Annotated in this window: 102 protein-coding genes, 1 tRNA gene and 1 riboswitch (2 of these 104 cut by a window edge); of the genes, 49 read left to right on the top strand and 54 right to left on the bottom strand. The window is 62.5% G+C overall.

What is annotated here, in order from left to right:
* From AB8B02_RS27095 to AB8B02_RS27085, 3 genes are all read right to left on the bottom strand, one after another.
* Nucleotides 1-140, bottom strand: partial view of a ligase-associated DNA damage response DEXH box helicase gene (locus AB8B02_RS27095; RefSeq protein WP_439065663.1) — the start only. 2,566 nt of this gene lie to the left of the window's left edge; only the first 140 of its 2,706 coding nucleotides appear in the window; it begins with the start codon at nt 138-140; its stop codon lies off the left edge, out of view.
* Nucleotides 141-326: 186 nt separating this feature from the next.
* Complete coding sequence (locus tag AB8B02_RS27090; RefSeq protein ID WP_439065662.1) at nt 327-1,544, bottom strand: ABC transporter substrate-binding protein; 1,218 nt, start codon at nt 1,542-1,544, stop codon at nt 327-329.
* A 106-nt stretch (nt 1,545-1,650) separates the two neighbouring features.
* Nucleotides 1,651-2,871, bottom strand: coding sequence for an ABC transporter substrate-binding protein (locus AB8B02_RS27085; protein WP_439065661.1), 1,221 nt, complete (start codon nt 2,869-2,871; stop codon nt 1,651-1,653).
* 345 nt (nt 2,872-3,216) lie between these two features.
* On the opposite strand from AB8B02_RS27085, the gene AB8B02_RS27080 reads away from it, so the two are divergent.
* Together AB8B02_RS27080 and AB8B02_RS27075 are read left to right on the top strand one after the other, a co-directional pair.
* On the top strand, nt 3,217-4,566 hold the full coding sequence (locus tag AB8B02_RS27080; protein WP_439065660.1) for an outer membrane protein: 1,350 nt from the start codon (nt 3,217-3,219) through the stop codon (nt 4,564-4,566).
* A gap of 198 nt (nt 4,567-4,764) precedes the next feature.
* Complete coding sequence (locus AB8B02_RS27075) at nt 4,765-6,171, top strand: outer membrane protein (RefSeq protein WP_439065659.1); 1,407 nt, start codon at nt 4,765-4,767, stop codon at nt 6,169-6,171.
* Nucleotides 6,172-6,358: 187 nt separating this feature from the next.
* On the opposite strand, the gene AB8B02_RS27070 is transcribed toward AB8B02_RS27075, so the two are convergent.
* Nucleotides 6,359-7,291, bottom strand: a complete 933-nt coding sequence (locus AB8B02_RS27070; protein ID WP_439065658.1) for a methyltransferase domain-containing protein — start codon at nt 7,289-7,291, stop codon at nt 6,359-6,361.
* Between the two features lie 74 nt (nt 7,292-7,365).
* Between AB8B02_RS27070 and AB8B02_RS27065 the strand changes: the two genes are divergently transcribed.
* The 4 genes from AB8B02_RS27065 to AB8B02_RS27050 all read left to right on the top strand — a co-directional run bounded on the left by AB8B02_RS27065 (nt 7,366) and on the right by AB8B02_RS27050 (nt 11,851).
* On the top strand, nt 7,366-8,406 hold the full coding sequence (locus AB8B02_RS27065; protein ID WP_439065657.1) for a ligase-associated DNA damage response exonuclease: 1,041 nt from the start codon (nt 7,366-7,368) through the stop codon (nt 8,404-8,406).
* Entirely contained in the window at nt 8,403-10,079 is a 1,677-nt protein-coding gene (locus AB8B02_RS27060; RefSeq protein ID WP_439065656.1) for an ATP-dependent DNA ligase, read from the top strand. The genes AB8B02_RS27065 and AB8B02_RS27060 overlap by 4 nt, the downstream gene beginning before the upstream one ends.
* A gap of 86 nt (nt 10,080-10,165) precedes the next feature.
* The gene (locus AB8B02_RS27055; RefSeq protein WP_068737958.1) at nt 10,166-10,471 is read left to right on the top strand and encodes a DUF6460 domain-containing protein; all 306 of its coding nucleotides are present in this window, start codon (nt 10,166-10,168) and stop codon (nt 10,469-10,471) included.
* 30 nt (nt 10,472-10,501) lie between these two features.
* A complete protein-coding gene (locus AB8B02_RS27050) occupies nt 10,502-11,851 on the top strand; it encodes an MATE family efflux transporter (protein ID WP_439065655.1) in 1,350 nt (449 codons plus the stop codon).
* Here AB8B02_RS27050 and AB8B02_RS27045 read toward each other — a convergent pair.
* The gene (locus tag AB8B02_RS27045; protein ID WP_439065654.1) at nt 11,826-12,920 is read right to left on the bottom strand and encodes a quinone-dependent dihydroorotate dehydrogenase; all 1,095 of its coding nucleotides are present in this window, start codon (nt 12,918-12,920) and stop codon (nt 11,826-11,828) included. The genes AB8B02_RS27050 and AB8B02_RS27045 overlap by 26 nt on opposite strands.
* Nucleotides 12,917-13,261 (bottom strand): DUF952 domain-containing protein, encoded by a 345-nt coding sequence (locus AB8B02_RS27040; RefSeq protein ID WP_439065653.1) that lies wholly within the window; start codon nt 13,259-13,261, stop codon nt 12,917-12,919. Before AB8B02_RS27040 ends, AB8B02_RS27045 begins: the two co-directional genes overlap by 4 nt.
* A gap of 237 nt (nt 13,262-13,498) precedes the next feature.
* On the opposite strand from AB8B02_RS27040, the gene AB8B02_RS27035 reads away from it, so the two are divergent.
* Together AB8B02_RS27035 and AB8B02_RS27030 are read left to right on the top strand one after the other, a co-directional pair.
* A complete protein-coding gene (locus AB8B02_RS27035; RefSeq protein WP_089266927.1) occupies nt 13,499-14,128 on the top strand; it encodes a S24 family peptidase in 630 nt (209 codons plus the stop codon).
* A gap of 83 nt (nt 14,129-14,211) precedes the next feature.
* On the top strand, nt 14,212-14,712 hold the full coding sequence (locus tag AB8B02_RS27030) for an SgcJ/EcaC family oxidoreductase (RefSeq protein ID WP_439065652.1): 501 nt from the start codon (nt 14,212-14,214) through the stop codon (nt 14,710-14,712).
* A gap of 63 nt (nt 14,713-14,775) precedes the next feature.
* Here AB8B02_RS27030 and AB8B02_RS27025 read toward each other — a convergent pair whose 3' ends face one another.
* Together AB8B02_RS27025 and AB8B02_RS27020 are read right to left on the bottom strand one after the other, a co-directional pair.
* A complete protein-coding gene (locus tag AB8B02_RS27025; RefSeq protein WP_439065651.1) occupies nt 14,776-16,419 on the bottom strand; it encodes a lysine--tRNA ligase in 1,644 nt (547 codons plus the stop codon).
* A 72-nt stretch (nt 16,420-16,491) separates the two neighbouring features.
* Nucleotides 16,492-17,373 (bottom strand): transporter substrate-binding domain-containing protein, encoded by an 882-nt coding sequence (locus AB8B02_RS27020; RefSeq protein ID WP_420878639.1) that lies wholly within the window; start codon nt 17,371-17,373, stop codon nt 16,492-16,494.
* Between the two features lie 208 nt (nt 17,374-17,581).
* On the opposite strand from AB8B02_RS27020, the gene AB8B02_RS27015 reads away from it, so the two are divergent.
* Nucleotides 17,582-19,462 (top strand): glycosyltransferase, encoded by a 1,881-nt coding sequence (locus tag AB8B02_RS27015; RefSeq protein WP_439065650.1) that lies wholly within the window; start codon nt 17,582-17,584, stop codon nt 19,460-19,462.
* On the opposite strand, the gene AB8B02_RS27010 is transcribed toward AB8B02_RS27015, so the two are convergent.
* The 3 genes from AB8B02_RS27010 to AB8B02_RS27000 all read right to left on the bottom strand — a co-directional run bounded on the left by AB8B02_RS27010 (nt 19,453) and on the right by AB8B02_RS27000 (nt 20,942).
* Nucleotides 19,453-20,046, bottom strand: coding sequence for an SCO family protein (locus tag AB8B02_RS27010; RefSeq protein WP_089266787.1), 594 nt, complete (start codon nt 20,044-20,046; stop codon nt 19,453-19,455). The two genes, AB8B02_RS27015 and AB8B02_RS27010, sit on opposite strands and share 10 nt — an antisense overlap.
* Nucleotides 20,047-20,079: 33 nt before the next feature.
* Complete coding sequence (locus tag AB8B02_RS27005) at nt 20,080-20,241, bottom strand: hypothetical protein (RefSeq protein WP_244628370.1); 162 nt, start codon at nt 20,239-20,241, stop codon at nt 20,080-20,082.
* Between the two features lie 242 nt (nt 20,242-20,483).
* Complete coding sequence (locus AB8B02_RS27000) at nt 20,484-20,942, bottom strand: hypothetical protein (protein ID WP_089266785.1); 459 nt, start codon at nt 20,940-20,942, stop codon at nt 20,484-20,486.
* Between the two features lie 256 nt (nt 20,943-21,198).
* Between AB8B02_RS27000 and AB8B02_RS26995 the strand changes: the two genes are divergently transcribed.
* Nucleotides 21,199-22,857 carry an FAD-binding dehydrogenase gene (locus AB8B02_RS26995; RefSeq protein ID WP_439065649.1) on the top strand — a complete coding sequence of 553 codons (1,659 nt, stop codon included), beginning with the start codon at nt 21,199-21,201 and terminating at the stop codon, nt 22,855-22,857.
* Nucleotides 22,858-22,869: 12 nt separating this feature from the next.
* Here AB8B02_RS26995 and corA read toward each other — a convergent pair whose 3' ends face one another.
* Together corA and AB8B02_RS26985 are read right to left on the bottom strand one after the other, a co-directional pair.
* The gene (gene corA / locus AB8B02_RS26990) at nt 22,870-23,877 is read right to left on the bottom strand and encodes a magnesium/cobalt transporter CorA (protein WP_439065648.1); all 1,008 of its coding nucleotides are present in this window, start codon (nt 23,875-23,877) and stop codon (nt 22,870-22,872) included.
* A gap of 110 nt (nt 23,878-23,987) precedes the next feature.
* Nucleotides 23,988-24,061: transfer RNA gene (locus AB8B02_RS26985), tRNA-Gly, on the bottom strand.
* A gap of 164 nt (nt 24,062-24,225) precedes the next feature.
* On the opposite strand from AB8B02_RS26985, the gene AB8B02_RS26980 reads away from it, so the two are divergent.
* The 4 genes from AB8B02_RS26980 to AB8B02_RS26965 are packed head-to-tail and all read left to right on the top strand — an operon-like array spanning nt 24,226 to nt 26,617.
* Complete coding sequence (locus tag AB8B02_RS26980) at nt 24,226-24,804, top strand: methylated-DNA--[protein]-cysteine S-methyltransferase (RefSeq protein WP_184512974.1); 579 nt, start codon at nt 24,226-24,228, stop codon at nt 24,802-24,804.
* A gap of 9 nt (nt 24,805-24,813) precedes the next feature.
* Nucleotides 24,814-25,656 (top strand): AraC family transcriptional regulator, encoded by an 843-nt coding sequence (locus AB8B02_RS26975; RefSeq protein WP_089266781.1) that lies wholly within the window; start codon nt 24,814-24,816, stop codon nt 25,654-25,656.
* 35 nt (nt 25,657-25,691) lie between these two features.
* Entirely contained in the window at nt 25,692-26,093 is a 402-nt protein-coding gene (locus tag AB8B02_RS26970) for an SRPBCC family protein (RefSeq protein ID WP_089266780.1), read from the top strand.
* Nucleotides 26,090-26,617 carry a hypothetical protein gene (locus AB8B02_RS26965; RefSeq protein WP_439065647.1) on the top strand — a complete coding sequence of 176 codons (528 nt, stop codon included), beginning with the start codon at nt 26,090-26,092 and terminating at the stop codon, nt 26,615-26,617. The genes AB8B02_RS26970 and AB8B02_RS26965 overlap by 4 nt, the downstream gene beginning before the upstream one ends.
* Before the next feature lie 7 nt (nt 26,618-26,624).
* Here AB8B02_RS26965 and AB8B02_RS26960 read toward each other — a convergent pair whose 3' ends face one another.
* Nucleotides 26,625-28,070, bottom strand: a complete 1,446-nt coding sequence (locus AB8B02_RS26960; RefSeq protein ID WP_089266778.1) for an MATE family efflux transporter — start codon at nt 28,068-28,070, stop codon at nt 26,625-26,627.
* 122 nt (nt 28,071-28,192) lie between these two features.
* Nucleotides 28,193-29,245, bottom strand: a complete 1,053-nt coding sequence (locus AB8B02_RS26955) for a hypothetical protein (protein ID WP_439065646.1) — start codon at nt 29,243-29,245, stop codon at nt 28,193-28,195.
* Nucleotides 29,246-29,372: 127 nt separating this feature from the next.
* Here AB8B02_RS26955 and AB8B02_RS26950 point away from each other — a divergent pair, with 127 nt between their 5' ends.
* Entirely contained in the window at nt 29,373-30,713 is a 1,341-nt protein-coding gene (locus AB8B02_RS26950) for a PQQ-dependent sugar dehydrogenase (RefSeq protein WP_439065645.1), read from the top strand.
* A 169-nt stretch (nt 30,714-30,882) separates the two neighbouring features.
* On the opposite strand, the gene garD is transcribed toward AB8B02_RS26950, so the two are convergent.
* Nucleotides 30,883-32,427 carry a galactarate dehydratase gene (garD, locus tag AB8B02_RS26945; RefSeq protein WP_439065644.1) on the bottom strand — a complete coding sequence of 515 codons (1,545 nt, stop codon included), beginning with the start codon at nt 32,425-32,427 and terminating at the stop codon, nt 30,883-30,885.
* Nucleotides 32,428-32,588: 161 nt separating this feature from the next.
* On the opposite strand from garD, the gene AB8B02_RS26940 reads away from it, so the two are divergent.
* On the top strand, nt 32,589-33,431 hold the full coding sequence (locus AB8B02_RS26940) for an NAD-dependent epimerase/dehydratase family protein (protein ID WP_439065948.1): 843 nt from the start codon (nt 32,589-32,591) through the stop codon (nt 33,429-33,431).
* 19 nt (nt 33,432-33,450) lie between these two features.
* On the opposite strand, the gene AB8B02_RS26935 is transcribed toward AB8B02_RS26940, so the two are convergent.
* Nucleotides 33,451-34,443 carry an aldo/keto reductase gene (locus AB8B02_RS26935; protein ID WP_439065643.1) on the bottom strand — a complete coding sequence of 331 codons (993 nt, stop codon included), beginning with the start codon at nt 34,441-34,443 and terminating at the stop codon, nt 33,451-33,453.
* Between the two features lie 139 nt (nt 34,444-34,582).
* Here AB8B02_RS26935 and AB8B02_RS26930 point away from each other — a divergent pair, with 139 nt between their 5' ends.
* The gene (locus AB8B02_RS26930) at nt 34,583-35,476 is read left to right on the top strand and encodes a LysR family transcriptional regulator (RefSeq protein ID WP_439065642.1); all 894 of its coding nucleotides are present in this window, start codon (nt 34,583-34,585) and stop codon (nt 35,474-35,476) included.
* Between the two features lie 229 nt (nt 35,477-35,705).
* Entirely contained in the window at nt 35,706-36,368 is a 663-nt protein-coding gene (locus AB8B02_RS26925; protein ID WP_120287923.1) for an outer membrane beta-barrel protein, read from the top strand.
* 93 nt (nt 36,369-36,461) lie between these two features.
* On the opposite strand, the gene AB8B02_RS26920 is transcribed toward AB8B02_RS26925, so the two are convergent.
* Nucleotides 36,462-37,568, bottom strand: a complete 1,107-nt coding sequence (locus AB8B02_RS26920; RefSeq protein WP_068737579.1) for a 2'-deoxycytidine 5'-triphosphate deaminase — start codon at nt 37,566-37,568, stop codon at nt 36,462-36,464.
* A gap of 107 nt (nt 37,569-37,675) precedes the next feature.
* Nucleotides 37,676-37,755, top strand: a riboswitch (SAM riboswitch).
* Nucleotides 37,756-37,838: 83 nt separating this feature from the next.
* Here AB8B02_RS26920 and AB8B02_RS26915 point away from each other — a divergent pair.
* Nucleotides 37,839-39,020, top strand: a complete 1,182-nt coding sequence (locus AB8B02_RS26915; protein WP_439065641.1) for an O-succinylhomoserine sulfhydrylase — start codon at nt 37,839-37,841, stop codon at nt 39,018-39,020.
* 155 nt (nt 39,021-39,175) lie between these two features.
* Here AB8B02_RS26915 and AB8B02_RS26910 read toward each other — a convergent pair whose 3' ends face one another.
* Genes AB8B02_RS26910 through AB8B02_RS26900 form a run of 3 tightly spaced genes read right to left on the bottom strand, consistent with a single transcriptional unit; the run spans nt 39,176 to nt 42,158 of the window.
* Nucleotides 39,176-40,147, bottom strand: a complete 972-nt coding sequence (locus AB8B02_RS26910; RefSeq protein WP_120287921.1) for an SGNH/GDSL hydrolase family protein — start codon at nt 40,145-40,147, stop codon at nt 39,176-39,178.
* On the bottom strand, nt 40,147-40,905 hold the full coding sequence (locus AB8B02_RS26905; protein WP_089266770.1) for an SGNH/GDSL hydrolase family protein: 759 nt from the start codon (nt 40,903-40,905) through the stop codon (nt 40,147-40,149). Before AB8B02_RS26905 ends, AB8B02_RS26910 begins: the two co-directional genes overlap by 1 nt.
* Nucleotides 40,902-42,158, bottom strand: coding sequence for an OpgC domain-containing protein (locus AB8B02_RS26900; protein WP_089266769.1), 1,257 nt, complete (start codon nt 42,156-42,158; stop codon nt 40,902-40,904). The genes AB8B02_RS26905 and AB8B02_RS26900 overlap by 4 nt, the downstream gene beginning before the upstream one ends.
* Before the next feature lie 242 nt (nt 42,159-42,400).
* Here AB8B02_RS26900 and apaG point away from each other — a divergent pair, with 242 nt between their 5' ends.
* Nucleotides 42,401-42,793, top strand: a complete 393-nt coding sequence (gene apaG / locus AB8B02_RS26895; protein ID WP_089266768.1) for a Co2+/Mg2+ efflux protein ApaG — start codon at nt 42,401-42,403, stop codon at nt 42,791-42,793.
* A 902-nt stretch (nt 42,794-43,695) separates the two neighbouring features.
* Here the strand turns inward: apaG and AB8B02_RS26890 are convergent.
* A complete protein-coding gene (locus AB8B02_RS26890) occupies nt 43,696-44,694 on the bottom strand; it encodes an Hsp33 family molecular chaperone (protein WP_439065640.1) in 999 nt (332 codons plus the stop codon).
* A gap of 129 nt (nt 44,695-44,823) precedes the next feature.
* On the opposite strand from AB8B02_RS26890, the gene AB8B02_RS26885 reads away from it, so the two are divergent.
* Nucleotides 44,824-45,633 (top strand): aminoglycoside phosphotransferase family protein, encoded by an 810-nt coding sequence (locus AB8B02_RS26885; RefSeq protein ID WP_439065639.1) that lies wholly within the window; start codon nt 44,824-44,826, stop codon nt 45,631-45,633.
* 7 nt (nt 45,634-45,640) lie between these two features.
* Here AB8B02_RS26885 and argF read toward each other — a convergent pair whose 3' ends face one another.
* Nucleotides 45,641-46,579, bottom strand: a complete 939-nt coding sequence (gene argF / locus AB8B02_RS26880) for an ornithine carbamoyltransferase (protein WP_439065638.1) — start codon at nt 46,577-46,579, stop codon at nt 45,641-45,643.
* A complete protein-coding gene (locus AB8B02_RS26875; RefSeq protein WP_439065637.1) occupies nt 46,579-47,817 on the bottom strand; it encodes an aspartate aminotransferase family protein in 1,239 nt (412 codons plus the stop codon). The genes argF and AB8B02_RS26875 overlap by 1 nt, the downstream gene beginning before the upstream one ends.
* Before the next feature lie 446 nt (nt 47,818-48,263).
* On the opposite strand from AB8B02_RS26875, the gene AB8B02_RS26870 reads away from it, so the two are divergent.
* Nucleotides 48,264-48,773 carry a GcrA family cell cycle regulator gene (locus tag AB8B02_RS26870; RefSeq protein ID WP_068737968.1) on the top strand — a complete coding sequence of 170 codons (510 nt, stop codon included), beginning with the start codon at nt 48,264-48,266 and terminating at the stop codon, nt 48,771-48,773.
* Nucleotides 48,774-48,969: 196 nt separating this feature from the next.
* On the opposite strand, the gene phoB is transcribed toward AB8B02_RS26870, so the two are convergent.
* From phoB to AB8B02_RS26820, 10 genes are all read right to left on the bottom strand, one after another.
* The gene (phoB, locus tag AB8B02_RS26865; protein WP_068737970.1) at nt 48,970-49,674 is read right to left on the bottom strand and encodes a phosphate regulon transcriptional regulator PhoB; all 705 of its coding nucleotides are present in this window, start codon (nt 49,672-49,674) and stop codon (nt 48,970-48,972) included.
* Nucleotides 49,675-49,766: 92 nt separating this feature from the next.
* The gene (phoU, locus tag AB8B02_RS26860) at nt 49,767-50,480 is read right to left on the bottom strand and encodes a phosphate signaling complex protein PhoU (protein ID WP_315840221.1); all 714 of its coding nucleotides are present in this window, start codon (nt 50,478-50,480) and stop codon (nt 49,767-49,769) included.
* 28 nt (nt 50,481-50,508) lie between these two features.
* Nucleotides 50,509-51,336 carry a phosphate ABC transporter ATP-binding protein PstB gene (pstB, locus tag AB8B02_RS26855; protein ID WP_439065636.1) on the bottom strand — a complete coding sequence of 276 codons (828 nt, stop codon included), beginning with the start codon at nt 51,334-51,336 and terminating at the stop codon, nt 50,509-50,511.
* Entirely contained in the window at nt 51,333-52,178 is an 846-nt protein-coding gene (pstA, locus tag AB8B02_RS26850) for a phosphate ABC transporter permease PstA (protein ID WP_439065635.1), read from the bottom strand. The genes pstB and pstA overlap by 4 nt, the downstream gene beginning before the upstream one ends.
* Before the next feature lies 1 nt (nt 52,179).
* On the bottom strand, nt 52,180-53,178 hold the full coding sequence (gene pstC / locus AB8B02_RS26845; RefSeq protein WP_089266761.1) for a phosphate ABC transporter permease subunit PstC: 999 nt from the start codon (nt 53,176-53,178) through the stop codon (nt 52,180-52,182).
* A gap of 155 nt (nt 53,179-53,333) precedes the next feature.
* A complete protein-coding gene (pstS, locus tag AB8B02_RS26840) occupies nt 53,334-54,344 on the bottom strand; it encodes a phosphate ABC transporter substrate-binding protein PstS (RefSeq protein ID WP_089266760.1) in 1,011 nt (336 codons plus the stop codon).
* A gap of 431 nt (nt 54,345-54,775) precedes the next feature.
* Entirely contained in the window at nt 54,776-56,092 is a 1,317-nt protein-coding gene (locus AB8B02_RS26835; RefSeq protein ID WP_439065634.1) for an ATP-binding protein, read from the bottom strand.
* Nucleotides 56,093-56,131: 39 nt separating this feature from the next.
* The gene (locus AB8B02_RS26830; protein WP_089266758.1) at nt 56,132-57,178 is read right to left on the bottom strand and encodes a lysylphosphatidylglycerol synthase domain-containing protein; all 1,047 of its coding nucleotides are present in this window, start codon (nt 57,176-57,178) and stop codon (nt 56,132-56,134) included.
* A 329-nt stretch (nt 57,179-57,507) separates the two neighbouring features.
* Complete coding sequence (locus AB8B02_RS26825; RefSeq protein WP_068737611.1) at nt 57,508-57,807, bottom strand: hypothetical protein; 300 nt, start codon at nt 57,805-57,807, stop codon at nt 57,508-57,510.
* Entirely contained in the window at nt 57,804-59,207 is a 1,404-nt protein-coding gene (locus AB8B02_RS26820; protein ID WP_439065633.1) for an OmpA family protein, read from the bottom strand. Before AB8B02_RS26820 ends, AB8B02_RS26825 begins: the two co-directional genes overlap by 4 nt.
* A 162-nt stretch (nt 59,208-59,369) precedes the next feature.
* On the opposite strand from AB8B02_RS26820, the gene AB8B02_RS26815 reads away from it, so the two are divergent.
* Nucleotides 59,370-60,428 (top strand): polysaccharide deacetylase family protein, encoded by a 1,059-nt coding sequence (locus AB8B02_RS26815; protein ID WP_439065632.1) that lies wholly within the window; start codon nt 59,370-59,372, stop codon nt 60,426-60,428.
* 56 nt (nt 60,429-60,484) lie between these two features.
* Here the strand turns inward: AB8B02_RS26815 and AB8B02_RS26810 are convergent, their stop codons facing one another.
* Nucleotides 60,485-61,210: a CBS domain-containing protein gene (locus AB8B02_RS26810; RefSeq protein ID WP_439065631.1), complete on the bottom strand. Its 726-nt coding sequence runs from the start codon at nt 61,208-61,210 to the stop codon at nt 60,485-60,487.
* Between the two features lie 182 nt (nt 61,211-61,392).
* Here AB8B02_RS26810 and AB8B02_RS26805 point away from each other — a divergent pair, with 182 nt between their 5' ends.
* From AB8B02_RS26805 to atzF, 4 genes are all read left to right on the top strand, one after another.
* Complete coding sequence (locus AB8B02_RS26805; protein WP_068737620.1) at nt 61,393-62,199, top strand: SDR family oxidoreductase; 807 nt, start codon at nt 61,393-61,395, stop codon at nt 62,197-62,199.
* Nucleotides 62,200-62,461: 262 nt separating this feature from the next.
* Nucleotides 62,462-63,202 carry a cysteine hydrolase family protein gene (locus AB8B02_RS26800; RefSeq protein WP_439065630.1) on the top strand — a complete coding sequence of 247 codons (741 nt, stop codon included), beginning with the start codon at nt 62,462-62,464 and terminating at the stop codon, nt 63,200-63,202.
* A complete protein-coding gene (locus AB8B02_RS26795; protein ID WP_093758047.1) occupies nt 63,199-64,842 on the top strand; it encodes a regulator in 1,644 nt (547 codons plus the stop codon). The genes AB8B02_RS26800 and AB8B02_RS26795 overlap by 4 nt, the downstream gene beginning before the upstream one ends.
* A 54-nt stretch (nt 64,843-64,896) precedes the next feature.
* Entirely contained in the window at nt 64,897-66,702 is a 1,806-nt protein-coding gene (gene atzF / locus AB8B02_RS26790) for an allophanate hydrolase (protein ID WP_439065629.1), read from the top strand.
* Between the two features lie 118 nt (nt 66,703-66,820).
* On the opposite strand, the gene AB8B02_RS26785 is transcribed toward atzF, so the two are convergent.
* The 3 genes from AB8B02_RS26785 to AB8B02_RS26775 form a co-directional block, all read right to left on the bottom strand.
* Nucleotides 66,821-68,866, bottom strand: coding sequence for a methyl-accepting chemotaxis protein (locus AB8B02_RS26785; protein ID WP_439056899.1), 2,046 nt, complete (start codon nt 68,864-68,866; stop codon nt 66,821-66,823).
* Between the two features lie 282 nt (nt 68,867-69,148).
* A complete protein-coding gene (locus AB8B02_RS26780; RefSeq protein WP_210185319.1) occupies nt 69,149-69,853 on the bottom strand; it encodes a 3-oxoacid CoA-transferase subunit B in 705 nt (234 codons plus the stop codon).
* On the bottom strand, nt 69,850-70,521 hold the full coding sequence (locus AB8B02_RS26775) for a 3-oxoacid CoA-transferase subunit A (RefSeq protein WP_093758046.1): 672 nt from the start codon (nt 70,519-70,521) through the stop codon (nt 69,850-69,852). The genes AB8B02_RS26780 and AB8B02_RS26775 overlap by 4 nt, the downstream gene beginning before the upstream one ends.
* 380 nt (nt 70,522-70,901) lie before the next feature.
* On the opposite strand from AB8B02_RS26775, the gene AB8B02_RS26770 reads away from it, so the two are divergent.
* The 3 genes from AB8B02_RS26770 (at nt 70,902) to AB8B02_RS26760 (ending at nt 74,705) form a co-directional block, all read left to right on the top strand.
* Nucleotides 70,902-71,387, top strand: a complete 486-nt coding sequence (locus AB8B02_RS26770) for a (2Fe-2S)-binding protein (protein WP_068737631.1) — start codon at nt 70,902-70,904, stop codon at nt 71,385-71,387.
* An 88-nt stretch (nt 71,388-71,475) separates the two neighbouring features.
* Complete coding sequence (locus AB8B02_RS26765; RefSeq protein WP_439065628.1) at nt 71,476-73,830, top strand: xanthine dehydrogenase family protein molybdopterin-binding subunit; 2,355 nt, start codon at nt 71,476-71,478, stop codon at nt 73,828-73,830.
* Nucleotides 73,831-73,904: 74 nt separating this feature from the next.
* A complete protein-coding gene (locus tag AB8B02_RS26760; RefSeq protein ID WP_439065627.1) occupies nt 73,905-74,705 on the top strand; it encodes an FAD binding domain-containing protein in 801 nt (266 codons plus the stop codon).
* A gap of 21 nt (nt 74,706-74,726) precedes the next feature.
* Here the strand turns inward: AB8B02_RS26760 and AB8B02_RS26755 are convergent, their stop codons facing one another.
* Nucleotides 74,727-74,870 carry a hypothetical protein gene (locus AB8B02_RS26755; protein WP_439065626.1) on the bottom strand — a complete coding sequence of 48 codons (144 nt, stop codon included), beginning with the start codon at nt 74,868-74,870 and terminating at the stop codon, nt 74,727-74,729.
* A 31-nt stretch (nt 74,871-74,901) separates the two neighbouring features.
* Between AB8B02_RS26755 and AB8B02_RS26750 the strand changes: the two genes are divergently transcribed.
* Nucleotides 74,902-76,011, top strand: a complete 1,110-nt coding sequence (locus tag AB8B02_RS26750; protein ID WP_439065625.1) for a CaiB/BaiF CoA transferase family protein — start codon at nt 74,902-74,904, stop codon at nt 76,009-76,011.
* Nucleotides 76,012-76,189: 178 nt separating this feature from the next.
* Here the strand turns inward: AB8B02_RS26750 and hppD are convergent, their stop codons facing one another.
* The gene (gene hppD / locus AB8B02_RS26745; RefSeq protein ID WP_439065624.1) at nt 76,190-77,314 is read right to left on the bottom strand and encodes a 4-hydroxyphenylpyruvate dioxygenase; all 1,125 of its coding nucleotides are present in this window, start codon (nt 77,312-77,314) and stop codon (nt 76,190-76,192) included.
* A gap of 133 nt (nt 77,315-77,447) precedes the next feature.
* Between hppD and AB8B02_RS26740 the strand changes: the two genes are divergently transcribed.
* The 3 genes from AB8B02_RS26740 to AB8B02_RS26730 all read left to right on the top strand — a co-directional run bounded on the left by AB8B02_RS26740 (nt 77,448) and on the right by AB8B02_RS26730 (nt 80,902).
* Nucleotides 77,448-77,924, top strand: a complete 477-nt coding sequence (locus AB8B02_RS26740; RefSeq protein ID WP_089266744.1) for an Lrp/AsnC family transcriptional regulator — start codon at nt 77,448-77,450, stop codon at nt 77,922-77,924.
* A 142-nt stretch (nt 77,925-78,066) separates the two neighbouring features.
* Nucleotides 78,067-80,499, top strand: a complete 2,433-nt coding sequence (locus AB8B02_RS26735) for a spermidine synthase (RefSeq protein WP_439065623.1) — start codon at nt 78,067-78,069, stop codon at nt 80,497-80,499.
* Nucleotides 80,500-80,590: 91 nt separating this feature from the next.
* Complete coding sequence (locus tag AB8B02_RS26730; protein WP_439065622.1) at nt 80,591-80,902, top strand: DUF1272 domain-containing protein; 312 nt, start codon at nt 80,591-80,593, stop codon at nt 80,900-80,902.
* Between the two features lie 9 nt (nt 80,903-80,911).
* Here AB8B02_RS26730 and hmgA read toward each other — a convergent pair whose 3' ends face one another.
* The 4 genes from hmgA to AB8B02_RS26710 form a co-directional block, all read right to left on the bottom strand.
* Nucleotides 80,912-82,258, bottom strand: a complete 1,347-nt coding sequence (gene hmgA / locus AB8B02_RS26725; RefSeq protein ID WP_439065621.1) for a homogentisate 1,2-dioxygenase — start codon at nt 82,256-82,258, stop codon at nt 80,912-80,914.
* A 114-nt stretch (nt 82,259-82,372) separates the two neighbouring features.
* Nucleotides 82,373-83,323, bottom strand: coding sequence for an MBL fold metallo-hydrolase (locus tag AB8B02_RS26720; RefSeq protein WP_093758037.1), 951 nt, complete (start codon nt 83,321-83,323; stop codon nt 82,373-82,375).
* A 24-nt stretch (nt 83,324-83,347) separates the two neighbouring features.
* Nucleotides 83,348-83,563 carry a DUF2783 domain-containing protein gene (locus tag AB8B02_RS26715; protein WP_439065620.1) on the bottom strand — a complete coding sequence of 72 codons (216 nt, stop codon included), beginning with the start codon at nt 83,561-83,563 and terminating at the stop codon, nt 83,348-83,350.
* Complete coding sequence (locus AB8B02_RS26710; protein WP_439065619.1) at nt 83,560-85,173, bottom strand: FAD-dependent oxidoreductase; 1,614 nt, start codon at nt 85,171-85,173, stop codon at nt 83,560-83,562. Before AB8B02_RS26710 ends, AB8B02_RS26715 begins: the two co-directional genes overlap by 4 nt.
* Nucleotides 85,174-85,317: 144 nt before the next feature.
* Between AB8B02_RS26710 and AB8B02_RS26705 the strand changes: the two genes are divergently transcribed.
* Nucleotides 85,318-85,791 carry a MarR family winged helix-turn-helix transcriptional regulator gene (locus tag AB8B02_RS26705; protein WP_089266730.1) on the top strand — a complete coding sequence of 158 codons (474 nt, stop codon included), beginning with the start codon at nt 85,318-85,320 and terminating at the stop codon, nt 85,789-85,791.
* Between the two features lie 4 nt (nt 85,792-85,795).
* Here the strand turns inward: AB8B02_RS26705 and AB8B02_RS26700 are convergent, their stop codons facing one another.
* On the bottom strand, nt 85,796-86,608 hold the full coding sequence (locus AB8B02_RS26700; RefSeq protein ID WP_093758034.1) for an N-acyl homoserine lactonase family protein: 813 nt from the start codon (nt 86,606-86,608) through the stop codon (nt 85,796-85,798).
* A 267-nt stretch (nt 86,609-86,875) separates the two neighbouring features.
* Between AB8B02_RS26700 and AB8B02_RS26695 the strand changes: the two genes are divergently transcribed.
* From AB8B02_RS26695 to AB8B02_RS26675, 5 genes are all read left to right on the top strand, one after another.
* Nucleotides 86,876-88,372 carry a caspase family protein gene (locus tag AB8B02_RS26695; protein ID WP_439065618.1) on the top strand — a complete coding sequence of 499 codons (1,497 nt, stop codon included), beginning with the start codon at nt 86,876-86,878 and terminating at the stop codon, nt 88,370-88,372.
* Between the two features lie 224 nt (nt 88,373-88,596).
* On the top strand, nt 88,597-89,253 hold the full coding sequence (locus AB8B02_RS26690) for an OmpA family protein (RefSeq protein ID WP_068737975.1): 657 nt from the start codon (nt 88,597-88,599) through the stop codon (nt 89,251-89,253).
* A gap of 230 nt (nt 89,254-89,483) precedes the next feature.
* The gene (locus AB8B02_RS26685; protein ID WP_439065947.1) at nt 89,484-90,347 is read left to right on the top strand and encodes an efflux RND transporter periplasmic adaptor subunit; all 864 of its coding nucleotides are present in this window, start codon (nt 89,484-89,486) and stop codon (nt 90,345-90,347) included.
* Nucleotides 90,347-93,457 (top strand): efflux RND transporter permease subunit, encoded by a 3,111-nt coding sequence (locus AB8B02_RS26680; protein WP_439065617.1) that lies wholly within the window; start codon nt 90,347-90,349, stop codon nt 93,455-93,457. Before AB8B02_RS26685 ends, AB8B02_RS26680 begins: the two co-directional genes overlap by 1 nt.
* A gap of 9 nt (nt 93,458-93,466) precedes the next feature.
* Nucleotides 93,467-94,372, top strand: a complete 906-nt coding sequence (locus tag AB8B02_RS26675; RefSeq protein ID WP_184512905.1) for an efflux RND transporter periplasmic adaptor subunit — start codon at nt 93,467-93,469, stop codon at nt 94,370-94,372.
* Nucleotides 94,373-94,387: 15 nt separating this feature from the next.
* Here AB8B02_RS26675 and AB8B02_RS26670 read toward each other — a convergent pair whose 3' ends face one another.
* The gene (locus tag AB8B02_RS26670; RefSeq protein ID WP_439065616.1) at nt 94,388-95,254 is read right to left on the bottom strand and encodes a caspase family protein; all 867 of its coding nucleotides are present in this window, start codon (nt 95,252-95,254) and stop codon (nt 94,388-94,390) included.
* A gap of 351 nt (nt 95,255-95,605) precedes the next feature.
* Between AB8B02_RS26670 and AB8B02_RS26665 the strand changes: the two genes are divergently transcribed.
* The 4 genes from AB8B02_RS26665 to AB8B02_RS26650 all read left to right on the top strand — a co-directional run bounded on the left by AB8B02_RS26665 (nt 95,606) and on the right by AB8B02_RS26650 (nt 100,352).
* On the top strand, nt 95,606-97,342 hold the full coding sequence (locus tag AB8B02_RS26665; RefSeq protein ID WP_439065615.1) for a hypothetical protein: 1,737 nt from the start codon (nt 95,606-95,608) through the stop codon (nt 97,340-97,342).
* Nucleotides 97,343-97,456: 114 nt separating this feature from the next.
* The gene (locus AB8B02_RS26660) at nt 97,457-98,182 is read left to right on the top strand and encodes a thermonuclease family protein (protein ID WP_309943819.1); all 726 of its coding nucleotides are present in this window, start codon (nt 97,457-97,459) and stop codon (nt 98,180-98,182) included.
* 53 nt (nt 98,183-98,235) lie between these two features.
* Nucleotides 98,236-99,087 carry an LssY C-terminal domain-containing protein gene (locus tag AB8B02_RS26655; protein ID WP_093758029.1) on the top strand — a complete coding sequence of 284 codons (852 nt, stop codon included), beginning with the start codon at nt 98,236-98,238 and terminating at the stop codon, nt 99,085-99,087.
* A gap of 86 nt (nt 99,088-99,173) precedes the next feature.
* The gene (locus AB8B02_RS26650) at nt 99,174-100,352 is read left to right on the top strand and encodes a pyridoxal-phosphate-dependent aminotransferase family protein (RefSeq protein WP_439065614.1); all 1,179 of its coding nucleotides are present in this window, start codon (nt 99,174-99,176) and stop codon (nt 100,350-100,352) included.
* On the opposite strand, the gene AB8B02_RS26645 is transcribed toward AB8B02_RS26650, so the two are convergent.
* The 4 genes from AB8B02_RS26645 to AB8B02_RS26630 all read right to left on the bottom strand — a co-directional run bounded on the left by AB8B02_RS26645 (nt 100,349) and on the right by AB8B02_RS26630 (nt 106,395).
* Nucleotides 100,349-101,614 carry an MFS transporter gene (locus AB8B02_RS26645; RefSeq protein ID WP_439065946.1) on the bottom strand — a complete coding sequence of 422 codons (1,266 nt, stop codon included), beginning with the start codon at nt 101,612-101,614 and terminating at the stop codon, nt 100,349-100,351. The genes AB8B02_RS26650 and AB8B02_RS26645 overlap by 4 nt on opposite strands.
* Nucleotides 101,615-101,704: 90 nt before the next feature.
* Nucleotides 101,705-102,292, bottom strand: a complete 588-nt coding sequence (locus AB8B02_RS26640; RefSeq protein WP_439065613.1) for a PRC-barrel domain-containing protein — start codon at nt 102,290-102,292, stop codon at nt 101,705-101,707.
* A gap of 59 nt (nt 102,293-102,351) precedes the next feature.
* On the bottom strand, nt 102,352-104,553 hold the full coding sequence (locus AB8B02_RS26635; protein WP_439065612.1) for an amylo-alpha-1,6-glucosidase: 2,202 nt from the start codon (nt 104,551-104,553) through the stop codon (nt 102,352-102,354).
* A 75-nt stretch (nt 104,554-104,628) separates the two neighbouring features.
* Nucleotides 104,629-106,395: an ABC transporter ATP-binding protein gene (locus AB8B02_RS26630; protein WP_089266712.1), complete on the bottom strand. Its 1,767-nt coding sequence runs from the start codon at nt 106,393-106,395 to the stop codon at nt 104,629-104,631.
* A 17-nt stretch (nt 106,396-106,412) separates the two neighbouring features.
* On the opposite strand from AB8B02_RS26630, the gene AB8B02_RS26625 reads away from it, so the two are divergent.
* From AB8B02_RS26625 to AB8B02_RS26605, 5 genes are all read left to right on the top strand, one after another.
* Nucleotides 106,413-106,697, top strand: a complete 285-nt coding sequence (locus AB8B02_RS26625) for a hypothetical protein (RefSeq protein ID WP_139285809.1) — start codon at nt 106,413-106,415, stop codon at nt 106,695-106,697.
* Nucleotide 106,698: 1 nt separating this feature from the next.
* Nucleotides 106,699-107,763: a glycosyltransferase family 4 protein gene (locus AB8B02_RS26620; protein ID WP_439065611.1), complete on the top strand. Its 1,065-nt coding sequence runs from the start codon at nt 106,699-106,701 to the stop codon at nt 107,761-107,763.
* Nucleotides 107,764-107,951: 188 nt separating this feature from the next.
* On the top strand, nt 107,952-109,535 hold the full coding sequence (locus tag AB8B02_RS26615; RefSeq protein ID WP_439065610.1) for a Na+/H+ antiporter: 1,584 nt from the start codon (nt 107,952-107,954) through the stop codon (nt 109,533-109,535).
* A 113-nt stretch (nt 109,536-109,648) separates the two neighbouring features.
* Nucleotides 109,649-110,398: a glucose 1-dehydrogenase gene (locus tag AB8B02_RS26610; protein WP_093758024.1), complete on the top strand. Its 750-nt coding sequence runs from the start codon at nt 109,649-109,651 to the stop codon at nt 110,396-110,398.
* 173 nt (nt 110,399-110,571) lie between these two features.
* A complete protein-coding gene (locus AB8B02_RS26605; RefSeq protein WP_439065609.1) occupies nt 110,572-110,751 on the top strand; it encodes a hypothetical protein in 180 nt (59 codons plus the stop codon).
* 4 nt (nt 110,752-110,755) lie between these two features.
* Here the strand turns inward: AB8B02_RS26605 and AB8B02_RS26600 are convergent, their stop codons facing one another.
* From AB8B02_RS26600 to AB8B02_RS26585, 4 genes are all read right to left on the bottom strand, one after another.
* On the bottom strand, nt 110,756-112,120 hold the full coding sequence (locus AB8B02_RS26600; protein ID WP_439065608.1) for an FAD-containing oxidoreductase: 1,365 nt from the start codon (nt 112,118-112,120) through the stop codon (nt 110,756-110,758).
* A gap of 114 nt (nt 112,121-112,234) precedes the next feature.
* Nucleotides 112,235-113,230 carry a branched-chain amino acid ABC transporter permease gene (locus AB8B02_RS26595; RefSeq protein WP_231078435.1) on the bottom strand — a complete coding sequence of 332 codons (996 nt, stop codon included), beginning with the start codon at nt 113,228-113,230 and terminating at the stop codon, nt 112,235-112,237.
* On the bottom strand, nt 113,227-114,093 hold the full coding sequence (locus AB8B02_RS26590) for a branched-chain amino acid ABC transporter permease (RefSeq protein ID WP_068737690.1): 867 nt from the start codon (nt 114,091-114,093) through the stop codon (nt 113,227-113,229). Before AB8B02_RS26590 ends, AB8B02_RS26595 begins: the two co-directional genes overlap by 4 nt.
* Nucleotides 114,094-114,105: 12 nt before the next feature.
* On the bottom strand, nt 114,106-114,742 hold the 3' portion of the coding sequence (locus AB8B02_RS26585) for an ABC transporter ATP-binding protein (RefSeq protein ID WP_089266697.1). It continues 68 nt past the right edge of the window; the window shows 637 of its 705 coding nt (coding positions 69-705); its start codon lies off the right edge, out of view; its stop codon occupies nt 114,106-114,108.

The raw sequence follows: 114,742 nt of genomic DNA, 5'->3' as shown, positions 1-114,742 counted from the left end.
AGCAGCGCCGAGCGATCGTCGCGCGCCTTCTGCAGCAGCGCCAATTGATGTTCGCGCGGCGACCAGCCGCGCATGGCGAACCAGCGCAGGAAGTGATCGGGCAACAGGTCGGGTTTGGCGACGGATTTACGGGGCGGCACGCGTTAGAACTAGGCACTCTCAGCCGTCATTGCGAGGTCAAGGAAAGTTGCCGTGCAACTTTCCCCTAAGCCCTTGCGACGAAGCAATCCAGAAAACAGCAAGAGAGGACTGGATTGCTCCGCCCAAACGAAATTGGCTGCGCAATTTTCGCCGGGGCTCGCAATGACATGGAGAGACCTGTGGTCTTATTGCGTCACCGACTTGTCGGAGATGATCCAGTCCTTGCCGTCGAACCGCTGGGTGTACAGCGTCGCCATCGGAACATAGGCGTCATTGGTATAGCTGTAGCTCACCCCCGGCAACATTTGCGGAGCGCGGAAGCCGTTTAGGCCGATAGCCTGTTTCAGCACGTTCTCGTGGGTGAGCTCGTCGCCGCAGCGGCGCAAAATCTCTGCCATGGACACGGCCTGACCATAGCCGAAGAAGGCGATCGAATTATCGGCAGAGACCGTGGGCAGATATTTCGCGCGCAAAGCTTCGAACGCCACGATGTCGGGATCCTTGGCATAGAGCGGCGAACCAATATCCTTGCCATAGGCAATCGAGACGATGCCCTTGGCATTCTCCAACCCTGCCGCCTCCAGGATCGATCGGCCGGTGGAGCCCGCGGACAACAACTGCAGCGGCTTCCAGCCGAGCTCGACCACCTTGCGAATCGATTGCGACGTCGCCTTGCCGGTGGTGATGTTATAGAAGACATCGGCGCCGGATTTGGCGAGATTGATCAGCTGCGAGTCGATCGTGGGATCGGTGAGATCGTAGGTCACCTCGGCGATCACCTTCGCGGTGCCGCCGGCTTTCGCGAGTTCATCCTTGAACGGCCCCAGGAAATCCCGGCCGAAATCATCGTTCTGATAGAGGATTCCGACTTTCGCATTCGGATTCATGCTGACGGCATATTTGGCGAGAATACGCGCCTCGGTCGGATAGAGCGGCAGGCCGGCCATTGTCCATTTGTTGTTCTTCGGATCGTTCCACTTCGATGCGCCGGTGTTGAGCAGCAGCTGCGGTACGCCCTTGGAATTGAGATATTTGTGCACGGCCGTCTGCGGCGCTGTGCCGAGCGAGCCGTACAGAGCTAGGACTTCTTCCTGCTCAACAAGACGGCGCGTGGCCTCGACCGCCTTCGGTGCGCTGTAGGAATCGTCCATCGTCAGAAACTTGATCTTGCGGCCGTTGATGCCGCCTTTCTCGTTCAAGCTCTGAAAATAGGCTTCACCGACACGGCCCAGCACGCCATAGAGCGAACCGGGTCCGCTATGCGGAATGGTTTGTCCGATCTTGATTTCAGTGTCGCTGGCGCCTGGATCGTATTTCTTGTCGGCGGCGATAGCGGCCGTCACAGTCAGTGGCAACACGACGACGGCGACCCGCGCCGCAGACGCAAACAGTCCCTTGTTCATGGCGTTTTCTCCCTGATGATTTTTGATACGGCTCTTTGCGAGTCCGATTGGTCGTCTCCATCCCCGGCCTATCCGCCGGGGATGGTCGTTATTTTAAGATACGCGCTTACTGGCTCACCGGCTTGTCCGACAGATCCCAGTCGGTGCCGTTGAATGTGCCCACATAGAGCGCCTTGATGGTGGTGTAGTCGGTCGGCGTGAAGCCATAGGTGATACCCGGCAGGAACACCGGTGCGCGGTAGCCTTCCAGATTGGTGGCGTGCTTGAGCACATTCTCGCGGGTGAGATCGTCGCCGCAGCGGCGCAGGATCTCCGCCATGGTCACGCCCTGCGAGTAGCCCTGGAATGCGATGGTGTTATCGGGATCGACGTTCGGCAGATACTTCTTGCGCAGCTCCTGGAAGGCGATGACGTCCGGATCGTCCTTCCACTTCTCGCTGCCGACTTCCTTGGTGTAGGTCATCGCCACGATGCCCTTGGCATTCTCGGCGCCGGCGGCGTTGATGATGGAGCGGCCGCTCGAGGTCGATACCAAGAGATGCAGCGGCTTCCAGCCGAGCTCCGCGACCTTGCGGATCGACTGCGACGTCGCCTTGCCGGTGGAGATGTTGAAGAAAGTGTCGGCGCCCGATTTCGCCAGATTGATCAGTTGGGAATCGATGGTCGGATCGGTGAGGTCATAAGACGCCTCGGCGATCACCTTCGCGGAGCCGCCCGCTTCGGCCAGAATCTCCTTGAAAGAATTCATGAAGTCCTTTCCGAACTCGTCGTTCTGGTAAAGGATCGCGACCTTGGCGTTCGGCTTGGCCTGCATCAGGTAGCGCGCGATAATCCGGCCCTCGGTCGAATAGATCGGCAGGCCCGGCGTGGTCCACTTGAACTCTTTCGGGTTATTCCAGCGCGAGGCGCCGGTGTTGAGCAACAGCTGCGGGATCTTCTTGCTGTTGAGAAACTTCTGCACCGCCGACTGCGGCGCAGTGCCCAGCGAGCCGAACAGCGCCAGCACCTCGTCCTGCTCCGCGAGCCGGCGGGTGGCCTCGACGGCCTTCGGCGCGCTGTAGGCATCGTCCAGCGACATGAAATTGATCTTGCGGCCGTTGATGCCGCCCTTTTCATTCAGCATCTGGAAATAGGCGGCCTGTGTCCGGCCGATCACGCCATACAGGGAACCGGCGCCGCTATAGGGGATGGTCTGACCGAGCTTGATCTCGGTATCGCTGGCACCGGGGTCGTATTTCTTGTCCGCCGCAAAGGCCGAATGGGCCAGTACGGAGACAACTGTAGCGAGTGTCGCGGTCCTGAAGACGGACCTGTGGCGCGAAGACATCTGGTGTTTTCTCCCTGAGACCCGCTTGTGCGGGCGTGTTTTTGTGACCCGTCGCGGCGTTGATCGCGGCTGTACGGGCTTGCCCTTATCCTCTGCGGGCGCGACAGGCTTGGCAATCCCTCACAGGTTGCCTCATGTTTTCCGTGGGTTGGCTATCGACAGGTCTCAGCGCCCCCAAACGTGACGAAATACGCAATGCGCCAAGAGCATCTAAACGTTTATTTAACCGGCTTTTTTCGGCCGGCGCCGCAGCGGTTGCAATGTCGGACAGTGTGGCCGTCCGGATACAGCCAATATGACCCGACTCCCCTATTCTAACGGTTCAAATCTGAATTGGGGTCGACCATGAAACGTATTCTTCTTGCGAGCGCCGCGCTGCTCGGAACCGCTGTGAGCGCGCAGGCTGCCGATCTGGCCGTCAAGGCCCCTTATTACAAGGCGCCCCTCGTCTCGGTCTATAACTGGACCGGCTTCTACATCGGCGTGAACGCCGGCGTCGGCATCGGCCGCGACCGCGTCACCCACAGCTACACCGGCGACTCGCTGTATCTCACGCCGCAGGGCGGCTTCGGCGGCGGCCAGATCGGCTATAACTGGCAGGGCGACTCGCTGCTCGGCCCGATCGTTTACGGCCTCGAAGCCGACATCCAGGGTTCGGGCCTCACCGGCGGTGGCGCCAATGTGGTTGGCCCGCTGCAGACCGTCTACGGTCAGAAGTCGGATTGGTTCGGCACCGTTCGTGGCCGCGTCGGTCTCGCAACCGGTCCGGTCCTGAGCTACTTCACCGGCGGTTTCGCTTACGGCAACGTCAAGACCACGATCACCGAAGGCGCCGTGACGGCGTTCTCGGACAGCCGCATGGCGACCGGCTGGACCATCGGCAGCGGCGTGGAAGCAGCGCTCGGCGGCAACTGGACCGGCAAGATCGAATATCTCTACCTGAACCTCGGCAACCGCTCTGATGCGTTCGCTACCCCCACCCAGCTCACCAACACCGAACTGCGTGAAAACCTGTTCCGCGTCGGTCTGAACTACCGCATCGGCGGCAACAGCGTGTACACCCCGGTCGCTGCGGCGAACTGGACCGGCTGGTATCTCGGCGGCAACATTGGTTCCGGCACCGGTCGCGATCGCACCACGCTTACCGGCCTCACCCCGGTTCCCGAGCAGTTCAACCTTGCTCCGGACGGCATCAACGGCGGTGCCCAGATCGGTTACAACTGGCAGGCATCGAACTGGGTTTATGGTCTCGAAGCCGACATCCAGGCTTCCAGCCAGCGTGACAACAAGACCGCCGTCGCCCTCGGCCTCGTCAGCTACGATCAGAAGCTGCCTTGGTTCGGCACGGTTCGTGGCCGCCTCGGCTACTCGGTCGGTTCGACCCTGTTCTACGCCACCGGCGGTTACGCCTACGGCGGCGTGAAGACCAAGATCAACGCACTGGGCGTCGAAGTTGCCAACGCTTCGACCACCAAGAGTGGCTGGACCGCCGGCGCCGGCATCGAGACCCCGTTCAAGCTGCTCGGCCTGTTCGGACCGAACTGGACCTCGAAGACCGAATATCTCTATGTCGACCTCGGCTCGGCTTCGACCACGATCCTTCCTGGCGTCGTCAGCGAGAGCAAGGTTACCGAGCACATCTTCCGCACCGGCCTGAACTATCACTTCAACAGCCCGGTTGTTGCGAAGTACTGATCTCAGCGACATCCTCTAAAATCGAAAACCCCGGCCTCGCGGCCGGGGTTTTTGTTTGCGTCATGAACAACGCTGTTCCGAGAAAATTAACCACAAGGAACCCAATATCCAAATACCGCAATTTCTTGGTCGCACGGCTGCAGACAGCATTCTGTTACCCCTTCATAGTTCGGCCAGAAACCTGAACTGGATCCCATCATGAAAACCCTTCGCCTCACCGCCGCGGCACTGCTCGCACTGACCGCCGGTGCGCAAGCCGCCGACATGGCCGCGAAGGCCCCCTACTACAAGGTGCCGGTAACAGCGGTTTATGACTGGACCGGCTTCTACATGGGCGTGAACGCGGGCTACGGCGTCGGCCGGGATCGGCTGCAAAACAACGACCCCGTCACTCCCGGCTCAGCCACCTCGACCTATCTGCAGCCCGCCGGCGGATTCGGCGGCGGCCAGATCGGCTACAACTGGCAGACCGGCTCCATGTTCGGCCCGCTGGTCTACGGCGTCGAAGCCGACATCCAGGGCGGCGAGTTGAAGGACAGCTATCCGTTGCTGAACAACGGCGCCTTTCCGCTGGCGCCGCAGGACACCTACAGCCAGAAAATCGACTGGTTCGGCACGGTGCGCGGCCGCGTCGGTCTGGCAACGGGTCCGGTGCTCAGCTATGTGACCGGCGGCTATGCCTATGGCAACGTCACCACCACCACCACCTCCCTGGGCTTTCCTGCCCTGGCTACGAGCCGCGTCCAGGGCGGCTGGACCGTTGGCAGCGGCGTCGAGGCATCTCTCGGCGGCAACTGGACCGGCAAGATCGAGTACCTCTATCTCAACCTCGGCAACAAGACCGATCAGGTGATGGTGCTCGGCACGTTTCCGCAGACCACCACCACTGAACTGCGCGAGAATCTGTTTCGCGTCGGCCTGAACTATCGCATTGGCGGCAACAACAGCACCTATGTGCCAGCGCCCGCAGCGAACTGGACCGGCTGGTATCTCGGCGGCAATGTCGGCTCGGGCATCGGACGCGACCGCACCTCGGTCTCCAAAGCCGGTGACGGCCTTGGTGACTTACCTTCCTACGATGCTTTCAACCTCGCTCCCGATGGCATCAATGGCGGCGTACAGCTGGGTTACAACTGGCAGATGGTGAACTGGGTCTACGGTCTGGAAACCGACATCCAGGCCTCCAGCCAGCGCGACAACAAGACGGCCATTGGCCTGGGCGACGTCCCGTTCGACGCCAAGCTGCCCTGGTTTGGCACCGTACGCGGCCGTCTCGGCTACTCGGTCGGTTCGACGCTGTTCTATGCCACCGGCGGTTACGCCTATGGCGGCGTGAAGACCAAGGCCAGCGAAGACGGCGTCGTGCAGCTCAATGCTTCGACCACCCGGAGCGGCTGGACCGCGGGCGCCGGTATCGAGACGCCGTTCACCCTGCTCGGCCTGTTCGGCCCGAGCTGGACCTCGAAGACGGAATATCTCTATGTCGACCTTGGTTCGACCTCGAACCTGATCAACACCACGACCATCACGACCAACGTCTCCGAACACATCTTCCGCACCGGGCTGAACTATCACTTCAACAGCCCGGTCGTTGCGAAGTACTGATCCTGGTGACATCGCTGAAACGCAAAACCCCGGCCTCGCGGCCGGGGTTTTTATTGGTAGGACGCTTGGCGCTCACAGACGTTATTGCCCGGCCGTCATTGCAAGGAGCCCTTGCAACGAAGCGACCGTCTTTTCGCTTCGTTTCTGGATTGCGCCAGCAAACTTGCCCTAGCTGACCCCGACGGCGTTAAAGCCGACGTTTGATCGCGACGGCCACCAGTCCTGGCGCGGCAACGCCGCGTTCCGTGCGAGACGAAACGTGTTCAAGATGAATGAGCGCCAGGCCGGCAGCTGCGATCAGGCCGCGCAGATGATCTTCGCTCTGCGCATAACGCAAGCCCGCGCCAAGAGCGACACCGTCGCCGTCATGGGTCTCGGCCGTGAAGGCGAGCAGCCCGTCTGGAAGGAGCACGCGCGTAGCTTCTCGCAAAACCGGCGCAAGGTCGTGCAGATAGATCAACACGTCGGCTGCGATGACCAGCTCGACACTGCTATCTGACCGGCGGCACAGACCCTCGACGATCTCGGCCACTTCAAGCTCGGCGTAAAGCCCGGTGGCATGAGCGCGCTCGATCATGCGCGGCGACAGGTCGATGCCGATGATGGCACGGGTGCAGGCGGCAAAAGCGCCGGCCGCCAGCCCGGTGCCGCAACCGAGATCGATGGCGCGAGGGAAGAGCATCGCCCTATCCGTCGCAGCGCATGCGGCACGCACGGCGCCCAACAGGACCGCTGGTCCGCGATAACCGAGCGTATCGACCAGAGCGGCGTCGAACTTGGGCGCGTATTGATCGAACAGCGCCGTCACATAGGTCGCCGGCATGGCCGAGAGATCGTCAGCGCCGAGCCGCATCAACCGCAGACCGGCACCGTTGCGATCACCGGGATCGCTGGCCTGCGCGCGGCGAAACGCGGCGATGGCGCCGGCGGTGTCACCCAGCTGCTCCCGAATCTCCCCGAGCACGAACCATGCGGTGGCAAAGCCCGGCGCCAGATCAGTGGCCTGCTCAAACAGATCGGCCGCCGCCACCAGATCGCCCTGTACCTGCAGGTCGCGCGCATAGTCGAAACGCCGGTCGGCGTTCATATCGCCGGATGACATGAACAAGCGCGCGGGCATGGTGGGAACCGATCGGAGGGCGGGGCGTTCGCAGGATGACTCGAACCAACCCAAGGCGGACCTATATAACCGAGATGCGTCCGCAAGACATCCTTATCCCGGTTCCCGCCGGCCTTTGCTGCAAACCGGGCGGCTTCCATATCGACCCGGTCAGACCGGTCGAGCGCGCCGTTATCACCCACGGCCATTCCGACCATGCCCGCCCCGGTCATGGCGCAGTGCTGGCCACGCAAGAGACCCTCGACATGATGCGGCTGCGCTATGGCGACAATTTCGCCGGCAGCACGCAGGCCATTGCTTATGGCGAGACGATCAAGCTCGGCGAGGTCACGGTCTCCTGCCATCCCGCCGGCCATGTACTCGGCTCCGCGCAGATGGCAGTGACCTGCAAGGATATCTGCATCGTCGCGTCCGGCGACTACAAGGACGCCCATGATCCGACCTGCACGCCGTTCGAGGTGGTGCCCTGCGACGTGTTCATCACCGAAGCCACGTTCGGTCTGCCGGTGTTTCGTCATGGCGATGCTGCCGACGAAGTAAAGAAGCTGCTGGCCTCGGTCGCGCTGTTTCCGAAGCGCGCGCATCTGGTCGGCGCCTATTCGCTGGGAAAGGCACAGCGGGTCATCAAGCTAATCCGTCAAGCCGGTTACGACGCGCCGATCTATCTGCATGGCGCAATGGAGAAGATCACGCACTACTATCAGAGCCGCGGCATCGATCTCGGCGAATTACGCCCGGTGAAAGGCGTCAGGAAAGCCGATCTCGCCGGCACCATCACGCTGGCGCCGCCGTCGGCCACATCGGACGTGTGGACGCGGCGCTTTCCCGATCCAGTCACCGCCTTCGCGTCCGGCTGGATGCGCGTGCGCGCCCGTGCGCGGCAACGCGGCGTCGAACTGCCGCTGGTCATTTCGGATCACGCCGATTGGGACGGCTTGATCGCAACAATCGGCGCGACCGGCGCCGGCGAAATCTGGGTCACGCATGGCCAGGAAGACGCGCTGGTGCATTGGTGCCAGAGCCAAGGCCTGACTGCGCGGCCTCTTGCGCTGATCGGCTATGGCGACGAGGAGGAGGAAGAGACACTTCCGCCCGGCGAAAGCGTCGAGGCATGAACCGCTTCGCCGAACTGCTCGATCGCCTGGCCTATGAACCCGGCCGCAACAACAAGCTGCGGCTGATCACGGGCTATTTCCGCGAAGTGCCCGATCCCGACCGCGGCTATGCGCTAGCAGCGCTGACCGGCGCGCTGTCGTTCAAACATGCGAAGGCAGGATTGATCCGCGATCTGATCGCATCGCGCACCGACCCGGTGCTGTTTGAGCTTTCATACGATTATGTCGGCGATCTCTCTGAGACGGTTGCGCTGATGTGGCCGAAGGCCCAGGACATCGCGCACAACAACCCGCCACCGCCGACACTCACCGAAGTCGTCACCACACTCCGCACGCTCGGCAAAGCGGAACTCCCCGCACAACTCACCCGCTGGCTCGATGAGCTCGACGAGACCGGGCGCTGGGCTCTGCTGAAGCTCGTCACCGGCGCGATGCGGATTGGCGTTTCGGCGCGGCTGGCCAAGACCGCCGCCGCGGCGCTCGGCGACAAGGACCCGCATGACGTCGAGCTGATCTGGCCCGGCCTTGCGTCGCCCTATGGCGAATTGTTCGCCTGGCTCGAAGGTCGCGCGGAGAAGCCGGTCAATCGCGATCCGGCGCCGTTCCGCCCGGTGATGCTGGCACATGCCATCGAGGAGTCCGACTTCGCCAATCTCGACGCGTCCGATTTCGTCGCGGAGTGGAAATGGGATGGCATCCGGATTCAGGCGGTCAGCGGCAAAGGCGATGACGACAGGATCGTCACGCGGCTCTATTCGCGAACCGGCGAGGACATCACCGGAAGCTTCCCGGACCTGACGCCATCGCTGCGGCTGCCCGGCGCGATCGATGGCGAGTTGCTGGTCCTGCGCGAGGGGCGCGTGCAGTCGTTCAACGTGCTGCAACAACGGCTGAACCGGAAAAGCGTGACGCCGAAGCTGATGAAGGAATATCCCATTCATCTGCGCGCCTATGACCTGCTTGGCGATGGCGAGACGGATTTGCGCGAACTGCCATTCGAACAGCGACGAACCAAACTGGAAAGATTCATCGCGGAGCTCGACGACGACAGGATCGATCTGTCCGACCAGATCCCGTTCGCAACATGGGATGCCCTCACCGCCGCGCGTGCCGATCCTGTCAGTGCCGGAGCCGGCGAAGATGCCGATGCCGTCGAAGGCGTGATGCTGAAGCGGCGCGATTCTGCCTATCTCCCGGGCCGACCGAAAGGCCAGTGGTGGAAGTGGAAGCGCGATCCGCACATCATCGACGCGGTGCTGATGTATGCGCAACGCGGCCACGGCAAGCGCTCGTCCTATTATTCGGACTACACCTTCGGCGTCTGGACCGCCGGCGAGAGCGGCGACCAGCTGGTGCCGGTCGGCAAGGCCTATTTCGGCTTGACCGACGAGGAACTGCTGCAAATCGACCGCTTCGTTCGCCGCAATACCACCGAGAAGTTCGGCCCGGTCCGCCACGTCACCCACGAACCTGACAAGGGGCTGGTGCTGGAAGTTGCCTTTGAAGGGCTGGCGCGCTCGCCCCGGCACAAGTCGGGGGTCGCAATGCGGTTTCCCCGCATCAGCCGGCTGCGCTGGGACAAGCCGCCACGTGAGGCCGACCGGCTGGAGACGCTGGAGCGCATGCTGCAGGCGGAGACCACAATTGCGCCGCCCGAGCCTGCGACGCCTTGACGGTCCATACTTGACGAACGGGCCGGGTTCCCCATTTGCGTGGGACCACCTATGATCAGCGCGCGATTTGCGCGCAGGAGACCATGATGCAGCCAAATGAGACCCGGGACTTGCCGGCCAACAATGACGGCCTGGCGCGCTTCCTCGGCGGTTCACCGCTGGCGGTACTCGGCCGGCTGATCCTGCTGTCGATCCTGGTCGGCGTCGTTCTCGCCGCCATCGGCTTCGATCCGTGGAACATCGTCACCAGCATCCGCCGCCTGTTCCAGTGGGTCTATGACCTCGGCTTCGATGCCATCAATGGCCTCTGGCGCTACTTCCTGCTCGGCGCCGTGATCGTCGTGCCGATCTGGCTGATCATGCGGCTGTTCAGCGCCCCCCGCGGCCGCTGAGACGCGCATCATCCGCTTCAGGCTGCATTGATGTCGTCGGGATTGTCCGTCACCAACAGGCGCGTCTTTGCCATTGCCGGCCCGGCCATGCTGGCCAATCTGACGACGCCTCTGATCGGCATCGTCTCGACCGCGGCAATCGGCAGGCTTGGCGACCCGCACCTGCTCGGCGGTGTGGCTTTGGCCTCCGTGGCATTCGACTGCATTTTCTGGCTGTTCGGATTTCTGCGCATGGCGACGGTTGCCTTCACCGCACAGGCGCTTGGCGCCGGTGACCGGATCGAGGTGCGCGCTATCCTGCTGCGCGCGTTGATGCTCGGAGCGGCGATCGGGCTGACGCTGATTATCTTGCGGACACCGCTGGCGGCGCTGGTGTTCAGCATCATGGGCGGCAGCGACGCCGTCACATCCGCCGCACGCCAGTATTTCTTCATCCGACTCTGGTCCGCGCCGCTGATGCTCGGCAACTATGTCATTCTCGGCTGGCTGGTCGGCCAGGCGCGCACCGGGATCGCTCTGGCACTGCAGGTCGGCATCAATCTCGCCAACATGGCACTCACCTCCCTGCTGGTCCTGCAATTCGACTTTGGCGTCAGCGGCGCAGCACTGGCCACGGTGATCGCGGAAACCGCGGGCTTCCTCGCCGGCCTCATCGCCGTATGGAAAATCCTTGGCGGTCGCATCGATGTGCCGCGCGCGGTCCTGTTCGACCGCATCCGGCTACTACGGTTGTTCGCAGTCAATCGCGACATCATGATCCGTACGGCAGCACTGATTGCTGCATTTCTCTTCTTCACGGCGCAGGGCGCCCGTGCAGGCGACCTGACCCTGGCTGCCAATGCAGTGCTCAACAACTTCGTCATGATCGGCTCGTTCTTCCTCGACGGCATCGCCACCGCCGCCGAGCAACTCTGCGGTCAGGGCACCGGCGCTCGCGACCGCAAGCAGTTTTCCCGGGCCGTAAAGCTCGTCCTGATCTGGAGCACGGCATTCGGCATCGCTGTCACGTTGCTATTCGTGCTGTTCGGCGGCGCGCTGATCGATTTCATCACCACCAGCCCCGAAGTTCGGCTCGCTGCGCGGAATTACATGCTGCTGGCAGCGATGGCGCCCGCCTGTGGCGTCCTCGCTTACGCCTATGACGGCATCTATATCGGCGCATCGTGGGCGCGCGACATGCGCAACCTGATGCTGCTGGCGTTAGCGATTTACATCGCCGCATGGTTCGCACTGGCCAGCCTTGGCAATACCGGACTATGGCTCGCGTTTCTGGTGTTCATGCTGTCGCGCGGCGCTTTGCAAGCGCTGCGTCATCCAGCCCTGCTGCGACAGTCGTTTCCGCAGCAGGCCTGGCTTACGCCGGCCAGTCTTCCGCTGTGATCGTCGCCGCATCGGCGCCGACGATTTCCGACAGTGAATCACGGCCGGTGCGCAGCAGCGTCGAGGACAGGTCAGCCTTGATGCTGTCGACAAGGCCGACGCCTTTATAGACCAGCGCCGAATAGAGCTGGATCAGGCTCGCACCCGCGCGAATCTTGGTGAGCGCCGCACCGCCGCTGTCGATGCCGCCGGCGCCGATCAGCGGAAATGCACCTTCGACACGCACGAAGGTCTCCGCCACCATGCGGGTAGACAGCCTGAACAAGGGCCGCCCGGACAATCCGCCCTGCTCTTTCGAGCGTACCTGTTCGCGCAAGGTCGAGGGACGGCCGATCGTGGTGTTCGCGACGATCATGCCATCGACGCCGCGCGAGCGCGCGACATGGACGACATCGTCGAGGTCGGCGAGGCTGAGATCGGGCGCGATCTTCAGCAACACCGGAGAATCTCCCGCATTCTTGCGAACGCGCTCACGCGCATCGATCACCCGCGCCAGCAGATCGTCGAGTTCGGCGGCCTGCTGCAGATTGCGCAGGCCCGGCGTGTTCGGCGATGACACGTTGACGGTGAAATAGCTCGCCACCGGCGCAAAGGTCTCGATCAGCCGCACATAATCCTGCGTGCGATCGGGCGAATCCTTGTTGGCACCGACATTGACGCCGACGATACCGCCATTCTGCGCACGTGCAGCCAGCCGACGCAGCACGACCTCCGCACCATCATTGTTGAATCCGAGCCGGTTGATGACCGCCTCGTCACGCTCCAGCCGAAAGATGCGCGGGCGTGGGTTGCCGGATTGCGGCTTCGGCGTCACCGAGCCGATCTCGGCGAAGCCGAAGCCGAGACGGAGCAGCGCGTCCGGCACCTCGGCATTCTTGTCGAAGCCGGCGGCGATCCCCACCGGATTGGGGAAGTTCAGACCAAATGCACGGACCGCGAGTTTTGGATCATCCGGCCGCGGGCGGGCGTAAGGCAGCATGCGCAACCCACGGATCGCGAGGCCGTGCGCGTCTTCGGCGTCGAGCATGCGCAGCATCGGCAGGGAAAAGGCATCGAAAGCGCGGATCACGATTTGAGCTCCGGAATGTCGTGGTTGCCGTCGGAGCGCGCACGCAGATCCAGGACGGCCGTGACGGCGCCGAGATCGAGTTCGCCGTAGAGATGCGGGAACAGATCGCCACCGCGGGATGACTCCCCGCGCAGGTCGTCACCGAGTGCGTCTGCGTCCACAGCGACCAGAAACAGGCCGGTCTGGCCGAAATAGTACTTCCGGAGCGTCTCGGCGAGCTGTGCCACGGTCGAGAAGTGGATGAAGCCGTCCCGGGCATCGTCGGCGCTGCCGCGATAGATGCCCTGGCGCTCGGCCTCGCGCCAGCTCGAGGCCGGACAGATTTTATAGATGGTGCGCAACCGCCCAGACTTCCAATTTGGTTGAATCAGCTGTTTTCGATGTGGTGTGGACGCCCAGTCGCGGGATTCGATGGCTGGAGCCGACAGTCGACCGTATCGGCGCCCCCCCTCCACTTCAAGGCTGCACATTTTTTTCAAATGCCTGTTGCGAAATCCGTGCATTCACGGCAATAATTCCTAGATTTCGCCACGATTCACCGCCCCGCAGAAATCCGGGCCAAGGGACCGAAACCGATGATGCTCTCGCACGCCCAGATCTGGAACGCCCTCGACCGCCTCGCAGAGCGCAACGGCATGTCACCCTCCGGCCTTGCGAAGAAAGCGGGGCTCGACGCCACGACCTTCAACAAGTCCAAGCGCATCACCAATGACGGCCGCGAACGCTGGCCGTCGACGGAGTCGGTCTCGAAGGCGCTGACCGCAACCGGCGTGACCATCGACAGCTTCGTCACGCTGATCGAAGGCACCAAGCGCATCGTGCAGTCGGTGCCGCTGCTCGGCTTCGCACAGGCCGGCCATGGCGGTTACTTCGACGACGCGGGTTTTCCCGCCGGCAGCAAGGGCTGGGACGAAGTGGGCCTGCCGTCGGTGAATGACGAGCACGCTTATGCGCTGAAGATCTCCGGCGACTCGATGAAGCCCGCTTATCGCGACGGCGACATCATCGTCGTCTCGCCGGAAGCGCAGATCCGCAAGGGCGACCGCGTCGTGGTCAAGACCAAGGACGGCGAGGTGATGGCGAAGGAATTGAAGCGCCGAACCACGAAGATCATCGAACTGCAGTCGCTCAATCCGAACCATGTCGATCGCAGCTTTCCGGCCGCCGACATCGCCTGGATCGCGCGCATCGTCTGGGCGAGCCAGTAACCGAACACACTCTGGACTGGCGTCCGGCCACCGAATGATCTATGCGAGTTCCCTATCCGAAACTCGCAACCTTCGGTGGCGCCATGAAAACCAGAACAATCGTTGCCGGCGCGATCGCGCTGGCCCTCGTTAGCGCAGGTTCTCTCGCACATGCGAAGCCCATGACCTGCGCGGTCGTCACGACAAAGCAGATCGAAGCGCTATTCGACCGCTGGAATGCCTCGCTCGCAACGCTCGACCCCGCCAAGGTCACCGCCAATTACGCCTCGGACGCGGTGCTGCTGCCGACGGTGTCGAACACGCCGCGCACCGACAGCGCGTCGATCCAGAGCTACTTCGTGGATTTTCTGAAGAAGCACCCGCAAGGCAAGATCGACACGCGCACCATCAAGATCGGCTGCAATATGGCATCCGACGTCGGCACCTACACCTTCACGCTGTCCGGCAAGTCCCCCAGCGATACGCAAATCGTCAAGGCCCGCTACAGCTATGTTTATGTCTACCGCGACAAGAAATGGCTGATCGCGCATCACCACTCGTCGGCAATGCCGGAGCCTGTCACGCCGGCGGCAGCGTCGAAGTAGGCATCAAGAAAAAGGCGCGCTCCGTCAGGAAGCGCGCCTTTGACGTTTCGCAGGGCGTGACCCTCAGGCCGAGCGCGCCAGCGCGCCGTCGATCATGTTGATCGCATTCTGCACGCCATAGACCGCGACGAAGGACCCGAAGCGCGGGCCCTTCTCCTGGCCGAGCAGCACTTGGTACAGCATGTTGAACCAGTCGAGCGAGACGCCGGGCCGGCCATCCTTGGCAAGCTTCTTGTGATCAAGGAACGGCTCGCGGCGGCCGATCTCATAGACCGCGTTCTGGATGTCTTCCGGCGTGGCCTCCGCCGGCAGTTGCGAGAGCGCATCGCGCAGATCCTGCAGCGCCACGCGCTCGACATCAGTGGGCTCGCGGAACGTCTTGGTCGGCGCCACGAAGTCCCGATAGTAGTTGATGGCATAGCCGACCATCGCGTCGAGCCGCGGATGCGTCGCCGCGGAGACGCCCGGCCGATAACGCCGGATGAAGCCCCACAGGGTTTCGGCATTCTCGGCGTTCGACGACGACACCAGCGTCAGCAGGAGTTGGAACGTGACCGGCATATCCGCCACCGGCGGGGCGCCAGCGTGAATGTGCCAAGCCGGATTGGACAGCCGCTGCTTGGGATCCTGCTTCGCATAGCCTTCGACGAACTGCTGGTACTCGTCGACATTGCGCGGAATCACGTCGAAGAACAGCCGCTTGGCCGCCTTCGGTTCGCGATACATGAACAGCGACAATGACTCCGGCGACGCGTAGCGCAGCCATTCGTCGATGGTCAGGCCGTTGCCCTTCGACTTGGAGATCTTGCCGCCCTTGTCGTCGAGGAAGAGCTCATAGTTGAAGCCTTCCGGCGGCGTGCCGCCAAGCGCCGCGCAGATCTTGCCCGACAGCTTTACGGAATCGATGAGATCCTTGCCGGCCATTTCATAGTCGATGCCGAGCGCCGCCCAGCGCATCGCCCAGTCGGCCTTCCACTGGCACTTCACATTGCCGCCGGTGACCGGCGTCGTGACTTCTTCGTTGGTGTCAGGATCGACATAGGTGACGGTGCCGGCAGCCACGTCGCGCCGGATCATCGGCACCTGCAACACGACGCCCGTCACCTTGCTGATCGGCAGGAACGGTGAATAGGTCGCACGGCGATCCGGGCCCAGGGTCGGCAGGATGATGTCCATGACCTTGTCATAGACTGCGAGCATCTTCAGCAGCGTCGCGTCGAACCGGCCGGATGTGTAGTAGTCGGTCGACGAAGCGAATTCGTAGTCGAAGCCGAACTGATCCAGGAAGACGCGCAGCCGTGCATTGTTGGCCGCGCCGAAGGAGGGATATTCGTTCGAGAACGGATCCGGCACCCGCGTCAGCGGCTTGCCGAGATGCGATGCCAGCATGTCCTTGTTCGGCACATTGTCCGGCACCTTGCGCAGACCGTCCATGTCGTCGGAGAAGGCAATCAGCCGGGTCTTGATCTTGTCCTCGGTGAGTACGCGAAAGGCATGGCGCACCATGGTCGTGCGCGCGACCTCGCCGAAAGTGCCGATATGCGGCAGGCCCGACGGACCGTAGCCGGTCTCGAACAGCACTTCGTCTTTCGGCGTTTTCTTCAGACGCGCCACCAGCGCCTTCGCCTGCTCGAACGGCCAGGCGTTGGAAGTCTCGGCGAGCGTGCGCAGCTCGCTCGGGCTCATGGTGGGGTCTAGCGTGGACATCGTGTTTTGGGCCTCCGGGCCGCGGAACCTAGCGGCTCCGCACCGAAATGCCAAACCGCGGGATGAGAAAATTCAGAACGGGCTGACCGAGAAATAACGCAGCCACAAATCGGTGTAGCGGCCTTTCTCCCAGACCCGGAACAGGGCCCAGTTCAGCGCCTGGCGCAGCGTGTCGTTGCCTTTGCGGACGGCGATGCCGATGCCCTCACCGAAAAAGCGGCTTTCGATGAAGGGCCCGCCGCTGAAGGCGCAACAATCGGCGGAATCGCTGCCATTGATCCAGAAGGCGAACGAGATCGCATCGCCGAAGATGAAATCGACCTCGCTGCGTTTCAGCGCCTGGCGTAGCGCATCGTCGCTTGGAAAAGGCACCAGCACCGCATCGGTGAACATCGCCTTCAGATAGGCCTCATGGGTCGAGCCCGCGATCACGCCGACCTTCTTGCCTTCGAGATATTCCGGGCGGATCTCCGGCATCACCGCATTCTTGCGGGCCACGAAGCGCGCCGGCGCACGGTAATAGGGATCGGTGAAATCGACGCGGGCGCGAATCTGCGGGGTCACCGCCATGGAGGCGATGATCGCGTCGCCCCGGTTGCTGGAAATGGCATCGAGCAACGTCTCGAAGCGGCGCATCTGCACCGTGCAGGTGACCTTGATCTCCTCGCAGAGAAGACGTGCGAGATCGACGTTGAAGCCCGCCGGATTGCCGTCGGGGCCGGTGAAGTTGAACGGCGGGTAGTCGGTCTCGGTCAGGAAGCGGATCACGGTGATGCGCGACAGGTCCGGCCGGTCCGGACGGCGACGCGGATCCCAGAAGCCCGGCACGGCCTGCGGACCGGGCTGGCTCACAGCCGGAGCCGACGTCTGCGCCAAAGCCGGTGCGGCCGAAAACAGCGACATCCATGCGGCCAGCAAAGCGCCAAGGGTCAGCGCAGTTGCGCGACACTTCATTAGCGGTATTTGGTTGCGGGAATTAACCATCTGTGGTTGCATAGGGTGCTTCCGGATCGCGGTCTTATAGACCATCCGGCGTAAGACGCGAGTAGCGTTTGTGGTGTGAGGGCGTTGCATGGGGGTGCAGCAATCTTCCCGGGGTCATCGGCCGCGCGTTTCGCGCCAGCCGGCCGCGCTACGCTCTCCTCCTCTGCCGATCGGCAGGATGACCTCCTTCCCCATGCCGGAGCGAGACGGGTCGGACCGGCGCGCGGAACCAGCCAGCGAACTCGACTGCCTGCGCGGCATACTCCCGGTCCCGCTGCTGCACGCCGCGGAGCGCCGGAGCCGCGAGCTCAATCTGGGCGCCGATCAGGTCCTGATCCAATGGGGCGTCATCAGCGAGGAAAAGTATGTCGCGCATCTGGCCCGCCACCTCAGCATCGACTTCGACGATCTCTCGACAGTCGGGCGCGCTCACTGCCCCCTGGCGGATGCCGATCTTCCGGAGATCGCAGAGTTCGGCATCCTACCCGTTCAGGAGGGTGACACACTCAACTGGATCGTCACGCCGCGTGCCTTTACAGCACGACGCCTGACGCGCTTCTCCGCCACATATCCATCACTTATCGCGCGCATTCGGCTGACCACGCGGCGTCACCTGCATCAATATCTGACCGAGCAAACCGGCGACGCGCTTTCGGATATCGCCGCCGAAGGCCTGCTGCAGACGCGACCTGCCATGTCGGCCAAGTCGATCATCGGTTGGCGCAGAGGATTGCAGCCAGCGATTCTGCTGCTGGTATGCGCGGTTCTCGCGCTTCTGTATCCGACGCTGGCGATGGATCTGATCGGCGGCCTGGCGGCGATCTGGTTTCTCGCCTTTTCGCTTCTCAGGCTGACTTGCGTGCTGGTTCCGCCGCAGCCGGAGCAACGGTTTCCGCCGCTGCGCGACGATCAACTGCCGATCTACTCAGTGGTCGTCGCGCTCTATCGCGAGGAAACGTCCGTTCCGGGTCTGTTGCGATCCCTGCAAAGGCTCGACTATCCCTCCGAAAAACTCGACATCATTCTGGTGCTCGAGCCCGACGATCTGCGGACCCGCGCCGCCGTTGCCAGAGCCCGGCCGGGGCCGCAGGTTCAAGTCCTGATCGCACAGGCGACGGGTCCGAAAACCAAGCCGAAGGCGCTGAATGTTGCACTTCCCTTCGTGCGCGGCAGCTTTCTGACCGTGTTCGATGCCGAAGACGATCCCGACCCCGGCCAATTGCGCGCCGCGCTCGGCATGTTTCGCCAGCACAACGACGACGTCGCCTGCGTTCAGGCTGGGCTGCATTTCGACAATCTGACGCACAGCCTGCTGTCGCGCATGGCGGCAGTCGAATATGCCGGGCTGTTCGCGGTCTTCCTGCCCGGGCTGGTCGCATTGGGCATGCCACTGCCGCTTGGCGGCACCTCCAATCATTTCCGCACGGACACCTTGCGCCGCATCGGCGGCTGGGACGCCTATAACGTCACGGAAGATGCCGACCTCGGGATCCGCCTGGCGCGGCTGGGCTATCGCTCGGTCACCATTCCATCGGTCACGCTTGAGGAAGCACCGATCGCGTTCGGCGCGTGGCTGCGACAACGCTCACGCTGGATGAAGGGCTGGATGCAGACCTGGGCCGTGCATATGCGCGATCCCCGAAAACTGTGGAACGAAGCCGGTGCGCGGGGATTCCTCGCACTCAACATCGTCTTCGGCGGCAATATCCTGACGTCGCTGGCTTTTACGGTGCTGGTCGTCAAACTTATCGCCTGCCTGCTGCTTGCCGATAGCACCCTGCTGCTTGGCGACCGGCTGTCGTCACTGCACGTGCTGGCCATCGCCTGCGGCTTCATCGCGACCTGCATCCTGGGCCTCACCGGCCTGATGCGCCGCGGCCGTCTGCGCGACGGCTGGATCCTGGCCCTGACGCCGATTTATTGGGGATGTCTCTCGATCGCGACCTGGCGCGCGCTGTGGCAATTCTGGACCCGGCGCCATCACTGGGAAAAGACCGAGCACGGTCTCGTACATCGGACCGGCACGATGGCAGCGAACCGCAGGCGACCTCAGAGATAGCGCTTGAGATCCGTGGCCGCTTCTTCCGGCTTGCGCTTGAGGTTGAACGGCGCGACGAAATTGCCGTCGCGGTCCATCAGATAGATCAGCGCGGTGTGATCCATCGTATAGTCACCGTCCTTGGTCGGCACCTTCTTGGCATAGACGCGGTAGCCGGAAATCACCTTCGCCACCGCATCAGGCGTACCGGTCAAACCCTTCAGATGCGGATCGAAGCTCGACAGATATTCCTTCATGATCGGTGCCGTATCGCGCTCGGGATCGACCGAGACGAAATAGGTATTGATACGATCGGCGTCCTTGCCCATCGCGCGCAGCACTTCCGACATTTCGAACAGCGAGGTCGGGCAGATGTCCGGGCAATGGGTGAAGCCGAAGAAGACCAGCGTCGGCTTGCCCTTCAGGCTCTGCTCGGTGACGGTCTGGCCGGACTGATCGGTGAGCTGGAACGGACCGCCGATCGAGGCCGGTGCGGCGACATTGCGGAAACCGCCCGTCAGCCACAGCACGACCAGCAATCCCGCCGCGAGGCTGCCGGCGAAGGCAGCAATAATGACCAGCGGCCGGGTGGTTCGATCAGTCATGGAATGTTCCCTGAATTGCCCTTTGGCAGCCGATCACATGCAGGCGGCGATGCCGGTCTTGATCATCTCGAAAAATACGGCCGTGCCGTAATGTGCCCACAGCCCGATTGCACCCACCAGAAGGAGCGCTGCGAACGCAGCGGCCGATGCGACAATGACCGACGCAAGCCGTGACGGCGGCTCGGACGCGGGCATCGGGCTCTTAGGCGTCAATAAAGGCTGCACCATCAGACGATCTCAGAACGGCCAAGGCCCGAGATCATTCAAGAGCCCGCCATCCAGGTTCCAGATAGGCTGAGATGACGGCGCGGGCAAGCGCTCCCGGCGCCGCAGGGCATCACGTCATGCTGATGGAATAAAAACCAGATCGGCCTTTAGCTTTTTGTTCTGACGCGTTTTCTTGACGCGAACCGGCATCCACTTCGCTCGAAAACGCTCTAGCGCGCGCTGGAGGCGTGGGCATCCATGTAACAGGGCTTGTACATGCCCATCAGCTGGCGGCCGCGCAGGAAGATCATCTGCGTCTTCAGTCCGCCGCGTTTGGAGATCCAGCGCCGGATCTGCGTCGGATACATCGAATACAACATCTGGGTGGCTTCCGGGTTGGTCACCGCGCGACCATTGGCGCCCATGTCCCAGGCCGCATGAAAGCCGAGATTGGCATTGGAGGTGACGCAGATCCGGTCACGCGGAACCGCGCCGAGCACGATCGTGCAGGCCGAGGCGCACAGGCCATCGATGATCACGGTTTCGCCGGAAGTGCGCAATCCCTGATATCTGTCGACATAGGTTCCGATCCGTCCGCCACGATCATCCGCGATCCGAACCACCGCGTGACTTGCCCCGACGCCCGCGAACAGCAAGACCGCCGCCAGCAAACCCGTAACGAACTTCATGTCCAGCCCCAAAACCTGTCGATCCCGAATCTGAGCGCCCTGGTGATGCAGGGCATCGTCAGCGTGTTGCCAGATCGTGGCTTTGTCCAGACGAGCATGACGCTTCCAATGCGATTCAAATCGAGTGTTGCGCGCGGGATGCACCTCGTTCCGTCGCGGTATCAATCTGAAACAGCGCCGCCCTTCGCGCGCAATTTCCGTTGACCAAAGTTCCCGCGCCGACTTCAATCTCCATTAACAAAATGGGGGAAACAGTATGGCCGTTGATGCGGATGTCATCGTCGTCGGCGGCGGACTCGCGGGCCTTGTCGCGGCTACGGAAATTGCCGATGCCGGCAAGCGCGTTGTCGTGGTCGATCAGGAAGGCGAGCAGAATCTCGGCGGCCAGGCGTTCTGGTCGTTCGGCGGTTTGTTCTTCGTCGACTCGCCGGAACAACGACGCCTCGGCATCAAAGACTCCTATGACCTGGCGATGCAGGACTGGCAGGGCACGGCCGGCTTCGATCGCGATGAAGACCTCTGGCCACGGCGCTGGGCCGAAGCCTATGTCGCTTTCGCCGCCGGCGAGAAACGCGACTGGCTGCGCGCCATGGGCCACCGCGTGTTTCCCGTGGTCGGCTGGGCCGAGCGCGGCGGCTATGACGCGATGGGCCACGGCAATTCGGTTCCGCGCTTTCATGTCACCTGGGGCACCGGACCGGGCATCGTCGAACCGTTCGAGCAGCGTGCGCGCGAGGCACAGAAGAAGGGCCTGCTGAGCTTCAGGTTCCGCCATCGCGTCGATGCGCTCAGCGTCACCAACGGAACTGTCGACGGCGTGAGCGGCGCGATTCTCGAACCATCCAACACCGAGCGCGGCGAAAGCAGTTCGCGCAACGTGATCGGCGACTTCTCGCTGCGTGCGCAAGCCGTGATCGTCGCCTCCGGCGGCATCGGCGGAAATCATGATCTGGTGCGCCAGAACTGGCCAAAGCGTCTCGGCGAACCGCCGAAGCGCATGATCTCCGGCGTGCCCGCCCATGTCGACGGTCGCATGATGGGCATCACGGAAACAGCGGGTGCGCGGCTGATCAATCGCGACCGCATGTGGCATTATGTCGAGGGCATCGAGAACTGGAATCCGATCTGGCCGAAACACGGCATACGCATTCTGCCCGGCCCGTCGTCGATGTGGTTCGACGCCACCGGCAAGCGGCTGCCGGCGCCGCTGTTTCCCGGCTCCGACACGCTCGGCCAACTGCAATACATCCAGTCCACCGGCTATGATTATTCATGGTTCGTGCTGACGCAGGCGATCATCAAGAAAGAGTTTGCGCTCTCGGGCTCCGAGCAGAATCCCGATCTCACCGGCAAGAGCTGGCTGATGACCGCGCGCCGCGCCACCAACAAGAGTGCGCCGGCGCCTGTCGAAGCCTTCAAGGATCACGGCATCGACTTCGTGGTGCGCGACAATCTCGATGATCTCGTCAGCGCCATGAATGCGCTTACCGGCGACAATCTGCTGAAGCACGACGAGATCCGGACGCAGATCGAGGCGCGTGACCGCACCATGACCAATCCTTACGTCAAGGATGCGCAGGTAATGAACATCCACAATGCGCGCAAATATATCGGCGACCGCCTGATCCGTACGGCGAAGCCACATCGCATTCTCGATCCCGCACAGGGCCCGCTGATCGCCGTGCGGCTCAACATCCTGACGCGCAAGACGCTGGGCGGTTTCGAGACCGATCTGGACTCGCGCGTATTCGGCAGCAACGGTCAGATCATGCCCGGCCTCTACGCGGTCGGCGAAGCCGCCGGCTTCGGCGGCGGCGGCATGCACGGCTATCGCTCACTGGAAGGCACGTTTCTCGGCGGCTGTCTGTTCACGGGTCGGACGGCGGGACGATCGGCGGCGAAGGCGGTGGGGTGATCGCTTCGTCGATCACAGCCATCCGTTGCGCTTGAAGCGGGTGTACAGGTAACCGCAGATCGCGGCGATGCCGCCCAGCACGACGTAGTAGCCGTAAGCCCATTTCAGCTCCGGCATGTGTTCGAAATTCATGCCGTAGATTCCGGCAATCGCCGTCGGCACCGCCAGGATCGCGGCCCAGGCCGCAAGCCTGCGGGTAATCTCGGTCTGCTGCGACTGCCCTGACATCAAGCTGGCCTCAAAGGCAAAAGCCAGCACTTCCCGCAGCGAGTCGATATCTTCTTCCGCGCGTTTGACGTGATCCAGCACATCGCGGAACAGAGGTTTCATGTCATCGTCGATGAACAGAATATCGATATGTTCGAGTCGGTGACAGACATCGACCAGCGGCCCGACCGCGCGACGCAGCCGCAGCAGCTCGCGGCGCAGCTTGTAGAGCCGCTCGAATTCGGCCCGCGTCAGCATGCGGTGCAGAACGCCATCCTCGAGTTCATCGATCTCGGACAGGATGGATTCGATGACAGGGCGATAGTTGTCGACGATGAAATCGAGAATTGCGTAGAGGATGTAGTCTTCGCCGTGCGTCAGGTTGGTCGGGCAAGCCTCGCACCGCTCGCGGACAGACGCATAGGACGTCGAGGCGCCATGGCGCACGGACACGACGTAGCCTTTACCCAAGAAGATATGCGTCTCGCCGAAAGCAACAGTCCGATCGACCAGTTGCGCCGTTCGCGCGACGATGAAGAGCGCTTCGCCATATTGCTCCACCTTGGGATGCTGATGCGACTTCAGCGCGTCCTCGATGGCGAGCGGATGCAGATCGAATTGCGCACGTAGTTTCTCGAGCAGTTCAAGGGACGGTTCAAACAGTCCGATCCAGACGACATGGCCCGGCTTCTGCGCCCAGACGCCCGCCTCCTCGACGGGGATATCCGCAACACGGCGGCCATTGGCATAGACGCTGGAGGCGACAACGCCGGGGACATTGCCGGCGGTTGCAGCTGAGAGGGGAAACGTCATGCAAGAACCTTGTGTTGTGCGAACAGCAACGGGCGCCTTTGAAGAACGGCGGAAATGCCAAACCGTTCAATCGCCATGCGGCATCGATCATCTGGAATGAATGAGGGGGCTGGAGCGGACGGAGGGAATCGAACCCTCGTATGCAGCTTGGGAAGCTGCCGTTCTACCATTGAACTACGCCCGCATCGTCGCGCCATCTGATCTAGCCGAGACCGGCCGATCCGCCAAGCGGATTGATGGCAGCTGGTTACAGTTCCTTGCGCCGCACACCCGGCCGCGCCCTCCGAAAGGTCACCGCTCAAAGATTCCAGATGACGGCTTCAATTCGCCTGCTAACATCCCTTCGGGATGGCTGGGCACGGATACACAACCTTCGACACGTCGGTGGGCCGATGCGGTATCGCATGGGGCGACGCCGGCATTGTTGGCGTGCAGTTGCCGGAAGCGCGCGAGATCGAGACCCGGCGCCGCCTGCTGCAGCAATTTCCCGATGCGCGCGAATTCCGGCCGCCGGCCGATGTCGACTACGCCATCGAGGGCATCGTTGCGCTGCTGCGCGGCCAAGCCGTCGACCTCGGCGATATCCCCGTCGACATGCATGGCCTGCCGCTGTTCAATTGCCGCGTCTATGAGGCGATCCGGATGATCCCGCGTGGCGAAACCCGCACCCATGCGGAGATCGCAGCAAAGCTCGGCGCCAGCGGTGCGGTCTATTCGGTCGGGCAAGCCATCGCGCGCAATCCGTTTGCGATCCTCGTGCCATGCCACCGTGCACTGGCCGTTGCGGGCCAGACCAGCGGCTTTGCCGGCAATGGCGGCATCATCACCAAGTCGCGGCTGCTCTCGATCGAGGGCGCGCTGGCGGGCCGGACGACCACCCTGTTCGACGCCCTGCTGTCGGTTGCCCCACCGCGCCCACAGGGCTAAATTCAGCCTATGCAGGCAACAACACTGTTCCAGAGCAACGCGATCACCGTCACGGACTATCGCTGTACGGCGGGGCCGGACGACCAGCCATTTTCCGAACAGCACGCCGGCCATTCGCTCTCCTATGTTCGCAAGGGCAGTTTCGGCTGTCGCTGCCGCGGGCAATCGCACGAACTCATCGCCGGCGCGCTGCTGATCGGGCACCCCGGCGACGAATATACCTGCCATCACGAGCATCATGGCTCTGGCGACGAGTGCCTTTCATTCTCCTTCGCGCCTGAGCTGATCGACACCGTCGGCGACGCCAGGGACATCTGGCAGCAGGGCGCCATCGCGCCACGCGCCGAATTGATGGTGCTGGGCGAGCTCGCGCAGGCCAGCGCAGAAGCGCACAGCGATCTCGGGCTCGATGAGATCGGTCATGCTTTTGCGGCGCGTTTTGTCGACGTCGTCTCGGGCGAGCCGCGCAGGCGTGTGAACGGCAATGCACGGGATCGCCGGCGCGCGGTCGAGGCCGCGCTGTGGATCGACGCCCATGCCAGCGAGGAGATCGATCTCGATGCGGCCGCCCGTCAGGCCGGATTGAGTCCGTTTCATTTCCTGCGCCTGTTCAGGAATGTGCTCGGCGTGACACCGCACCAGTATCTGGTGCGCGCGCGGCTGCGGCGGGCCGCAAACCTGTTGGTCGAGAAAGACCGCGCCATCACCGACATCGCCTTCGATGTCGGATTCGGCGATCTCTCGAATTTCGTGCGCAGCTTCCATCGCGCTGCCGGCGTCTCGCCCCGCGCATTTCGACAGGCTTCCCGCGGCGACCGCAAGATTTTCCAAGAACGGCTGGCCGTGCACTGAGTAACTTGCCGTCCTGATCAACCGGGAGGCACAGCATGGCATCGATTCACAAAGAGATTTTCCTCGGCGCATCGGCAGACGATGTCTGGTCCGCACTGGCCGACTTCGGCGCGCTGCACACAAGGCTGGTGCCGGGCTTCGTCACTGACACAAAGCTGGACGGCGACGCGCGTATCGTGACGTTCGCCAATGGGTCCGTCGCACGCGAAATACTGGTCACCTGCGACCACGACCGGCAGCGCCTCGTCTATGCCATCGTCAGCGAACGTATCAGCCAGCACAGCGCGTCAGCGCAGGTGTTTGCCGATGGACCCGCCCGCTGCCGGTTTGTCTGGACGGCCGACGTGCTGCCGAATGAAATCGCGCCTTATATGAGCAGCCAGATGGATCTGGGCCTTGCAGCGATGCAGACCCAATTCGGGAAAGTGGCGCGATGACTGCATCGTTTCTCGATGCGCTCGCAGCGGACGGTGCTGCCCCGGATCGCATCGGCCAGATGGATCTCTATGGCTGGCTGATCGGCGCCTGGGATCTCGATGTGGTCAGGTATATGCCGGACGGCAAAGAGCGACGGCGCAAGGGTGAATGGCATTTCGGCTGGGTGCTGGAAGGCCGCGCCATCCAGGATGTCTGGATCGTGCCGCCGCGCGGCCAGTTGCGCGACGGCGACGCCGCAGCGAATGCCTACTCGTATGGAAGCACGCTGCGGATCTACGATCCGCGCATCGATGCGTGGCAGATACAGTGGACCGATCCGGTGATGCAGAATTTCCTCACCATGACCGGCCGCAAGCAGGGCGACGACATCATCCAACTCGGCCGCGACAATGACGGACGCCCGATCCGCTGGAGCTTCTCGCAGATCACGCCGCGCTCGTTTCTATGGCGCGGCGAGACCTCGCATGACGACGGCGCGACGTGGCGGCGCGATGTGGAATTTACTGCGACGCGCGTCGGCTAGAAACTGCTCAGACGAGCTCCGGCCGAATCTCGGGCACGGGGCCAGCCTTCGGTCCCCACGACGTCAGCAGTACGCTGAGCGCCGACAGCACGCCGAGCAGCACCATGGACGCCGCCGCGAGCCAGAAAAAGCTTGTGGCCGAGGCATCGATCGACAGCAGCCACCAGCCTCCAACGCTGACGAAGACCAGCCGCGCGGTTTGCGCTAGCACCGGGCCGAGTACCTTGGCGGCGCCCTGCGAGGCAAAATAGGCCACCGTGGACAGCCCCAGAAAGGCATACATTGGCGCACAGGTGGCCAGATAGGTCCGGCTTGCCGCACGCACACCGGCATCATTGGTGAACATATTGACCCAGGCATCGGGGAAGATCGCGATCAGTGTGCCGAGCAGACCGACAACACCGAAGGCGATCACGCTGCCAGTCCAGGTCACGCGGCGCGCACGCGCGATGCGGCCAGCGCCGATTGCCATGCCGACAATCGGCACCGAGGCGATACCCACCGCGAAAGCCAGCGTGCTCAGCATGAATTCGAGCCGCGCACCGATGCCGTAGCCGGCCAGCACCGCGGTGCCGTATTGCGCCAGCATATGGGTGAAAATCAGGAGAGTCAGAACGCCCTGTAGCGGATTGAAACAGGCGATGGCACCCACTTTCAGAATATCGAAGAACATCCCGCGCTGAATGCGGAAGCCCTTGATCTGAGGCCGGACTCGCGCACGACCGGAAAAGACATACCAGCCCATGACGCCTGTGCCGATCGTGAACGCAATCAGCGTGCCCGCCGCGACGCCGGGCATGCCGAATTGCGGGATCGGACCGAAGCCGAGGCCCAGCACGCCACCGAGAACCACCTGCAAGGCGGCCCCCGCCATCTGCATGGCGGAGGGCATCTTCATGTTGCCGGTGCCGCGCAGGATCGCCGCGAAGGTATTCAGCAGCCACGGGATCACGCCACCAGCGAAGAAGACGGTGATGTAGCCCTGCGCCTGGCTCAGCACATTGCCGCGGCCACCAAGCAGTTGCAGCAGCAAGGAGCCGAAGGTCAGCATGCCGACCGTGAAGGTGAGGCCGAAGCAGATGGCGATCAGCAGCGCGTGGCCCGCCAGCGTATCGGCGCGCGCGCGGTCGCCGGCGCCGAGCGCGCGTGCGATGGCCGAGGACACGCCACCGCCCATGGCGCCGCCGGACATGGTCATGGTCAGCATCACGAAGGGAAACACCAGCGCCATCGCCGCCAATGCTTCGGTGCCGAGCCGGCCGACATAGGTGGTCTCGAAAATAACGACGACGGCGCCTGCCGTCAGCGCAACGACATTGGGCCAGGCCAGCCGCAGGATGGTCGGCAGAATGGGATGATCCAGCAGGGCGTTTTTGGCCGGCGCCTTCAGGCTCGGAAGCGGCTGCTTGTCGGCATCGACCAATCGGGGTTCGGCGACGACAGCGTCGGACATGCATTCTCCCTGAGCTTCCGGTCTTGCCTGCCCCGTTCCTAGCACCGATCACGGACAATGCCATGCGCGACGCACGCATGGGGGATGCTCGATTTGCACTGCAGTATCAAGGGGTCGAGGCGCTAGCCGATCGACCAGATGAACGGCAGCGCACCACCTCGTGCCGGCGTCATCGCGATGGGTATATTGCGACCGCATCCGGCGGCGAGGCCCTCGACCAACCCCTGCAAGGCCCTCGCGCAGGCGGCATTGTTGTCGGCGACGCCATCCATCAGTTTCCAGCTCTGCTGCCGGATCTCGAACTGGCCCTCAGACTTGCTGATCTCCACGACGTCGTCCTGCGCTGCGAACAGAACGCCGAGGAATTCCGCAAAGGCCCTGGCGTCGCCGCGCTGCAAGCCGAAGCCGGCAGAGACCTCGTCGAAATACTGCATGCCGATCAGCTTGCCGGTGAGATGCAGCAAATAGCCGGCATCGACCGGGCCGAATAGTTGAACCGCCACAGGCGCTGCGGTCCGTACATATTCCATGGCGTAGTTGCGATAGGCCTTCTCCAGCCGGGCTTTTGGCCAGCTATCCACCGGCAACGCGGGTGCCTTGGCGGGATCGAACAGCGGCGCTTCCAGATGGCGCGCGAACACCAGACGCTGATCGATATCCAAATCATGGTCGTATTCGCAGTAATAGCCTTCGAGCCCATCCTGGCCATCGACGCTCTGCTTGGTACAGACGAAACCCATGCGGGGATTGCCGAGCGAAACGCCATTGTTGGCGTGCCAGCCGCGCAGCATCGCGCGGGAGACTTCACCGGGCACGCCGCAGATCGCGGTGCCGCGCCAGATCCAGCGCGGCGGCGGATAGCGAATCCAGGCCTTGCGGTCGCTCTCAACCATGTACTCGACCGACACGCCGCCGATCCAGTTCGAGAGATAGTGATACTGGGCCGCAGCGACCGCGGGTGGCAGGCCGGACAGACCGAGCTTCACGAGTCCCGGCAGAAAGCGCTCCTGCTGCTGCCGGCGGAAGATCCGAAACATGAACTCGGCGGCGTCTGCCGTGCCGCGGCGCGTGACCGTGGTCAGGATCAGGCCGGTGAAATAGGCGTGATAGAGATCGGCAACGCTGCGCCAGCGCGTCCATGTGCCTTCGTCGCTCGTATTTGTCGGTCCGGTCATCGTTTCTTCCTGATTATTGGGAAGGACCATAGCCGCGCATCACCCCGGCTTCACATGAAATTCATGCAGGGAGGTCGAACGTTCCTGCATCGCGCGCATTTTATGTTCTCAGCCACAAGGACATTCCATGCGCCAGAAATTCCTGCTTTCGGCCTGCCTCGTCGCTCTGGCGCTGCCACTGGCCGGATGCAACGAACAATCCACCATCGCGTCAGGCGAGGATTTCGGACCGTCGCCGAAGCTTGTCGAGCCCAACAAGTCGCTGATCCCGACGGTCAATGTCTCGAAGGCGGTCGGCTGGCCAGAGGGTGCCAAGCCGAAGGCTGCGGACGGCATGACGGTCAACGCTTTTGTGCGCGGGCTCGATCATCCACGCACAGTCTATGTGTTGCCCAACGGCGACGTGCTGGTGGCAGAAAGCAATGCGCCGCCGAAGCCGGAAGACGGCAAGGGCATCAAGGGCTGGGTAATGAAACTGGTGATGAGCCATGCCGGCGCGGGTACGCCGACGGCAAATCGTATTTCGCTGTTGCGCGACGCGGATGGCGACGGTGTCGCCGAGACCAGGACAGCGTTTCTCGAAGGGCTCAACTCACCCTTCGGCATGGTGCTGGTGGGCGATGAATTCTTTGTCGCCAATGCCGATGCTGTGGTGAAGTTTCCCTACAGGACCAATGATACCAGGATCACGACGCCAGCCGTGAAGGTCGCTGACCTGCCCGGCGGCCCGATCAATCACCACTGGACCAAGGATCTCACAGCGAGCCCCGACGGCACGAAACTCTATGCAACCGTCGGCTCCAACAGCAATGTCGGTGAGAACGGCATGGACGCCGAGAAGGACCGCGCCGCGGTGATCGAGATCGACCGCGCGACCGGCGCCTCACGCGTCTTCGCATCCGGTCTGCGCAACCCCAACGGCCCGTCGTGGCAGCCGCAGAGCGGCGCGCTCTGGGTCACCGTCAACGAGCGCGACGAGATCGGCAGCGACCTCGTGCCGGACTATATGACCTCGGTGAGGGATGGCGGTTTCTATGGTTGGCCCTACAGCTATTACGGCCAACACGTGGACGTCCGCGTGCAGCCGCCGCGCCCTGATATGGTGGCCAAAGCCATCGCGCCGGACTACGCGCTCGGCGCGCATACCGCGTCGCTCGGCCTGACCTTCAACACCGGCGATCTCTTCCCCGCCAGCATGAAGAACGGCGCTTTCATCGGCCAGCACGGCTCGTGGAATCGACGCCCGCAAAGCGGCTACAAGGTGATCTTCGTGCCCTTCACCGACGGCAAGCCCTCGGGCAAGCCGCAGGACGTGCTCACCGGCTTCCTCAGTGACAGCGGTGAAGCGCAGGGACGCCCGGTGGGCGTGCGCATCGACAGCAAGGGCGCATTGCTGGTAGCCGACGATGTCGGCAATACGATCTGGCGCGTGACGTCATCGGGCGCGAAGGCGGCAGCGTTGAAGTGATACCAGAGACCTGACGAAGCTCCGTCATGGCCGGGCAGCGCGAAGCGAGGGCTTCACTTGATGTCCCGGCCATCCACATTTTCCAGAGTTTATGGCCGAGACGTGGATGCCCGGCACGAGGCCGGGCATGACGAGTTTTTATTACTACGCCTATCCCACTTGAAATTCTTCACGTCACCGGCGCGGGGTTGAACAGTACCAGATCGTTGTGCAGGCCCCATTTGTCGGCCCAGACCTGCTTGCGGCCGCTGGCGACGTCGAGGATCAGCTGGAACAGCTCCCAGCCGGCTTCCTCGATGGTCATCTCGCCTGACGCAATGCGGCCGGCGTCGAAATCGATGAGGTCCGACCAGCGTTTCGCCAGTTCGGTGCGCGTCGAGACTTTGATGACCGGCGCCTGCGCCAGCCCATAGGGCGTGCCACGTCCCGTGGTGAAGATCTGTATCTGCATGCCAGCGGCGAGTTGCAGCGTGCCGCAGACGAAATCGCTCGCCGGCGTTGCTGCAAACAGCAGTCCCTTCGTCGTCGCGCGTTCGCCCGGACCAATGACGCCGCTGATCGCGCTCGAACCGGACTTGACGATCGAGCCCAATGACTTTTCGACGATATTGGCGAGGCCGCCCTTCTTGTTGCCGGGCGTCGTATTGGCGCTGCGATCGGCGCCGCCGCGTGCCAGATAGGAGTCGTACCAGTCCATCTCACGTATCAGGGCGCGGCCGACATCCTCGTTGACGGCACGGCGTGTCAACAATTCGATGGCGTCACGGACTTCGGTGACTTCGGAGAACATCACCGTTGCGCCGGCGCGCACCAGCAGATCACTGGCGAAGCCGAGCGCCGGATTGGCGGTGACGCCGGAAAACGCGTCGCTGCCGCCGCATTGCAGGCCGATTACGAGGTCGGAAGCCGGACAGGTCTCGCGCTTGCGCTGGTTCAGGATTTTCAAGCGCGCTTCAGCCATGGTGATGATCGTATCCACCATGTCGCCAAAGCTCTGATTGCTCTCATCCTGAAGGCGCATCATGCTGCCGGGATCCTCCTTCGGCAGCAAACGCTCCGGTGCGAGCTTCTCGCAGCCGAGGCCAACCACCATCACCTCGCCGCCAAAATTGGGATTGCGCGCGATGTTCTGCAGCGTGCGGATCGGGATATAGGCATCCGGCGCATTGATCGCGACACCGCAGCCATAGCCGTGGGTGACAGCGACGACGTCATCGACATTCGGATAGCGCGGCAGCAGCTCGGCCTTGATCTTCTTGAGCGCAAATTCCAGCGTGCCGGCGACGCATTGCACCGACGTGCTGATGGCAAGAATGTTCTTCACCCCGACGGAGCCGTCGCGATTGCGAAACCCTTCGAATGTGTAGTCGTTCAGAGGCGGCTGCGGTTCCGGAACCGCATTGGCAATCTCAAGGCTGTCGAGATCCGGCGCATCAGGCATATGGATGCGCGCCTCCTCGACCCATTCGCCGGCCGAAATCATATCCAGTGCATAGCCGATGATCTCGCCGTAGCGGATGATCGGCGCATCCTTTGCGATATCGGAGAGCGCCACCTTGTGGCCCTGCGGCACGAAGTTACGCAGCTCCAGGCCGCCGGTCATCAGGGTGCCCGCGGGAAGGCCGAAATCATTGACGATGATGGCGACATTGTCGCGCGCATTCAGTTTGATGTAGCGCGGCGCATATGCGTCTGCTGCCAGCGTGGTGGCCATCGCTTTGTCCTTCCCAAATCTGCCGGCATTCGCGCCGGTCTCGCAGCAGAGCAGTAGCACAAAAGATGACGGTGTCGCGCACTTGACCGACACGCTTTGCACCCCGAATGATGATCTTGAAATGGGCCGATCCGCCCGATTCATGCAGAAATGGGTTGAACGTGCGTCTTTTCATCTTCGGGCTCGGCTACAGCGCAAACCGCTTCATCGCGCAGCATGGCGGTCAGTTCACCGGGATTGCCGGCACCGTCCGCACAGCCAGCAAGTCGGCTGCTCGGGATATCGAGACGCTGGTCTTCAACCCGGATGTCACCGATCCCGGCATCGGTGATCGCCTAGCGAGCGCCGATACGCTGCTCGTCTCGGTCCCGCCCGGCGCAGATGGCGATCCCGTGCTGCAGACTTTCGGCTCTGTGATCGCGGCCAGCGGCATCCAGCGCATTGTCTATCTCTCCAGCGTCGGGGTTTACGGCGATCATCAGGGCGCCTGGATCGACGAAACTGCCCCGGTTCACGGCGAGGGCCGGCGCAAGGCACGTATCGATGCCGAAGCGGGCTGGCGCGCTCTGGCCGGCGATCGCACGACGATCCTGCGCATCGCCGGCATCTACGGCCCCGGCCGCAATGCGCTGGAAAATCTCAAAGCCGGCAAGGCCCATCGCATCGTCAAGCCGGGCCAGGTGTTCAACCGCATTCATGCGGATGACATCGCGACGGCCATCGCGGCTGCATTCGAACATCCGCAGACCGGCATCTGGAATCTGTGCGACGACGAGCCCGCGCCACCGCAGGACGTCGTGACATTCGCCGCTTCGCTGATGGGCATCGCGCCGCCGCCCGAGCAGAATTTCGATGACGCCGAGATGAGCCCGATGGCGCGTAGCTTCTATGCCAGCAACAACCGCATCTCGAATGCGCGGCTGAAACGCGAGCTCGGCGTGAAGCTCGCATTTCCGACCTATCGCGAAGGCCTCACGGCGCTGTGGGAACAACGCGAGGTCTAGGCAGCGAATGACCTGCGGACTAGCGGCCGGTCATCGCTTCCAACCTGTCCGGATATCGGTTGCCCTGCACGGTGATCTTTGCGGCAGCGCTATCGATGTCCCGCAGATCGTCGGCTGTCAGCTCGACGCCTGCCGCGCCGAGATTTTCCTCGAGCCTGCGCAGTTTCGTCGTGCCCGGGATCGGCACGATCCACGGCTTCTGGGCCAGCAGCCATGCCAATGCGATCTGCGCTGGCGTCGCCTGCTTCCGTCCGGCGATCTCGCCAAGCAGATCGACAAGAGCCTGATTGGCCTTGCGCGCTTCGGGCGTGAAGCGCGGGAGGATATTGCGGAAGTCTCCGCTGTCGAGCGTCGTGCTCTCGTTCATGGCGCCCGTGAGGAAGCCCTTGCCGAGCGGGCTGTAGGGCACGAAGCCAATCCCGAGTTCTTCGAGCGTCGGCAGCACTTCCTTTTCGGGACTGCGCGTCCACAGCGAATACTCGCTCTGGATCGCAGTAATCGGCTGCACGGCATGAGCGCGGCGAATTGTCGTCACGCCCGGTTCGGACAGGCCGAAATGCTTGACCTTGCCCTCGCGGATCAGGTCCTTCACCGCACCGGCGACATCCTCGATCGGCACGTCGGGATCGACGCGATGCTGGTAGAACAGATCGATGGCATCGATCTTCAAGCGCGTGAGCGATGCTTCGGCGACCTCACGAATATGTGCGGGGCGGCTGTCGAGACCGACCTGCTGACCGGTGGCGGGATCGAGCCTGAAGCCGAATTTGGTGGCGATAACGACCTGATCGCGGAGCGGCGCGAGCGCCGCGCCGACGAGTTCTTCATTGGTGAACGGGCCATAGACTTCGGCGGTATCGAAGAACGTGACGCCGCGTTCGACCGCCGCGCGGATCAGCGCGGTCATTTCTGTTGTGTCGGCCGGAGGCCCGTAACCGAAGCTCATGCCCATACAGCCGAGACCGATGGCCGAGACCTCCAGTCCGCTGCGTCCGAGTTTGCGTGTCTTCATGTCAGATCTCCTGTGCCATCCGGCGAATGAGCGGCTCCCGCACCGGTGGGATTTTGCCGCCGACATGCGACATTTGGAGATCGTGCGCCCATGAGACTAGATGATATAATCTGCACGCACTTATCAGCCGGATTCATGAATGGCCCGCCAGACAATCGACGACCTCCTCGCTTTCTTCGCCGTCGCGAAGGAGGCGAGCTTCACGCGTGCAGCCGCCAAGCTCGGCGTCTCGCAATCCGCGCTCAGTCACACCATCCGCGGTCTCGAAGAACGGCTCGGACTGCGCCTCCTGACCCGAACGACCCGCAGCGTCGCGCCGACCGAGGCTGGCGAACGCCTGATCCGGACGATCGGCCCCAAGCTGGAAGAGATCGACGCCGAACTCGCGGCTGTCACGGAGCTGCGCGAGAAGCCGGCCGGCACCATCCGCATCACCACCGGTGAGCATTCCGCCGAGACGATCATCTGGCCCGCCCTCGCAAAGCTGCTGCCGCGCTATCCCGACATCAAGGCCGAACTCATCGTCGATTACGGCCTCATCGACATCGTCGCGGAACGCTACGACGCCGGTGTTCGCCTGGGCGAACAGGTCGCAAAAGACATGATCGCCGTCCGCATCGGACCGGACTTTCGCATGGTCGTGGTCGGCGCACCGTCCTATTTCGCCAAACGACCGCTGCCGAAACGCCCGCAAGACCTCACCGCGCATGACTGCATCAACATCCGCCTGCCGACCATGGGCGGCCTCTATGCGTGGGAGTTCGAGAAGCGCGGGCGCGCCTTGAAAGTGCGTGTCGATGGTCAGATCGTGTTCAACAACATGTCGCTGCGCCACAAGGCGGTGCTGAACGGACTGGGGCTGGCCTATTTGCCGGAGGATCGCGTGCGCGATCACATTGCCTCAGGCCGGCTTGTTCAAGTGCTGGACGATTGGTGCCAACCGTTCTCGGGTTATCACCTTTATTATCCGAGCCGCCGACAACCGACATCCGCATTCGCGGCGCTGGTTGAAGCGTTGCGTTACCGCGGCTGATCAGCGGTTGTCGTGTTGCAGCGCCTCAATCCGAACGTGATTGAAGCGAAATCACACATCGTGAAAAGTTCCTCAATCAATTTGGGCAATGCTGTGTCTTAAGCGCGACACGGTCGCCAAAGCTGCCTTTTTCGTTTGAGGCGCTGTTGCACGCGTGTGACAGCAATCACTGCGCAATAGTCTAGGTTGCCTTTCGTCATCCCCCGTCGGGATTGAGAAGGAACACCTGATGAAGAAGCTTCTACTGTCTACCGCTGCTCTGGCCCTCGTCGCTTTGGCCGCTCCGGCGTCCGCTGCTGACCTGGCTGCGCGCCCTTACACCAAGGCTCCGGCCTATGCTCCGGCTACTCCGATCTACAACTGGACCGGTTTCTACATCGGCGGTCACATCGGCGGCGCGTTCCCGGGCAACGACAACAACCTGCTCGGCGGCAGCAATGACGGCACGTTCATGGGCGGTGTGCAGGGTGGTTACGACTACCAGTTCGCCCCGAACTGGGTGTTCGGTCTCGAAGCCAATTACAGCTTCCTCTCCACCAGCAGCAACTTCGACAATCGCGGCCTCGGTTCGGTCACCGGTCGTGTTGGTTACACCTGGGGTCCAGCACTGCTCTACGTGAAGGGCGGTTACGCCTGGGCTGACTCGCGCTTCACCAACGGCTTTGCCGGCGACGGCGGCCGCGATGGCTACACGGTTGGCGGCGGTCTCGAATATCTGTTCACCCAGAACTGGTCGGGCAAGGTCGAATACCAGTATTACGACTTCGGCAACGTCAACTTCATCACGCCGACCCTCGCCGTTGGTGGTTTCAAGAACGACGAGCACACGATCAAGGCCGGCCTGAACTATCGCTTCAATCTGGGTAACTTCGGCGCAGGCTTCGTTCAGTAAGCCTGACGATCTATCGTCTACTTCGTCTCCAGAAAAAACTTAGGCCCGCAGCGATGCGGGCCTTTTTTCTTGCTTGCGCGGAGCGGTGAGCGATCAGACTTTGAAGTGCTTCGAGAGCTTCAGGCTCTGGCCCTGATAATTCGAACCGATACGCTGGCCGTAGAGGGCATCTGGACGATCCAGCATACGCTCATAGACGAGACGGCCGACGATCTGGCCGTGTTCGAGAATGAACGGCACTTCGCGCGAGCGCACTTCCAGCACCGCGCGCGAGCCCTTGCCGCCGGCGCCGTCATGGCCGAAGCCGGGATCGAAGAAGCCAGCATAGTGGACGCGGAATTCGCCGACCAGCGGATCGAACGGCACCATCTCGGCGGCATAGTCCGGCGGCACCTGCACCGCTTCCTTGGAGGCGAGGATATAGAACTCGCCAGGATCGAGGATCAGCGTACCGTCCTTGCGCGCCGAGATCGGCTCCCAGAATTCATTGACGCTGTAGCCACCGCGACGATCGATATCGACCACGCCGGTATGACGCTTGGCACGGTAGCCGACGAAGCCGGAGGCGTTTTCGCCGGAGAGATCAACCGAGAGCGCGAGGCCATTGTTGAGATCGGCCGTGTCGCTGTCGACCAGCGGCTCTTGCGCGTGAAGCTCTTCCAGCGCTTCCGTATCGAGCACGGCATCGCCGACACGGAAACGGACCTGCGACAGGCGCGAGCCTTCGCGCAGCAATACCGGGAATGTCTTCGGGCTGATCTCGGCATAAAGCGGCCCGTGATAGCCCGCACCGATCACATCGAACCGCCTGGTGCCATCAGCGATCACCCGCGTGAACACGTCGAGGCGCCCCGTGGAGCTCTTCGGATTGGCGGCCGCGAAGATGTTCGGCGGCAGCGCCAGGCTCTCGATCAACGGCACGATGTAGACGCAGTTGGTTTCGAGCACCGCACCGTCCGACAGGTCGATCTCGTGCAGCTTCAACTCGTCGATGCGTTCGGCGACCGTCGAATTCGGCCCCGGCAGGAAGCTGGCGCGCACGCGATAGGCGATGGAGCCAAGCCGCAGATCCAGGCTGGCGGGCTGAATCTGGCTCTCGACGAAGGGATATTCCGGCAGGATCAGGCCGGCATCGGCCATCGCAGCAATCATGCGGTCGGGCAGAATTCCATCGGCATCGGGGGCAAGCGTAAACGGCACAGGTCTCGTCCTTCGGTCGTCCTTCAGCGAGAATACACTGAAAAATAGCGACTTTATCGGTTATCTCAGCCCCGCCTTGACGAAAAGGGCAAGCGGGAATATGCACATCGTTATCCCGTGGTGATTTGAGCCGGCCGGCTTGCAGCCACGTAAAATAAGTCGCTAAACAGGCCGGGGACACATGTCCTTCCAGCATGCGATCCCGGCCTGAGGACGTCCGTCCAGGCCGGTTTTTTTGTGCCCGTGTTACGCGGGTACGTTGGAGGTCACATGTCTACGAAGTCCTATCGCCCCGAAACCCGGCTCGTTCATTCCGGCGCGCTGCGCTCGCAATTCAACGAGACGTCCGAAGCCCTCTTCCTCACGCAGGGCTTCATCTACGAGACCGCAGAAGCCTGCGAGGCGCGGTTCAAGGGCGAAGATCCCGGTTTCATCTATTCGCGCTTTTCGAATCCGAATACGTCGATGTTCGAGAGCCGCATGATCGACCTCGAAGGTGCGGAGGCTGCACGCTCGACGGCCACCGGCATGGCCGCCGTGACCACCGCCATTCTCGCGCCGCTGCGCATGGGCGATCACGTCGTCGCCTCCAAGGCGCTGTTCGGCTCCTGTCGCTACGTCATCGAAGAGCTGCTGCCGCGCTACGGCATCGAATTCACGCTTGTCGATGGACTCGACCTCGACCAGTGGCAGAAGGCGATGCGCCCGAACACCAAGTCGCTGTTCCTGGAAAGTCCGACCAATCCGACGCTCGACGTGCTCGACATATCAGCCATCGCTGACATCGCCCATGCCGGCGGTGCGCGGCTGATCGTCGATAACGTGTTCGCGACGCCGCTCTGGCAGAGCCCGCTGGCGCTCGGTGCGGATGTTGTCGTGTATTCGGCAACCAAGCACATCGACGGTCAGGGACGCTGTCTCGGCGGCATCATCCTGTCGTCGAAGGACTTCATCGACGAGCATATTCACAACTATCTGCGCCAGACCGGGCCCTCGATCTCGCCGTTCAATGCGTGGACGCTGGTGAAGGGACTGGAGACGCTGGCGATCCGTGTCGAACGGCAGACGCAGACCGCGGCTGCCATCGCAGACGTGCTGGCGCAGCATCCGAAGATTTCGCGGCTGATCTATCCGGGCCGCGAGGATCATCCGCAGGCGGCAACGGTGAAGAAGCAGATGCGTGCGGGATCGACGCTGATCGGCTTCGAGGTGAAGGGCGGCAAGGCAGCTGCATTCCGCGTCCTCAACGAGCTGAAAGTGGCTCGTATCTCGAACAATCTCGGCGATGCAAAGAGCCTCGTCACGCATCCAGCGACGACGACGCATCAGCGTCTGCCGCTCGAAGCACGGCTTGAACTCGGGATCACGGAAGGCTTCATCCGCTTCTCGGCCGGCCTCGAGCATCGTGACGATCTGATCGAGGATCTCGAAGCGGCACTGGCGAAGGCGTAGCCAATCTCTCCATCGTCATTGCGAGGAGCACTTGCGACGAAGCAATCCAGACTTTCTTTCAAGCAAGACTGGATTGCTTCGCTCCGCGAAAATCGCCGAAGGCGAATTTCGCGGGCTCGCAATGACGGCTGAGAGGCATTCGCCCCTCTTCGAACTTACAGCGGCTTCTGCGCCTGCTGAATCTGCGGCTCGTTGATGCCGAGCTTCACCTGGCCGACCGACTTGATGATGTTGTCGCCGAGCAACTGCGCGAAGCAGGCATAGCCCCAGTCATTCATATGCAGGCCGTCGGCAATGACGAAGCTGTCGAACGACATCTGCTGGCCTTCGTGCCATTCCTTCATCACTTCGAAGCGCGGGAAGATGCCGACCTTGCGCAGTTCGGCCACCTTGTGCAGCAGCGAGACCATCTTGCTGGTACCTTCCGGCCGCGTATTCACCAGCGGCGAATATTGCGGATCCACCAGCACCAGATCGGCGCCTGCAGCCTGAATGCGGGCCACGCCGTCTTCCACCATCTTGCTGGTTTCGCCGGGATCGAGATTGCGCAGCACCGCATTGGTGCCGACTTGCCAGATCACGAGATCAGGCTTCGAATTGATCACTTCGCTCTGCAGCCGCGCCATCATTTCCGGCGCATCTTCGCCGCCCTTGCCGCGGTTGAGCACGGTGATATTGGCCGACGGGTAAGCACGATGCAGCTGCGCGGCAAGGCGGTTCGGATAGGTGAATTCCGGCGCTGTCGAACCGTAGCCTTCGGTGGAGGACGAGCCGAACGCAACGATGACCACGGGCTTGCCGGCAACGAGTTTGCTGGCCACATGCGGCAGCGCGCCCATCGCCTTCATGCCGCCTTTCGGTGTGCGGCAGGGGACGCGGCTCAAGATATCGGTCGCGGTCTTGGCGACTTCCTTGACCCTGTCGATGGCTTTCGCAGCGACGCCCCTCTTCGCGGCGTCCGCGGGATCATTCGCCGCAACGCCCTGGTCGGCGCCCTTGCCGTCGGCCGGGGCGGCCTGCGCCGCTTCGGCGTGCGCGATGGACGATGAGATCGGGAGTGCGAGAGTCGTAGAGGCAGCAAAGGCAGCGACGACAGCAAAGCGAGACAGATGGCCGACGAAACTCATTAACGCTGAATCCTCAAATCCGCTGCTTTGATCTTGGCCGCATCGACGACAAAGGTCGAAAGCGCCCGGCCAAGACAATCATGCACCCGCTTCGCCAGCTCCATGCCGGGCGACGCGCTGAACAGGTCAAAATCACCGCTCTCATTCCAGTGCCGCATGATGGCGAAACGGTCGAACAGCGGGACGTCGTGCTGCTGCGCCACCACACGCATATTATCTAGGTAGGCGGAGCCGGAAATCATCGTCTCCGTGCGCGGACTGTACTGCAGATTCATTAAAATGACGTCAGTTCCGGCCTTTTGCATGGCGGCAACGCCCTCATCCAGGGCGTTCCGGAAGTCGTCGGCGTCGGCCTGCTTCATGGCATCCACGGTTCCGGTCTGCCAGATCACCAGGTTCGGCTTCTTGTCCGTCACCAGCTGTTCCAGGGTCGGGGCCATTTCCTCGGCGGTCTTCTTGACCTGCAGCTCCAGTGCCACGTTCACCTCGACGCCCGGTAGCTTCTCCTTCAGATAGGCCTGCAGGCGGTTCGGATAGGCCGCGGAATGGTCGGAGACCCCGATCACCGAGGATCGGCTGCCAATGACCAGAATATCGAGCTTTCCGCCCGGTTTTGCCGCCGCCTCGACCTTGGGCAGGGTGCTTTCGGAGGTCAGGAGGTAGGCGGGAACCTCACAGGTATGCGCGGGCGGTTCGGCCCGGACAGGAGCCGCCACCAGCAGGCCAGCCAGCATCGTGAGCCGCAGAACGGCCTTCATGCTTCCCCTCCTGCGAGATCCGCGTCGGATCGTTTGGCGCGGGATCCGCCTTTGACAGTGACGCCCTTGTACCACGAAAACACCCAGGCGGCGGTTGACATAACAACTATGCCGAGGAAGCTGATCAAGGCATGCATGCCGGCTCCGCCGGCGACCTCAGCCAGCACGAAATGGCCGGCAAAGGCCAGGAACACCCCGATACAGAAGATTTCGAGCGAGTGCTGGCCGCACAGCACCATCGGCCGCAGCCAGACCGATTTCAGCCCCGGCCACTCCTTGGGCAGGAAACGGACTGTGAGCGCCGCCAGCGCCAGGAAGTGGGCGAAGCGCAGCACGTCGAGATCGGTCTTGTTGATGGGATACATCCACTGCTCGATGACCTTCGGCAGCAGATGGTGGATCTGCGGAATGTACCAGGTCAGCGTCACCCAGAACGCCGCCAGAAGATAGGCCACGCAGAGCCAGAGCGTGATGTTGGATGACAGTATCCGCGACATCCTGACGGCGCCGCCCAGCGCGCACCAGGCACCGAACACGAACAGCAATTGCCAGGCGAACGGATTGAAGGCCCAGACGCCATTCGGATAGGCCGTCAGATGCAGGTCGAATTCCCAGGTCAGCGCATAAAGACCGACCGACAGCGCCAGCGTGAGATCGGCGCGGCGGCGCATCAGCCAGAGGATCGGCGGCAGGAACAGCATGAGGACGATATAGAGCGGCAACACGTCCATGTTCACCGGGCGAAATTTCAGCAACAGCGCCTGAACGATGGTCACGTCAGGCTGTTTGAGAAAATCGAGAATCCCCATTTCCTCGGAATAAAGCGGGTTCTCGAACCGCGTCGCAACATAGGAGATTTCCGCGAGGAAGATCGTGAACAGGAAGACGTGGGCGACATAGATCTGCCAGACCCGCTTGAAGATGCGCGCGCTGGCAACCAGCGTGCCCTGCTCCTGCATCGCGCGGCCATAGACGAAAGCGGCGGTATAGCCGGAGATGAAGATGAAGATCTCGGTGGCGTCGCTGAAACCGTAATTACGGATCGTCAGCCAGGTCAGGATATTCGGCGGCAGGTGATCGATGAAGATCAGCCACAGCGCCAGCCCGCGAAACAGATCGAGGCGCAATTCGCGTTCGGTGCCTGCGACGGGAAACGACACGGCATCGGCACGCGTCGAGGCGCGCGACGCGGACACGTGGGAGGACGCATCTGCGTGGGGATGGCCGGCAATCGGGTCGGCAACAGAGGTCATTCAGCACCGCTCAACGGAAATCGTCGCATGATGAAAATCGACCGCCCCACACCACGCAGGCCATCTGCATGGGGCGATCCGTCACGTCATAGCCAAATCAGGGATCGATTATGGGGTAACTATGTTGAAACCGCGATGGGTTGCCGCCGTTCCGCGCAGCACTCCACGCCGATTTTCCCTGGATTTGGCCGGTAACGTGTTTTTCGCTATGCTTGCGACGCATTTTGAACGATGACACCGCCATGTACCGCGCCATCACACGACAGATCGAAGTCACCGTCGAACCGAATTTCATGCCTGAAAGCTCGTCGCAGGAGAAGCGACAGTTCTTCTGGTCCTATACGGTCGTCATCACCAATGCCGGCAAAGAGACCGTGCAGTTGAAGACCCGGCACTGGATCATCACCGATGCATCCGGCCGCATGCAGGAAGTGCGCGGCGAAGGCGTCGTCGGCGAGCAGCCCGTGCTCGGCCCCGGCGAACGTTTCGAATACACATCGCGCGTGCCGCTGCCGACAACGTCCGGCTTCATGGAAGGCACCTATCAGATGGTGACCGATACCGGCGAGCCGTTCGAGATCGACGTGCCGCTGTTTTCGCTGGACGGACCGGACGGAAAGCGCGTGCTGAATTAGCGGCTGAGGCTCGTTCTTTTCCCTCCCCCGCGCTTGCGTGGGGTCTGGCGGACGGTTCGTCCGCCATGGGTGGCCGGCCAAAGGCCGGTCGGGTGGGGGTGGCGCAACAAGCTCGGAGTGTGCGGAGATACCCCACCCCGGCCTATCGGCCGATCCTCCCCACTGCGCGGCTTCGCCGCTTGAGGGAGGGATATCGCGACCGCCTGCGCGTCTCAGCTTCTTCGAATGTCAAACAGCCACTGTTCTTCAGACATGCGTCATCGCCCCCATTGTTTGCGGCGCGGGGGCGCCGTCGTCTTTTGCATTCCCTGCCCCCTGTGAGAGGGCGTGCGGAACGCCGGGTGCCCGTTGCACCCTTGGGCCTGATGCGATGCGGTCTTCCGCAATCTAGAGTGCATCAGGACTTTCGGAGGCGCCGAGCGATTGCCCAGCGTTCCGCATGCGGTGTTTTTCGGTTGCTTGCACTTTGCCTCGACGAACGCTCCGATCGCGAATTAAAGTCCCAAGGCGATGGGAAGGGAGCCTCAAGCGACTAGGCCGAACGCGTTTTGACTTGGTCGTCCGTCACACTGTTCAGAGGGTCATTCCATCCGAAGGTCGGCCGTCTCCCTGCCAGTGGCAGTGCTGGCGCAGATCCGTCCTGCCCGAAGACAGACGTTCCCCATGAACCGCGTGACGCCGCATCTCCGGCGTCCACCGCATCCCACCCCGCGAACGTGACGATCGCGATCGCCCCTCTCGGTGGGGCAGGACGAGGGGAATATAAACCTGATGGGGATGTTGTCAACGGAGGATAGGAAAAAATGTTTGGGTGCTGTCTTGCGGCCCCACACCGTCATTCCGGGTTCGCGCTCTGCCGGCTGCGCCGGCGACGCACGCCCCGGAATGACGGTGGGAAAAACCTATTCCACGCCCGCTTCCTGCGGTGTGAACTCGTACACCGACGAACAGAACTCGCAGGTCACGACGACCTTGTCGTCCTTGACCATGTCGGCGCGGTCCTGCGGCTCGAAGCTCTTCAGCATGCCGGACACGGCATCGCGCGAACAGGAACACTCCGCGCGCAGCGGCGATGACGCGAAGACGCGGACGCCGCGCTCGTGAAACAGGCGATATAGCAGCCGCTCGCCGGACAGATCCGGATCGATCAGCTCGACATCCTCGACGGTGCCAATCAGCGACTGGCCCTCGACCCAGGCGTCATCTTCCGGCACAGCATCCACCTCCGCGCCCTCCGGCGCATCGCCGGCATGGAGGTCGCGCTGCACGCGCTCCGGCGCCTTCGGCAGGAACTGCAGCAGCATGCCGCCGGCGCGCCAGCGATGTGTCGGGCCGCCTTCCTCGCCGCTGCGCCATTCTTCGCCGACGGCGAGGCGCACCTTGGTCGGAATCTGTTCGGAGCGCAGGAAGTATTCATGCGCGGCATCTTCAAGCGTGCCGCCGTTCAACGCGACGAGCCCCTGATAGCGGCTCATATCCGCCCCCTGGTCGACGGTCATCGCCAGATGGCCCTTGCCGAGCAGCGCCGCGGTGCCGAGACCGGGCAAAAGGCGCTCGGCATCGAACCGCGCATAGGCGCGCATTTTATCCGGCGCGCGGAAGTCGACGATCATCAGCGACACCGGACCATCGGTCTGGGTCTGCAGGATGAAGCGGCCGTCGAATTTCAGCGACGATCCGAGCAGTGTGGTCAGCACGATGGCCTCGCCGAGCAGCTTGGCCACCGGCGCGGGATAATCATGTTTGGCGAGCAGTTCATCGAGTGCCGGGCCAAGTCGCGTCAGCCGCCCGCGCAGGTCGAGCGGCGCCACCTCGAAGGGCAGCACCGCGTCATCAACCGGAACGGAGGACGGCGCGCGGATGGGGGCGTCGGGCTGGAGATTTGGATTTGATGGGGTCATGGCGCTCTATGTAAGGGCGAGGAGCTGAAATCGAAACCCCGCAAAGGGGCAAATGTCCGAACGAATACAAGGCATCCGGCGACGATTTGCCCCCGCTCGGATGAAATATCTACCAAGTATAAGCGAACGATGTTTGAAACCTACCTTAGGCGATGGCACCTCGTCCCGGACGGCACGCCCATTACCTCCCACGCTGGATATTTGCTGCCAGTCCTGCATCGGGGCCAGCCGGCGATGCTGAAACTGGCCAAGGGCGAGGACGAACGCGCCGGCAGCGCGGTACTGGAATGGTGGGACGGCGACGGCGCCGCACGGGTTCTGGCCCGCCATGACGACGCATTGCTGATGGAACGCGCGCAAGGCCCGGCCTCGCTCTCCGACATGACGCGTGGTGGACAGGACGACGAAGCCTCGCGCATCCTGTGCGCCGTGGCGGCGCGGTTGCACCGGCCAAGGCAAAAATCGCCGCCTCCGCTGGTACCGCTGCAGCATTGGTTCCGCGAACTCGCGCCGGCCGCAGCGACCCATGGCGGCCTGTTACGTCGCTGTTCCGAAACGGCCAACGCTTTGCTGGACGACCCGCGCGAGGTGACCGTGCTGCACGGCGACCTCCACCATGACAATGTGCTGGACTTCGGGGAGCGTGGTTGGCTTGCCATCGATCCGAAGCATATCATCGGCGAGCGCGGCTTCGACTTCGCCAACATTTTCACCAACCCGGATCTCTCGGATCCCACGCGCCCGGTCTCGACCTTGCCAGGCCGTTTCCAGCGGCGTGTCGAAGTCGTCAGCGACGCGGCCAAACTCGATCGCCATCGCTTGCTGCAATGGGTCCTGGCATGGACCGGCCTCTCGGCCGCATGGTTCCTCGGCGACGACGATCCGGCGAGCATCGACTTTCAGGTGGCCGAGCTGGCCGCGACAGAACTCGATCGCTGATCGCGCCTCACGCCACCGCGTTGAGGCACCAGGCCAGAATGCCCTTCTGTGCATGCAGACGGTTTTCGGCCTCGTCGAACACCACCGACTGCGGACCGTCGATGACCTCGTCGGTGACCTCCTCGCCGCGATGCGCCGGCAGGCAATGCATGAACAGCGCATCGGGCTTGGCCAGCGACATCAGGCGCGCATTGACCTGATAGGGCTTGAGCAGGTTGTGGCGCGTCTCGCCGTCCTTGTCGCCCATCGACACCCAGGTGTCGGTGACGACGCAATCGACGCCCTTCACCATCGCATCGGGATCGTCGCTGAAAGTGATCGGCGCGTTTGCCGCCTTGACCCAGTCCTTGAACGGCTTCTTCGGCGACAGCTGCGGCGGCGTCGCGATATTAAGCTTGAACTGGAAGCGCTCGGCCGCATGAGCCCAGGACATCAGCACATTGTTGTCGTCGCCGGTCCACGCCACGGTGCGTCCCTTGATCGGGCCGCGATGTTCCTCATAGGTCATGACATCCGCCATCACCTGGCAGGGATGGGAGAAGCGCGTCAGGCCATTGATGACCGGCACCGTCGCATTCTCCGCGAGCTCCATCAGCGAGTCATGATTGAGGATGCGGATCATGATGATGTCGACGAAGCGCGACAGCACGCGCGCGGTGTCGGCAATGGTCTCGCCGCGGCCGAGCTGCATTTCGGCGCCGGTGAGCATCACGACTTCGCCGCCGAGCTGGCGCATGCCGACCTCGAACGACACGCGGGTGCGCGTCGAGGGCTTTTCGAAGATCATCGCCAGCGTCTTGTTCTTGAGCGGACGATCGGGCTCGGCATTCGTGCAATCCCGCCCCTTCAGCTTCGCCTTCATGGCGGCAGCCGCGTTCATGATATTGCGCAACTCGCTGGCCGGCACGGCCGTGAGATCGAGGAAGTGCCGCGGTGACGTGCTCATCACGCGGCTCCCTGCGTCTTTGCAGATGCTTTGCCGGATGAGCCGAGGGCCACGCAAGCCTGTTCCAGCCGTTGCACGGCCTGCTCGATCTCGGACTCGCTGACGATCAGCGGCGGCAGGAAGCGCACGACATTATCGCCGGCGCCAACCGTCAACAGCTTGGCCTCACGCAGTGCTGCAACGAGATCACCGGCCGGCACGACAGCCTTGAGGCCGATGAGAAGACCTTCGCCGCGCACTTCGCTGAGCACATCTGGATGGCCATCGACCACACCCGCGAGTTTCTGTTTCAGCAACAGCGACATCTTCTTCACATGGTCGAAGAAGCCGGGCTTCAGCATGATATCGAGCACGGAATTCGCCGCGGCCACCGCCAGCGGATTGCCGCCAAAGGTCGAGCCGTGGGAGCCGGGCGCCATGCCTTCGGCCGCTTCCGCCGTGACGAGGCACGCGCCGATCGGGAACCCGCCGCCGAGCGCCTTGGCCAGCGACATGACATCCGGCGTCACGCCGATGCGCTGATAGGCAAACAGTTCGCCGGTGCGGCCCATACCGGTCTGCACTTCGTCGAATATCAAAAGGATGCCGTTCTTGTCGCAAAGTTCGCGCAGCGCGCCGAAGAACGCGTTGCTCGGCGCACGCACGCCGCCCTCACCCTGCAGCGGCTCGATGAGAATGCCGGCTGTGTTCGGACCGATCGCCTTCTTCACGGCTTCGATATCGCCGAGCGGCAACTGATCGAAGCCATCGAGCGGCGTGCCGTAGCCTTCGAGATATTTCGCAGCGCCGGTCGCGGCGAGCGTGCCGAGGGTCCGGCCATGGAACGCGCCTTCAAAGGTGATGATGCGGGTGCGCTCGGGATGGCCCTTGGAGAAATGATAGTGGCGGGTCACCTTGATCGCGCATTCCATCGCTTCCGCACCCGAATTGGCGAAGAACACGAAGTCGGCAAAGCTTTGTTCGCACAGCCGCGCGGCGAGGCGCTCGCCGTCCGGGCTCTTGAACAGGTTCGACATGTGCCAGAGCTTGGTGGCCTGCTCCTGCAACGCGGCGACCATATGTGGGTGCGCATGGCCAAGTGCGTTCACGGCAACGCCGCTGGTGAAATCGAGATAGCGCTCGCCATCGGTTCCAATCAGCCACGCGCCTTCACCGCGCTCGAAAGCGACATCCGCACGCGCGAAAACAGGCAGCAAGTGAGCCTGAGAGAGGGGCGAAGACGTTGCGTTGCTGGTCATAACCGATCCGATCGAAAAGACTGCGGCCGCGTCGATGACAACTGTGCGAAATCGAACAACGGACCCTAGAAACGAAACGTGCCGCCCTTCTCGGGCGGCACGTGGGCATTATTCTATGTGTGCTGTGAAGACTGTCAACCGCGCACTGCGGCTTTCGAGTCACACGGAGTCGCAGAAAAAGCCGATTTTGCAGCTTTACTTGCAGAAGCATGTGGACGCGGCATGCCCGACTCTTGCGCGCGAGTCACGGCATATTGTAGCTTTTGCCTCGTCGGATACGACATCTCGTGCGGCGGTAGATCCTTTTGACACATCCAGTGCGGCGTAACAGCCGGACGCGAAATTCGCGCCCGGTGAGCGCTAAAGGATTCTGACCGCAGGGATTTTTGAAGTCTCAACTCGCAGCGCTGCCCGGTCAGGCCGGCGCTCACGAAGGGAAAACGGCGATGACGGTAATGACATGGACCGACGATCGCGTCGAACAGTTGAAGAAACTCTGGGAAGGCGGCCTTTCCGCCAGCCAGATCGCTGCGGAACTCGGTAACGTGACCCGCAACGCCGTGATCGGCAAGGTTCACCGCCTTGGCCTGTCCGGCCGTGCCAAGAGCCCCTCCTCGGCAGCTCCGCGGCAGCGCAAGGCGCGCCCGGCGCAGCAGATGGTACGCGTCGCCCGCCCGATGGCACGCGGCAATACCGCGCTGGCCCATAATTACGAGATCGAGGCCGAGCCCGACCCGATCGCCTATGACAACATCGTGCCGATCAGCCAGCGCCTGTCGCTGGTCGAACTCAACGAAGCCACCTGCCATTGGCCGATCGGCGATCCGTCGAGCGCGGACTTCTACTTCTGCGGCGGCAAGGCCCTGGCCGGCGCCCCCTATTGCGCGCATCACTCGCGCATCGCCTATCAGCCGGCCAGCGACCGCCGCCGCGCGGTGCCAAAGCCGACGCGCTGAGCTGGAAAGCATCTAAACCAAATGAAAATGCCCGGTGATGAGCCGGGCATTTTTTTGTTTTGGGGGAATTGTGAGCGGAGACCTCTCCGCCGTCATACCCGGCGAATGCCGGGTATCCACGTCTTGGCCGAACACAAAGACGTGGATGGCCGGGACAAGCCCGGCCATGACGAGAATAACTGTCGATAGCGGAGTATTACTCCGCCGCCTTGTCGAACCGGTCATCCAGCGCGTAGCCGGCGCCGCGCACGGTGCGGATCGGATCGGGCTCGCCGGCGGGATTGAGCAGCTTGCGCAGACGGCCGATATGCACGTCGACGGTGCGCTCGTCGATATAGATGTCGCGGCCCCAGACGCTGTCGAGCAACTGCTCGCGGCTGAACACGCGGCCCGGATGTTCCAGGAAGAACTCCAGCAGGCGATATTCGGTCGGACCGAGATCGATCGGACGGCTCGAGCGCACGACGCGGCGCTTGTCACGGTCGAGTTCGATGTCGCCAAACGCCAGGACGGTGGCGAGACGCTCGGGAGCGGCACGACGGAGCAGGCCCTTCACGCGGGCGAGGAGCTCCGGCACCGAGAACGGCTTGACGATATAGTCGTCGGCGCCGGTGGCGAGACCGCGAACGCGCTCGCTCTCTTCGCCGCGCGCCGTCAGCATGATGATCGGCAATGCCTTGGTTTCGGGCCGTGCGCGCAGGCGGCGGCACAGTTCGATACCGGACAGACCCGGCAGCATCCAGTCGAGCACCACGAGATCCGGCACCCGCTCCTTCAAGCGGGTGTCGGCATCGTCGCCGCGCGCGACAGTTTCAACGTCATAGCCTTCGGCGTCGAGGTTGTAGCGAAGCAGCGTCGTTAGTGCCTCTTCATCTTCCACAACCAGAATGCGTGCATTCACAGCCATCTTGATCAATATCCTCAGTGACGTCCGACAAGTCTTTAAATCATGATCCTTGCGGAAGACTGGCTTCCACTTTTCAGGGCCATGCTTCAGACAGTCGGCGTATTCGCGAATGTGGTCATGTCGCCCTTCGGGCGCTTGTCGAGGATCTGCTGACCCTCGATCATGTAGAACACGGTTTCCGCAATATTGGTGGCATGGTCGCCGATCCGCTCGATGTTCTTGGCGCAGAACATCAGGTGGATACAGAACGAGATGTTGCGCGGATCTTCCATCATATAGGTAAGGAGCTCGCGGAACAGCGAGGTGCAGATCGCGTCGATTTCCTCGTCGCCCTTCCACACCGTCATCGCGGCCGGCAGATCGTGTGCGGCATAGGCGTCGAGCACGGCCTTGACCTGGGTGGTCACGAGGTCGGTCATGTGTTCGAGGCCGCGGATCAGCTTCAGCGGATGGAAGTCGCTGTCGAGTGCATTGACGCGCTTGCCGATGTTCTTGGAGAGATCGCCGATACGTTCCAGATCGGTGGCGACACGCAGCGCGCCGACGATCTCGCGCAAATCGACAGCCATCGGCTGGCGCTTGGCGATGGTCAGCACGGCGCGCTCTTCGATCGTGCGCTGCAACTGGTCGATCTCGGCGTCGGTGGCGACGACGCGCGCACCGAGCGCGACATCCCGGCGGATCAGCGCGTCGACGGATTCGACAATCTGCCGTTCCGCAAGGCCACCCATCTCGGCGACGAGACGGGTCAGCTCCTGCAGATCGTCATCGAAAGCCTTGGTGGTGTGTTCAAAAGCCATATCTAAATCCTCCCGCGAATATGTCGCGTCAGCCGAAGCGGCCGGTGATGTAATCCTGGGTGCGGCGATCGGTCGGTGATGTGAAGATCTTGTTGGTCTGATCGAACTCGATCAGCTCGCCGAGATACATGAAGGCCGTGCTGTCGGAGACGCGGGCGGCTTGCTGCATGTTATGGGTCACGATCGCGATCGTGTACTGATCCTTCAACTCGTCGATCAGCTCCTCGATCTTCGCGGTCGAGATCGGATCCAGCGCCGAGCACGGCTCGTCGAACAGGATCACTTCCGGCCGCACCGCGATGGTGCGCGCGATGCACAGGCGCTGCTGCTGACCGCCCGACAGGCTGAGGCCCGAGGCGTTGAGCTTGTCCTTGACTTCGTTCCACAGCGCACCGCCGCGCAGCGCTTTCTCGACGCGCACGTCCATCTCCGACTTGGAGATCTTTTCATAGAGGCGGATACCGAAGGCGATGTTTTCATAGATCGTCATCGGGAACGGGGTCGGCTTCTGGAACACCATGCCGACGCGGGCGCGCAGCAGGTTGAGATCCAGCTTCGGATCCAGAACGTTCTGGTTGTCGAGCATGAGCTGACCTTCGGCGCGCTGGCCGGGATACAGGTCATACATGCGGTTGAAGATGCGCAGCAGCGTGGACTTGCCGCAGCCCGACGGGCCGATAAACGCAGTCACGCGGTTCGCCATCAGCGTCAGGTTGATCTTCTTCAGAGCGTGGTGTTCGCCATAGTAGAAGTTCAGGTCGCGCACGGTGACCTTGGGACGGGTCTCGCCCTGCAGGGCCGACGGCGGCGGCATCGAGACGGAAGGAACGCCAGACGACACAGAAAGCTCACTCATTTTGCTGTCCTCTCGGCGCCGAGAATGCGCGCGCCAATGTTAAGGGCAAGTACGGTCAAGGTGATGATCAGGGCACCGCTCCAGGCGAGCTGCTTCCAGTACTCGTAGGGGCTCTGCACGAAGTTGTTGATGGTCACCGGCAGGTTGGCCATCGTCTTGGTGAGATCGAGGCTGAAGAACTGGTTGCTCAGCGCGGTGAACAGCAGCGGCGCCGTTTCGCCGGCGACACGTGCGGTCGCCAGCAGCACGCCGGTGATGAGACCGGAACGGGCTGCACGATAGGCGATCCGCTTGATGACCAGGGAGCGCGGCAGGCCGAGCGCCGAGGCCGCTTCACGCAACGGATTGGGCACCAGGCCGAGCATGTCCTCGGTGGTGCGGACGACGACCGGGATCACGATCACGGCGAGCGCGAGCGAGCCGGCGAGAGCCGAGAAGCCACCCATCGGAATCACCACCGCGCCATAAACGAACAGGCCGATGATGATGGACGGGGCCGACAGCAACACGTCGTTGATGAAGCGGATCACCGAGGTGAGTTTGTCGTGCTTGCCGTATTCCGCGAGATAGGTGCCGGCAAACAGGCCGAGCGGCGCGCCGATGCCGACGCCGATGACGGTCATGATGACCGAACCGACGATGGCATTGAGCAGGCCGCCTTCCATGGAGCCCGGCGGCGGCGTGTTCTGCGTGAATATCTGCAGGCTGATGCCGGCGATACCGTTGTAGAACAGCGTGAACAGGATCAGCGCGAGCCAGGTGACGCCAAAGAGAGCGGCACCGACGCAAAGCAGGCGGATGATCGTATCGTGGCGACGGCGGGATGCGTAAATCGGGTTCATGTTAGTTGCCCGCCTTCTTTTCCAGACGCAGCAGCATCAGACGCGCTGCCGAGAGCACGAAGAATGTCAGCACGAACAGCAGGAGACCGAGCAGGATCAGACCCGATTGATGCAGACCGTCGCTCTCCGCGAACTCGCTGGCGATCGCCGCCGAGATCGTGGTGCCCGGGCCGAAGATCGAGCCTGTGATGCGGAACGAGTTGCCGATGATGAAGGTCACCGCCATCGTTTCACCGAGCGCACGGCCGAGCGCCAGCATGACGCCACCGATCACACCAACGCGGGTATAGGGGATGACGACGTTGCGGACGACCTCCCAGGTGGTGCAGCCGACGCCGTAAGCGGCTTCCTTGAGCACCGGCGGCACCGTCTTGAACACGTCGACCGAGATCGAGGTAATGAAGGGCAGCACCATGATGGCGAGGATCAGCGACGCGTTGAACAGCGAGAGATAGGACGGCGGGCCGGCGAAAATCACGCCGAGGACCGGGACGCCTTCGAAGGCGCTGATCATGAACGGCTGCACGTGGTTGGCCAGGAACGGGCCGAGCACGAAGAAGCCCCACATGCCGTAGATGATCGAGGGAATACCGGCGAGAAGCTCGACCGCCATGCCGATCGGGCGGCGTAGCCAGTTCGGGCACAGTTCGGTGAGGAAGATCGCGATGCCGATGCCGACCGGAATGGCGATAGCCATCGCGATCACCGAGGTGATCAGCGTGCCGTAGATCGGGCCGAGCGCTCCCAGCACCGGCGGATCAGCCGACGGTGCCCAGCGCTGCGTCGTCAGGAACGAGAAGCCGAATTCGCGGAGCGCCGGCCACGCACCAACGATGAGCGACAGAATGATGCCGCCGAGGATAAACAAAACGGACAGCGCCGAGATGCGGGTGATCCAATAAAACGCCTGGTCGCCGGTCTTGAAGGCATTCAAAGCCTTCGCACGATCATAAGGTCCGGCAGCGTCCATCGAAGAGCTCTGTACGGCCATGTCTGCCACGCCAGTCCCCTGTAATTGTTACAATACCCCAAAACGCATTGCCCTGGAGGGGCTTGTCAGGGCGCGAAGTCAGAAGAGAAGAAGAGAAGAAGAAAGAAATTCAGCCCTGCAGCAAACGGAGGAGAGATGCCCCTCTCCTCCGCCCACACACCAGATCAGCTCTTGATGTCAGCCGACCAGGTCTTTTCGATCAGCTTGACGACGGGTTCCGGCATCGGAATGTAGTCGAGCTCTTCAGCCATCTTGGCGCCCTTCTCGAACGACCACTTGAAGAACTTGATCGCTTCAGCCGAGGCCGCCTTGTCGGTCGGGGTCTTGTGCATCAGGATGAAGGTCGCGGCAGTGATCGGCCACGAGGTTTCGCCCGGCTGGTCGGTGAGGATGACGTAGTAGCCAGGAGCCTTGGCCCAATCGGCATTCGACGCAGCAGCCTGGAAAGCGGCGACGGTCGGCTGGACGGTCTTGCCAGCCTTGTTGACCATGCCGGTATAGGTCAGCTTGTTCTGCTTGGCGTAAGCATATTCAACATAACCGATGGCATTCTTGGTCTGGCCGACGTTGCCAGCGACGCCTTCGTTGCCCTTGGCGCCAACGCCAACTGGCCACTCGACGGCGGTACCGGTGCCGACCTTGGTCTTCCAGTCAGCCGAGGCCTTGGACAGATAGTCGGTGAAGTTGAAGGTGGTGCCCGAACCGTCCGAACGACGAACGACAGTGATGGCAGCCGACGGCAGCTTCAGCTTCGGGTTCAGCTTGGCGATGGCAGCGTCGTCCCACTTGGTAACCTTGCCGAGATAGATGTCGCCGAGCACTTCGCCGGAGAGAACCAGCTCGCCCGAGGCAATGCCTTCGAGATTCACGACGGGAACGATCGCGCCCATCACCATCGGCCACTGAACCAGGCCGTCCTTCTCGAGCTGCTCAGCCTTGAGCGGCGCGTCGGTGGCGCCGAAGGTCACGGTCTTGGCCTGGATCTGCTTGATGCCGGCGCCCGAACCAATCGACTGGTAGTTCAAACCATTGCCGGTCTCTTTCTTGTAGGCGTCGGCCCACTTCGAATAGACCGGGAACGGGAAGGTTGCGCCGGCACCCGTGATGTCGGCGGCAAATGCCGAGGTCGAGGCGGCAACAAGGCCGGCAGCGACGATCGCTTTGAGGAATTTCATGGGATGTCTCCAATCTCGTGAGCGACCGCGCCGGATGCGCCAGTTGTGCTCACGCCGCCCGTTTAGGGGTGGTCGATTGTGCTTTTATGATAGTTCAGTGACACTTGGATGACGGCACCAAGCATCTGTAAATGCTTTGTTTTTCTGCCTCCGCGGATAATTTTACCGTGCAAATGACAGCGAAAATGCCCTGCCATGAGGGTCATGCCAGGCCATCAAAATCCGCCGTCACAGGGGTTAACAATATGTTTCAGCAGACGGAATCCGGCTTCGCGCGCATGCGCGCGTATGACAGGGGCGGGCACGATATTGAGGGTGATCGGACGCAATGCCGCACCACGGTTTTTTGACTGTCTGAGCGAAGCGCATCGCTGCCCGACCGCCCGAGGGCGGCCCCGACGGGCGCAGGAGAACGAAGGGAGTTTAAGGCGTCAGGACGCGGCGGAGGTAGGAGGGGCCGGCGGCGTCTTCACCTGCGGAAAGGCGGCGGTAAAAGTCGCGCCATTCTTCGGCACGCTTTCGATCAGCAGCCGGCCGCGATGCCGGTTCAGGATGTGCTTCACCAGCGAGAGGCCGAGGCCCGTACCGCCCTGTGCGCGGCTGTCGCCGACATCGACCCGGTAGAAACGCTCGGTCAGGCGCGGCAGATGCTCGGGGGCGATGCCCGGGCCATAGTCCCGCACGGCGACGCGGATTTCCGGCACACCCTCCGAGGTCGACTCCGTGGTCAACGATACGTCCACCTTGCCACCGGATGCGCCGTATTTCAGCGCGTTCTCGATCAGGTTCTCAAACAGCCGAAGCAATTCCTCGCGATCGCCAGCGATGGACACCGGCGTCTCCGGCAGCGCCATTTCGATCCTGACGTTGCGCTCGTTGGCCAGCGGCTCCAGCCCGTCGCCGACTTGGCGGATGATGGGGAGAATATCGACCAGCGTATCCGGCCGCACATGCGCCGAGAGTTCGACGCGCGACAGCGACAGCAGATCGTCGATCAGCCGCGCCATGCGGGTCGCCTGCGCATGCATGATGCCGAGAAAGCGCTCGCGCGCCTTGGCGTCGTCCTTGGCCGGTCCCTGCAACGTGTCAATGAAGCCGGACAGCGCCGCCAGCGGCGTGCGCAGCTCGTGGCTGGCATTGGCGACGAAGTCGGCACGCATTTCCTCGACACGGCGCAGCGGCGTCTGGTCGTGGAACGTCATCAGCATACAGGTGTCGGTGCCGCCAAAGGCGGTCGGAACCGGCACCGGTGTGATCATCAGTTCCATCCAGCGATCGACCGGAACATGATCGAGATAAGTCGCACGGCGCGGCTCGGTGGTGGCGATGGACTCGCGCAAGGCGGTGATGATCTCCGGCGAGCGCAGCGCGAATTGAGCGAGTTCGTTCTTGCGGAGTGCCGGCGCGAGCTGCGCCGCTGCGGGATTGAGATGGATGACGCGGCCGGCACGGTCGAGCAGCACGGCGGGATCGGGAATGCCGGCAATGATGGCGCGCACCGCGGGTGCCTCGACAGGATTGGCGGCCAGCGCCTCGTCGCGCGCCGTCACCACATCATGCAGCCGCCACGGCACCAGCGCCGCGCCGGCGATACAGACGAACACGATGCCCGCGCGAACAGGCGACAGCTCGCCGAAAAACACCAGTGCGGCCAGCGCCAGGCCGGCGGCCAGCAGGATGATCGCCGAATGCCGCAGCCGGTCCGGCCACGGCGAAAACATGGTCGATGGAGAAGCTTCAATGGCCATCTGAACCGGATCTCTTCCTGCTGCGAATGCGAACGTATGTCAGGCGCCGGAGCGGCCATGTTCCTTGAGCGGGTGGCCGACGCCGGGCTTGGCGTCCGCCGCGACCGCCTGCAGCTTCTTCGATCGCGAACCGATAATAAGCTCGCGAAGCGTCAGTAACATGACTGATATAAAGAACGGCGCGAGGTAATAAAGCACCCTGAACAACAGCATGCCAGCCAGCAGCTTTTCCTGATCCATCATTTCGAGGCCGACCAGCATGGCGGCGTCGAACACGCCAAGACCGCCGGGCGAATGGCTGGCGAAACCCAGCAAGGTGGCCGAGACGAACACCACCGCCACCACGACGAAACCGACGTCAGGCTCGGCGGGCACCAGCATGTACATCGCCAACGCACAGAAGCCGAGATCGATGATGCCGATGGTAATCTGCAGCAAGGTGAGCGGGCCGCCCGGCAGTACCACCGACCATGGGCCGCGGCCGACGCTGCGCGGCTTCATCCAGACCCAGACCACATAGCCGACGAGGCCGGCGAGGATGATATAGGCCAGGATGCGGTTCATCCATGGCGGCACCTGGTTGATCGCGCTGGCCGCCTCCGGGTGATAGGCGATGCCCATGCCGAGCACCGCGAGATTGCCGAGCCAGAAGGTCAGGCCGGCGAGAAAGACGATCTTGGCGACATCGACGGCGCTGAGATCCCAGGCCGAATAGATGCGATAGCGCACCGCGCCGCCGGTGAAGACGCTGGCGCCGACATTGTGGCCGATCGAATAGCTGGTGAAGGCCGCCAGCGCGTTGATCCGGTACGGCACGTCGCGGCGACCGATCGTGCGCACCGCAAACCAGTCGTAGAATGTCAACGTGAAATAGCCGGCGGCAACCGACAGCGCCGACAGCATGATCAGCCGCGGCTCGGTCTCCGTCATCGCCCGGAAAACGGCGGCAGCGTCGATGTTGCGCAGCTTGTGATACAGCATGTAGCAGGCGATGCCGATCACCGCGACGCTGATCAAGACACCGAGCTTGTGCAGGATTTGCTTCTCGCGCAGAAACGAGATCGCCCTGCGTATTGCTTCCAGCATCTCAACCTCGAATGCGATCCCCTGACCAGAGAGATCTGGACCAGGAAGTCAGACTAGCCTCGGCGGAACCGCCACATCAGTTGTCTCCGGCACAACCGTCGTAGCGCGTTTTGCGGCAAAGTGGAATTCGCCGGCTGTGAATAAAAACAAGCCACATCAGTATATTAGGTCAGCCCTAACAAACCACCAGCCTCTCGGGCGCATTCGCTGCGGCAAAATGCCAACGTCCTGACGCGTCTCACGTGACAATGAGGCTTTCGTGACCTCATGCCGCCGATTTGGCGGCGAGACGTTGATAAAAAAGACGGCAGCGGCATGCACCACAGACCTCAGGTCGCGCGGGCCTGCTGCCTGACCACCACGATGTCGCGCAGCCATGATCCGATGGCGCAGCCGACGAGATAGAAGCCGAACAATGCGAGGCCGAGATCGAGCCAGTAGCCAAAGCGGCCGGGCACGACTTTGGCAATCGCGATGCCGACGATGACCGCGGCGATCACCGACAGGCGCTGGATCCAGACCCGCGACACCGAACGCCCGCGATAGACCACGGCGATCCAGCCCATGCAGAAGCCGATCAGGAACGCCCCGAGCAGCCAGCCCCAGTGAAACATCGCAAGATAGGTCATGGCGCTTGCCTCACGACGAATTCGATCCGGCGATTCTGCAGCTTGCCTTCGTCGGTATCGTTGGTGGCGATGGGTTGGGTGCTGCCGTAGCCGATGGTCGAGAAACGGTCCGCCGGCAGGCCTGCCTTCACGAGATATTCTTCGACGGCGAGCGCGCGCTTTTCCGACAGCGACTGATTGAACGCTGCGTCGCCATCGCCGTCGGTGTGACCGGCGATCTCGACCCGGACATTGGGGCAGCGCATGGCGATTTCCACGAGGCGATCGAGCAAGCCGGCGGAATCCACATTGATGCTGGCGCTGGAGGGCTCGAACCGGATGCGACCCTTGGTCAGATTCTGCGCGAAGAGCTGCTGGCACACGCTGGCATCGACCGGTGCCGCTGCGGGCTTCACCGAGACTTCGGCTTTGGCCTGCCACCCCTGCGGGAGTTCGCGCGCCAGGCTTGCGCGTATCTGGTCGGCGGCGACTTCGTAGAGTGCGTCCCCTGACAGCTTCACCTCGCGGTCGGACACCACCAGGGTCCCCGTCGACAGCCGCGACAGCGCACCCAGTGCCGTCGTCACCGCGGCGGCAAAACCACCGGGCGCGCCGATGCTGGCCTTGAGGTTGTCGACGACCTTCTCATTGCCGAACTTGCGTCCGGCAGCCGACGCAAGCGCGGCGTGAATGGTGTTGTCCGGGACATAGCCGCTCAGCGTCAGCGTATTCGTCACCGGGTCCTTGTTGGCCTGGAACACATAGGGCGGCGCCTTGACGTCATTGGCTGCGACCGTGAAGCCTTCCGGCAGATTCTTCAGCGCCGCCGCAATGGCTTCGCGGCCACCGAGATCGCGCGCCATGCCGGAGAGGCTGATATTGGTATCCGAAATCACCGCCTTGCCTTCCTTCAGCTTGGCAACCTGATCGAGCAACAGCACAGCTGCGGCATCAAACCGCGGCGGCGCGCCGCGCTTCAGACCCATGCGGTCGGAGACCTCGGTTCCGCTGAGTGCGGCGCGGGCCGCTTCCACGATGCGCGCCTTGCTGGCCGGCAATGGCGCGGTCCCCCACAGCGTGACGCGGACATTGTCGCGCTCCGCGACCCAGACGAACGGCTTGGCTTCCGCGACGAGACGGGTTTCGTCATTGACCAGGCGAACGCCAGGCGTGGCCTCGACCGACGAGACCGCGCTGCGGCGACCATCTTCCGAAAACGCTTCGGCAGAAAACGCTACGTCACGGCCGGCAACCGTGATCTGGCTCTTGTCGAGGATCGTGTTTTTCAGCGCCGCAGTGCTGCGCGCCGTTAAATCCGTTTCAAGCGGAATCGTGCTAACCCAGGCAGCAACCACCCAAAGGATGGCAAGCGGGATGAGCCCGGGCCACCATTTGGCACTCCACCTGTAAAATCCGTGCATTCGACGTCCTGCGGGTCTGGAAACAGAGAGAAAACAAACCCTTGCGGGACTGTCAAATTGAAATCAAGGCAAACCTCTGGCGTCGCCGCGGGTATTCGAATAACGCTTTGTTCAATCGTTTCTGATCATTTCCGTGGGTAGCATCAATTGCTCGGTCATACGATGAAGCAGATTCGCAACACGATTATTCGTGCCGGCCTGGATGCGCTGTATTTCAGTGGCGCCCACCGCGTGTTGCGACCGATCTTCGGCGGCGTGGGCACCATTTTCATGCTGCACCATGTGCGCCCTGCGCATGCCGGTTCGTTCCAGCCCAACCGTCACCTCGAGATCACACCCGATTTCCTGCGCGCCACCCTCGCTTATCTGCGCGCGACCGACGTCGATATCGTGACGCCCGATGAAGTGCAGCGGCGGTTGACGGAACGGGATTTCTCGCGCCGCTTCGCCTGTTTCACCTGCGACGACGGCTATCGCGACAACCGCGACCATGCATTGCCCGCGATGCGGGATTTCGACGCGCCCTTCACGGTCTATGTCACCAGCGACTTCGCCTCCGGCACAGGTCGGCTATGGTGGGTGGCGCTGGAGCGTGTCGTTACCAGAGCCGATGCGATCGAGGCCCCGATCGACGGACAGATGGTGCGCCTGGACACATCGACTCTCGCCGGCAAGGACATGGCGTTCGACCGCCTGCATGGCTGGCTGCGCGGATTGCCGGAAGAAGCGGATATCCGCCGCGAGGTCAGCGCGCTCTGCGCCGCGCATGGCATCGACGAAGACGCGGTCAGCCGCGAACTGTGCATGTCGTGGGACGAACTCAAACCTTTCGCCGCCGATCCACTGGTGACAATCGGCGCGCATACCGTAAGCCACTGCAATCTCGCCAAACAGAGCGAAGCGATGGTCGTGCATGAGCTGTCAGCCAGCCGCACCGATATCGAAAACGTTCTGCAGCGCCCGGCCGTGCATCTTGCCTATCCCTATGGCGACCGCTGCGCCGCGGGCTCACGGGAATTCGCACTGGCGAAAAGCGCCGGCTTCGAGACAGCCGTGACGACGCGCCCCGGCGTGATCGCCTCGGACAACTTCTCGCAGCTCACAGCGCTGCCGCGGGTCTCGCTGAACGGCAACTATCAGGACACCCGCTATCTGCCGGTGCTGACCTCCGGCGCGGCCACCGCGATGTGGAACGGCTTCCAGCGCGGCGACGTCGGATAGTCTGGCCCGCTGCAGGCGAACTGCAGCCTTGCTGGAGTCTTGCGTCCCGCGCCGGATCAGACCGGCTTTAGCGGCAGATCGGCATCCGGCGGAAAATACACGCCCGACATCGGATCGACCCAGCACAGATGCTCGTTGACGCGGGTTACGCCAGCTACATTTTCAGCAGCCACGACAATCGCCCGACGGACATTCTCGTCCGTGATGAAGCCGTCGATGTCCACGACGCCATCCTTCACCCGGACGTCGAGGCCGAATGGTGTCCATTCGTTATGCCTGAGCACAGCGACGATGCGGCGGCGGATCAACGCATCACTCGACCCGACATCGGAGACATCGTGCATGAGATCGGCGATGGCTTCGACGAAATTCTGCCGGCTGACGATACCCACGAGCTTGTCGCCCTGCACCACCGGCACGCGCTTGATGTGATACTTCTCCATCACGTCGACGATATCGGCCAGACCGGTCTCCTCCGTTACCGTGCGGACCTCGCGGGTCATGATCTCGTGCACCTTGCGGCCGGCTTCGCGGACATAATCGATGGCCTGCAGGCTGGGGCCACGCACGAATTCGAGCCAGCGCGGACGCCTGCGCTGCGTGCCGACCTCGTGCCGACGCAGGAAGTCCCGCTCGGTCACAATGCCAACCAGCTTGCCGGCCGCATCCACCACAGGCAATCCGCTAACGTGATAATCGATCATCAGCCGCGCAGCTTCGCTGATCGACGCGTCCGGCGACACGGTGACGAGCTTGCGGGTCATAATTTGATGAGCTCTCATGACACTCTCCCATTGGGTTGAGGTCCGTTTGCTGGACGAACCAACGCGAGAAGCCTACGCCGGCCGCCGGTTCCGGCCTTGATCTGGGTCAACTGCAGCAGCGCTTGTTGACTCGCCTTGTTGACTCCCCTTGCCCGCCGCCGCACACAATCGGCCCAACGACAAAACAAACGGGAGGCGTCATGTTCACCAATCTGTTTTCGCTCGATGGCCGCATTGCACTCGTCACCGGCGGCTCGCGCGGCATCGGCAAGATGATCGCGGCTGGATTTCTCAGCCAGGGCGCGGCGAAGGTCTACATCACCGCGCGCAAGGCCGGGCCGTGCGAAGCCACCGCGAAAGAACTCTCAGCGCAGTATGCCGGTGAATGCATCGCACTGCCGATCGACATCTCGACCATGGCCGGAATCGAGATGCTGGCTGCCGAAATCAAGAAGCGCGAACCCAAGCTCGACATTCTCGTCAACAATGCGGGCGCCGCCTGGGGCGCGGACTTCGATGAATTTCCGGAGAGCGGCTGGGACAAGGTGATGACGCTGAACGTCAAGACGCCGTTCTTTCTGACCAAGGCACTGGCCGGGCCGCTGCGTGCAGCAGCCAGCGCGGACAAGCCCGCCAAGGTCATCAATATCGCGTCCATCGACGGCATCTTCGTCAATCCGATGGAGACCTATTCCTATGCGGCGAGCAAATCCGGCCTGATCCACCTGACGCGGCGGATGGCGGTCAAACTGATCCAGGATCACGTCGTCGTCACGGCCATCGCGCCGGGCCCGTTCCAGTCGGACATGAACAAGGCTGCACGCGACAATGCCGATGAAGTGGCGACCCGCGTCCCCGCTGGCCGGATCGGCACCGACGAGGACATGGCGGGCGCCGCGATCTATCTCGCCTCGCGCGCCGGCGATTACGTCGTCGGCGCCACCATCGCGGTGGACGGTGGCATCGTCTATGCGAATCCAGGCATCAAAGGCGACGGCTGGGATTGAGGTCACGCACGCCACGTCATTGCGGCCCTCGGGCTGCAATGACGTGCGATCGCTGCCGATCTATCAGCCTCGGCTATAAACTAAGCAATTAACCAGCGCCCGGCCTGCGAACGACATTTAGGCCGCAAAGCTATTCTGAAATAACCATCTGATTTATATAAATATAATCTCCGGAACCATTCAACCGTCGCAGTTGTACACAATGGCACGCTGCTTGCTTTGTTAACCTCTGAGACATCCATGCCTCGGGGAGTACACGGCAATGGCGGACTCACTGCATACAACGACGGTCCTTGCAGAACCCGGCCCGATCGCGGTCGACTGGGGCACGACAGCGCTCGTCATCATCGACATGCAGCGCGACTTCATGGAGCCCGGCGGCTTCGGCGAGACGCTGGGTAATGACGTGTCGCAACTCGCCAGCGCCGTCGCCCCGATCGCTGCGGTCCTGAAAGCCGCCCGCGAAACCGGGATGATGGTGGTGCACACCCGTGAGGGGCACCTGCCCGATCTCTCCGACGCGCCGCCCGCCAAGATCGAACGCGGCGCGCCGTCACTGCGGATCGGCGATCCCGGTCCGATGGGACGCATCCTCATTCGCGGCGAGGCCGGTCACGACATCATTCCCGCACTCTATCCTGTCGAGGGCGAGATCGTCATCGACAAGCCCGGCAAGGGCGCATTCTACGCCACGACGCTCGGCGCCGATCTCAAGGCGCGCGACATCGACACGCTGCTGGTCTGCGGTGTCACCACGGAGGTCTGCGTCAACACCACCGTGCGCGAAGCCAATGACCGCGGCTATCGCTGCATCGTCATTTCTGACGGCTGCGCGTCCTACTTTCCTGAATTCCACGAGATGGGCCTGAAGATGATCAAGGCCCAGGGCGGCATCTTCGGCTGGGTCGCCTCATCCGCCGCAATCCTTGAAGCAATGACACTTTCTGATTCTGAAAATGCACCGGAGACTTCCAACAAACTTGCAGCAGGAGCATCACGATGAGCACGACCGCGGGGACGTTTTCTAAAGATTCTGCCGGCAAATCCGACTTCAAGCCCGCTCTATGGACGCCGGGCGACTGGAATGCGTTTTTCGGCTTCGGTACCAATATTCTCGTCAACATGCTGGTGCTGACGGGCCTGCTGCGCTTCGTGCTGAAGATGCCTGACAACATCGTGTTCGGACGCATCCTGCCGGCCATGGGCCTGATGATGTGCCTGTCGACGATGTACTACGCCTGGCTCGCCTACAAACTGGCGCAGAAGACCGGCCGTAGCGATGTCTGCGCGCTGCCTTCGGGCATCAGCGTCCCGCATATGTTCATCGTCACCTTCGTGATCATGCTGCCGATCTCGATCACCACCGGCGATCCCATCAAGGGCTGGGAAGCCGGCCTCGTCTGGGTGTTCTTCCAGAGCTTCATCCTGATGATCGGCGGCTTCATCGCGCCGTGGATCCGCAAGGTGACACCGCGCGCCGCGCTCTTGGGCACGCTGGCTGGCGTCTCCATTGCTTTCATCGCGATGCGTCCGGCGCTGGAAATGTTCATGACGCCGGTGATCGGCCTCACATGTTTTGCCATCATCATGCTGAGCTGGTTCGGCGGCTATAAGTATCCCAAGGGAATTCCGGCCGGCCTCGTCGCGATCGGCGTCGGCATGGTGATCGCCTGGGGCTCCAATCTCTTTGGAGTCGGCATCGGCGGCGTGAGCGTCGCCGGCGTCAAGGCGGCCTTCACCAATTTCGGCTTCTCGGTGCCGATCCCGGCCTTCGATCACGTCTTCTCGGGATTCCAGTTCCTCGGCATCATCCTGGTCACCGCCATTCCCTATGGCATCTACGATCTGGTCGAAGCGATGGACAATGTCGAGAGCGCGGAAGCCGCCGGCGACGAATATCCGACCACCCGCGTGCTGACCGCAGACGGCGTCGTCTCGCTGATCGGCTGCCTGATGGGCAACCCCTTCATCAACGCGGTCTATATCGGCCATCCCGGCTGGAAGGCGATGGGCGGCCGGATCGGCTATTCGGCTGCGACCGGCCTGATGGTGATCGTGCTGTCCTGGTTCGGTGTCATCTCGCTGATGCTGGCCGTTATCCCGGTGGTCGCGATCTCGCCGATCCTCCTCTATATCGGCATGCTGATCTGTGCGCAGGCCTTCGAGACCACGCCGCGCGAGCACGCGCCGGCTATAGCGCTTGCACTCACGCCGCATCTTGCGGCCTGGGCCACGGTGCTGCTGTCGGGCGCACTCGGCGCCGCCGGGATGAATTTCGGCGCGATCCACTCGCCCGAATTCATCGCCAAGATGGGGCAGAACGGCGTGCTGTTCCACGGCCTCGAAGTCATGGGCGGCGGCTCGATCCTGGTCGGCCTGGTGCTCGGCGCCATCGCGGTCTTCGTCATCGAACGCAAATTCCTCAACGCTTCGGCTTTCGCTCTGGCCGGTGCGGTCCTGACCTATTTCGGCTTCATGCACGGCGAAGCGATCGGGATCGGCGGCGGATTGGGGGTGACGCCCGGCGTCGCTCTCGCTTATGCTCTTGTTGCAGCCGGGCTCTTTGCCGCGGACAAGTTCGGCGCAACCAGCCTATCTTCTGTCCCGCAATCGGAGCCGCCACTTGCCGTGCCTGCTGAATAACATCGTCTCAACCTGCGGGTGGCACACCCGTGCCATCCGCAGCAGGTTCGCATCGTGAGTGAGTCCGTTCCCGAAACGATCGCCGCCATCGTCGCCGCGCATCGCGCCGGCACCGTCACGCCCGCACAGACAGTCGCCCGCAGCTATCAGCGCATCCGCGACCGCGGCGATACGGCCATCTTCATCACGCTCCGCGTTGAGGCCGAGGCGATCGCCGAAGCCGAGGCGCTGAGCAATAAAGATCCCGCGACGCTACCGCTCTATGGCGTGCCGGTCGGCGTGAAGGACAATATCGACGTCGCCGGTCTGCCGACCACCGCCGCCTGTCCCGCTTTCGCCTATAACGCAACGCGCGATGCCAGCGCCGTGGCGCGCCTGCGCGCAGCGGGTGCGATCATCATCGGCAAGACCAATCTTGACCAGTTCGCCACAGGTCTGGTCGGCGTGCGCTCACCCTATGGCATTCCCAAGAATGCGATCCGCGACGATCTCGTACCCGGCGGATCGAGCTCCGGCTCTGCCGTTGCCGTGTCGGCGGGCCTCGTGCCGCTGACACTCGGCACCGACACCGCCGGCTCCGGCCGCGTGCCCGCCATGCTCAACAATATCGTGGGCCTCAAGCCGAGCCTTGGCCTGATACCGACCGCCGGCGTGGTGCCGGCCTGCCGGACGCTGGATTGCGTCTCGATCTTCACGCTGACGGTGGACGATGCTGTTGCCGCGCTCGATGTGATGGGCGGCTACGACGCGCATGATCCCTATTCGCGCAAGCGGGTGCCGGGTTCGGTCACGGACTTTCCGAAAGGCCTCAAGCTCGGCGTGCCGCGCAACGGGCAGTTGATCTTCTTCGGCGACAAGGCCTCGGAGAAAGCCTATGCGGACGCGCTGAAGCGCTGGACCTCGCTCGGCGCGACGCTGGTCGAGTTCGACCTCGAGCCGTTCTATGAGACCGCGCGGCTGCTTTACGACGGACCATGGGTCGCCGAACGCCTGCTGGTGATCCGCGACCTGCTGGCGTCTGCGCCGGATGCAATTCATCCGGTGACGCGCGAGATCACCATCGCCGGTGCACGCCAGAGCGCGACCGATACGTTTGCGGCTTTGTACAAGCTGCAGGAGCTGAAGCGTGTCGCCGAACAGGCTTTCTCGGCTATCGACGCGCTGGTGCTGCCGACGGCGCCGACCGCCTATACGACGGCGCAGGTGCTCGCCAATCCCATCGAGCTCAATTCGCGGCTCGGCACCTACACCAACTTCGTCAACCTGCTCGACCTCTGCGGCCTCGCCATCCCCGCCGCCATGCGTGCCGACGGCATCCCGTTCGGCATCACTTTGCTGGCGCCGGGCGGCGACGATGCCTTGCTGGCCAGCATCGGACGCGTGTTTCATGCCGACACCAAATTGCCGGTCGGCGCCAGGGCCCTGCCGCAGCCAGCGCTCGCGCCGCTGTCCACTGAGTTGGCCGAAGGCGAGATCGCGATCGCGGTGGTCGGCGCGCATCTCTCCGGCATGGCGCTGAACGGCGAATTGATGGCGCTGAACGGTCGCCTGCTGAAAGCCACGACGACGGCGCCGGACTACAAGTTCTATGCGCTCAACGGTACGACGCCGGCGAAGCCCGGCCTGCTGCGCGTCGCCGCCGGCTCGGGTACGGAAATCGCCGTCGAAGTCTGGGCGCTGTCGGCAGAGGCTTTCGGCAAATTCGTTGCGTCGCTTCCGCAGCCGATGTCGATCGGCACGCTGACGCTGTCCGACGGATCGAGCGTCAAGGGCTTCCTCGTGGAAGCCAAGGCGACGGAAGGCGCGCGGGACATCTCGTCGTTTGGCGGATGGCGGGCGTATATGGCAGACGCAAAATAATACGCCGTCATGGCCGGGCTTGTCCCGGCCATCTACGTCTTGCTTTGCGGCAAAGACGTGGATGCCCGGGACAAGCCCGGGCATGACGGAGTTATAGTTGCGGGCAGCGACGCGAAACTTACGCCGCGCGGATATTCCCCATGAACCGATCGAGCTCGGCACGTAGCCGCGCACTCTCGCTCGACAGGGTCTGCGCCGAATTCAGCACCTGAGCCGATGCAGCGCCGGTTTCGGTCGCGCCGCGGTTGACGTCGACGATGTCGCCGGCGACCTGCTGGGTGCCGTGGGCAACGCGCTGAACGTTCTGTGCGATTTCGCGCGTGGCAGCGCCCTGCTGTTCGACGGCGCTGGCGATCTCCGAGGCAATGCCGGAAATCTCGCCGATGGTGTTGCCGATCTGCTTGATCGCCGACACCGACTCCTGCGTCGCGCTCTGCATGCCGGCAATCTGGGTCGAGATTTCCTCGGTCGCCTTTGCGGTCTGGCTGGCCAGCGACTTCACTTCGGACGCCACAACCGCGAAGCCGCGGCCGGCATCGCCGGCCCGCGCAGCCTCGATGGTCGCATTGAGCGCCAGAAGGTTGGTCTGTTCGGCAATCGCCGTGATGAGATCGACGACGTCGCCGATGCGCTGTGCGGCGCGCGACAATTCGCCGATGCGGGCATCGGTCTGCTGTGCCTGCACGACTGCGCTGTCCGCGATCTTGCTGGAGGTCTGGACCTGGCGGCCGATTTCATTGACCGACAGCGAGAGCTCCTCGGTTGCGGTCGCGACCGACTGCATATTCGAAGAGGCCTGATCCGATGCGCCGGCGACGCGGCTCGACAATCCCTCGGTGGTCTCGGCGGTGCGCGTCAGCGTGCCCGCTGCGGTTTCCAGCTGCCCTGCCGATGCCGACACGTTCGAGACGATCGCGCCCACAGCGGCCTCGAAATCGTCGGCAAAGCGGATGAGTTCGGCACGGCGCGCCGCACCGGCCTCGCGGCTTTGCTCTTCCTGCGTCGCGGCATCCCGCTCGGCCTTCGCGATGGCCTGTACCTTGAACTCTTCCACGGCGGACGCCATGTCGCCGAGTTCGTCGCGGCGGCCAAGACCCGGCAGCACCACTTCGAAGTCGCCGGCTGCGAGCTTGCGCATCGCTGCGCACATCGCAATCATCGGACCGGCAATGCTACGGCCCAGCAGCAGCGCAAGGATGGCACCGACGATGAAGCCGCCAACGCCCAGCACCATCACCTGGCGCTCGGTGTCGTGGATCGTGGTGTCGGATTCGGTTTCGAGACGCTGCTGATCGGACAGCAGATCCCCCTTCATCGCCGTCGACAGCTTGGTGATCGCTCCCGCCGTCTCCGACATTTCCTGAACGAGACCGTCGACCTTCTTGGTGTTCTCAACGAACTTGACGAAAGCATCAGCGTAGAGCTTCGTCTCCGCGGTGATCTCCTTCACCTTGTTGTTGATCTTGTCGTCATTGGCATAGATCGTCGCAAACGAGTTCTGCAGGAACTTGATGCGGGCTGTTGCGGCATTCGAGGTCTTGTCCTCGGCCTTGCCGATATAGGTGTTCACGAGCGAGGTCGCGGTGATGAACTGGGTGGTGATTTCCTTGACCTGATCCTGCACGGAAGCAAGGCCGGCCATGGTCGCGGTGTCGCCGAGATCATCGATCTTGTTACGCAGCATCAGGCTGGTGCGCGACAACTGGGTCGAGGCGATGGCGTCGTTCTGTCCCTTGACGGTGAGGATGTCGGCGAACACCTTGGTGAACGTAATGAATTCGCGGGACAGTTTGGTGATCTTGTCGAGCCGCGCGGAGTCCTTGGTCACTTTCATCGACTGGTCGATGGCGTCCTTCAGACTTGTTTCCGCAGCCTTCGCTGCCTTGGCGTCCGCTTCATTGCTGGTGAGGACGTAATAGCGCGTCAGCGCCTGATAGGAGGTCAGTTCGCGGTCGATATTGCGGGCCAGACCGGACTCCGCAACGCTGGTGCGATACGACACCACGCCGGCCGAGATGCGTTCGAAGCCGACATAAGCGAGCACCATGCTGAGCGCGGATATGGCGAGCACGGCCGCAAAGCCCAGCGTCACCTTGGCGCGGAACCTGAGGGCAGGAAACTTAAAAGAAGCCGGCTTCTTCCGGACAAGCGTCGTCGTTGCCACGTGGGGCCCCCGTTCATCACTCCCAACATCCCGGTCATCGCGCGCAAGCGCGCGCAAAGCCGATGCCCAAACCTACGGCACATTGGCTAAGGACGAGTAAACGGATACCGGAACTTCTGGAGGTTGCGCGGCAGGCGAACGGGACTGTCATTCCGGGGCGGGCCGACGCTGTAGGCGGCGGGACCGAACCCGGAATCTCGACATGTTGTGCAAAGCAGCTCAAGATTCCGGGCCCATGCCGGCCCGCTACGCGGTCCGTCCTGTCCCGGAATGACGAGCCAACTACGCCGCCATCGCGGGCGGGGTGAGCGACTGCCAGTTGTTGGCGAGCTGCAGCTTGGGCTCGGTGAGCGCCTGCAACTGCTCCAGAGTCATGCCCTCGACCATCTCGCGCACGAACAGGCCCTGCTCCGTGACGTCAATGACCGCCAGATTGGTGTAGATGCGCTTGACGCAGCCCGGTGCCGTGAGCGGCAGCCGGCACTTCTTGAGGATACGCGGCTTACCGGCCTTGTCGGTATGATCCATGATGACGCGGATTTCCTTGGCGCCGACCGCAAGATCCATCGCGCCGCCGACACCGGGCGGAAAAGACGGATCTTCCGTGGTCCAGTTGGCGAGATCGCCGGCTTCCGAGACTTCAAAGGCGCCGAGCAGGCTGACATCGAGATGCTTGCCGCGGATCATCAGGAACGCGTCGGCGTGATGCATGAACACCCCACCTTTGATCAGCGTCGTGTAGTTCTTGCCGGCATCGATCAGGTTCTCGTCTTCCGTGCCCGGCTCCGGCTTCGGACCGAGACCGAGAATGCCGTTCTCGCTGTGGAAGATCACCTCGCGCCCATCGGGCACATAGCTCGCCGCTCGCGTCGGCATGCCGATGCCGAGATTGACATAGGCGCCTTCCTGCAGGTCCTGCGCGGCGCGCCAGGCCATCTGGTCGCGATTGAGCGGCTTGTATGTTGCGGTCTTGTCAGACGACGTCATGCCTTTGCTCCCACTACCACCACACGATCGATGAAAATGCTCGGCGTCACCACCGCTTCCGGATCGAGACTGCCGAGTTCGACCATTTCATTGACCTGCACGACGCTGAGATCGGCAGCCATAGCCATGATCGGATTGAAGTTGCGCGCCGACTGGTCATAGACGAGGTTGCCCCAGCGATCCGCCTTCTTGGCGCGCAGCAGTGCAATGTCGCCCTTCAGCGGCTTCTCGAACACATACAGCACGCCGTCGATCTCGCGGGTCTCCTTGCCCTCGGCAAGTTTCGTATGCGCCGTGACCGGCGAGAAGAAGCCGCCGAGCCCCGCGGCATGGGCATGCATGCGCTCGCTGATGATGCCCTGCGGCACCAGTTCGAGTTCCAGCGTCTTGGCACGATAGGCATTCAGGAAAGCGCTGTAGTCGCCGGAGCGCGGATAAGAACAGATCACCTTGGCTACGCGGCCGGAATTGATCAGCCGGGCCAAACCAGTATCGCCATTGCCGGCATTGTTGTGGACGATGGTGAGATTGGTCGCACCCTGCTCGTGCAGCGCCTCCAGCAGATCATCGGCAATGCCGACAGTACCGAACCCGGCCACCAGGACGACTGCCCCGTCCTTCACCCCAGCCACGGCCTCGGCCGCGCTGGCTACGCGCTTGTCGATCACTCCCGAAAACTCCTCGTCGCGGAATTGTTATTGTCCGCAATCGCTTGCGGCATTTATTGCGCCGCGACTAGAGCATTGCGGCCTGCGGATATGAAGGCACAAATTTGCAGGAGGGATACGCGCGTTGCTTACTTCCCCTCTCCCCTTGCGGGAGAGGGTGCCTGAGCGAAGCGAAGGCGGGAGAGGGGTAACAGCAACGCACAGTGCTCCTGGCACCCTCTCCCGTCTCGACCGCTTGCGCGGTCGATCCACCCTCTCCCGCGGCGCGCGGCTTCGCCGCGCTGGGGGAGAGGGGAAGAACCACTCCACCAAATTCCCAGTTGCAAACTTTCCGGACCGCGCTTCTAATTGGAATAATTAAAAAATACCGGGAGGTCTGCGTGTCCACAGTGAAACTGACGGTCAATGGCAAATCTGTCTCTGCCACGGTCGAAGACAGAACCCTTCTCGTCCACCTGCTCCGCGAAAATCTCAACCTGACCGGGACCCATGTGGGCTGCGATACCAGCCAGTGCGGCGCCTGCATCGTCCATATCGACGGCAAGGCCGTGAAATCCTGCACCACGCTGGTCGGTCAGATCGACGGCGCCAATGTCACCACCATTGAAGGCATTGCCAAGGGCGACCAGCTGCATCCGATGCAGGCGGCGTTCCGCGACAATCACGGCCTGCAATGCGGCTACTGCACGCCGGGCATGATCATGTCGGCGATCGACATCGTGAATCGCCACGCGGGCGATCTCGATGAAGAGACAGTGCGCCACGAGCTCGAAGGCAATATCTGCCGCTGCACCGGCTACCACAACATCGTCAAATCGGTGCTCGACGCCGCCGGACGCATGAAGGTTGCGCAAGCGGCTGAATGAGCCGCGGCGCATTGATCTGAGCTGAGCCAACCGCGCCTTTCGATGGAAAGCGCGGACAATCAAAAACTCCGGCAGGGAGACCCATGAGATGGGCGTTGAAGGCATCGGCGCACGCGTTGCGCGCAAGGAAGACAAGCGTTTCATCACCGGCCGCGGCCGCTATGTCGACGACGTCAAGATCGTCGGCCTCACCCACGCGCATTTCATCCGCAGCCCGCATGCCCATGCCAAGGTCAAAGGCATCGACGCTTCCGCGGCAAAGGATATGCCGGGCGTGGTCGATGTGCTGACAGCACAGCAATTGGTGGACGACAAGATCGGCAATCTGATCTGCGGCTGGGCGGTGTCCTCCAAGGACGGCACACCCATGAAGATGGGCGCATGGCCGGCAATGGCCCCGGACACCGTGCGCTTTGTCGGACAGGCCGTGGCGGTTGTGATCGCCGAGACCAAGAACCAGGCGAAGGATGCGGCTGAGGCCGTGGTCGTGACTTATGAAGAACTTCCTGCCGTCAGCAGCATGACCGCAGCGCTCGCCTCAGGCGCACCGCAACTGCATCCGGAAGCGCCGGGCAATGTGGTCTATGACTGGGCGATCGGCGACGAGAAGCAGACCAATGACGCCTTCAGCAAGGCAGCCAATGTGGTCTCGCTGGACCTGACCAATAACCGGCTGGTGCCGAACGCGATGGAGCCGCGCGCAGCCGTCGCGGAATATGACGACGCAGAAGAGCACTTCACGCTCCATACGACATCGCAGAATCCACATGTGGCGCGGCTCGTCCTGTCGGCGTTCTACAATGTTGCGCAGGAGCACAAGCTGCGCGTGATCGCCCCCGATGTCGGCGGCGGCTTCGGATCGAAGATCTTCATCTATCCCGAGGAAATGGTCGCGCTGTGGGCGTCGAAGAAAGTGCGCCGCCCGGTGAAATGGACCGGCGACCGCACGGAAGCCTTCCTCACCGACGCGCATGGCCGCGATCACATGTCCCATGCCGAGATGGCATTCGATGCCAACAACAAGATCCTGGGCCTGCGAGTGAAGACCCACGCCAATTTCGGCGCGTATATGTCGCTGTTCTCGTCCTCGGTGCCGACCTATCTCTACGCCACGCTGCTGTCGGGCCAGTACAATATCCCGACCATCTATGCCGAAGTGATGGGCGTCTATACCAACACCACACCGGTCGACGCCTATCGCGGCGCCGGACGCCCGGAAGCGAGCTATCTGGTGGAGCGGCTGGTGGAGACATCGGCGCGGCAGTTGAAGGTCGATCCAGCCGAACTGCGCCGCCTCAACTTTGTGACCCAGTTTCCGCATCAGACGCCTGTCATCATGGCCTATGACATCGGCGACTTCGGCGCCTCGCTCGACGCAGCGCTGAAGGCGATCGATTATGCCGGCTTCCCGGCGCGGAAGGCCAAGGCGAAAGCCGCCGGCAAACTGCGCGGCCTCGGCTTCTCCTGCTACATTGAGGCCTGCGGTATCGCGCCGTCCAAGGCGGTCGGCTCGCTCGGCGCCGGCGTCGGCCTCTGGGAATCCGCGGAAGTTCGCGTCAATCCGGTCGGCACCATCGAAGTGCTGACGGGATCGCACAGCCACGGCCAGGGCCACGAGACGACCTTCGCGCAACTCGTTGCTGACAGGCTTGGCATCTCCGTCGATCAGGTCCAGATCGTCCATGGCGACACTGATAAAGTGCAGTTCGGCATGGGCACCTATGGCTCGCGCTCGGCGGCGGTCGGCATGTCCGCGATCTTCAAGGCGATGGAGAAAGTGGAAGCCAAGGCGAAGAAGATCGCCGCGCATCTGCTCGAAGCCTCCGAAGGCGACATCGTCATCGAGAATGGCGAGTTCAAGGTGGCCGGCACCGACAAGGCGATCGCGCTTCCGATGGTCGCACTCGCGGCCTATACCGCACACAACCTGCCGGATGGCATGGAGCCCGGCCTGAAGGAAGGCGCGTTCTACGACCCCACCAACTTCACCTTCCCGGCCGGGGCCTATATCTGCGAGGTCGAGATCGATCCCGGGACCGGCAAGACCGACATTGTCGACTTCGTGGCCGTGGATGACTTCGGCCGGCTGATCAATCCGATGATCGTTGAGGGCCAGGTCCATGGCGGCCTCGCCCAGGGCATCGGCCAGGCGATGCTCGAAAGCGCTATCTATGACGACAACGGCCAGCCGGTGACGGCGTCGTTCATGGATTACGCCATGCCCCGCGCCGACGACGTGCCGTCGTTCCGGGTCTCGCACACCACGACGCTCTGTCCGGGCAATCCGCTAGGCGTGAAAGGCTGCGGCGAGGCTGGCGCGATCGGCTCGTCACCCGCTGTGATCAACGCCATTACGGACGCGCTGGGCCACAACAAGATCGAGATGCCGGCAACGCCCGGCCGTGTCTGGGAAGCGCTGCAATTGCAGCAGGCAGCGGAATAAGCGGAGTGTTTTCAAGCGAAGTGGAAGCCGGTTCGCGTCAAGAAAACACGACCAAAAGATAAGGAAGCAATACGATGTATGAGACCACTTATCACCGCCCCGCCAGCATCGATGAAGCCGCGGCCCTGTTCGCCAAACATCCGGAGGCCAAATATCTCGCCGGCGGCCACACGCTGATCCCCGTGATGAAGCAGCGTCTTGCAGCACCCTCGGATGTCATCGACCTCGCCAAGATCAAGGACTTGATTGGCATCGAGGCAACATCCGACGCGCTGATCATCAAAGCGGCGACGACCTATTACGACATCACGCAGAGCCCCGCGGCCAAGAAGGCGATTCCCGCCATCGTGCATCTGACGTCGGTGCTCGGTGATCCCGCCGTGCGCTATCGCGGCACCATCGGCGGCTCGATTGCCAATAACGATCCCGCCGCCGATTATCCCGCCGCCGTGCTGGCGCTGAATGCCACCATCAAGACCAACAAACGCGAGATCAAAGGCGACGATTTCTTCCAGGGCCTGTTCTCGACGGCGCTGGAAGAGGACGAGATCATCACATCCGTGTCGTTCCCCATTCCGGCCAAGGCCGGCTACGCCAAGATGCGCCACCCGGCGTCACGCTTCGCGTTGACCGCCGTTTTCGTCGCCCAGACTAAATCCGGCGAAGTTCGTGTCGCTGCCACCGGCGCATCGCAGAGCGGCGTTATGCGCGTGCCGGCGATCGAGGCTGCACTGAAAGCCAACTGGTCGGCGGGAGCGCTGGATGGCGTGAAGATCTCAGCCGATGGGTTGATGGGTGACATCCACGGCTCGGCGGAATATCGCGCCAATCTCATCAAGGTGATGGCACAGCGCGCGGTGGAAGCGGCGGGCTGACATTCCATCAAACGGCAAAATCTACTGAACAGCAAAATGCCCGCGAGAAATCGCGCGCATTTTTGTGCAGTGCCGCAGCATGGCCGCATGCAGGATTGCGGCCAAAAGCTTCTTGCCCTTGTCACCACCAGCATAGACAGTTTCCGGCAAATCGGTCCGTCCCATCGACGGCCAAGATCAAGCATGGGAAACACAAGTGCAGGACACCACCCTCGCGTCGTCGCGACCACAGACCAAGGCCACCGGCCCGCTCAAGGGCACACGCGTCGTCGAATTCGCGGGCATCGGCCCCGGTCCGTTCGCCTGCATGCTGCTCGCCGATATGGGCGCCGAGGTGATCACGCTGGTGCGCCCGAAGCAGATGCCGAAGGGCGCCGCGTCACGCGGCCGCAAGGTCATCGAGGTCGATCTCAAGGACAAGGCCGCCATTACGCAGGTGCTGTCGCTGCTGGATAGCGCCGATGCGCTGGTGGAAGGCTATCGCCCCGGCGTGATGGAACGCCTCGGCCTCGGGCCGGATGTCGTCCTCGGCCGCAACAAGAGACTGGTCTATGGCCGCATGACCGGCTGGGGCCAGCATGGCCCGCTGGCGCAGGCCGCCGGCCATGACATCAATTACATCTCGATCACCGGGGCCCTCGCTGCGATCGGCGGCGCCGACAAGCCCGTGCCACCATTGAATCTGGTGGGCGATTTCGGCGGCGGCTCAATGTATCTCGTGATGGGCATGCTCGCCGCCATGCTGGAAGCCAGCCGCTCCGGCCAGGGGCAGGTGGTGGACGCGGCCATGTGCGACGGCGCAGCATCCTTGATCACCATGTTCTTCGACATGACGGCTGCCGGCCGCTGGAAGGAAAGTCGCGAGAGCAACATGCTCGATGGCGGCGCGCATTTCTACGGCGTCTACGAATGCAGCTGCGGCAACTTCATCTCGATCGGCTCCATCGAGCCGCAATTCTATGCCGAGCTGCGCGAACTCGCCGGGCTGTCGGAGGCTTGCTACGACAATCACATGGACTCGAAGAATTGGGCCGCGGTGAAGGACAAGCTCACCGCGGTGTTCAAGACCAAGAGCCGCGATGAGTGGTCAAAAATCATGGAAGGCACCGACGTGTGTTTCGCGCCGGTACTGACCATGTCGGAAGCCACGAAGCATCCGCATATGGTGGCGCGCGAAGTCTTCATCCAGCACGAGGGCGCGACACAGCCGGCACCCGCACCGCGGTTCTCGCGCACGCCGTCGGCAGCACGGCCGGCAGTGAAGGTGGAGCTGGGGGATGCGGTGAAGGAGTGGCAGGGCGCGTAGCGCCTGTTCTTATCCCTCCCCCGCGCTTGCGTGGGGAGGGTGGCCGGCCGAAGGCCGGTCGGGTGGGGGAGCCCCACGTGACGTCGGTTTGTGGGGGAACACCCCACCCGTCTCGACCGCTTCGCGGTCGATCCACCCTCCCCACTGCGCAGCTGCGCTGCTTGGGGGAGGGAGAAGATTACGCCGCCGTCTTATTGCCGACGTGCAACACGCCGCGCCTGATCTGATCTTCTTCGATCGACTCGAACAGCGCCTTGAAGTTGCCCTCGCCGAATCCGTCATCGCCCTTGCGCTGGATGAATTCGAAGAAAATGGGTCCGATCGCATTGGCCGAGAAGATCTGCAGCAGCACCTTGGTCTCGCCGCCTTCGACCACGCCCTCGCCGTCGATCAGGATGCCGTTCTTCTGCAGGCGCGGCACGTCCTCGCCATGCTTCGGCAGCCGCGCATCGATCTTCTCGAAATAGGTCACAGGCGGCGCCGGCATGAAGGGCAGGCCATCGGCGCGCAGCTTCTCGATGGTCGTGTAGATATCCGTCACACCGCAGGCGATGTGCTGGATGCCCTCGCCGTGATAGGTGTTGAGATATTCCTCGATCTGGCCGGCATCGCCGGCATCCTCGTTGATCGGAATCCGGATCTTGCCGTCAGGGCTCGTCAGCGCGCGCGAGAACAGGCCCGAGGCGCGTCCCTCGATGTCGAAGAAGCGTATCTGGCGAAAATTGAACAGCTTCTCGTAGAAGCCAGTCCAGACATCCATCCGACCGCGATGGACGTTGTGGGTGAGGTGGTCGAGATAGAACAGGCCGGCGCCTTCGGGGCGCGGGTTCTTGGCGCCGAGCCATGTGAATTCATGGTCATAGGCCGAGCCCTTGGCGCCATAGCGATCGACGAAGTACAATAGGCTGCCGCCGATGCCCTTGATGGCCGGCACGTCGACCGTCTTCTGCGTTGCGATCACATCCGCCGGCTCGGCACCGAGCAAGATCGCGCGGTCATAGGCCGCCTGCGCATCGACGACTCGGAACGCCATCGACGGCGCGCACGGGCCGTGCGCGGCGACGAAATTGAAGCCGTGGGTGCCGGGCTCTTCGTTGACGAGATAGTTGATGTCGCCCTGACGATAGACCGTGATCTTCCTGGTCTTGTGCTTCGCGACTGGCACGTAGCCCATCAGCCTGAACAGGGCGTGGAGTTCTTCGGGCCTCGGATGCGCGTATTCGACGAATTCAAAGCCGTCGGTGCCCATCGGATTATGTGCCGAGATGATGGCAGCCGGCGCGTCGTGCGGAAACGGACCCATGGTGATCTCCCTAAGCTGATTTGCATTATCGCTTGCCTGGAGTGTCGGTCGTTTGCGACGCAAGGTGCATGCAAATTCGGATGGAATATGCGACATTCATGCACAGTTCACGCATGAGAGAGGCTTTTGACGCATGATCCCGGTAGACGCCTTCGATCTCAAGATGCTGGCTGCCTTGCAGGATGACGGCCGGCTGACCAACCAGCAGCTCGCCGATGCCGTCGGCCTATCGGCCTCGCAATGCTCACGGCGGCGGATGCGGCTCGAAGAGGAGAAGGTGATCTCCGGCTATCACGCCGACCTGTCATCGGACGCACTCGGCTTCAACGTGATCGCCTTCATCCAGGTGCAACTGGCCACCCACTCGCCGGACAATGCCAAAAAGTTCCGCACGCTGGTGCAGCGGGTCGACGAGGTGCAGGAAGCCTACTCACTGACCGGCGACGCCGACTATGTCCTCAAGGCTGTCCTGCGCGACCTCAAGGGATTGTCCGATCTCGTCAACAATGTGCTGATGCCGCATCAGAGCGTGGCGCATGTGCGCTCGTCGATCGTGCTCGATCGGTTGAAGGAAACATCGAAACTGCCGCTGAAATCAGCCCTCGCCTGAGCGCCAGAGGCCTGCGACACAGCGGAATTTGCAACCCCCGATTGATCAGTTCTTAACTCGAAGCGCCTACAACACCCGTCTGGTTCCGATCCGAATTGATTGGACACTCGATACTGCCAAAGCATTGCAGGAAAGAGCAGAGATGGGTGGACGCGACGCAGGCACGACCGAGAATGCCAATCACCGGCTCGTTCGCTTCTTCTGCATCTGCCTTGGCACCCTCGTCTTCGCCTATGCCCTGCTGGCAGTGCGCCTGCTGTTCGAGAGCGATGGCATCACCGTAACCGATGGTCTGCTGACACTGGTTCGCGTGTTGCTCGGCGCAGCGGCGCTGGCCATCATCATTTCTCCGCCCGTGATCGCAAAGCCGCTCGGCCGCCAGATCACGCTGCTCGGCACCGATTTCGAAGCCGGCTATACGAGCATGAGCACCAAGGGGAAGGTACGGCTGATCGTGCTCGTCACCATGGTGAGCCTGCTGCTCGAACTGGTGATGATCCGCTGGCTGGCGTCGGTCTTCCCGGTGTTTTCGTTCTTCAAGAATTTCACACTGCTGGCGTGCTTTCTAGGCCTTGGCGCCGGCTATGCCGTGTCCGAGAAACAACCCTGCGCACCGGCGCTGGTGCTGCCGATGCTGGCGCTGTTCGTCAGCGTCATCACGCTGCTGCGCTACGATATCGGAGCCGGTAACGGTTTCTTCACCGGCCTGCCGATGCATGAACAGACCTCGATCAATATCGATATGGATCGCCTCGACTGGCTGTCGCTGTTTGCCCAGAGCATTCCCGTCTATTTGCTGCTGGCGATGAGCTTCGTGTTGTGCGCCTGCATCTGCTATCCGGTCGGCCAGCTCTGCGGCAAGCTGCTGCACGCGACCGACGCCCTGAAGGCCTACGGCCTCAATCTCGTCGGCAGCATCCTCGGCGTGCTGGTGCTGTTCGTCATGAGCCTGTTCTGGCTGCCTCCGGTGATCTGGTTCACCGCGGCCGGCGGCATCCTGCTTGTCTTCGTACTGTCGCGGGATGTCCGCTCGTCGATCGGCATTGCGAGCTTCTGCGTGCTGCTCACGGTGCTAGCCTGGCCGGTGCAGCCGGAGACCCAACGGATCTACTCGCCCTATCAGCTGCTCGAACGCATGGCGAAATCCGACGGATTGATGAATATCCTGTCGGGCGGCTCGTATTATCAGAAGGTGTTCAACCTCGCGGAGAGCCACCGCAGCATCGAGAGCGCCGAAGACCGCTATGTGCGGACCTATTACGAGTTTCCGTTCAACTTCAAGACAAAGCCCGAGCGGGTGGCCATCGTCGGCGCCGGCAGCGGCAACGACGTTGCGGCGGCGCTGCGCATGGGCGCGTCCCATGTGGACGCCATCGAGATCGATCCCGCCATCATCCATCTCGGCCGCAGCAATCATCCGGAACACCCCTATGACGATCCGCGAGTGACCGTACATATCAACGACGCGCGCAACTTCTTCCGCACGGCGCAGCAAAAATACGACCTGATCATTTATGGCGTGCTCGATTCCCACACGGCGCTCAGCCATGCATCGAACCTGCGCGTCGATTCCTATGTCTATACCCGCGAGGGCATCGACGAGGCCTTCCGCCTGCTCAAGCCTGACGGCGTGATGTCCATTGCTTTCGCGCTGCCGAACGAGTCGCTCGGCTTCAAGCTGTCGCATATCCTGCAGGGTCTGCCGGGCGCCGGCAAGCCGCTGGCCATTCGCGTGCGTTACGATTCGAGCACGACGACGGCCTTCGTCGTGCAGAAAGGTCGCGATGCCGTGCTGCCGAACATGGAGGCCTTCGCGGCCATCGGCTTCACGGACGTGTCGCAGCGCTATGCGCAGCCCTATCCAGAAGCCAGCATCCCGACCGATGACTGGCCGTTCTTCTACATGGTCAGCCGGACCTATCCGACCAGCTACATGATCGCGCTCGGCATGGTCATGTTGCTGAGCACGATGTTCGTGCGCAAGACCATCGGCCTCAATGACCCAATCGAGCGCGGCTATCTGCCATTTTTCTTTCTCGGCGCCGGCTTCATGCTGGTGGAGACCAAGGCCATCACCGAGCTGGGTCTGCATCTTGGCGGGACCTGGTTCGTGATCGCCGCCACCATCATCATGGTGCTGGTGATGGCGTTTCTGGCCAATCTCATCGTGCAACGGAACGCATTCCAGCGCACTGGCTTCGCTTATTGCGGCCTGATCGTCAGCCTGCTCGTTGGCTACTTCTATGCGCGCAACCACACGCTGATTGCCTTTGCCTCGCCATGGGCCAACCTCGCACTCAGCGGCGTGCTGCTGACGATCCCGCTGTTCTTCTCGGGCATCATCTTCTCGAGTCTGATCGCCCGGACCAGCGTTAATATCTCGACCGCACTGGCCTATAACCTGATGGGCGCGCTGTTCGGCGGTTTGATGGAATACAACTCAATGTATTTCGGCTTTGCGTTTCTGTACCTGCTGGCCATCGGCTTCTACGCGCTCGCCTGGCTGTTCTCACGCAATCCCGGCATCGCCTGGGCGCGGCGGCTCAACATCCCGCGCACGGATGCAGCGTCGTAGCACCCGCCTCCCGACGTCACGTCTTCTGGCAGTTCCCGAACCACCGATGTTCTGCCAAGATCGACGCAACGAACAGATTGGGGAGTGAACCATGGCGCTGGCGCTGCGGCCAAACTGCGAATATTGCGACAAGGACCTGCCGCCCGCGGCACGCGATGCCATGATCTGCACCTTTGAATGCACGTTCTGCGCGGACTGCGTGGAGAGCAAACTCTTCAATGTCTGCCCAAATTGCGGCGGGGGTTTTACGCCGCGACCGATCCGCCCCGCCACCGAATGGCGGTCCGGCCTGTCGGTCGCCAAGCGCCCGGCATCCGACAAGCGCGTACATCTCTCAAAGAGCCCTGAAGACATCGCAACGCATGTCGCGCGCATCAAGGACGTGCCGCCCTGGGAGCGATAACGTGAGCACTTATCGCTTATTCGGATCGAAGCGCTTCTCCAGGCCCTTCCAGCAATCGGCGTAGTCGCTCTGCAACGTTGCCGTCGTGGCCGCGTGTTCCGTAACGCGCTGCGGGTAGCGGGTCTCGAACATGAAGGCCATGGTGCCGGTGAGCTTCACGGGCTTCAACTCGCCATTGCTGGCGTGATCAAAAGCCTCGCGGTCCGGCCCGTGCGGCAGCATCATGTTGTGCAGGCTGATGCCGCCCGGCGTGAAGCCCTGCGGCTTGGCGTCATAGACGCCGTAAATGAGGCCCATGAATTCCGACATGATGTTCATGTGATACCACGGCGGCCGGAACGTGTTTTCCGCCACCGCCCAGCGCTCCGGAAAGATCACGAAGTCGATATTCGCGGTGCCTGCGGTTTCCGATGGCGAGGTCAGCACCGTGAAGATCGACGGATCCGGATGATCGAAGCCGATGGCGCCCACCGGCGAGAAAGTCCGCAAGTCGTATTTATACGGCGCGTAGTTGCCGTGCCAGGCGACGACATCGATGGGCGAATGCGGCAGCACCGTCTTGAATAGCGTGCCGCCCCATTTCACATAGAGTTCGGTCGGCGTGTCCTTGTCCTCATAGGCGGCCACCGGCGTGAGGAAGTCGCGCGCATTGGCAAGACAATTGGCGCCGATGGGCCCGCGCTCCGGCAGCGTGAAGGCGCCGCCATAATTCTCGCAGAGATAGCCGCGCGCAGCGCCACCCGTGAGTTCGACGCGAAACTTGACGCCGCGTGGGATCACCACGATCTCGCCTGGCTCGGCATCGATGCGGCCGAATTCGGTGACGAACAACAAGTTACCCTGCTGCAGCACGAACATCATCTCGCCGTCGGCATTGTAGAAGTGCTGATCTACCATGGATTTGGTGATCAGATAGACATGCGCTGCCATGCCGGCCTGGGTGCCGGCGTCGCCGGCCGTGGTCATGGTCTGCACGCCCTGCAGGAAGGTCATATCCTCCTTCGGGATCGGCGCCGGATCCCAGCGCAATTGCGCGATCGGCAGATCGTTCTCGTGGCACGGCGCGCTGCGCCACAGCTTGCTATCTGCCTTCTCGAAGCGGCCCGAATGTTTCACCGATGGGCGGATGCGATAGAGCCAGGACCGCTCATTGGTGCCGCGTGGCGCGGTGAAGGGCGAACCGGAGAGCTGTTCGGCATAGAGCCCATAGGCCGCACGCTGCGGCGAGTTGCGGCCAATGGGCAACGCGCCCGGCAGCGCTTCGGTCTCGAATGAATTGCCAAAGCCGGACATGTAGCCCGGCGTGACATTGACGGTGTTGCGGCTGATCAGATCGGGATTGGTGGTGATGTTCATCTCATCCTCCTTTTCCTACCGTCATTGCGAGGAGCGCTTGCGACGAAGCAATCCAGTCTTCCTTTGTGACCTTCTGGATTGCTTCGCTTCGCTCGCAATGACGAATCTACTACATTACCCTTGCAGCGCGGCCCACATTTCGCGGTCGCGCTTGTCGGTCCAGATCACGGGGTCGTCGATTCCCGAAGCTTCATCGAAGGCGCGGGATACATTGAACGGCAGGCAGTGTTCGTAGATCGCAAAGCTCGAAAACTTCTTGTCCATGACGTCGCGGGTCGCCGCCATGGTCTCCTTCAGGCTGCGCCCCTTGGCGACTGACAGCTCCGCCGCGCCATAGAGCGACATCACGAAGTCACGCGTCATCGCGATCGCCTCGCGGGTCGTCTCCAGCCCTTTCAGTGCATCGCCGCGGCCCGGCGCAATCGCCTTCGGGTTGAACGCACGAATCTCGTTCAGCGTCGACGGCCATTCGCGCAGCAGCGCATCGCCGCAGTAGCAGGCCGAATGATATTCGATGAGATCGCCGGAGAACATCACCTCGGCATCCGGCACCCAGGCGACGATATCGCCCGACGTATGGCCGGCGCCGAGCTGCATCAGGCGCACCTCGCGCTTGCCGAGGAAGATCGACATCTCGCCCTCGAAAGTGAGCGTCGGCCAGGTCAGGCCGGGAATGCTCTCGGCATCCTGGAACAGACGCGGGAAACGGCCGAATTCGGAATCCCAGTCCTGCTGGCCGCGCTCCTCCACCAGCCGATAGGTTTCCTGCGACGCGACCACGCCCTGCGCCTTGTAGGCGGACGCGCCGAGCACACGCACCGCATGATAATGCGACAGCACGACATATTTGATCGGCTTGTCGGTGACCGTCCGCACCCGCTCGATCACCTTGTTGGCCATCGCCGGCGTCGCCTGCGCGTCGAACACGATGCAACCGTCATCGCCGACGATGACCGCCGAGTTCGGATCGCCTTCAGCCGTAAAGGCATAGAGATCGGTGCCGATCTCCGAGAAGGTGACCTTCTTCTCGGTCATGTCGGTCGTGGATGCGAAACCCTTGGTCATCTATCTATTCCTTTGATCTTTACGTCAGTCAGTTCGTATGGCGACAGGCAACCGTCGCTTCGCCAGCGCAATCGCGTCACCGAGCACGGCGGCATCGCCGATATGATTGGCGAGGATCAGCACCAGCGCCGTATCGAGCGCTGCGCTTTGTTCATCACTCAATCCGCGATGCGCCTCGACAATCGCACGATAGGCGTCGTCCGGACTGGCGAAGTTGGACGCCGTCGACAGTGCCGTCATGACGGCCTCCCGCTGGCACGCGCGACCGCGGCCTTGATCGCCTGCGGCGTTGGATGCCGGAAACGCGCCGCGACATAACCATCGGGCCGCAGCAGATAGGCGGCACCCGGATCGGCGCCGTAGCGTGCCTTGAACAGCCCGGTCTCGTCGCGCAGCGCCGCATCGTCGCCGACGACCAGACGCGCCACGCCCTCGGGCAGTTCGATCGCCTGACCGTCCGACTGCAATACGGTGAAACCGCGGCCGGCTCCGGCGAAACATTCCGAGAGAAACACATGCGCGCCATCATCGCTGACGAGCGGTGCGTCCGGCATATGCGCGCCCAGTCGCGGACCGACCGACCAGTCATCGCTATCGGCGGTCGACAGCGGCGTCTGATAGACCGACGGCACGGACAGCCGGCCGCCATTGATCATCCGCTTGGCGAAATCAGCCTCCCTGGCGAGCGACAGTATTGCCTGCCGCATGCGCTGCTCCTGCTTCGAATGCGGGGCGATGAAATCCGTCGCATGGGTCGAGGCACGGATATTCTCGTCCGCGGCCGGGCCCCGCTCGGCGTCATAGCTTGCCAGCAGCGACGCCGGCGCATTGCCGGCCAGCACCAGTGCGAGCTTCCAGGCGATGTTCTCGGCATCTTCGAGGCCGGAATTGGCGCCCCGCGCGCCGAAGGGCGACACCTGATGCGCGGCATCGCCGGCGAAGATCACGCGCTCATGCAGGAAGCGCTGCATGCGACGGCACTGGAACTTGTAGACCGAGATCCACTCGAAATCGAAATCATCGTGGCCGAGCATGCGCGCGATGCGCGGACGCACCTTCTCCGGCCGCCGCTCCTCGGCGGGGTCTGCATCCGGCCCGAGCTGCAGATCGATACGCCAGACATCGTCGGGCTGACGATGCAGCAGTGCGGATTGGCCGGAATGGAATGGCGGATCGAACCAGAACCAGCGCTCGGTCGGGAATTCCGCGGTCATCTTGACGTCGGCGATCAGGAACTGATCCTCGAACACCTCGCCGGAAAAGTCCGCGCCGACCATGCCGCGCAGCCCGGAGCGAGCCCCATCGCAGGCAACGACATAGTCGGCGCGCAGCGTGTAAGGCCCATCGGGCGTCTCGATGGTGAGTTCCGCGTGATCGTTGTGCTGCGCCAGCGCGATGACCCTGTTGCGCCAGCGCAGATCGATCTCCGGCAATTGATGCACGCGATCGACCAGAAAGGACTCGGCGTAATATTGCTGCAGGTTGATGAAGGCCGGCATCTTGTGGCCGGTCTCGGGCAGCAGATCGAACTGGTAGAGCATGTCCGGTCCGAGAAAGATCTTGCCGACCTTCCACACCACGCCCTTGTCGATCATGCGATGGGCGACACCGAGACGGTCCCAATATTCGAGCGAGCGTTTGGAGAAACAGATGGCGCGCGAGCCGTCGCCGATGCGATCGGCGTCGTCGAGCAGCACCACGCGCTGGCCGCGCTGCGCCAGATCGATGGCCAGCGACAGGCCGACAGGGCCAGCACCAACAATCACCACAGGATGATGCGCCGCAGCGGCAGCTGACCGCGCCTGATCGGCATGGCGGCGATAGGCAAACTGGCGGACATGTTGCGCCATGGCTCAGCCCCTGCCCTGCAACCGGATGTATTTTCGGATCAACGCTGGTCTGGCCAACGGATCGCACTCCCTCTAAGATAGTCTCATTTGCAACCATCTAAACGCCGGACCCGTGGCGGCGTCAACAGCAGAATTGGTGGCTCCGTGGCAAAATTCGACCTGTTTCAGTTCGTTCCGTTCCGGCTCAACCGGCTGGCCGCGGAGGTCAGCGCCGCGCTCTCGGACGAATATCAGGTGCGCTACGGGCTCGACATTCCGGAATGGCGCGTCATCGCCACGCTGGGCTTTCGCGACGACGCCTGCAGCGCGCAGTTCATTTCGCAATGCACGCGCACCCACAAATCCACCATCAGCCGGGCGGTGACGGCCCTGCTGGACCGCGAACTCATCGAACGGGTTGAAAACGAAGACGACCGCCGCGCCTTCGAATTGCGTCTCTCCGCAAAAGGCACCGCGCTCTATGAAGAGCTGATCCCGCGCCTGCTAAGCAAAGAGCGCGACATCCTGTCATGCCTGACGGCGCAGGAGCGCAAGGACTTCGCCGCCGCACTCGGCAAGATCGAGCGTAGCCTCGACCTCGTGCAGACGCGGCATGGGCAAAAGGCCGGCGCCTATTGAGAGATTAGTCTTTCACAAAGGAGCGCGATGGCATCTCGTGCAGCGCATAGGCATCGGCCTTGCTGCCCTCGACGCGCGGATAGAGCTCGCGCACCAGCGGATCATGGCCGGGAATGATGCGGTCGGGATGGCCCGCAAGGCGCTCGCAGGTGGTCCAGCCGTCGCACATGTCGCCGATATTGTAGACGATCGGAAACGGGCTGCGGCGCTGCATGTTGCCGTAGTAATGCGAGGCGTCCGAGGCCAACACCACCGGGCCGCGCGCGGTTTGCACGCGTACGATCTGCAGACCGTCGGAATGGCCGCCAACGCGGTGCAGTGTGACGCCCGGCGCAACCTCGCCATCGCCATTGTGGAACGTGACGCGCTCATTGAACACGTGTCGCACCATCAGCGTGACGTCTTCCGCCGAGAACGGATGCCGCAGCAGCCCGTTGCACATGCAGCGGCCCGTCGCGTAGCTCATCTCGCGGTCCTGCAGATGGAACCTGGCATTGGGGAGACGATCGAGATTGCCGGCATGATCGTAATGCAGATGCGTGACAATGACGTCGCGGATGTCCGCCGCGCGAACGCCGAAATCGGCCAGCGCATCGATCGGATTGATCGTGAGCTTGCGGCTGCGTTCTTTCGCGGCGACCTCGTTGAAGCCGGTATCGACAAGAATGTCGCGGCCGCCGCCGCGGATCAGCCAGATGAAATAATCGAGATCGGCCGCCGCGGTCTCATGGGGATCGGGTGCGAGATAATTCATCTGCGGCGTCCGCGGCGTCATCGTGGCGTAGCGGATCGCATAGATTTCGTAAGTCACGCTCATTCGTCCCGTCCCATTCCCGATCGTTGTTATGCGCAACAAGCCATTGCTGCCGGGAAAGGTCAAACCGTTCCAACCACCGGAATGACCGGGAACCGGGACTGCAGCGACAACGCCGGACGCGTGGTGAATTGACGCGATAGCTGCCGCCCGCACTGCACGTTGACAGCCGCGATCACGCCGGTTTGATAATGGGAATGGCGTGGATTAGTGTCGCTGCGGCGCAAGCCACAGCTTGGACAGCGCCCTCAAGTCTGGACCGGTTTCATTATGAAAATGCGCATTGCTCTGATCGCTCTCCTGACGTTTGCTGCCACGCCCATCTGGCAGGCCTCCGCCGCAGAAGATCGGACCCACCGGATCGCACTGGTGATCGGCAATGCGAAATATCCGGACGCCGAGGCTCCACTCAAGGAGCCCATCAACGACGCCCGCGACGTCGCCGCCGAATTGAAGCGTGATGGATTTGAGGTCGATACCGGGGAAAATCTCGGCGGCGACGGCATGCGCCGGGCGCTCGACAAATTCTACGGCAAGGTGAAGCCGGGCTCGGTCGCCCTGGTGTTCTTCAGCGGCTTCGGCATCCAGTCCGCGCGCCAGAGTTACATGATCCCGGTCGATGCCCAGATCTGGACCGAGCCCGACGTGCGCCGCGACGGCTTCAGCCTCGAGACCGTGCTGGGCGAGATCAACGGCCGCGGCGCCGGCGTCAAGATTGCGCTTTTGGACGCATCCCGCCGCAATCCGTTCGAACGCCGGTTCCGCAGCTTCTCCGCCGGGCTCGCTCCGGTGATCGCACCGAGCGGCACGCTTGTGATGTATTCGGCGGCGCTGAGCTCGGTGGTCAGCGATGGCGGCGGCGATCACGGGTTGTTTGTCAGCGAATTGCTGAAGGAAATCCGGGTTCCAGATCTCACTGCCGAGCAGACGCTGAACCGGACCCGCGTCAACGTCACCCGCGCGTCGCGCAGCGAGCAGGTGCCGTGGATTTCGTCGTCGCTGGCAGAAGACTTCTCTTTCATAGCGGGAACGCGCCCGGCCTCGGCCGCTGTGGCAGAAGCCAAACCGGCCGATCCGGCGCCGGCTGCGACACCGCGCCCCTCTCCTGTGGCCAAGCCGGAAGTCGTCGCCGCACCTGCAGCACCTGTGCCCGCTGCACCCACGCCGGCGGCTCCAGCAGCAGCGCCTGCGCCGACCGCGGCACCGACTCCTGCCCCTGCCGTCGCCGCCGAAGTTCCTCGCGACGAAAACAAGATCCTGCTGGCGCTGGCGGAGGATCCGACCGTCAAATCGCTGAACGTCAAGCTGACCGACAATCCGGAGGACGCCGGCGCGCTGTATCGCCGCGGCCAAGTCTATGCCAGCAAGGGCGCCTATTCCGCTGCGATCAAGGATTTCGACGCCACGATCAAACTGAATCCCAAGGATGTCGAGGCCTACAACAATCGTTGCTGGGCACGCACCGTGACCGGTGACCTCGCCGCCGCGCTCAAGGACTGCAATGAAGCCCTGCGCCTGCGCCCGAATTTTGTCGATGCGCTGGACAGCCGCGGCCTGGTCAACCTCAAGAACGGCCAGAGCAAGAACGCGATTGCGGATTTCGACGCTGCGCTGAAGATCAATCCGCAGCTGACCTCATCGCTCTATGGCCGCGGCCTCGCCAAACATCGCCTTGGCCAGACGGCGGAAGGCGATCTCGACATCACCAATGCCAAGGCCATGGACCCGGACATCGTCAAGGAATTTGCCGGCTACGGCGTTCGATAGAACGGCGTGCAATAGCACGGCATCCGGTGATCCCCAGAGGTCACCGGAATTTCGCGGGAAAATCGCAAGAAAATCGTAAGAAAGTCGCAAGCCCGGTTTGAACCTGCGGCGCGCGAGCGGACACTATTGATGGCAAGCCGGAAGCCATCCTGAAGCGATCCGGCACCAGATTTTGCTGGATTTGATTCAAGCGCGTTTCGCGCGACTAAATGAAGGATGCACCCATGCCGAACACATCCGCACGCCCCGGCTTCAAGGCACTTCGCACGATCGCCATGATCAGCGTCGCCTTGTCGCTGACCGCAGGCATCGCCGCAGCGGCTGAGGAAGTGACCTCCGACCAGATCCTGCGCGCGCTGGCACCAAAGAAGCCGCTGACCCGCGGTCTGTCGATGACGCCGCCGGCCGAGCCGGCCGTCAATGCCGCCGAAGGCAAGTTCGTCGACTCCCTTCGCAATCGCAGCACGCGGTCGCTGTCGATCGGCGAGCGCGAGCAGATCGCCGCCGTCGCCCAGACCAAGCCGGCGATCGATCTGGAAATTACCTTCGACTACAACTCGGCGAATATCAGCAAGAAGTCGCTGTCCTCGGTGCAGGCCCTCGGCAAGGCCCTGAGCAGCGAAGATCTCAAAGGCGCGACCTTCGTGGTCGCCGGCCATACCGACGCCGTCGGCGGCGAAGAATACAACCAGGACCTGTCCGAGCGCCGCGCCGACGCCATCAAGCGCTATCTGACGGACAAATACGGCATCGCCGGCGCCGACCTCGTCACCGTCGGCTATGGCAAGGGCAAGCCGAAGGCCGGCGTTGCGCCAACTGACCCGTCCAACCGACGCGTTCAGGTGGTGAATATGGCGAACAAGACCACCGCATCCCAATAGAGCTCGGTGGCACCTCTGAGCTTGCTGCGGATTGCCGCACCACAGCGTTCCGCGCCACGCGGGACGCTGTTTGCTGTGGTGATCGCGGATATCCTGTATAGATTGCCCCGACCTGCCGCCGCACCGATCGAATGCCCCTGGTGCTCCGTAATACCAAGTGGATCGATCTCGCAATGAAGGCTTTTGCCTGCTTCTCCCCCTCTCTCGCATGTCTGTCGCTGGCGGCCACCATGGTCGCAACCACCTCTATCGGCTTCGCCGCTGAACCCGCACCCGCCGGCTCCGCCTCGCCGAATGGCGCCATGGTGATCGTCGCCAAAGCCACCAATGCCTGCTTCTCCGATCTCGTGCGGGTCACTGGATTCGTGGTTCCGCGCCGCGAGGCCGTTGTCGGCGTCGAGACCGAAGGTTCAAAGGTCTCCGAAGTGCTGGTCCGCGAAGGCGACAGCGTCACCGAGAATCAGGAACTGGCCCGGCTGATACCGCCGCCGACAGCAGGCAATGCACGCCCGAATCCTGTGACGCTGCGCGCCCCCGCGGCAGGTCTGATTACCTCCGTGAACACCATCGTCGGCGCACCGGCCTCGCCGCAGGCCGGGCCGATGTTCAGGATCGCCATCAACAACGAGCTCGAGCTCGATGCAGAAGTGCCGAGCATCCACATCCTCAAGCTCAACCCCGGCGTCACGGCGCGGATCAGCCGCGACGATCAACCCGATATCTTCGGCAAGGTGCGGCTGGTGTCGCCACAGATCGACCGCGTGACGCAGCTGGGCCATGTCCGGCTGTCGCTGGCCAGCAACCCGTCGCTCAAGGTCGGTGTCTTCGCCCGCGCCAGCATCGACGCCAAGCGCAGCTGCGGCGTCGCGATCCCGCGCTCGGCGATCGAACACTTCATGGTGCAGCTCGTGAAGGGCAACACCATCGAGACCCGACGGGTAAAAGTCGGGCTGGTGTCCGATACGTCGACGGAAATTCTTGAAGGCGTCGAGGTGGGCGACATCGTCGTCGCCGATGCCGGCACATCACTTCATGACGGCGACAAGGTCCAGACCATATTCGCCGATGACCTCGATCGATCGCGGGTGCGTTAATGGCAATGAATATCTCGGCATGGTCGATCCGCCATCCGCTTCCGTCCATCGTCTTCTCGATCATTCTTCTGGTACTCGGCTGGATCAGCTTCACCAAGCTGGCGATCACGCGGCTACCGAGTGCAGACATTCCGGTGATCTCGGTCGCCGTCTCGCAATTCGGCGCGGCACCCGCGGAACTTGAAGCGCAGGTCACCAAGACCATCGAGGACGGCGTCTCCGGCGTCGAAGGTGTCCGGCACATCTCGTCGTCGATCACTGACGGCCTGTCGGTCACGACGGTGCAATTCGCGCTGGAAACCAATACCGACCGCGCGCTGAACGACGTCAAGGACGCCGTGACGCGCGTGCGCGCCAACCTCCCCCAGAATGTCAACGAACCGCTGATCCAGCGCGTCGACGTCATCGGCCTGCCGATCGTGACCTATGCGGCGATCTCACCGGGCAAGACGCCGGAGCAACTGTCGTGGTTCGTCGATGACGTGGTCAAGCGCGCGTTGCAGGGCGTGCGCAACGTCGCGCAGGTCGAGCGCATCGGCGGCGTCGAGCGTGAGATTCTGGTGTCGCTCGATCCCGATCGGTTGCAGGCCGCAGGCCTTACTGCCGTCGATGTGTCCAGGCGCCTGCGCGGCACCAATGTGGACCTCGCCGGCGGCCGCGCCGAAATCGGCAAGAACGATCAGGCGATCCGGACGCTGGCGGGCGCGAAGACGCTGAATGAACTCGCCGGCACCATGATCAGCCTGCCGTCCGGCGGCGAGGTGCGGCTCGAAGATCTCGGGACGGTCACCGATACCATCGCCGACCGCCGCACCTTTGCGCGCTTCAACGGCGAACCTGTGGTGGCGCTGGGCATCAAGCGCTCCAAGGGCGCCAGTGACGTGGTTGTCGCTGCGGCCGTGCAGAAACGCATCGATGCGCTGAAGGCGTCCTATCCCGACGTCGACCTGAAACTGATCGATACGTCGGTGGACTTCACTAAGGGAAATTACGAAGCCGCGATCTCGACACTGTTCGAGGGCGCGGCGCTTGCCGTCATTGTGGTGTTCTTCTTCCTGCGCGATCTGCGCGCCACGGTCATTGCCGCGATCTCGCTGCCGCTATCGATCTTCCCCGCCTTCTGGGCGATGGACCTGCTCGGCTTCTCGCTCAACCTCGTGAGCTTCCTCGCCATCACGCTCTCGACGGGCATTCTCGTCGATGACGCCATCGTCGAGATCGAGAACATCGTGCGGCATATGCGGATGGGCAAGTCGCCCTATCGCGCCGCGCTGGAAGCGGCCGACGAAATCGGTCTCGCCGTGATCGCCATCAGCCTCACCATTATCGCGATCTTTGTCCCGGCCAGCTTCATGTCCGGCATCGCCGGACAATTCTTCAAGCAGTTCGGCATCACCGTGTCGGTACAGGTATTCTTCTCACTATTGGCGGCACGCTTCGTCACGCCTGTGCTGGCCGCGTACTTCCTGAAAGATCACAAGCACAACGACCCGCCGCCCGGGCGCATCCTGCAGGCTTACAACAAGCTCGTGACCCTGTCGGTGAAACGCTACTACGTGACGGTTCTGTTCGGTCTCGCCGTCTTCGCACTGTCGATCTGGAGCATCCAGCTGCTGCCGCAGGGCTTCCTGCCGGCCCAGGACACGGCGCGCTCGCTCATGGCGATGGAATTGCCACCGGGATCGCAGCTCGCTTACACCGAGAAAGTCACAGAAGACATCGTCGCACGGCTCCGCAAGCGACCTGAGGTGAAGAGCGTGTTCGTCGATGGCGGTCACGTTCCGCCCGGCACCTATGAAGTGCGGCGCGCAGCTCTGATCATCAACTACACCCCAAAGAGCGAACGCGACAGCGCACATACACAGCGCCTGCTCGAACTCGATATCAGCAAGGAACTCGAAAGCGTTCCGGATATTCGCTACTGGTTCCTCGACGAAAACGGGCTGCGCGCCATCTCGCTGGTGGTGACCGGCACCGACAGCAATATCGTCGCCAATGTCGCCAGCGAACTGGCGACGCAGATGAAGCGCATTCCGCTGATCTCCAACGTGATCTCGGAAACTTCGCTGGATCGTCCTGAGCTGCGCGTGCAGCCGCGCGCCGATCTGGCGGCGCGGCTCGGCGTCTCCACCGAGAGTCTGTCGGAGACCATCCGCGTCGCCACCATCGGCGACGTTGGTCCCGCTCTGGCGAAATTCGATGCCGGCGACCGCCTGGTGCCGATCCGCGTGCAGCTCGAAGACACGGCACGCGCCGACTTCCAGATCCTCGAACAGTTGCGGGTACCGCTTGGCGGCGGCCGCGGCGGCGTGCCGCTATCCGTCGTTGCCGACATCAAGCTCGACCAGGGACCGACCAGCATCAACCGCTACGACAGAGAACGTCAGGCCACCGTGGCCGCGGATCTCGTGGGCACCGCCGCACTCGGCGATGCCCTGAAGAAGATCTACGAACTGCCGGTCATGAAGAGCCTGCCGAAGAATGTGAGCGTCAAGCAGTCGGGCGACGCCGAAAGCCTGAACGAACTCGCGGATGGTTTCGCCACCGCGATCTCGGCAGGCCTGATGATGGTCTATGCCGTACTGGTGCTGCTGTTCGGCACTTTCCTGCAGCCGATCACCATCCTGTTCTCACTGCCCCTATCCATCGGCGGCGCGATCCTGGCGCTGCTGTTGACCGGAAAGCAACTCACGACGCCTGTCTGGATCGGCATCCTGATGCTGATGGGCATCGTCACCAAGAACGCCATCATGCTGGTGGAATTTGCAGTGGAAGCCATTCGCGAGGGCAAGCCGCGAGAGGTCGCGATCATCGATGCCGGCATGAAGCGCGCGCGGCCAATCGTGATGACCACCGTTGCCATGGTAGCTGGCATGATGCCGTCTGCACTGGCCTTCGGCGCCGGCGGCGAATTCCGCTCGCCGATGGCGCTTGCTATCATTGGCGGGCTGATCTTCTCGACGGCGCTGTCGCTGCTGTTCGTGCCGGCGATGTTCATGATGATGGACGATGTCGGACAATTGGCATGGCGCTTTGGGCGCAAGCTGCTGGCGTCGAGCGGCGAGGAAGATCCGCAAAACGGTCAACCACCCGCCGTCCCGCACAAATAGGCACATGCAATGACCCCGTCCGTCGCATCTTCCAAGCGAACCACCACATGGGCCAGACTGCTGGTCGCGTTGTCGCTATGCGTGTTCACACAGCCGGCTCTGGCCGCCGACGATCCTGCTGATGCCCCGAAGGGTGCAGCAGTGACCGTGCTGACCGCCGCAAAGTCCTGCTTCTCCGCCACGGTCGAAGTCTCCGGCATCCTGATCCCGCGCGAGGAAGTCTCGATCCGTCCCGATCGTCCGGGCCTCAAAGTCGCAGAGGTCATGGTCGATGCCGGCGAGAACGTCACCGCGGGCCAGATTCTCGCACGCCTGACGCCACCGGAAGGCGGATCACTTCAAGTTCAGGCCACGGTCGCAGGATTGGTCAGCGCCTCGTCCGCCGTGGTCGGATCACTCGCATCGGCCAAGGGCGAGGCTCTTTTCAGCATCATCGCGCGGAGCGAATTCGAATTCATCGGCCAGGTACCGACGCGCGACCTGCCGAAGCTGAAAGTCGATCAGCCGGTCAAGGTCAAGGTGATCGGCGCTGGAGAGCTGGACGGTAAAGTGAAACGCGTCGCCTCCACCGTGGAGCCCAACAGTCAGCTCGGCCAGGTCGTGGTCTCGATCACCTCGGCCCGGCGGCTGATGAGCAATTCCTACGCGCGTGCCATCATCAAGACTGGCGAAAGCTGCGGCGTTGCAGTGCCACTGACCGCTGTTCTCTATAGTGCCGGCGGCACCGTCGTGCAGGTGGTGCGGCGGCAGCGTATCGAGACGCGGCGCGTCGAGATCGGGCTCATGTCAGGCGGGCGCGTGGAGGTACGCGAAGGTTTGAGCGATGGCGATGTGATCGTCGCGCGGGCGGGCGCCTTGTTGCGCGAAGGCGACCCGGTTCGTCCGGTGATGGCCAGCGCAGACGCTAACAAGTAAACGCGATGGGAAAGCTTAGCTGCCGGCTTTGGCCGTTGCGCTATCGCCGAGCAGGATGTCCTCAACCAGCGACGACGACACGGCAGGAACCTGCTCACCGGCGGTCGCGCGGGTAACCGCAACGCGGGTGTTGGTGAAGACGGACTCGGCACTCGCCGGCTTGGCCTTCATGTTCTTCAGCAATTCGGTTGCGAGCAGGCTGTTCTGACCATCCACATCGTCGGCAACTTTGCCCGGCGTCGCCGAGGTCAGGATCAGCGCATTCTCAGGAACATCGATCGGCGCGAGACCACGGGAGTAACCGCGGAAGCGACGCTCATAGGGATTGCGGCGGGACGCATCCAGCACGACCAGTTTGGCCTGGGCACCCTGCTCCTTCATGATATCGAGAACAGACTCGACGCTCATGCCATCGCGGCGGATGTCACGCTCTTTCCAGATCGCAGCATCGACCGGGATCATGTAGCTCTGGCGGCCAACTTGGACGCCATAGCCACCGAAATACAGCATCACGACGGTTTCAGGCTTGATCTTGGCCTTCAGGCGCTCGACAGCGCGGGTCATGTCATCGCGGGTCGCGTCTTCCACCACATCGACGTCGAAACCGTCGCGGCGGAGTGCGCTCGTCATGGCACGCGCATCATTGATCGGCTGGCTCAGCGGCGCGCCGGCGTCGGGGTAATGACCGTTGCCGATCACCAGCGCGATGCGCGACGCCTTCGTCACGGGATTGATCGTCCCGGTCACCGTCTCGGCCTGTGCGGCTTCCAGCGAGCGCTTGTTCAGCGCGGCATTGGCGCCAAGCACCAGCGACACCAAGCCGACAAAAGCTGCGGCCACAGTGATCGAGCGACGGGATACGCGAAACTGCCGTACGTTCATAACGTCATTCCTGCTCATCGTTCAGGCGCAACCGTGGGTCGCGCGAACGTCGAAATAGGTTTGAAGGGATGCCAAACCAATGAGTATTAAATGCGCTCAATTTGCGGCATCGCAGCAAACTGGTTGTTAACCCGTCGAGCCCACCCGGGCAACCGGTAAAGGCCGGGATTTAAGACAGGGTTACTGACTGACCAGGCTAAGGTCTTGAACGGGCTTGCGCTTCACGCAATTGTAATTCAGACCGATTCGTGCAATTTTTCAAAGGCTTGCAGGTGTCGGGAAGCGATTGCGCCGCAGCAGCGGCGGGCGGTTTTCGAGGCGTGCGCAGGGGGCGGCACTGAAAGAAACCTCATGGGTGTGACTTATTTTGCCGGCGCCGCATACCGCGCGCTGACAGCGAGCAAGGTCGGCCCGTCGCTTTACGACCTCTGCGATCCCCTATTTCACAAGCACACCGGCAGCGACGCCCATATCGTCAAGTTCTACAAAACTGCGCTCGGCAATCCTGCGCTCCGTCCATTGCTCTGTCGCGCCGGCCTGCCCGAGTTGCGCGACCCTGCCCGGTTCAAAGCCATACAGCAGGCCCTGAGAGCGGCGCGCGACGACGCGAGCCCCGATTGGGAAGCCATCGGCCAGCCCATCGCCGAGCTGCTCGACACGGTCACATTGAGCCATCCAGAGCCGAAGCCGGTGACGGCATCAGCGCAGGCACCGTCGCTGGGCGAGATCGACAATGTCATCAAGGCCTGCGGCGCGCATCTGCTGCGCTCGTTCGACCGCAACGGCTTCATCCCCACCTACGCGGCATTCAACCTGATCGGCGATCCCGACATGCATGGCCGCGATTTCCTGATGGCTCTGACGGGCCTGAATTCGCGCGGCTACAAGAACTCGACGCTGCTGTTCACTCTCGCGCGTATCTTCATCGCCCGCTCGCCGGCCGGAAAACTCATCAATCCGCCATGGACCGGAATTGCCGAACCCATGTGGGAGCCGGTGCAGATCCGGCATCGCTCTGCCTATTACGACGCGTTCTTCACCGAGGCGCTGCTCAGCTTCGGCGAAACCGGACTGCCGTCGCCGGACCAGACGACATCCTCGCACCGCGCCATCGATGCGATGGTTGAATTCTGCCTGGTCACCAGCCGCGAGGAAGTCCGCTCGCATGACGGGACGCGCGTGAACGTCATCACCGCGCTGGCGCCGCCGCCGCATCCGCGCTTCAGCCGGCTGTTCGCGCAGATCAAGCAGGATCTCGGCTTCGGCATCTATGTGCCGGACTGCGACACCACCGCCTGCTCGTTCTCCGCCGCCACACAGGCCGGCTCCACCGATCCGATCCTCGATCAACCCCTGCTCGACTTCTATGCCGGTTATCAGGTCGGCAACGGCAGCAACGAGCCGATGGTCACCGTGCCGATCAACGATCACATCGACTATGACGGCGCCATCGTCACCTGGATCGACAATCTCGCGGGCGAGCGGCCCTATGGCAACGACCTCGATCCGACGCTCAATCTCGACGTGCTCGAAGTGTCATTCCGAAATCTGGTTCGCTGGAAAGTCATGGAGACACCGACACGTCTGGAAACGATGCAGCGGATCATCGGCTTCCAGCGCCGCCTCGTGGCATCCGGCGCCTTCGCTGATCCAAAATCGCACATCTATTATCTGCCAGAACTCTACATCGCCTATTTCGGCCGCTGCTATGCGGCTTTCCGTGAGCTACCAGCCGCAACACAACAGGCCATCGATACCGACGGCACGTTCGACTTCATTCGCCTGCGTGTGCTCGCTTATGTGCAGGACGAATTGATTGCGCGCGAGATGAATACTTTCGATGCGGCACTCGCACTGATCGCGCTTGGACATCTCGGCGGCGAGCTCGCGCATTTCGCACCTGCGCTGCGCTGCATCATCACGGCAACAGGCGAAGGCGGCCGCAAGGGTCCGTTCAAGGCCTATGAATGGAACAAGATGAAAACGCCAACACGGATTCTCGTCGGCGGTCCCGAAGTGACCTCAGCCTTCGTGCTGATGGGTCTCGCGCTGGCGCGGCGGAGAATGATGAACGGCCATGCCGCATAGTTCATCGCGCGAAGTTGAAGGTATGAAGGAGCGACCGCGCTGGCATGGGCGGCGAAATGCCCGCACTGTCTCCGGATTGTCGTCATGATTTTGCAATCAAACGGTTCGATGCGCATGTTCCGCACCTTCTCTCTTTTTATCGCGATGCTTTGCATTCCCGCACTGGCACAGGCCGCCGACCTGACCGGCGTGCCGAAGATCCGCGACGGCGACCAGATGACCATTGGCGCGACCCGCATCCGGCTCGCCGGCATGGACTCGCCCGGCCTCGATCAGTTGTGCCTGAATGCCGCCGGCGAGCGCTGGACCTGCGGCGTCGCGGCACATGAAGCGCTTGTTGAACATGTCGGCGACAAGAGCTGGACCTGCCACGTGCTACGGACCGATCGCTTCGGTCGCTCGGTTGCCAAATGTGAGGTTGACGGCGAGGACATCAGCCAATGGATGGTGAAGAGCGGCTGGGCGCTCTCCTATGTGCGCTTCTCGCATGCCTATGATGCCGACGAGAAAGCCGCACGTGAGGCCAAGGCCGGACTTTGGGCCGGCGCGTTCTTTGCGCCCTGGGACTGGCGCGTACGCAACAAGAAAACCACCATTCTTGGCTCGATCAAGCCTCCGGAGGATGCCTTGCCGATCCTGCTGGCCTCGGCATCCGGCCACGTGGCGCCGTCGCCAACCTGCCGGATCAAGGGCAACGTCAACCGGGCCGGCGTCTGCATCTATCACACGCCCGAAAGCCGCTGGTATGCCAAGATCAGCATGCGGATCAGCAAGGGAACACGCTGGTTTTGCTCTAAAGAAGAGGCCGAAGCCGCCGGCTGCCGCGAGACCCGACGATGACATCGTGGCGCTGACGTGGCAGGTTCCCCGCTCAGATTCGATCGAGCGGAACCGTGGCTGACCTGCAGACGGATGTCATTGCGCAAAAACAACGCCGCAGCCGGACATTCCGGGCGGCGCGACTGACGCTGCTCGCTTTGATCATCTATGGCGGCATCGCCTATCTGTTGCTCCCCGAACTATGGACCCATTACGAGCACCAGAAGAGCCTTGCCGGATTGCCGATGACGACCATGACCGCGCAGGGCATCCCGGGCGATCCCATCAATGTCGGCCTGATCGGCGACAAGAAGGACGTGCTGTGCGCGATGCATGCTGCCGGATGGTATCCCGCCGATCCCGTAACTTTACGCTCGTCCCTCGAGATTGTCGGCAGCGTCTTGCTCGACCGCCCCTATCGCGAAGCACCGGTGAGCCCGCTGGTTTACCTCGGCCGTCGCGAGGATCTCGCTTTCGAGAAGCCGGTCGGCAACAGCGCTGATCATCGCCACCACATCCGGCTCTGGAAGGTACTCGACAAGGGGCAGGAAGATCGCCCGGTCTGGCTCGGCGATGCGACTTTCGATCGCAGCGTCGGGATCAGCAAATACACCGGCGCGATCACGCATCATATCGCTGCCGATATCGACGCGGAGCGCGCGGTACTCGCAGGCGACCTCGAAAAGGCCGGCATGGTCGAGGCCAAATATCAGGTCACAGGAATCGGGCCAACCGTCGCCGGCCACAATGGCGGCGGTGACCTGTACTACACCGATGGCGAAGTCTGGATCCTGCGGCTCGTGGTGGCCTGCGCCAAACACGACGGCCCTCCCGAGACGATCCCGAGCCCGGCGGCGACCGAGATCAAGGACCAGATCTTCCAGGCCATCGCGAATGTGATCGGGCGTGATGCGCTGACTCACTAAGCGGTGAAATTCAAACCACCTCACACGCGCTTTGATTTCGCGCTGCGCCATGGCACCATGGCCAAAAATACCAACAAGGATTGAAAATGGTCGTTCGTGCAGGTCGTGAATTTCTCGCCATCCCCGGCCCCACCACGATGCCAGACGAAGTATTGCGGGCGATGCATCGTCCGCCGCTGGATATCTACTCCAAGGAAATGGTGCAGCTCACATTCGGGCTGCTGCGCGATATCGGCACGTTGTTCGCCACCAAGGGCAACACCTATATGTATATCGCCAACGGGCATGGTGCCTGGGAAGCGACGCTCACCAATGTGCTGTCGCGCGGCGACAAGATCCTGGTGCTGGAAAGCGGGCGTTTCGCGGTCGGCTGGGGCCACGCGGCGCGCGCCATGGGCGTCGACGTGCAGAGCCTGAAGGGCGACTGGAATCGCGCCATTCGTCCTGCCGAGGTTGAAGCGACGTTGCGACAAGACACCAAGCATGAGATCAAGGCTGTGCTTGCAGTGCAGATCGACACGGCGTCAGGCGCGTTCAACGACATTGAAGCCATCGGCAAGGCCATCAAGGCCGCCGGCCATCCCGCATTGTTCATGGTCGACACCGTCGCATCGCTCGGCTGCATGCCGTTCGAGATGGATGCATGGGGCATCGATGTCGCCATGTCCGGCTCGCAGAAAGGCCTGATGACACCGCCCGGCCTCGGCTACGTCGCGGCGAATGATCGTGCGCGCGAAATCCACAAGACTGCCAATCTGCGCACACCCTATTGGGACTGGACCGAGCGCGACGGCGACGAGCACTACCGAAAACATTCGGGCACCGCGCCGGTGCACCTGATGTTCGCGCAGCGTCAGGCCATCGACATGCTTTTCGACGAGACGCTGGTTAACGTGTTCCAGCGTCATCGATTGCTGGCGGAAGCCGTGCGCCGCGCCGTTGCCGTATGGGCCGATGGCGGCGTGCTGAGCTTCAATATCATCGAGCCGAAAGAACGCGGCAACACGGTCACGACGGTGCGGATGGACAACCCGACGCCGCTGCTCGATTACTGCCGCGACAAATGCGGCGTCATTCTCGGCGTCGGCATCGGCGACCTGCACGGAAAAGCATTCCGCATCGCCCATATGGGCCATGTCAACGCGCCCATGATTCTCGGAACGCTCGGCGTGATCGAGATGGGATTGCAGGCGCTCGGCATTCCGCACGGCAAGGGCGGTGTCACGGCCGCGGTCAACTTCCTCGGTGAGAGCGTCGCGCCCTAAGGTCCGTTCTCAACCTCGCCGTGGTCGCGGCGAGTTTCCGGCATCACCAGCCAGATCAGCAACAGACCAAGCCCGGCGACGCAGGCCAGACCGACAAAGGCAACCGGCGCGCCGAGCTTGTCGGCGACGAAGCCGGCGGTCACCGTGCTGAGTGACGCGCCGATGCCGGTGGCGGTGCCGACAATGCCTTGCGCGAGACTGAAGCGACCGCTGCCAAAGGCGATGTCGGCGACGATCAGCGGGATCATCACGCTGAACACGGCAGCAGTGACGCCGTCGAAGACCTGCACGGCGACCAGTGCAAACGGATCGGTGACCACGGCGAATAGCAATCCGCGGATCACGAGCGCGGCGAAAGCGATCAGCAGCAGCGGCCGACGGCCCCATTGCTGCGCCTTTCGGCCGACCGTCGGTGAGGTCGCCGCGACGATGGCCTGCGGGACCACGATGCAGAAGGCGATCAGCGCCGGTGCCCAGTCGGCCGAGCGCGTCGTGACGACGCCCGCCATCAAAGGCAGCATCGCGGCATTGGCAAGCTGCAGCAGCAGCACAGCGCAGGCAAAAATCAACAGCGGCTTCTGCCGCACCAGATCGCGAAAACGGATCGGCTTTTTGCTCTCGGCCTCTTTGGTGCTGGCACCATGGGCCTGCGCAGGGTTGATCTCCTGAGGTCGAATCCGGGACAGCGCATAGAGCACCGGCAGCGCCAGCAGGAAGGTGACGATGAACACCGACCGGCTGGACAGCAGATAGCCGCAAGTGCCCATGACGGCGGCAGCGACGCCATTGCCGAGCGAGGCGAAGCGCGCATTGCGCCCCAGCCGTTCGCCGATCCGCAGCGGCCCGACCAGCCCCAGGCTGATAGCGGCGATCGCAGGGCCGAGCACGCAGCTCGCCATCGCATGCAACGTCGCTGCCGCGACAATGACGGGAAACACCGGCAGCGCCGCGTAAGCTAGCGCACAGCCGCCGATGGTCGCGACCGCGGCACCGGCGACCAGCCGCGTCGAGCGCGCCGCATCGATGATCGCGCCACCCGGAATTTGGCCGAGCAGCGCGACGATGCCCCCGATCGACAGCACGAAGCCGATCTCGACCTGTGTCCATTTCTGCGTGGTGAGATAGACCGCAACGAACGGGCCGAATCCTGTCTGCACGTCGGCGAGAAAGAAGATGAACCAGTCGAGCCCGCGCAGGCTCTGCTTCGATGGCTCAGGACTCCGCTGCGGCTCCTGCGGGCCCGGCTCGGACTCCGGCGCAATCCCCGGCGCGCAGGCGACCTCAGGCACCGCCGCCGCGACATCATCGCGGCGGGAGAGATCAGCTGCGCGTGTGGTCGCGTGAACCGCCAATTAGCGCTCCTGCATGGTAAGAGGCGGAAACCTCAGCGGCGTCAGTGTGCCGGACGCGCCGAGCACGACGATGGGCTGGTCGTCCTTGTATTCCGGCGCAGCACGCACCTGCTCGCGTGTAAGATCGAGCGTGATGCTGGCGGTCTTGTCGGCCACGTTCCAGAAATGCAGCGCACCCCAATCGACCACGATCTTGCGCGAGCCGACCCCGAGGAAACCGCCGAAGTCGATGACCGCGCCGCGCACCTGGCCCGCGCGATCGACGATCACGTCGGCAATGCGTCCCATATTCTCGCTTCCGGGACTGCGCACGTCGCGGCCGAGAATGCCCTTGGCATCGAAAGCGTCGATCACCGTAACCGATGGCGGCTTGGCGACAGGCGCAGGAGGCGTGGACGCGACCGGTGGCGCTGCCGGCTGCACCGCAGCCGCATCCGGTGCGGGCGACGGCACGGACGGCTGCGCTTCAGGGGTGGATTTCTCTGACGTCGCGGGCGGAGGCACAGGCGCATCCGCCGCCTGGCACACGGCCACGGCGTTCAACGCCAACGCGACAGCCAATCCGGCAACGATACGAATTGCAGGCATGGAAACTCCCTCACTCACGCGTTTCGCTGATGGGCACGACCCCAGCGCCAGGCGACGCGTCAATGCGTCAATACGATCGATACCTGGATCTGACCGCGGGTTCGCAGCACTTCCAGCGACACATCGTTCTCGTGTTTGCGCAGGCAGAGATCGACGCTGGATTCGCCGAGCCGAAGATCACGCAAAATGACGTATTGCAGGAAAGCGGGCAGCCGCGGATTGCGGAAACGAATTTCCCCGCGCGCAACATCGAATTCGATTCCTAGTGCTGCCTCGAGCAGGGTATACGGCGTAGCGCTAGCCCAGGCCTGCGGCGCGCAGGCCACCGGATACAAGGTCGGGCCGCGGCGTTTTTCGCGCTGGAAGCCGCAGAACAATTCCGGCAATCGTCGCAAGTCCATATAGGCCGCGGTGTCGAACAGGCCCTTGAAGACGGCCTCGACCGAATGCTTCAGGCCATAGCGCGCCAGACCGAGTGTGATCAGCGCATTGTCGTGCGGCCAGATCGAGCCGTCATGATAGGACATGGGATTGTAGCGCGCCTCGCCGCGCGCAATGGTGCGAATGCCCCAGCCGGTGAAGAAATGCGGACGCATTAGGTCGGCAGCGACCATGCGCGCACGGTCTTCACGGACGATGCCTGTAAACAGCAACTGTCCCGCATTGGAGGCACGAACCGCGCAAGGCATCTTCTTGCCGTCGAGCGCAAGCGCATAGGTGCCGAGTTCCTCGCACCAGAATGCTTCCTCGAACCGCGCAGCAAGTTGCTCCGCTTCGGCCTCGAGCTGCCGGGCCCTGTCGGGCAGGCCTGTGCGCAATGCGAGACGCGACGCCAGATGCTTGGCGGCGAAGACATAGCCTTGCACCTCCGCCAGTGCGATATTGCCCTCAGCGAGCTTTCCATCGGCATGAAAGATGGCGTCATACGAATCTTTCCAGCCCTGGTTCTGCAGTCCCTGTTCGGTGGCGCGCTGATATTCGACGAAGCCATCCTTGTCGGGGTCGCCGGGACCATCGATCCATCCGAGGGCGGCCTCAACGGCCGGCCACAGCTCGTGCAGGGTTTCATCATCGCCGGTGCGCTCGACATACATCCCTGCGAGCATCACAAAGAGCGGCGTGGAGTCGACGCTGCCGTAATATTGCGCGAACGGGACTTCGCGGAGCGCAGCCATCTCGCCGCCGCGCATTTCGTGCAGAATCTTGCCGGGCTCGGCATCCGCAAGCGGATCGACCGACTTCGCCTGAAATGCCGCAAGCCGTTTCAGCACGCCGCGCGCCACGCGCGGATCGATCCACAACAGTTGCAGCGCCGTGATCAGGCCATCGCGACCGAATGTCGTCGAATACCAGGGAATACCGGCGTAAGGGTAACGGCCCTGCGGCGTATTCGTCATCAGGATACTGAGATCGGCCATCGCCTGGCAGAGCACCTCGTTGAAAATATCGTTCGAGGTCTCGACCGTCGCCGCACCCTTGCTGAAATTGCGCATCTCGCGGCGATGCGCGAGCAAGCCACGAAAGAACGGTACAGGCTTGTGGCCGACCTCGGCGTTGCAACTGACAGCAACGAACAGTGACGTCGTTTGCTGCGGCTTCAGCTCGAAGTGGTAGGTCGCGGTATTGGCCGCCAGCCGCGTCGGGCGCGGATCGAAATGCACCATCGTGCTGAGCGGCTTACCGTCGAGGCCGGTATATTCCAGCGCAACGTCACTGGGCCCGACCAGGCGACTGGTGGCGATGCCGCGATGCTTGCGCTTTTCGCCACGCACCTCGAACAGATCGGCAAAGTCATTGTCGAATGACAGCGTCAGATCGAAACTCGCACGGTGTTCGCCGTGATTTTGCAGACCGATCCGCTGATAAGCCGCACCACGCCACAGGAAGAACGTGCGCACGATGTGCAGCATATCTTTCTGCAGCACGAGGCGGCCGTTGCGATAGATATCCGGATTGGTCAGATCGACGGTCAGCGACGAGTTGTCATCGCGCAGATTCGAACCGAGCAACAACGGCTGCACGTCGTTCAGCGCCAGCTCCAGCCGCGCGAGATAACGCGTATCGGCATTGAACAGGCCATCCGGCCCGCCCGCGGACGCGCCAATGTCACCATGACTGTCGAGCACCACAAACGTATCGTCGTGCTTGAGCGCACGTCGCGGGCGCGAAGCAGGACCCGTCATCGGAATGTAGAACGGCGACTCGACCGCCTTTTGATCGGCGATAGCGTTCAACTTGGTCGCGGCGGCTTCGATGGGCATGGATGACCTCGGCCGGTTGTAAGGTGAAGACAGGCACGAAGATAAACGCAGCGCCTGGAGAGGATAACTGAGTCGTCAGGCTGCGTGCTGCGCGAGACGGCTCATTTCCTGTGTGACGAGTTCCCGATACGGCCCCTCGCCCTGCATCAGATGATCAGGTTTGCCGTCCTCAATGATCTTGCCGCTCTGCAGCATGACCACGCGATCGAAATTGCGCAGCGTCGCGAGGCGATGCGCGATCGCGATTACCGTGCGACCACGCATCAGACGCGCCAGCGCCTCACGGATCGCCTCTTCCGATTCACTGTCGAGGGCCGCCGTTGCCTCATCCAGCAGCAGAATGGGCGCGTCCTTCAGGAAGGCGCGTGCAATGGCGATGCGTTGACGTTGCCCGCCGGACAGTTTGACGCCGCGGTCCCCGACCATGGTGTGAAGACCTTCCGGCAGCGTCTCAACAAAGTCGCAACGCGCCGAAATAGCGGCACGCAGTACCTCGTCATCCGTCGCCTCAGGACGTCCATACCGGATGTTCTCCATGATGGAGCGATGGAACAATGAGATGTCCTGCGGTACCACGGAGATTGCGTGACGCAGGCTGTGCTGGGTCACGCGTGAAATATCCTGGCCATCGATGGTGATGCTACCATCCTGCACGTCATAGAAGCGCTGCAGCAATACAAACAGGCTCGACTTGCCGCCGCCGGACTGGCCGACAAGGCCAACGCGCTGGCCGGCATTGAGTCGCAACGTGAACTTGTCGAACACCTGCAGACCGCCGGGATAACGGAACGAGATATTGTTGAAGGCGATCGCTGCACCTGACTTCACCAGCGGCTCGGCTTCGGGATGGTCGCTGAGCTCATGCGGTACCAGCAATGTGGACAGCGCCTCGGACAGGCGCGCAACATGTTGCGTGACATCTACGAGCGCTACCGCAAGATCTCGCGTCGCATGCAGGATCGAGAGACCGAGCGTACAGATCAGAACGACGTCGCCGGTGCTGGCGCCGCCTCGCTGCCACAGCATGATCGCCCAGGCGAGCAGCCCGATCGTCAGCGCGACCGTGATGGCCGCATGCGTCAGGCGCAGACGCTCGAGATAGCGCAGGCTGCGACCACGGGCGTTCAGCTCGCGATCGACCGTTTCATCGAAACGATCATGCTCAAAGCTCAATCCGCAAAATGCGCGGACCAGCGGCATATTGTTGATGACATCGACCATTTCGCCATCGACGGCGGCCGCCTTGCTGGCGAAGTCGTCATGCAGTTTCTTGCCGGCCGCGGCCATCTTGAACATCATCACGACGACCGCGCCCGCCACGACCGTCAGTCCCGCCGCCATCGGCAGGCTGACGGTTCCAATCAGCAGGATAGCCGCGAATGTCGCGACGCAGGGCGGCAAGACGTTCCAGACAAACATGTTTTCGACCGTGAAGACCGCGTTGGATGTTGCCGTGATACGGCTGGTCAGCATGCCGGGCAGCCGATCCGAGAAGTAGCTCGGTGCGTGTCCGGTCAGATGGCGAAAGATATCGCGCCTGAGATCGCCGGTGACACCAACGAATGTGTAGCTCGCGGTCCAGCTGGCCACGCGCCACAGGAACATGTCTGCCGTGATCAGCGAGATCAGAACGCCAAATGCGATCCAGACGGTATTACCGGCTCCCGAAGGCCCCGATGAGAGGCCATCGACTAAAAATTTAATTCCGTACTGCGTGCCCACCGAACAGGCGACGGCTGCAAGCACGGATATCAGGATGATCAGATGCGATGCAGAACGCATCCTGATGTAGCGCATCACGAAAGCGAAAGGGCGATACGCATATCCGGAAAGACTGTCCATGTGATTGTCAAAACCCGTTGAATAAGAACAAGAATCTCGACGGACAGCGTCCCCGCCCGCTGATGGAGATGATGCCATCCCGAATTTCCCACGCTCTCGCCATCTCGGCGCAACATTCGGGCAGCATTAACACTCCGGAAACCGTGGTTGAACGTGATGGCATCAGCAAGACCACAGTGTGGACGAACTACGCAGATCACATAGGAACCTCGCAGATGCGAGAACGTTCCAGCTTCAGGCATACCGGTACCGACACGTCGTCGCTGAAGTTGTTCATCACTTCCAACATGGGAGATATGTAAAATGCGCATCGCGCAAGTTGCTCCGCTGACAGAAGCCGTTCCGCCGAAGCTCTATGGAGGCACGGAACGCGTCGTCCACTGGTTGACCGAAGAGCTGGTGGCGCAGGGGCATGATGTTACGCTGTTCGCCAGCGGCGACTCTCAAACGTCAGGCAAGCTCGACGCCGGATGGCCGAAGGCGCTGCGGCTCGACGGCTCTGTCCGCGATCCCAACGCACTCCATATGGAGATGCTTGAACGCGTAAGACAGAAATGTGACGACGACGAATTCGACGTTCTGCATTTCCATCTCGATTACTATCCGTTCTCGCTATTCTCCCGCCAACCCACACCATTTCTCACGACGCTGCACGGCCGTCTGGATCTGCCGGAACATCAGCCGACCTTCACGACTTTCTCCAAGATTCCCGTTGTTTCGATTTCGAACGCGCAGCGGCGCCCGGTACCGCAGGCGAATTTCGTGCGTACGATCTATCACGGCCTTCCCGAGAAGCTGCTGACGCCGCAACCGATCACGCCGAGCTACCTCGCCGTGCTCGGGCGTATTGCGCCCGAGAAGGGCGTCGACCGCGCGATCAAGATCGCCATCCGCGCCGGCATCCCGCTGAAAATCGCGGCCAAGATCGACCGCGCGGATGAGGACTATTACGAGCAGGTCGTTCGCCCACTGATGGATAATCCGCTGGTCGAATATATCGGCGAGATCAGCGACCGCGAGAAGCCGGAATTCCTCAGCGGCGCCTATGGTCTGTTGCTGCCGATCGACTGGCCGGAGCCGTTTGGCCTGGTGATGATCGAATCCATGGCCTGCGGCACGCCGGTCATCGCCTATAATCGCGGCTCGGTGCCGGAGATCATCGACGAGGCCCTCACCGGCTTCATCGTCGAGGACGAGACCAGTGCAGTTGCCGCGGTGGGTCGTCTCGCCGGCATGGACCGTACAGCGATCCGCAAGCAGTTCGAAACCCGCTTCACCGCCCGGCGCATGGCTCTCGATTATGTGGCCACCTATCGCAGCATGATGGAGCATAGGGTGTCGCTGCGACTGGTCAGCAGCGCAGAGTAGTCTGAAGCGCATAATTAAGGCATCGAAGGGCGGCCCGTCGGGTCGCCCTTTTTCGTGCTGGCCTGCTGCAAAATCACTGGCCCGCTGTACAGCCCGTGCGACATTTGCAAGATAGATGACAGACATCAGATCACGGCATTGGCCCGAATCGACGTCCGACCGTTTTTCTCGCATCTCGACAGGCCCTCATGACCGCCGTTTCCCGCTTCGAAATTATCCTGCTGCTGATGGCTGTCATCGTTTTGCTCGACATGATCGCGCGGCGTTTTCAGCTCCCGCGCGCGGCTGCACTGATCCTCGGCGGCATCGGCTTCGCACTGATCCCGGGCACCCCGGATGTCGAAATCGACCCCGAGCTGGTGCTCGTGCTGTTTCTGCCGCCGCTGCTGATGTCGAGCGCCTGGTTCACCTCCTGGCGGGATTTCCGCGCCGATCTTCGCATCATCCTGCAGCTCGCCGTCGGCGCTGTCTTCTTCACCACCCTCGTGGTCGGCGTGGTTGCGCATCTGGTGATGCCGTCGCTGCCCTGGGCTGCCTGTTTTGCGCTCGGCGCCATCGTCTCGCCGCCGGATTCGGTGGCGGCCAAGGCCGTGCTGCAGAGCGTGCCGCTTCCGCCGCGCATCATCGTGCTGCTGGAGGGCGAAAGCCTCGTCAACGACGCATCGGGCCTGGTGCTGCTGCGCTTCGCCATCGCGGCAGCGCTGACCGGCTCGTTCAGCGCCACTGCGGCCACCGTGAGTTTCTTCTCGGTCGCGATCGGCGGCCTGCTTGTTGGCATCGTCTTCGCCTTCGCCGCCATCCTGGTGATCAAGCGCATCAAGGAAATCGACCTTGCGATTGCATGGACCTTCCTGGTCGCCTGGATCTCCTATATCGCCGCGGAAAAGCTCCACGTCTCCGGCGTGCTGTCCACCGTCGCCTGCGGCATGATCCTCGGATGGAAGCAGCACGAGTTCTTCGGCGCTGCGACGCGCACCCGGGCCACCGCAGCGTGGAGCGTCGTCGTGTTCGTGCTGGAATCTCTGGTGTTTATCCTGATCGGGCTGTCGCTGCGCGGCGTGCTGTATCGCCTCGGCGGCTATGACGCCGTGGTGGCGCTGTTGCCGGTGACGGCTGCTGTCATCGCAGCAGTGATCCTCGCGCGCTTCGCCTGGATGTTTCCGGGCACCTATCTGCCGCGCATGCTGATGCCGAAGCTGCGCGCCCGCGACCCCGCTCCGCCATGGACGGTGCCGTTCATCATGAGCTGGGCCGGTTTGCGCGGCGTGGTGAGCCTCGCTGCCGCATTATCATTGCCGGAGGAATTTCCCGGCCGTGACGTCATCCTGGCGATCACCTTCGCAGTCATCCTGGTGACGGTCCTTGTCCAGGGCTCGACGCTGGCACCGATCGTGCGCCGTCTCATCAAAACTGACAATGTCCGCACACCGCATCACTCCAAACTCAGCGAGGCGCAGGCGCGCGCGCGCGTTGCGGCCGCGCAATTTTCAGCTATCGAGAAGGCGTCACGCAATGATGACGGCACACATCGCCATCCGCGCCTGTTCGAGCAATATACCTATCGCAAGGGCGCCGCAGCGCGCTATGCCGAAGAGGCCGAGGCACTATCGCCGCACCGCATCGACCATTACACGACCGTGCTGGCCGCCATCGAAGCCGGCCGTGCAGAGCTTCTGAAGATGCACCGTGAGGGTGAAATCCACGACAGCGTGCTGCACGCCATCGAGGAAGGCCTCGATCTCGAAGAAGTCAACGCAAGACGCTTCCTGTAAAAGCCACGCTTCCTTTAGCAGCCATTCGCCGTAGCGCCTTCACAGCCGCCACCATCGGCTCTAACCTTGATCGTCAAGCGCCAGCCAAGGCGCAAAATCCGGGAGAAAACAACATGCGACTTCAAGGCCTATCCACCATCGTCACCGGCGGCGCATCGGGTTTCGGCGCCGAGATCGCACGATCTTACGCGCGCGAAGGCGCCAAGGTCGTCATCCTCGATCTGAATGCCGATGGCGCGAAGAAGGTTGCGGCCGAGATCGGCGACAGCGCAATCGCCCTCGGCGGCAGCGTCACCAGCAAGGCGGATGTTGATGCCTCGGTGAAGCTCGCGGTCGAAAAATTCGGCAAGCTCGACGTCGTCGTCAACAATGCCGGTTGGACCTTTCGCAACAAGCCCTTGCTCGAAGTGACCGAAGAAGAATTCGACAAGGCGTTCGACATCAATGTGAAATCGATCTTCCTGATGACCAATGCCTGTGTGCCGGTGATGAAGAAGCAGAAGAGCGGTCGCATCATCAATATCGGCTCGACAGCCGGCGTCCGGCCGCGTCCGGGCCTGACCTGGTACAACGCCACCAAAGGCGCGGTGAACCTGATGTCGAAATCGATGGCCGTGGAACTGGCGCCCGATGGCATCCGCGTCAATTGCATCGCGCCGGTGATCGGCGAAACCGCGCTACTGGAATCCTTCATGGGCGTGCCGGATACACCGGAGAACCGCGCCAAATTCATCGGGACGATCCCGCTCGGCCGCATGTCGCGCCCCTCGGATATCGCCAATGCCTGCGTGTATCTGGCAGGCGAGGAATCCGAGTTCCTCACCGGCGTGATCCTGCCGGTCGATGGCGGGCGAACAATCTAGAACGAGGAAATTCATAAACCATCGAATCCGGTCAGATTCGATTTACCACTCGCGTTAAGCAGTTCACCGGTCATTCATGCGATGGTCGCGTCATGATCGAGGGACACACCTCGGCAGGGAAGGCGTCAGGGTCAGGCCGGTCAACGGTCTGACCCCTCTCTTTGGGGATCATCATGGCAGCAAAGAAGAAACCGGCTCCGCGCAAGAAAAATGCTGCGCCCGATGTGGCTCACCCCGCTTCTGCAGTCGTGACAATGGCAGCCCGTAATCTGATCAATATGGCGATTGTGTCTGCATCCTGCGCAACCACGTTGTTGACGCTGATGGCCGTGCTCAAGTTCCAGACCGCCTGAGCGGTCACTTCATCTCGTTGAGCAGTGTCGGGATCAGTTCCGACACTGTCGGATGGATCGGCACCGCCCATTGCAACTGGGTATAGTCGGCGCCGGCATTCATGATGTCGAGGATGCCATGGATCGCCTCGTCGCCTCCGGTACCGAGGATGGCGGCTCCCAAAATCTTCTTCGTTTCAGCATCGACCACAACCTGCATCATGCCCGCGGTCTCGCCCTTCTCGACGGCACGGCCCACATGGGTCATCGGCCGGTTGCCGATCAGCAATTTCTTTCCTGTGGCCTTTGCCTGAGTCAGCGTCATGCCGACGCGGCCAAGCGGCGGATCGATGAACAGCGCATAGCCGGGAAGCCGATCGCTGACGCGGCGGCTTGCGCCATCGAGCAGATTGGCGGCGATGATCTCGAAATCGTTGTAAGCCGTATGCGTAAAGGCGCCGCGACCGTTGCAATCGCCCATCGCAAAAATGCCCGGCACATTGGTAGCGAGACCGTCATCGACCTTGATATAGCCCCGCGCGTCCACAGCGACGCCAGCCTTGTCGAGACCGAGATCGTCGGTATTCGGCCGTCGCCCGACGGCGAGCAAAACATCACTGCCGATGATCTCCGGCGCGCCTTCGGTGCAGTCGACACCGACAGTCACGCCATCGGGATGTGGCTTGAAGGTGATGCATTCGGCATTGGTTCGGATATGGATGCCCTCGGCGAGCAGGATATCGCGGATCGCCTCTGAAATCTCCACATCCTCGCGCGAGACCAGATGCGCGCCTTTCTCAACCACCGTCACTTCGGCGCCGAAGCGGCGATACATCTGCGCAAATTCGAGCCCAATATAACTGCCGCCGATGACCACCAGATGTTTCGGTACCCGGTCGAACTGCAGGATGCCTGTATTGGTCAGATAGGTGACGTCGTTGATCCCCGGCATATCCGGCACGACGGCCCGCCCACCGACATTCAGGAAGATCCGCCGAGCCGTCAGCAACTCATCGCCGACGCGGATCGTATCCGCAGATTCGAAGCGCGCATGGCCGTTGATGACCGTGCATTTGTCCATGCCGCGCAACCAGCTTTCGACGCCATTGCGCGAGTCGCGGATCACCTCGTCTGCCCTCGCCTTCACGCGAGCCATATCGATCCGCACGGGCGCGTCAATCATCACGCCATAGTCGCTGCCGCGGCGCGCAAGATGCGCAGCATAGGCGGAGGCGACCAGCGTCTTGGTCGGTTTGCAGCCGGTATTGACGCAGGTGCCACCAAACAGATGACGTTCGACGATCGCGACCGACATGCCTGCGGATGTGAGCCGACCCGCGAGTGAAGGTCCGGCCTGCCCAGCGCCGATGATGATAGCGTCGAAGCGCATGATTTCAGCTCCCAACCGGCAGAGCCAATGCTCCACCGCGGCGAGAGACTAGCGTTGGAAACGGCATCAGCCAACGGATGACCGAAGTTCCAGCGCCGCCAGCTCCCGAGCCGCTTAGGGCTTGCCGGCAACCGCAGGGCCGCGCCAACGCGCCCAGAGTCGTTCAAACAGCGGCAACAGCCCGCGCGGCGTCACCAAAATCACCGAGATCACCACGATGCCGTAGATGAAATAATGCAGGCCGGGCAGCGTGCTGCCGAGCTTGCCGCGCAGGATTTCACCAAGTGGCACCAGCAGCAATGCGCCAAGCGCGGGGCCATAGGCGCGGCCGAGCCCGCCGACGGTTGCAAACAGCACGATCTCGATGGTGATGACGGGCGAGATCAGCAGATAGGGATCGGCAAAAGTGAGATAGCGCACATAGGCGGTACCAACGACGGAGGCGAGCATCGCCGAGATCACCATCGCGGTGATCTTGTAGCGCAGGATGTTGACGCCAATCGCCTGTGCCGCCTTTTCGTTGTCGCGGATGGTGCGCAGATAATAGCCAAGCGGCGAATTGAGGATCGCAACATTGACCAGCACGCAGATCGCCGCCAGCCCCAGCATCATCCAGAACGCACCGTGACCGCCGCCAAACTGGAACGCCAGGAAATTACCCGTGTCCTTCGGCAGCAGCAGCCCGGACGCGCCGCCGAGGAAGTCCCAGCCCTCGACAACGATGCTGCCCATTTCCGCGAAAGCCAGCGTGATTAGCACGAAAGAGAGATGGCCGAGCTGAAAGCGGAAATCGATCCAGGCAATCACGGCGCCCAGGATTCCGGAGATCACCGCCGAGATCACGAGACCCAGCCACATATTGATGCCGAGCTTGAGCAACAGCGCGGCCGAGAACATCGATCCGATGCCGATAAACAGGCTGTGCGCCAGCGAGATCTGCCCGGCCATGCCGCCGACGATGTTCCACGACGAAGCCAGTGCCACATAGACCAGCGCCAGCGTGAGAATGTGGACGTAATAGCTCGACAGCACGAACGGCATGATGGCGGCGATGACCAGCGCGCCCCACCAGATCGGCGATGCGAGCGTCTTGTAGAATTCGTCTCTCATCGTGCCGAGCTCCAGGTCAGGCCCTTCGGGAGAAACAGCATGATCGCCACGAAGATGATATATGGCAGCAGCAAGCCGATCGGGCCGTCGAGATAGATCGTGCCGAAAGCTTCGGCGATGCCGATGATCAGGCCGCCGAGCATGATGCCGACGAAATTGGTCATGCCACCGAGCACAACGACCAGCAGCGTGATCACGGTGTAGCGCAGACCCTGGGTCGGCTGGATCGGAGTGCCCGGCAGCAGCAGTGCGGCAGCCAATGCGAGAATGCCGATGCCGAGCGCGAAAGTGAGCACCTGGACGCGGCCGACATTGATGCCCATCAGGGCCGCGGCATGGGCATTCTGGTGCACGGCACGGATCGAGCGGCCGAAATCGGTCGAGCGCAGCATGATGTAAAGGCCGATCGCCAGCGCGAAGGAGACGACGAAAGCCACGATATGCGGCACCCGTAGCACCACGTCACCGAGAATGATCAGCTTGGATTCGACGAAGGAGGGCGTACGTGCCGGCTCGCCGCCGAACACCATCAGGATGCCGTTCTGCAGCACCAGGCTCAGACCGAGCGTAAGCTGCACCACCATCAGGAACTGATGTCCGACCATCGGCCGTATCAGGAAGATGTAGACCAGTGCGCCAATGGCGGTCATCAGCGGCACCGTGATGATGATCGACACATAGGGGTCCATGGCGAAGGCGGAGTACAGCGCGAGGCACATGAACATGCCGAGCGAGATGAAATCGCCATGCGAGAAATTGACGACGCCCGACACGCCGTAGACAAGCCCCATGCCCAGCGCCAGCAAGCCATAGGTGGCGCCGATCAGAAGGCCTTGGGCGAGAGCCTGATAAAGTTCGGTCACATCACTCTCCGATCACAGACCAAGATAGGCGCTGCGGGTGCGCGGATCGTTTTTCACGGTCTCCGCATCGCCCTCGACCGCCACCTGCCCGCGCTCCAGCACGTAGCAGCGCTTGGCGTGGCGCAACGTCAAATTCAGATTCTGCTCCACCAGCAGGATGGTCAGCCCATCGGCATGCAACTTGTCGATGATCTCGAAAATATACTGCACGAACAGCGGCGACAGACCGAGCGAGGGCTCATCGAGCATCAGGAGCTTGGCTTCCGCCATCAGCCCGCGGCCGATCGCCAGCATCTGCTGCTCACCGCCTGACAGTGACCCGGCACTCTGCGTCAGCCGCTCGCCGAGCCGCGGAAACAACCCGATGACTTTTTCCATCTGTTGCGGACGATGCTTGCGCGCGTGCGCATTGATGCCGCCAAGCAGAAGGTTTTCGCGGATGCTCATTTCCGGAAACACCAGACGGCCTTCCGGCACCTGCACGATGCCGAGCTCGACACGCGCCTGCGGCGTCAATTTGCTGATGTCCTCGCCCAGAAACAGAATCCGGCCGGATATCGGCTTGACCATGCCGGACAGCGCATTGATCAGCGTGGTCTTGCCGGCATTGTTGGCGCCGAGCAGACCGACGATCTCGCCCGCAGCGATC

Source organism: Tardiphaga sp. 862_B3_N4_1, from assembly GCF_051811085.1.
Taxonomy (GTDB): domain Bacteria; phylum Pseudomonadota; class Alphaproteobacteria; order Rhizobiales; family Xanthobacteraceae; genus Tardiphaga; species Tardiphaga robiniae.
Note: the sequence above shows the minus strand (reverse complement) of the source record. Positions and strands in the feature narration are given on the sequence as shown.

What these genes read in the sequence shown, in the direction of transcription:
- AB8B02_RS26900 (WP_089266769.1), bottom strand. Translation starts at nt 42,158, where the DNA reads ATGACCTCTGTTGCCGACCCGATTGCCGGCCATCCCCACGCAGATGCG.
- AB8B02_RS27010 (WP_089266787.1), bottom strand. Translation starts at nt 20,046, where the DNA reads ATGACTGATCGAACCACCCGGCCGCTGGTCATTATTGCTGCCTTCGCC.
- AB8B02_RS26885 (WP_439065639.1), top strand. Translation starts at nt 44,824, where the DNA reads ATGTTTGAAACCTACCTTAGGCGATGGCACCTCGTCCCGGACGGCACG.
- AB8B02_RS27030 (WP_439065652.1), top strand. Translation starts at nt 14,212, where the DNA reads ATGAAAACCAGAACAATCGTTGCCGGCGCGATCGCGCTGGCCCTCGTT.
- AB8B02_RS26980 (WP_184512974.1), top strand. Translation starts at nt 24,226, where the DNA reads ATGGCTGGGCACGGATACACAACCTTCGACACGTCGGTGGGCCGATGC.
- hmgA (WP_439065621.1), bottom strand. Translation starts at nt 82,258, where the DNA reads ATGAACATCACCACCAATCCCGATCTGATCAGCCGCAACACCGTCAAT.
- apaG (WP_089266768.1), top strand. Translation starts at nt 42,401, where the DNA reads ATGTACCGCGCCATCACACGACAGATCGAAGTCACCGTCGAACCGAAT.
- AB8B02_RS26675 (WP_184512905.1), top strand. Translation starts at nt 93,467, where the DNA reads ATGACCCCGTCCGTCGCATCTTCCAAGCGAACCACCACATGGGCCAGA.
- AB8B02_RS26950 (WP_439065645.1), top strand. Translation starts at nt 29,373, where the DNA reads ATGCGCCAGAAATTCCTGCTTTCGGCCTGCCTCGTCGCTCTGGCGCTG.
- AB8B02_RS26835 (WP_439065634.1), bottom strand. Translation starts at nt 56,092, where the DNA reads ATGGCCATTGAAGCTTCTCCATCGACCATGTTTTCGCCGTGGCCGGAC.
- AB8B02_RS26870 (WP_068737968.1), top strand. Translation starts at nt 48,264, where the DNA reads ATGACGGTAATGACATGGACCGACGATCGCGTCGAACAGTTGAAGAAA.
- AB8B02_RS26670 (WP_439065616.1), bottom strand. Translation starts at nt 95,254, where the DNA reads ATGAACGTACGGCAGTTTCGCGTATCCCGTCGCTCGATCACTGTGGCC.
- AB8B02_RS27065 (WP_439065657.1), top strand. Translation starts at nt 7,366, where the DNA reads ATGCGTCCGCAAGACATCCTTATCCCGGTTCCCGCCGGCCTTTGCTGC.
- AB8B02_RS27015 (WP_439065650.1), top strand. Translation starts at nt 17,582, where the DNA reads ATGACCTCCTTCCCCATGCCGGAGCGAGACGGGTCGGACCGGCGCGCG.
- AB8B02_RS26960 (WP_089266778.1), bottom strand. Translation starts at nt 28,070, where the DNA reads ATGTCCGACGCTGTCGTCGCCGAACCCCGATTGGTCGATGCCGACAAG.
- AB8B02_RS27075 (WP_439065659.1), top strand. Translation starts at nt 4,765, where the DNA reads ATGAAAACCCTTCGCCTCACCGCCGCGGCACTGCTCGCACTGACCGCC.
- AB8B02_RS27085 (WP_439065661.1), bottom strand. Translation starts at nt 2,871, where the DNA reads ATGTCTTCGCGCCACAGGTCCGTCTTCAGGACCGCGACACTCGCTACA.
- AB8B02_RS26965 (WP_439065647.1), top strand. Translation starts at nt 26,090, where the DNA reads ATGACTGCATCGTTTCTCGATGCGCTCGCAGCGGACGGTGCTGCCCCG.
- AB8B02_RS26815 (WP_439065632.1), top strand. Translation starts at nt 59,370, where the DNA reads ATGAAGCAGATTCGCAACACGATTATTCGTGCCGGCCTGGATGCGCTG.
- AB8B02_RS26695 (WP_439065618.1), top strand. Translation starts at nt 86,876, where the DNA reads ATGAAAATGCGCATTGCTCTGATCGCTCTCCTGACGTTTGCTGCCACG.
- AB8B02_RS26830 (WP_089266758.1), bottom strand. Translation starts at nt 57,178, where the DNA reads ATGCTGGAAGCAATACGCAGGGCGATCTCGTTTCTGCGCGAGAAGCAA.
- AB8B02_RS26730 (WP_439065622.1), top strand. Translation starts at nt 80,591, where the DNA reads ATGGCGCTGGCGCTGCGGCCAAACTGCGAATATTGCGACAAGGACCTG.
- AB8B02_RS26915 (WP_439065641.1), top strand. Translation starts at nt 37,839, where the DNA reads ATGTCTACGAAGTCCTATCGCCCCGAAACCCGGCTCGTTCATTCCGGC.
- AB8B02_RS26620 (WP_439065611.1), top strand. Translation starts at nt 106,699, where the DNA reads ATGCGCATCGCGCAAGTTGCTCCGCTGACAGAAGCCGTTCCGCCGAAG.
- pstB (WP_439065636.1), bottom strand. Translation starts at nt 51,336, where the DNA reads ATGAGTGAGCTTTCTGTGTCGTCTGGCGTTCCTTCCGTCTCGATGCCG.
- AB8B02_RS26780 (WP_210185319.1), bottom strand. Translation starts at nt 69,853, where the DNA reads ATGACGTCGTCTGACAAGACCGCAACATACAAGCCGCTCAATCGCGAC.
- AB8B02_RS26930 (WP_439065642.1), top strand. Translation starts at nt 34,583, where the DNA reads ATGGCCCGCCAGACAATCGACGACCTCCTCGCTTTCTTCGCCGTCGCG.
- AB8B02_RS26765 (WP_439065628.1), top strand. Translation starts at nt 71,476, where the DNA reads ATGGGCGTTGAAGGCATCGGCGCACGCGTTGCGCGCAAGGAAGACAAG.
- AB8B02_RS26760 (WP_439065627.1), top strand. Translation starts at nt 73,905, where the DNA reads ATGTATGAGACCACTTATCACCGCCCCGCCAGCATCGATGAAGCCGCG.
- AB8B02_RS26875 (WP_439065637.1), bottom strand. Translation starts at nt 47,817, where the DNA reads ATGACCAGCAACGCAACGTCTTCGCCCCTCTCTCAGGCTCACTTGCTG.
- AB8B02_RS26660 (WP_309943819.1), top strand. Translation starts at nt 97,457, where the DNA reads ATGTTCCGCACCTTCTCTCTTTTTATCGCGATGCTTTGCATTCCCGCA.
- AB8B02_RS26690 (WP_068737975.1), top strand. Translation starts at nt 88,597, where the DNA reads ATGCCGAACACATCCGCACGCCCCGGCTTCAAGGCACTTCGCACGATC.
- garD (WP_439065644.1), bottom strand. Translation starts at nt 32,427, where the DNA reads ATGGCCACCACGCTGGCAGCAGACGCATATGCGCCGCGCTACATCAAA.
- AB8B02_RS26995 (WP_439065649.1), top strand. Translation starts at nt 21,199, where the DNA reads ATGGCCGTTGATGCGGATGTCATCGTCGTCGGCGGCGGACTCGCGGGC.
- phoU (WP_315840221.1), bottom strand. Translation starts at nt 50,480, where the DNA reads ATGGCTTTTGAACACACCACCAAGGCTTTCGATGACGATCTGCAGGAG.
- AB8B02_RS27050 (WP_439065655.1), top strand. Translation starts at nt 10,502, where the DNA reads ATGTCGTCGGGATTGTCCGTCACCAACAGGCGCGTCTTTGCCATTGCC.
- AB8B02_RS26795 (WP_093758047.1), top strand. Translation starts at nt 63,199, where the DNA reads ATGAGCACGACCGCGGGGACGTTTTCTAAAGATTCTGCCGGCAAATCC.
- AB8B02_RS27025 (WP_439065651.1), bottom strand. Translation starts at nt 16,419, where the DNA reads ATGTCCACGCTAGACCCCACCATGAGCCCGAGCGAGCTGCGCACGCTC.
- AB8B02_RS26600 (WP_439065608.1), bottom strand. Translation starts at nt 112,120, where the DNA reads ATGCGCTTCGACGCTATCATCATCGGCGCTGGGCAGGCCGGACCTTCA.
- AB8B02_RS26630 (WP_089266712.1), bottom strand. Translation starts at nt 106,395, where the DNA reads ATGGACAGTCTTTCCGGATATGCGTATCGCCCTTTCGCTTTCGTGATG.
- AB8B02_RS27070 (WP_439065658.1), bottom strand. Translation starts at nt 7,291, where the DNA reads ATGCCCGCGCGCTTGTTCATGTCATCCGGCGATATGAACGCCGACCGG.
- AB8B02_RS26975 (WP_089266781.1), top strand. Translation starts at nt 24,814, where the DNA reads ATGCAGGCAACAACACTGTTCCAGAGCAACGCGATCACCGTCACGGAC.
- AB8B02_RS26825 (WP_068737611.1), bottom strand. Translation starts at nt 57,807, where the DNA reads ATGACCTATCTTGCGATGTTTCACTGGGGCTGGCTGCTCGGGGCGTTC.
- AB8B02_RS26605 (WP_439065609.1), top strand. Translation starts at nt 110,572, where the DNA reads ATGGCAGCAAAGAAGAAACCGGCTCCGCGCAAGAAAAATGCTGCGCCC.
- AB8B02_RS26640 (WP_439065613.1), bottom strand. Translation starts at nt 102,292, where the DNA reads ATGCCTGCAATTCGTATCGTTGCCGGATTGGCTGTCGCGTTGGCGTTG.
- pstS (WP_089266760.1), bottom strand. Translation starts at nt 54,344, where the DNA reads ATGAAATTCCTCAAAGCGATCGTCGCTGCCGGCCTTGTTGCCGCCTCG.
- AB8B02_RS27035 (WP_089266927.1), top strand. Translation starts at nt 13,499, where the DNA reads ATGCTCTCGCACGCCCAGATCTGGAACGCCCTCGACCGCCTCGCAGAG.
- AB8B02_RS27090 (WP_439065662.1), bottom strand. Translation starts at nt 1,544, where the DNA reads ATGAACAAGGGACTGTTTGCGTCTGCGGCGCGGGTCGCCGTCGTCGTG.
- AB8B02_RS26910 (WP_120287921.1), bottom strand. Translation starts at nt 40,147, where the DNA reads ATGAGTTTCGTCGGCCATCTGTCTCGCTTTGCTGTCGTCGCTGCCTTT.
- AB8B02_RS26740 (WP_089266744.1), top strand. Translation starts at nt 77,448, where the DNA reads ATGATCCCGGTAGACGCCTTCGATCTCAAGATGCTGGCTGCCTTGCAG.
- AB8B02_RS26735 (WP_439065623.1), top strand. Translation starts at nt 78,067, where the DNA reads ATGGGTGGACGCGACGCAGGCACGACCGAGAATGCCAATCACCGGCTC.
- AB8B02_RS26715 (WP_439065620.1), bottom strand. Translation starts at nt 83,563, where the DNA reads ATGACGGCACTGTCGACGGCGTCCAACTTCGCCAGTCCGGACGACGCC.
- AB8B02_RS26685 (WP_439065947.1), top strand. Translation starts at nt 89,484, where the DNA reads ATGGTCGCAACCACCTCTATCGGCTTCGCCGCTGAACCCGCACCCGCC.
- AB8B02_RS26755 (WP_439065626.1), bottom strand. Translation starts at nt 74,870, where the DNA reads ATGGGACGGACCGATTTGCCGGAAACTGTCTATGCTGGTGGTGACAAG.
- AB8B02_RS27005 (WP_244628370.1), bottom strand. Translation starts at nt 20,241, where the DNA reads ATGCCCGCGTCCGAGCCGCCGTCACGGCTTGCGTCGGTCATTGTCGCA.
- AB8B02_RS27060 (WP_439065656.1), top strand. Translation starts at nt 8,403, where the DNA reads ATGAACCGCTTCGCCGAACTGCTCGATCGCCTGGCCTATGAACCCGGC.
- AB8B02_RS26925 (WP_120287923.1), top strand. Translation starts at nt 35,706, where the DNA reads ATGAAGAAGCTTCTACTGTCTACCGCTGCTCTGGCCCTCGTCGCTTTG.
- AB8B02_RS26905 (WP_089266770.1), bottom strand. Translation starts at nt 40,905, where the DNA reads ATGAAGGCCGTTCTGCGGCTCACGATGCTGGCTGGCCTGCTGGTGGCG.
- AB8B02_RS27000 (WP_089266785.1), bottom strand. Translation starts at nt 20,942, where the DNA reads ATGAAGTTCGTTACGGGTTTGCTGGCGGCGGTCTTGCTGTTCGCGGGC.
- AB8B02_RS26970 (WP_089266780.1), top strand. Translation starts at nt 25,692, where the DNA reads ATGGCATCGATTCACAAAGAGATTTTCCTCGGCGCATCGGCAGACGAT.
- AB8B02_RS26650 (WP_439065614.1), top strand. Translation starts at nt 99,174, where the DNA reads ATGGTCGTTCGTGCAGGTCGTGAATTTCTCGCCATCCCCGGCCCCACC.
- AB8B02_RS26700 (WP_093758034.1), bottom strand. Translation starts at nt 86,608, where the DNA reads ATGAGCGTGACTTACGAAATCTATGCGATCCGCTACGCCACGATGACG.
- AB8B02_RS26720 (WP_093758037.1), bottom strand. Translation starts at nt 83,323, where the DNA reads ATGACCAAGGGTTTCGCATCCACGACCGACATGACCGAGAAGAAGGTC.
- AB8B02_RS26610 (WP_093758024.1), top strand. Translation starts at nt 109,649, where the DNA reads ATGCGACTTCAAGGCCTATCCACCATCGTCACCGGCGGCGCATCGGGT.
- AB8B02_RS26800 (WP_439065630.1), top strand. Translation starts at nt 62,462, where the DNA reads ATGGCGGACTCACTGCATACAACGACGGTCCTTGCAGAACCCGGCCCG.
- AB8B02_RS26665 (WP_439065615.1), top strand. Translation starts at nt 95,606, where the DNA reads ATGGGTGTGACTTATTTTGCCGGCGCCGCATACCGCGCGCTGACAGCG.
- hppD (WP_439065624.1), bottom strand. Translation starts at nt 77,314, where the DNA reads ATGGGTCCGTTTCCGCACGACGCGCCGGCTGCCATCATCTCGGCACAT.
- AB8B02_RS26635 (WP_439065612.1), bottom strand. Translation starts at nt 104,553, where the DNA reads ATGCCCATCGAAGCCGCCGCGACCAAGTTGAACGCTATCGCCGATCAA.
- AB8B02_RS26810 (WP_439065631.1), bottom strand. Translation starts at nt 61,210, where the DNA reads ATGAGAGCTCATCAAATTATGACCCGCAAGCTCGTCACCGTGTCGCCG.
- AB8B02_RS26805 (WP_068737620.1), top strand. Translation starts at nt 61,393, where the DNA reads ATGTTCACCAATCTGTTTTCGCTCGATGGCCGCATTGCACTCGTCACC.
- AB8B02_RS27020 (WP_420878639.1), bottom strand. Translation starts at nt 17,373, where the DNA reads ATGAAGTGTCGCGCAACTGCGCTGACCCTTGGCGCTTTGCTGGCCGCA.
- AB8B02_RS27080 (WP_439065660.1), top strand. Translation starts at nt 3,217, where the DNA reads ATGAAACGTATTCTTCTTGCGAGCGCCGCGCTGCTCGGAACCGCTGTG.
- AB8B02_RS26595 (WP_231078435.1), bottom strand. Translation starts at nt 113,230, where the DNA reads ATGAGAGACGAATTCTACAAGACGCTCGCATCGCCGATCTGGTGGGGC.
- AB8B02_RS26710 (WP_439065619.1), bottom strand. Translation starts at nt 85,173, where the DNA reads ATGGCGCAACATGTCCGCCAGTTTGCCTATCGCCGCCATGCCGATCAG.
- AB8B02_RS26820 (WP_439065633.1), bottom strand. Translation starts at nt 59,207, where the DNA reads ATGCACGGATTTTACAGGTGGAGTGCCAAATGGTGGCCCGGGCTCATC.
- AB8B02_RS26935 (WP_439065643.1), bottom strand. Translation starts at nt 34,443, where the DNA reads ATGAAGACACGCAAACTCGGACGCAGCGGACTGGAGGTCTCGGCCATC.
- pstA (WP_439065635.1), bottom strand. Translation starts at nt 52,178, where the DNA reads ATGAACCCGATTTACGCATCCCGCCGTCGCCACGATACGATCATCCGC.
- AB8B02_RS26890 (WP_439065640.1), bottom strand. Translation starts at nt 44,694, where the DNA reads ATGACCCCATCAAATCCAAATCTCCAGCCCGACGCCCCCATCCGCGCG.
- AB8B02_RS27055 (WP_068737958.1), top strand. Translation starts at nt 10,166, where the DNA reads ATGCAGCCAAATGAGACCCGGGACTTGCCGGCCAACAATGACGGCCTG.
- argF (WP_439065638.1), bottom strand. Translation starts at nt 46,579, where the DNA reads ATGAGCACGTCACCGCGGCACTTCCTCGATCTCACGGCCGTGCCGGCC.
- AB8B02_RS26680 (WP_439065617.1), top strand. Translation starts at nt 90,347, where the DNA reads ATGGCAATGAATATCTCGGCATGGTCGATCCGCCATCCGCTTCCGTCC.
- corA (WP_439065648.1), bottom strand. Translation starts at nt 23,877, where the DNA reads ATGACGTTTCCCCTCTCAGCTGCAACCGCCGGCAATGTCCCCGGCGTT.
- AB8B02_RS26615 (WP_439065610.1), top strand. Translation starts at nt 107,952, where the DNA reads ATGACCGCCGTTTCCCGCTTCGAAATTATCCTGCTGCTGATGGCTGTC.
- AB8B02_RS26955 (WP_439065646.1), bottom strand. Translation starts at nt 29,245, where the DNA reads ATGACCGGACCGACAAATACGAGCGACGAAGGCACATGGACGCGCTGG.